This is a genomic window from Enterocloster sp. OA13, assembly GCF_022440595.1.
Classification (GTDB): domain Bacteria; phylum Bacillota; class Clostridia; order Lachnospirales; family Lachnospiraceae; genus Enterocloster; species Enterocloster hominis.
Window position 1 is genome coordinate 288358 of the sequence record NZ_JAKNTF010000001.1, and the last position, 115343, is coordinate 403700.

The 115343-nt window shown below is 45.5% G+C and carries 119 protein-coding genes and 3 pseudogenes (1 of these 122 running past the window's edge); 82 read left to right on the forward strand and 40 right to left on the reverse strand.

Going from position 1 to position 115343, the window contains the following annotated elements; translation table 11 throughout:
- The first annotated feature begins 8 nt into the window (after nt 1-8).
- The 65 genes and pseudogenes from MCJ35_RS01305 to MCJ35_RS01620 all read left to right on the forward strand — a co-directional run bounded on the left by MCJ35_RS01305 (nt 9) and on the right by MCJ35_RS01620 (nt 59676).
- Nucleotides 9-299 (forward strand): CD1845 family protein, encoded by a 291-nt coding sequence (locus tag MCJ35_RS01305; protein WP_015563774.1) that lies wholly within the window; start codon nt 9-11, stop codon nt 297-299.
- Nucleotides 300-445: 146 nt separating this feature from the next.
- On the forward strand, nt 446-1807 hold the full coding sequence (locus MCJ35_RS01310) for a relaxase/mobilization nuclease domain-containing protein (protein WP_054343783.1): 1362 nt from the start codon (nt 446-448) through the stop codon (nt 1805-1807).
- A 515-nt stretch (nt 1808-2322) separates the two neighbouring features.
- Nucleotides 2323-4239 carry an immunity protein Imm33 domain-containing protein gene (locus MCJ35_RS01315; RefSeq protein ID WP_025483352.1) on the forward strand — a complete coding sequence of 639 codons (1917 nt, stop codon included), beginning with the start codon at nt 2323-2325 and terminating at the stop codon, nt 4237-4239.
- 5 nt (nt 4240-4244) lie between these two features.
- Nucleotides 4245-4481, forward strand: coding sequence for a hypothetical protein (locus MCJ35_RS01320; RefSeq protein WP_015563776.1), 237 nt, complete (start codon nt 4245-4247; stop codon nt 4479-4481).
- Nucleotides 4482-4519: 38 nt separating this feature from the next.
- A complete protein-coding gene (locus MCJ35_RS01325) occupies nt 4520-5266 on the forward strand; it encodes a hypothetical protein (protein WP_025483351.1) in 747 nt (248 codons plus the stop codon).
- Between the two features lie 190 nt (nt 5267-5456).
- Nucleotides 5457-5864 carry a DUF4259 domain-containing protein gene (locus MCJ35_RS01330; protein WP_015563778.1) on the forward strand — a complete coding sequence of 136 codons (408 nt, stop codon included), beginning with the start codon at nt 5457-5459 and terminating at the stop codon, nt 5862-5864.
- A 22-nt stretch (nt 5865-5886) separates the two neighbouring features.
- Nucleotides 5887-6369 (forward strand): hypothetical protein, encoded by a 483-nt coding sequence (locus MCJ35_RS01335; RefSeq protein ID WP_015563779.1) that lies wholly within the window; start codon nt 5887-5889, stop codon nt 6367-6369.
- A 667-nt stretch (nt 6370-7036) separates the two neighbouring features.
- Complete coding sequence (locus MCJ35_RS01340; RefSeq protein WP_015563780.1) at nt 7037-7459, forward strand: RNA polymerase sigma factor; 423 nt, start codon at nt 7037-7039, stop codon at nt 7457-7459.
- Between the two features lie 210 nt (nt 7460-7669).
- Complete coding sequence (locus MCJ35_RS01345; RefSeq protein WP_015563781.1) at nt 7670-7870, forward strand: hypothetical protein; 201 nt, start codon at nt 7670-7672, stop codon at nt 7868-7870.
- 103 nt (nt 7871-7973) lie between these two features.
- Complete coding sequence (locus tag MCJ35_RS01350) at nt 7974-8150, forward strand: hypothetical protein (protein ID WP_015563782.1); 177 nt, start codon at nt 7974-7976, stop codon at nt 8148-8150.
- Between the two features lie 84 nt (nt 8151-8234).
- Complete coding sequence (locus MCJ35_RS01355) at nt 8235-9716, forward strand: recombinase family protein (protein WP_025483343.1); 1482 nt, start codon at nt 8235-8237, stop codon at nt 9714-9716.
- 663 nt (nt 9717-10379) lie between these two features.
- Entirely contained in the window at nt 10380-10604 is a 225-nt protein-coding gene (locus MCJ35_RS01360; protein ID WP_006567809.1) for a DUF5049 domain-containing protein, read from the forward strand.
- 25 nt (nt 10605-10629) lie between these two features.
- A complete protein-coding gene (locus MCJ35_RS01365) occupies nt 10630-11682 on the forward strand; it encodes a hypothetical protein (protein WP_006567808.1) in 1053 nt (350 codons plus the stop codon).
- Nucleotides 11683-11774: 92 nt separating this feature from the next.
- Entirely contained in the window at nt 11775-12599 is an 825-nt protein-coding gene (locus MCJ35_RS01370; protein ID WP_006567807.1) for a hypothetical protein, read from the forward strand.
- 23 nt (nt 12600-12622) lie between these two features.
- Nucleotides 12623-13537, forward strand: a complete 915-nt coding sequence (locus MCJ35_RS01375; RefSeq protein ID WP_006567806.1) for a hypothetical protein — start codon at nt 12623-12625, stop codon at nt 13535-13537.
- Between the two features lie 23 nt (nt 13538-13560).
- Nucleotides 13561-13977 carry a hypothetical protein gene (locus tag MCJ35_RS01380; protein WP_006567805.1) on the forward strand — a complete coding sequence of 139 codons (417 nt, stop codon included), beginning with the start codon at nt 13561-13563 and terminating at the stop codon, nt 13975-13977.
- A 30-nt stretch (nt 13978-14007) separates the two neighbouring features.
- Nucleotides 14008-14448: a hypothetical protein gene (locus MCJ35_RS01385; RefSeq protein ID WP_008724729.1), complete on the forward strand. Its 441-nt coding sequence runs from the start codon at nt 14008-14010 to the stop codon at nt 14446-14448.
- Between the two features lie 112 nt (nt 14449-14560).
- Nucleotides 14561-14884: a plasmid mobilization protein gene (locus MCJ35_RS01390; protein ID WP_006567803.1), complete on the forward strand. Its 324-nt coding sequence runs from the start codon at nt 14561-14563 to the stop codon at nt 14882-14884.
- A 26-nt stretch (nt 14885-14910) separates the two neighbouring features.
- Nucleotides 14911-16341 carry a relaxase/mobilization nuclease domain-containing protein gene (locus tag MCJ35_RS01395; protein ID WP_165641029.1) on the forward strand — a complete coding sequence of 477 codons (1431 nt, stop codon included), beginning with the start codon at nt 14911-14913 and terminating at the stop codon, nt 16339-16341.
- Entirely contained in the window at nt 16331-16897 is a 567-nt protein-coding gene (locus MCJ35_RS01400) for a hypothetical protein (protein WP_006567801.1), read from the forward strand. Before MCJ35_RS01395 ends, MCJ35_RS01400 begins: the two co-directional genes overlap by 11 nt.
- 29 nt (nt 16898-16926) lie before the next feature.
- Nucleotides 16927-17334 (forward strand): hypothetical protein, encoded by a 408-nt coding sequence (locus MCJ35_RS01405; RefSeq protein WP_006567800.1) that lies wholly within the window; start codon nt 16927-16929, stop codon nt 17332-17334.
- 56 nt (nt 17335-17390) lie between these two features.
- A complete protein-coding gene (locus tag MCJ35_RS01410) occupies nt 17391-18362 on the forward strand; it encodes a hypothetical protein (protein ID WP_008724737.1) in 972 nt (323 codons plus the stop codon).
- A 49-nt stretch (nt 18363-18411) separates the two neighbouring features.
- Nucleotides 18412-18804 carry a hypothetical protein gene (locus MCJ35_RS01415; protein WP_240299329.1) on the forward strand — a complete coding sequence of 131 codons (393 nt, stop codon included), beginning with the start codon at nt 18412-18414 and terminating at the stop codon, nt 18802-18804.
- Complete coding sequence (locus MCJ35_RS01420) at nt 18801-20015, forward strand: PcfB family protein (protein WP_006567797.1); 1215 nt, start codon at nt 18801-18803, stop codon at nt 20013-20015. The genes MCJ35_RS01415 and MCJ35_RS01420 overlap by 4 nt, the downstream gene beginning before the upstream one ends.
- Nucleotides 20015-21250: pseudogene (locus MCJ35_RS01425) on the forward strand (VirD4-like conjugal transfer protein, CD1115 family); the annotation flags it as partial. The gene MCJ35_RS01420 and the pseudogene MCJ35_RS01425, both read left to right, overlap by 1 nt.
- 801 nt (nt 21251-22051) lie before the next feature.
- A pseudogene (locus tag MCJ35_RS32490) lies at nt 22052-22472 on the forward strand (type IV secretory system conjugative DNA transfer family protein); the annotation flags it as partial.
- Between the two features lie 619 nt (nt 22473-23091).
- The gene (locus tag MCJ35_RS01435; protein WP_025531137.1) at nt 23092-23391 is read left to right on the forward strand and encodes a hypothetical protein; all 300 of its coding nucleotides are present in this window, start codon (nt 23092-23094) and stop codon (nt 23389-23391) included.
- Nucleotides 23392-23426: 35 nt separating this feature from the next.
- On the forward strand, nt 23427-24095 hold the full coding sequence (locus tag MCJ35_RS01440; protein ID WP_006567793.1) for a hypothetical protein: 669 nt from the start codon (nt 23427-23429) through the stop codon (nt 24093-24095).
- 101 nt (nt 24096-24196) lie between these two features.
- Nucleotides 24197-25039, forward strand: a complete 843-nt coding sequence (locus MCJ35_RS01445; RefSeq protein WP_006567792.1) for a hypothetical protein — start codon at nt 24197-24199, stop codon at nt 25037-25039.
- Between the two features lie 18 nt (nt 25040-25057).
- A complete protein-coding gene (locus MCJ35_RS01450) occupies nt 25058-26026 on the forward strand; it encodes a DNA-methyltransferase (protein ID WP_006567791.1) in 969 nt (322 codons plus the stop codon).
- The gene (locus MCJ35_RS01455) at nt 26027-26521 is read left to right on the forward strand and encodes a PrgI family protein (RefSeq protein WP_006567790.1); all 495 of its coding nucleotides are present in this window, start codon (nt 26027-26029) and stop codon (nt 26519-26521) included.
- A 111-nt stretch (nt 26522-26632) separates the two neighbouring features.
- Complete coding sequence (locus MCJ35_RS01460; RefSeq protein WP_006567789.1) at nt 26633-29029, forward strand: VirB4-like conjugal transfer ATPase, CD1110 family; 2397 nt, start codon at nt 26633-26635, stop codon at nt 29027-29029.
- Nucleotides 29030-29046: 17 nt separating this feature from the next.
- The gene (locus tag MCJ35_RS01465) at nt 29047-29472 is read left to right on the forward strand and encodes a DUF4313 domain-containing protein (protein ID WP_024739152.1); all 426 of its coding nucleotides are present in this window, start codon (nt 29047-29049) and stop codon (nt 29470-29472) included.
- Nucleotides 29473-29593: 121 nt separating this feature from the next.
- Entirely contained in the window at nt 29594-30274 is a 681-nt protein-coding gene (locus tag MCJ35_RS01470) for a hypothetical protein (protein WP_240299330.1), read from the forward strand.
- Nucleotides 30275-30286: 12 nt separating this feature from the next.
- A complete protein-coding gene (locus MCJ35_RS01475) occupies nt 30287-31066 on the forward strand; it encodes a DUF6674 family protein (RefSeq protein WP_006567786.1) in 780 nt (259 codons plus the stop codon).
- 5 nt (nt 31067-31071) lie between these two features.
- Complete coding sequence (locus MCJ35_RS01480) at nt 31072-31761, forward strand: hypothetical protein (RefSeq protein WP_006567785.1); 690 nt, start codon at nt 31072-31074, stop codon at nt 31759-31761.
- Nucleotides 31762-31917 (forward strand): hypothetical protein, encoded by a 156-nt coding sequence (locus MCJ35_RS01485; protein WP_006567784.1) that lies wholly within the window; start codon nt 31762-31764, stop codon nt 31915-31917.
- Nucleotides 31874-32743 carry a JAB domain-containing protein gene (locus MCJ35_RS01490; protein WP_024739150.1) on the forward strand — a complete coding sequence of 290 codons (870 nt, stop codon included), beginning with the start codon at nt 31874-31876 and terminating at the stop codon, nt 32741-32743. The genes MCJ35_RS01485 and MCJ35_RS01490 overlap by 44 nt, the downstream gene beginning before the upstream one ends.
- Before the next feature lie 81 nt (nt 32744-32824).
- Nucleotides 32825-33154, forward strand: coding sequence for a nucleotidyltransferase domain-containing protein (locus MCJ35_RS01495; protein WP_006567782.1), 330 nt, complete (start codon nt 32825-32827; stop codon nt 33152-33154).
- Nucleotides 33142-33540, forward strand: a complete 399-nt coding sequence (locus MCJ35_RS01500; RefSeq protein ID WP_006567781.1) for a HEPN domain-containing protein — start codon at nt 33142-33144, stop codon at nt 33538-33540. The genes MCJ35_RS01495 and MCJ35_RS01500 overlap by 13 nt, the downstream gene beginning before the upstream one ends.
- Before the next feature lie 177 nt (nt 33541-33717).
- The gene (locus MCJ35_RS01505; protein WP_233458274.1) at nt 33718-34218 is read left to right on the forward strand and encodes a hypothetical protein; all 501 of its coding nucleotides are present in this window, start codon (nt 33718-33720) and stop codon (nt 34216-34218) included.
- An 808-nt stretch (nt 34219-35026) separates the two neighbouring features.
- Entirely contained in the window at nt 35027-36424 is a 1398-nt protein-coding gene (locus MCJ35_RS01510; protein ID WP_235985677.1) for a C40 family peptidase, read from the forward strand.
- A 164-nt stretch (nt 36425-36588) separates the two neighbouring features.
- Nucleotides 36589-37146 carry a DpnD/PcfM family protein gene (locus MCJ35_RS01515; RefSeq protein WP_233458273.1) on the forward strand — a complete coding sequence of 186 codons (558 nt, stop codon included), beginning with the start codon at nt 36589-36591 and terminating at the stop codon, nt 37144-37146.
- A gap of 101 nt (nt 37147-37247) precedes the next feature.
- Nucleotides 37248-37676: a peptidase M14 gene (locus MCJ35_RS01520; RefSeq protein WP_235957562.1), complete on the forward strand. Its 429-nt coding sequence runs from the start codon at nt 37248-37250 to the stop codon at nt 37674-37676.
- Between the two features lie 791 nt (nt 37677-38467).
- On the forward strand, nt 38468-38791 hold the full coding sequence (locus MCJ35_RS31765) for a TnpV protein (protein WP_353626790.1): 324 nt from the start codon (nt 38468-38470) through the stop codon (nt 38789-38791).
- 1763 nt (nt 38792-40554) lie between these two features.
- Nucleotides 40555-44112, forward strand: a complete 3558-nt coding sequence (locus MCJ35_RS32495) for a DEAD/DEAH box helicase family protein (RefSeq protein ID WP_412107877.1) — start codon at nt 40555-40557, stop codon at nt 44110-44112.
- Entirely contained in the window at nt 44093-44467 is a 375-nt protein-coding gene (locus MCJ35_RS01530) for a TnpV protein (protein WP_001129922.1), read from the forward strand. Before MCJ35_RS32495 ends, MCJ35_RS01530 begins: the two co-directional genes overlap by 20 nt.
- A gap of 366 nt (nt 44468-44833) precedes the next feature.
- Nucleotides 44834-46753, forward strand: a complete 1920-nt coding sequence (gene tet(O) / locus MCJ35_RS01535) for a tetracycline resistance ribosomal protection protein Tet(O) (protein WP_002596250.1) — start codon at nt 44834-44836, stop codon at nt 46751-46753.
- A 54-nt stretch (nt 46754-46807) separates the two neighbouring features.
- Nucleotides 46808-46978, forward strand: coding sequence for a cysteine-rich KTR domain-containing protein (locus MCJ35_RS01540; protein ID WP_224783670.1), 171 nt, complete (start codon nt 46808-46810; stop codon nt 46976-46978).
- A 490-nt stretch (nt 46979-47468) separates the two neighbouring features.
- Entirely contained in the window at nt 47469-47978 is a 510-nt protein-coding gene (locus MCJ35_RS01545) for a sigma-70 family RNA polymerase sigma factor (RefSeq protein ID WP_002596252.1), read from the forward strand.
- Between the two features lie 95 nt (nt 47979-48073).
- Nucleotides 48074-48505, forward strand: a complete 432-nt coding sequence (locus tag MCJ35_RS01550) for an RNA polymerase sigma factor (RefSeq protein ID WP_002596253.1) — start codon at nt 48074-48076, stop codon at nt 48503-48505.
- A 76-nt stretch (nt 48506-48581) separates the two neighbouring features.
- Nucleotides 48582-49055, forward strand: coding sequence for an RNA polymerase sigma factor (locus MCJ35_RS01555; protein ID WP_002596254.1), 474 nt, complete (start codon nt 48582-48584; stop codon nt 49053-49055).
- A 155-nt stretch (nt 49056-49210) separates the two neighbouring features.
- The gene (locus MCJ35_RS01560) at nt 49211-50242 is read left to right on the forward strand and encodes an AAA family ATPase (protein WP_002596255.1); all 1032 of its coding nucleotides are present in this window, start codon (nt 49211-49213) and stop codon (nt 50240-50242) included.
- Nucleotides 50243-50572: 330 nt separating this feature from the next.
- Nucleotides 50573-50752 (forward strand): hypothetical protein, encoded by a 180-nt coding sequence (locus MCJ35_RS01565; RefSeq protein WP_004613323.1) that lies wholly within the window; start codon nt 50573-50575, stop codon nt 50750-50752.
- 6 nt (nt 50753-50758) lie between these two features.
- Nucleotides 50759-51724, forward strand: coding sequence for a MobV family relaxase (mobV, locus tag MCJ35_RS01570; RefSeq protein ID WP_002596256.1), 966 nt, complete (start codon nt 50759-50761; stop codon nt 51722-51724).
- Between the two features lie 8 nt (nt 51725-51732).
- Complete coding sequence (locus tag MCJ35_RS01575; RefSeq protein ID WP_002596257.1) at nt 51733-52587, forward strand: ParB/RepB/Spo0J family partition protein; 855 nt, start codon at nt 51733-51735, stop codon at nt 52585-52587.
- Between the two features lie 45 nt (nt 52588-52632).
- On the forward strand, nt 52633-52863 hold the full coding sequence (locus tag MCJ35_RS01580) for a YdbC family protein (RefSeq protein WP_002596258.1): 231 nt from the start codon (nt 52633-52635) through the stop codon (nt 52861-52863).
- A 70-nt stretch (nt 52864-52933) separates the two neighbouring features.
- Nucleotides 52934-53125, forward strand: coding sequence for a hypothetical protein (locus tag MCJ35_RS01585; protein ID WP_002596259.1), 192 nt, complete (start codon nt 52934-52936; stop codon nt 53123-53125).
- Nucleotides 53126-53179: 54 nt separating this feature from the next.
- Nucleotides 53180-55150, forward strand: a complete 1971-nt coding sequence (locus MCJ35_RS01590; RefSeq protein WP_006567773.1) for a recombinase family protein — start codon at nt 53180-53182, stop codon at nt 55148-55150.
- A 128-nt stretch (nt 55151-55278) separates the two neighbouring features.
- The gene (locus tag MCJ35_RS01595; protein WP_155858395.1) at nt 55279-55941 is read left to right on the forward strand and encodes a hypothetical protein; all 663 of its coding nucleotides are present in this window, start codon (nt 55279-55281) and stop codon (nt 55939-55941) included.
- A gap of 32 nt (nt 55942-55973) precedes the next feature.
- Nucleotides 55974-56591: a septation protein SpoVG family protein gene (locus MCJ35_RS01600; protein WP_006567771.1), complete on the forward strand. Its 618-nt coding sequence runs from the start codon at nt 55974-55976 to the stop codon at nt 56589-56591.
- Nucleotides 56592-56594: 3 nt separating this feature from the next.
- Nucleotides 56595-56996, forward strand: coding sequence for a hypothetical protein (locus MCJ35_RS01605; protein WP_006567770.1), 402 nt, complete (start codon nt 56595-56597; stop codon nt 56994-56996).
- Between the two features lie 6 nt (nt 56997-57002).
- Entirely contained in the window at nt 57003-57734 is a 732-nt protein-coding gene (locus MCJ35_RS01610) for a hypothetical protein (RefSeq protein WP_141709597.1), read from the forward strand.
- Between the two features lie 510 nt (nt 57735-58244).
- A complete protein-coding gene (locus MCJ35_RS01615) occupies nt 58245-58577 on the forward strand; it encodes a helix-turn-helix domain-containing protein (protein WP_006567768.1) in 333 nt (110 codons plus the stop codon).
- 181 nt (nt 58578-58758) lie between these two features.
- The gene (locus tag MCJ35_RS01620) at nt 58759-59676 is read left to right on the forward strand and encodes a hypothetical protein (protein WP_008724762.1); all 918 of its coding nucleotides are present in this window, start codon (nt 58759-58761) and stop codon (nt 59674-59676) included.
- Between the two features lie 164 nt (nt 59677-59840).
- On the opposite strand, the gene MCJ35_RS01625 is transcribed toward MCJ35_RS01620, so the two are convergent.
- Nucleotides 59841-60653 carry a hypothetical protein gene (locus MCJ35_RS01625; RefSeq protein ID WP_008724765.1) on the reverse strand — a complete coding sequence of 271 codons (813 nt, stop codon included), beginning with the start codon at nt 60651-60653 and terminating at the stop codon, nt 59841-59843.
- 250 nt (nt 60654-60903) lie between these two features.
- Here MCJ35_RS01625 and MCJ35_RS01630 point away from each other — a divergent pair, with 250 nt between their 5' ends.
- The 8 genes from MCJ35_RS01630 (at nt 60904) to MCJ35_RS01665 (ending at nt 68480) form a co-directional block, all read left to right on the forward strand.
- A complete protein-coding gene (locus tag MCJ35_RS01630) occupies nt 60904-61230 on the forward strand; it encodes a helix-turn-helix domain-containing protein (RefSeq protein ID WP_233458272.1) in 327 nt (108 codons plus the stop codon).
- A gap of 549 nt (nt 61231-61779) precedes the next feature.
- A complete protein-coding gene (gene ltrA / locus MCJ35_RS01635; protein WP_024739147.1) occupies nt 61780-63084 on the forward strand; it encodes a group II intron reverse transcriptase/maturase in 1305 nt (434 codons plus the stop codon).
- 371 nt (nt 63085-63455) lie between these two features.
- Entirely contained in the window at nt 63456-63827 is a 372-nt protein-coding gene (locus MCJ35_RS01640) for a helix-turn-helix domain-containing protein (RefSeq protein ID WP_006567762.1), read from the forward strand.
- A gap of 211 nt (nt 63828-64038) precedes the next feature.
- On the forward strand, nt 64039-64401 hold the full coding sequence (locus MCJ35_RS01645; protein ID WP_006567761.1) for a helix-turn-helix domain-containing protein: 363 nt from the start codon (nt 64039-64041) through the stop codon (nt 64399-64401).
- A gap of 108 nt (nt 64402-64509) precedes the next feature.
- Nucleotides 64510-64767, forward strand: coding sequence for a DUF6870 family protein (locus tag MCJ35_RS01650; protein ID WP_006567760.1), 258 nt, complete (start codon nt 64510-64512; stop codon nt 64765-64767).
- Between the two features lie 182 nt (nt 64768-64949).
- On the forward strand, nt 64950-66635 hold the full coding sequence (locus tag MCJ35_RS01655) for a recombinase family protein (RefSeq protein ID WP_006567759.1): 1686 nt from the start codon (nt 64950-64952) through the stop codon (nt 66633-66635).
- Nucleotides 66628-68286 (forward strand): recombinase family protein, encoded by a 1659-nt coding sequence (locus MCJ35_RS01660; protein ID WP_024739136.1) that lies wholly within the window; start codon nt 66628-66630, stop codon nt 68284-68286. Before MCJ35_RS01655 ends, MCJ35_RS01660 begins: the two co-directional genes overlap by 8 nt.
- Before the next feature lie 2 nt (nt 68287-68288).
- Nucleotides 68289-68480 (forward strand): recombinase family protein, encoded by a 192-nt coding sequence (locus tag MCJ35_RS01665; protein WP_120056026.1) that lies wholly within the window; start codon nt 68289-68291, stop codon nt 68478-68480.
- A gap of 48 nt (nt 68481-68528) precedes the next feature.
- Here MCJ35_RS01665 and MCJ35_RS01670 read toward each other — a convergent pair whose 3' ends face one another.
- From MCJ35_RS01670 to MCJ35_RS01695, 7 genes are all read right to left on the reverse strand, one after another.
- The gene (locus tag MCJ35_RS01670; protein ID WP_002569190.1) at nt 68529-70205 is read right to left on the reverse strand and encodes a recombinase family protein; all 1677 of its coding nucleotides are present in this window, start codon (nt 70203-70205) and stop codon (nt 68529-68531) included.
- Between the two features lie 100 nt (nt 70206-70305).
- Nucleotides 70306-70533 carry a transposon-encoded TnpW family protein gene (locus MCJ35_RS31570; protein WP_004613661.1) on the reverse strand — a complete coding sequence of 76 codons (228 nt, stop codon included), beginning with the start codon at nt 70531-70533 and terminating at the stop codon, nt 70306-70308.
- 417 nt (nt 70534-70950) lie between these two features.
- On the reverse strand, nt 70951-71211 hold the full coding sequence (locus MCJ35_RS01675; protein WP_002569189.1) for a helix-turn-helix domain-containing protein: 261 nt from the start codon (nt 71209-71211) through the stop codon (nt 70951-70953).
- Complete coding sequence (locus MCJ35_RS01680) at nt 71192-71632, reverse strand: RNA polymerase sigma factor (protein WP_002569188.1); 441 nt, start codon at nt 71630-71632, stop codon at nt 71192-71194. The genes MCJ35_RS01675 and MCJ35_RS01680 overlap by 20 nt, the downstream gene beginning before the upstream one ends.
- A gap of 101 nt (nt 71633-71733) precedes the next feature.
- Nucleotides 71734-71919 carry a hypothetical protein gene (locus MCJ35_RS01685; protein ID WP_009243795.1) on the reverse strand — a complete coding sequence of 62 codons (186 nt, stop codon included), beginning with the start codon at nt 71917-71919 and terminating at the stop codon, nt 71734-71736.
- Nucleotides 71920-72169: 250 nt separating this feature from the next.
- Nucleotides 72170-73159 (reverse strand): 23S rRNA (adenine(2503)-C(2))-methyltransferase RlmN, encoded by a 990-nt coding sequence (gene rlmN / locus MCJ35_RS01690; RefSeq protein ID WP_002569187.1) that lies wholly within the window; start codon nt 73157-73159, stop codon nt 72170-72172.
- Nucleotides 73160-73182: 23 nt separating this feature from the next.
- Nucleotides 73183-73362: a cysteine-rich KTR domain-containing protein gene (locus MCJ35_RS01695; protein WP_002588768.1), complete on the reverse strand. Its 180-nt coding sequence runs from the start codon at nt 73360-73362 to the stop codon at nt 73183-73185.
- A gap of 384 nt (nt 73363-73746) precedes the next feature.
- Here MCJ35_RS01695 and MCJ35_RS01700 point away from each other — a divergent pair, with 384 nt between their 5' ends.
- From MCJ35_RS01700 to MCJ35_RS01715, 4 genes are all read left to right on the forward strand, one after another.
- Nucleotides 73747-74100 carry a helix-turn-helix transcriptional regulator gene (locus tag MCJ35_RS01700; RefSeq protein ID WP_002569186.1) on the forward strand — a complete coding sequence of 118 codons (354 nt, stop codon included), beginning with the start codon at nt 73747-73749 and terminating at the stop codon, nt 74098-74100.
- A gap of 267 nt (nt 74101-74367) precedes the next feature.
- Nucleotides 74368-74697, forward strand: coding sequence for a plasmid mobilization protein (locus tag MCJ35_RS01705; protein ID WP_002569185.1), 330 nt, complete (start codon nt 74368-74370; stop codon nt 74695-74697).
- On the forward strand, nt 74658-76004 hold the full coding sequence (locus tag MCJ35_RS01710) for a relaxase/mobilization nuclease domain-containing protein (protein WP_002569184.1): 1347 nt from the start codon (nt 74658-74660) through the stop codon (nt 76002-76004). Before MCJ35_RS01705 ends, MCJ35_RS01710 begins: the two co-directional genes overlap by 40 nt.
- A 63-nt stretch (nt 76005-76067) precedes the next feature.
- A complete protein-coding gene (locus MCJ35_RS01715) occupies nt 76068-76319 on the forward strand; it encodes a helix-turn-helix domain-containing protein (protein ID WP_002569183.1) in 252 nt (83 codons plus the stop codon).
- Nucleotides 76320-76496: 177 nt separating this feature from the next.
- Here MCJ35_RS01715 and MCJ35_RS01720 read toward each other — a convergent pair whose 3' ends face one another.
- From MCJ35_RS01720 to MCJ35_RS01865, 30 genes and pseudogenes are all read right to left on the reverse strand, one after another.
- Nucleotides 76497-76862 carry a cysteine-rich VLP domain-containing protein gene (locus tag MCJ35_RS01720; protein WP_002569182.1) on the reverse strand — a complete coding sequence of 122 codons (366 nt, stop codon included), beginning with the start codon at nt 76860-76862 and terminating at the stop codon, nt 76497-76499.
- Nucleotides 76859-77071 carry a transposon-transfer assisting family protein gene (locus MCJ35_RS01725; protein WP_004607965.1) on the reverse strand — a complete coding sequence of 71 codons (213 nt, stop codon included), beginning with the start codon at nt 77069-77071 and terminating at the stop codon, nt 76859-76861. Before MCJ35_RS01725 ends, MCJ35_RS01720 begins: the two co-directional genes overlap by 4 nt.
- Nucleotides 77068-78021 (reverse strand): hypothetical protein, encoded by a 954-nt coding sequence (locus MCJ35_RS01730; protein WP_002569180.1) that lies wholly within the window; start codon nt 78019-78021, stop codon nt 77068-77070. Before MCJ35_RS01730 ends, MCJ35_RS01725 begins: the two co-directional genes overlap by 4 nt.
- Nucleotides 78022-78024: 3 nt before the next feature.
- A complete protein-coding gene (locus tag MCJ35_RS01735) occupies nt 78025-81588 on the reverse strand; it encodes a YodL domain-containing protein (protein ID WP_002569179.1) in 3564 nt (1187 codons plus the stop codon).
- Between the two features lie 212 nt (nt 81589-81800).
- A complete protein-coding gene (locus tag MCJ35_RS01740; RefSeq protein ID WP_002569178.1) occupies nt 81801-83891 on the reverse strand; it encodes a DNA topoisomerase 3 in 2091 nt (696 codons plus the stop codon).
- A gap of 15 nt (nt 83892-83906) precedes the next feature.
- Complete coding sequence (locus tag MCJ35_RS01745; RefSeq protein WP_002569177.1) at nt 83907-84095, reverse strand: hypothetical protein; 189 nt, start codon at nt 84093-84095, stop codon at nt 83907-83909.
- Nucleotides 84092-84793: a DUF4366 domain-containing protein gene (locus tag MCJ35_RS01750; RefSeq protein ID WP_002569176.1), complete on the reverse strand. Its 702-nt coding sequence runs from the start codon at nt 84791-84793 to the stop codon at nt 84092-84094. Before MCJ35_RS01750 ends, MCJ35_RS01745 begins: the two co-directional genes overlap by 4 nt.
- Nucleotides 84786-85064: a DUF4315 family protein gene (locus MCJ35_RS01755; RefSeq protein ID WP_002569175.1), complete on the reverse strand. Its 279-nt coding sequence runs from the start codon at nt 85062-85064 to the stop codon at nt 84786-84788. Before MCJ35_RS01755 ends, MCJ35_RS01750 begins: the two co-directional genes overlap by 8 nt.
- A gap of 34 nt (nt 85065-85098) precedes the next feature.
- Nucleotides 85099-87168, reverse strand: coding sequence for a C40 family peptidase (locus MCJ35_RS01760; protein WP_002569174.1), 2070 nt, complete (start codon nt 87166-87168; stop codon nt 85099-85101).
- 35 nt (nt 87169-87203) lie between these two features.
- Entirely contained in the window at nt 87204-88163 is a 960-nt protein-coding gene (locus tag MCJ35_RS01765; protein ID WP_002569173.1) for a DNA-methyltransferase, read from the reverse strand.
- Nucleotides 88160-90598: a VirB4-like conjugal transfer ATPase, CD1110 family gene (locus MCJ35_RS01770; RefSeq protein ID WP_002569172.1), complete on the reverse strand. Its 2439-nt coding sequence runs from the start codon at nt 90596-90598 to the stop codon at nt 88160-88162. The genes MCJ35_RS01765 and MCJ35_RS01770 overlap by 4 nt, the downstream gene beginning before the upstream one ends.
- Nucleotides 90549-90950, reverse strand: a complete 402-nt coding sequence (locus tag MCJ35_RS01775; protein WP_002569171.1) for a PrgI family protein — start codon at nt 90948-90950, stop codon at nt 90549-90551. The genes MCJ35_RS01770 and MCJ35_RS01775 overlap by 50 nt, the downstream gene beginning before the upstream one ends.
- Nucleotides 90951-91127: 177 nt before the next feature.
- The gene (locus tag MCJ35_RS01780) at nt 91128-91997 is read right to left on the reverse strand and encodes a VirB6/TrbL-like conjugal transfer protein, CD1112 family (RefSeq protein ID WP_002595174.1); all 870 of its coding nucleotides are present in this window, start codon (nt 91995-91997) and stop codon (nt 91128-91130) included.
- 19 nt (nt 91998-92016) lie between these two features.
- Nucleotides 92017-92112 (reverse strand): annotated as a pseudogene (locus tag MCJ35_RS31775) (Maff2 family mobile element protein); the annotation flags it as partial.
- Between the two features lie 79 nt (nt 92113-92191).
- Nucleotides 92192-93814 (reverse strand): recombinase family protein, encoded by a 1623-nt coding sequence (locus tag MCJ35_RS01790; RefSeq protein WP_025483265.1) that lies wholly within the window; start codon nt 93812-93814, stop codon nt 92192-92194.
- Between the two features lie 133 nt (nt 93815-93947).
- Nucleotides 93948-94145, reverse strand: a complete 198-nt coding sequence (locus tag MCJ35_RS01795) for a transposon-encoded TnpW family protein (RefSeq protein WP_025483264.1) — start codon at nt 94143-94145, stop codon at nt 93948-93950.
- Nucleotides 94142-94999 carry an ATP-binding protein gene (locus MCJ35_RS01800; RefSeq protein ID WP_025483263.1) on the reverse strand — a complete coding sequence of 286 codons (858 nt, stop codon included), beginning with the start codon at nt 94997-94999 and terminating at the stop codon, nt 94142-94144. Before MCJ35_RS01800 ends, MCJ35_RS01795 begins: the two co-directional genes overlap by 4 nt.
- 66 nt (nt 95000-95065) lie before the next feature.
- Nucleotides 95066-95842 carry a phage replisome organizer N-terminal domain-containing protein gene (locus MCJ35_RS01805; RefSeq protein ID WP_025483262.1) on the reverse strand — a complete coding sequence of 259 codons (777 nt, stop codon included), beginning with the start codon at nt 95840-95842 and terminating at the stop codon, nt 95066-95068.
- Between the two features lie 113 nt (nt 95843-95955).
- Nucleotides 95956-96342: a cysteine-rich VLP domain-containing protein gene (locus MCJ35_RS01810; RefSeq protein ID WP_025483261.1), complete on the reverse strand. Its 387-nt coding sequence runs from the start codon at nt 96340-96342 to the stop codon at nt 95956-95958.
- Nucleotides 96332-97978: a relaxase/mobilization nuclease domain-containing protein gene (locus tag MCJ35_RS01815; RefSeq protein WP_025483260.1), complete on the reverse strand. Its 1647-nt coding sequence runs from the start codon at nt 97976-97978 to the stop codon at nt 96332-96334. Before MCJ35_RS01815 ends, MCJ35_RS01810 begins: the two co-directional genes overlap by 11 nt.
- Nucleotides 97950-98345: a plasmid mobilization protein gene (locus MCJ35_RS01820; RefSeq protein WP_025483259.1), complete on the reverse strand. Its 396-nt coding sequence runs from the start codon at nt 98343-98345 to the stop codon at nt 97950-97952. The genes MCJ35_RS01815 and MCJ35_RS01820 overlap by 29 nt, the downstream gene beginning before the upstream one ends.
- 426 nt (nt 98346-98771) lie before the next feature.
- Nucleotides 98772-99191, reverse strand: a complete 420-nt coding sequence (locus MCJ35_RS01825) for a winged helix-turn-helix domain-containing protein (protein ID WP_002591343.1) — start codon at nt 99189-99191, stop codon at nt 98772-98774.
- Between the two features lie 206 nt (nt 99192-99397).
- Nucleotides 99398-101560 carry a HelD family protein gene (locus MCJ35_RS01830; RefSeq protein ID WP_002591344.1) on the reverse strand — a complete coding sequence of 721 codons (2163 nt, stop codon included), beginning with the start codon at nt 101558-101560 and terminating at the stop codon, nt 99398-99400.
- A 686-nt stretch (nt 101561-102246) separates the two neighbouring features.
- Entirely contained in the window at nt 102247-102621 is a 375-nt protein-coding gene (locus MCJ35_RS01835) for a hypothetical protein (protein WP_002591345.1), read from the reverse strand.
- Between the two features lie 139 nt (nt 102622-102760).
- Complete coding sequence (locus MCJ35_RS01840; protein ID WP_117534909.1) at nt 102761-102901, reverse strand: Maff2 family mobile element protein; 141 nt, start codon at nt 102899-102901, stop codon at nt 102761-102763.
- Between the two features lie 417 nt (nt 102902-103318).
- On the reverse strand, nt 103319-103489 hold the full coding sequence (locus MCJ35_RS01845) for a hypothetical protein (RefSeq protein WP_002569167.1): 171 nt from the start codon (nt 103487-103489) through the stop codon (nt 103319-103321).
- Nucleotides 103476-105284: a VirD4-like conjugal transfer protein, CD1115 family gene (locus MCJ35_RS01850; RefSeq protein ID WP_002569166.1), complete on the reverse strand. Its 1809-nt coding sequence runs from the start codon at nt 105282-105284 to the stop codon at nt 103476-103478. Before MCJ35_RS01850 ends, MCJ35_RS01845 begins: the two co-directional genes overlap by 14 nt.
- Nucleotides 105281-105757 (reverse strand): PcfB family protein, encoded by a 477-nt coding sequence (locus MCJ35_RS01855; RefSeq protein ID WP_002569165.1) that lies wholly within the window; start codon nt 105755-105757, stop codon nt 105281-105283. The genes MCJ35_RS01850 and MCJ35_RS01855 overlap by 4 nt, the downstream gene beginning before the upstream one ends.
- Before the next feature lie 41 nt (nt 105758-105798).
- Nucleotides 105799-106020 carry a DUF5348 domain-containing protein gene (locus MCJ35_RS01860; protein ID WP_002569164.1) on the reverse strand — a complete coding sequence of 74 codons (222 nt, stop codon included), beginning with the start codon at nt 106018-106020 and terminating at the stop codon, nt 105799-105801.
- 23 nt (nt 106021-106043) lie between these two features.
- On the reverse strand, nt 106044-107027 hold the full coding sequence (locus MCJ35_RS01865; RefSeq protein ID WP_002569163.1) for a DUF6017 domain-containing protein: 984 nt from the start codon (nt 107025-107027) through the stop codon (nt 106044-106046).
- Nucleotides 107028-107384: 357 nt separating this feature from the next.
- On the opposite strand from MCJ35_RS01865, the gene MCJ35_RS01870 reads away from it, so the two are divergent.
- Together MCJ35_RS01870 and MCJ35_RS01875 are read left to right on the forward strand one after the other, a co-directional pair.
- Nucleotides 107385-108737, forward strand: coding sequence for a recombinase family protein (locus tag MCJ35_RS01870; RefSeq protein ID WP_235957561.1), 1353 nt, complete (start codon nt 107385-107387; stop codon nt 108735-108737).
- A 33-nt stretch (nt 108738-108770) separates the two neighbouring features.
- Nucleotides 108771-109376: a hypothetical protein gene (locus tag MCJ35_RS01875; RefSeq protein WP_006567754.1), complete on the forward strand. Its 606-nt coding sequence runs from the start codon at nt 108771-108773 to the stop codon at nt 109374-109376.
- Nucleotides 109377-109930: 554 nt separating this feature from the next.
- Here MCJ35_RS01875 and MCJ35_RS01880 read toward each other — a convergent pair.
- Entirely contained in the window at nt 109931-111655 is a 1725-nt protein-coding gene (locus MCJ35_RS01880; protein WP_006567752.1) for an ABC transporter ATP-binding protein, read from the reverse strand.
- Nucleotides 111656-113410 (reverse strand): ABC transporter ATP-binding protein, encoded by a 1755-nt coding sequence (locus MCJ35_RS01885; protein ID WP_006567751.1) that lies wholly within the window; start codon nt 113408-113410, stop codon nt 111656-111658.
- A 126-nt stretch (nt 113411-113536) separates the two neighbouring features.
- Between MCJ35_RS01885 and MCJ35_RS01890 the strand changes: the two genes are divergently transcribed.
- From MCJ35_RS01890 to MCJ35_RS01900, 3 genes are all read left to right on the forward strand, one after another.
- Entirely contained in the window at nt 113537-114154 is a 618-nt protein-coding gene (locus tag MCJ35_RS01890) for a TetR/AcrR family transcriptional regulator (RefSeq protein ID WP_006567750.1), read from the forward strand.
- Between the two features lie 78 nt (nt 114155-114232).
- Nucleotides 114233-114820 carry an MptD family putative ECF transporter S component gene (locus MCJ35_RS01895; RefSeq protein ID WP_006567749.1) on the forward strand — a complete coding sequence of 196 codons (588 nt, stop codon included), beginning with the start codon at nt 114233-114235 and terminating at the stop codon, nt 114818-114820.
- Nucleotides 114820-115343, forward strand: partial view of an energy-coupling factor transporter transmembrane component T gene (locus MCJ35_RS01900; protein ID WP_006567748.1) — the 5' portion only. 202 nt of this gene lie beyond the right edge of the window; 524 of the gene's 726 nt are visible here — the first part of the coding sequence; it begins with the start codon at nt 114820-114822; the stop codon falls past the right edge of the window. The genes MCJ35_RS01895 and MCJ35_RS01900 overlap by 1 nt, the downstream gene beginning before the upstream one ends.

Consider the following 115343-nt stretch of genomic DNA (forward strand, 5'->3'; position numbering starts at 1 on the left):
TATGAACCATGCGTATCATTTTGAAAATCATCGCGGCCCCCTTTGTTCTGGCGCTGATCCTCGCTGTGGCGGTGCTCTCGTTCCTCTCCTGCATCGCAGGGGCGCTCTGCTGGCTGGCGTGTACGGTTTTCGTTCTGCTGGCGGCCTGCGGTTTTTTCGCAGGGCTGCATACCGGGTGTATTGCCATGCTGGTGCTGGCGTTTTTGGTTTCCCCCTTTGGGCTCCCGGCCATCGGGGAGTGGCTGCTGGAGCGCCTGTATGGGGTGAAATACGCTTTGCAGGATTTTATGTTTAGCTGATGACCTCTGGACACTTTGTCCAGAAGTGCCGGGCGGCGGGGATTTTCCCGTCGCCCGCTTTTCGTCTATCTGGAGGAGGTGAGCCTACGGCCACAACACGCTTGATCACCCACCATATCAGCAAGGGGGAAACTGTTGCCCAATCGCTGAAAGACCGTTTCGACTACGGCCAAAACCCGGAGAAAACCCAAGGCGGGGAGCTCATTTCCGCCTATGAGTGCGACCACCGCACAGCCGATGCCGAGTTTCTGCTGGCAAAGGCAAAGTACAAAGCCGTCACGGGCCGGGAGCAGCGGCGGGATGCGGATGTGCTGTGCTATCAGATCCGGCAGTCCTTCCGTCCTGGAGAGATCACCCCGGAGGAGGCAAACCGGGTGGGCTATGAAACGGCTATGCGCTGGACAAAGGGGAAGCACGCCTTTTTCGTTGCCACCCATACAGACCGCCAGCACATCCATAATCACATTTACTACAATTCCACCACCCTGGACTATACCGGGAAATTCCGGGATTTTTTCAGATCGGCGGCAGCCCTGCGGCGGCTCTCTGACCGGGTATGCCTGGAGCATGATCTGTCTGTGATCCAAAACCCGAAGCTCCACAGCAAGGGCCGCTTTCTCCACTACGGCCAATGGATCGGGGAACGCCCGCCCTCGGCCCAGCAGCGGGTGCGGCTGGCTATCGTGGAGGCCCTGGGGAAACAGCCCGCCGACTTTGCGGCGTTCCTGCGGCTCATGGAGGAGTCCGGCTTTGCGGTGAAGCATGGCCGAGGCGGGGTGATCTCATTCCTGGCCCCTGGGCAGGATAAGCCCACCCGCCTGCGCTCGTCCACCCTGGGCCTGGGCTTTGACCCGGAGGACATCCGGGCGGTGATCGCCGGGGAGCGCCCGATCCCGGAGCTGCCAAAGGATGGCCCGCCCCCGCCCCGGCGCGTCGATCTCATCATCGACATTCAAAATCGGCTGGCCCAGGGCAAAGGCCCGGCCTATGAACGGTGGGCGAAGGTCTACAACCTCAAACAGATGGCCGCCGCGCTCCTGTATCTCCGGGAGCATGGGCTGACCGACTATGCGGCGCTGGAGGCCACCACCGAGGCGGCGGTGGATCGCTTTCACACCCTGGCCGGGGAGCTGCGGGACACCGAGGCCGCCCTCTCCCATACTTCCCAGCTCATGGGGGCGGTGGTGCAGTACGCAAAGACGAGGCCCGTGTTTGACGGCTACAAGGCGGCCCGGTATTCTAAAAAATATCTGGCCCAGCACGAGGCGGAGCTTTCTGACTATCGGGCGGCAAAGGCCGCCATGAGTGAGCTTTTGGACGGGGCAAAACTCCCAAAGATGGACGCGCTGAAAAAGCGGCGGCGTGAGCTCTCTGAAAAGAAAAAGGCCCTCTATGCCGAGTACCGCAAAGCCCAGGCGGATATGCGTGAGGCTGTGGCGGTCAAGGGCAACATCGACTTCCTGCGCTGCTATCCAGAAGGGCGGGAAGATAAGGCCCAGGAGCGGTAGCGCCGGGGCCGCAGACAATAAGGACTTCTGGACAAAGTGTCCAGAAGTCCAGCGGGTTTGGGGAGCTCCCCAACAAGCATTTTTGCGGGGCTACCGGCCACGCAAAAATAGCAGGTGTGGGCACACCTGCCCTGCTTGCCGTTTCGTGCAAACCCGAAAAACAGGCGCTTTGGAGCGGATAGTGCAGGGGGCGAACATTCCAAAAAGAATATTGCCATACTTCAAATGTTCTGCTATAATGTCTATAAATAACTTTTCAAAAAGGGGTTGACAAGCAACATGACTTCTGCCATCCTAAAGCAAGCAAGCAAGCAAGCAAGCAAGCAAGCAAGCAAGCAAGCAAGCAAGCAAGCAAGCAAGCAAGCAAGCGGAGCGGTGCTATAACTATGTAGCATCGGGCTTTTGTCATGCCCCCAATAATATTGGTATATATAAGCGTTTCTATCAAGGCAGTTTTCTGCGCGGATAGAAACGCTTTTTTGTTTTGAAAACGTCAACTGGAGGAGGATTATGGTATGGACAATTTGCTGGAACAACTTGAACAGTGGAATAAAAACGATGAATTTTCCCGGTGTATTGAAGCCATTGAAGCTATCCCGGAAAAAGAGCGTGGATATAAATTGACCGTATTGCTTGGCCGGGCTTATAGCAATTTGGCAGTATTGGGAGATCACAAGGCGCATGGAGATGATGATGAAGTAGATAAGGAACTTATCCAACACTCCATTGACATTTTGGAAACTGTATGGAAACAGGGAGAAAATGACCCGTACTGGAACGCTCGCATGGGATATGCTCACCTCATGGCAGATGATACGGCGGCTGTTGCTCTTGAATATGGAAAGCGGTGGCTGGAATTAGAGCCGGACAATCCAGAAGCGCAGAAATTGGTGAGCGATTGTGAGGGGTATCTTTCGGAAGAACCAGTCGAAATGTATGACGAGGCCGATTGGGATGCGGTAGAGAAACACATTGAAAAATATTTCGGTCATTATGATTACGTATTTCACGAAAGTGTTTCCACAGGTATTCATTTGGACATCTGCGTTATTCCACCGCGAAAAGATCATAACTATTATACCCTTGTTACATTTGGAATGGGCGCTCATAGAATGAACGTGCCAGAGGAACTAACAGAGAAAAAATTGGAACGGGCAGAGCTTTTAATCAATCTTCCCCCGGATTGGAAATTGTCGGAGGAGGATTGGCAAGAGGAAAAATGGTATTGGCCTATTGATGTTTTGAAATGGATTGCCCGCATACCTGTTAAAGATAGAAATACTTGGCTTGGCTGGGGACATACCATAAGTTCCGGTGAGCCATTTGCGGAAAGTACAAAATTGTGCGGGGCTATGTTATTAAACCCTGGTGTGTTTGGTGAACCCTCATACTTCTGCACTCTCCCCGACGGGGACGAAGTGAATTTTTATCAGCTTATCCCTCTCTACAAGGAAGAAATGGAGTTTAAGTTAGAAAATAGTGTAGATGAACTTATAGATAAATGCCCGGACGAAATCTTGGAGGTCATTAACCCCACGCGCCTTAATGCAATTACAGATGAAGATACGATTGGCTATGATTTAGCGGAAATGGATAATGCGGAAAGTCATCTAAAACGTATCCGGGATTTGCATTTGCCTGTTGATGAACTGGCCGCTTACAACTCTATGGCCGTTTATCTGCGTTGGGCTATGGAACGAGGGCAAATGAGTAATCCGTTTCTTACCCAGTACCGAAATGTGGTAGAAGCAGTTAGGGCGGGGAATGGCCCCGACTTGCGTGTGTTTATCCGGGACAAGCTGGACGGAAAATTGTCCACACAATTTTTTGATCGGGTAGGCTCTGGCTTTGCTCAATGGTATGCCCAGGACAATCGCTCAAACCCCTATGGCTATCTTCGGGACTACCGTGATTGCGCTCTGGCTGTTTTGAAAGACCATACATGGAATAGCATTGAGGAGGAAGAAGCCGCATATTTGCTTTTGCCTTATACCGAGGAAAGCTACCAGGCGATAAGTGCAATTTTGGATAAGCGGTTAAAAGAATTTTTGGAAGCAGAATTTGAAGATGATCCCGAACTGCGTGTTGCACGTGCCGCCGATGGAAAGCCGCCTATCATTCCCGATTGGGACGGTCCCCTATTCTGCTATGCAACTGACCGTATCGCTCAAGAGGGTTATAAAATCAAGGTGGCAGAACGGGTAGCGCCGGAGCGTGAGGAATGGGGCTGGGACACCGGCTGGGGGTTCTTTTCCGATGATGACGATGAAATTGAAGATGACGAAAACGGCGGCTTTTACGATATTCGAGACATTTGCCGCATTGACCCAACCGTAGTGCCCCTGTTGTCCTTGCCTTATGGCACGTGTATGGAGAAAGACGAAACCGGGGAATGGATTGAAATTGAAGATGATGAAACGGAAAGGAGTTAATGACAATGCAGCTTGATAAAATTGAAGATGTTTTATCTGAAAATCTGGGAGAAGGGTATCGAATTGTTAGGGACAATGATGAACTATCTCCAATAATCGAATGGGTTGACTGGGTTAATCAATCGGAAAATGACGAGAATGAAGAAGCTATTCGGGTTGAAGTCCATTTTGAAGATGGCACAGAGGAAACCTTTGAAAAAGGAATTACGCTTCGTCAAATCTGGCATGAAGATGTACTATAAGAACACCCTATATGCAGGAAAAGGAGGAGAAATTTTTAATGACAATAGATGAATGTAAAAAATATCTTCCCAATCGTTGGGCAGAGATTATTCAACAAGACCCATTACTAATGGAAATCTTTGAAGAACATGATTACGATTTGGAGGAAGAAGCTGTACCGCCTTTTCTGTTTCAGGAGTTGCGCGGTGGAAATATCGAACATCTGCGCCCTATTTTTGCTCTCTATGGGCAAACTGGATTAAATATGTTACAAGAACTTTTGGAAATTGATGAAATCAGCAAAGATACAGCAAAGGTTGAACTGCCAGACGAACAAACCAGCTATGCAGGGTATTTCTTTACTCGATTTTCAGAAGATAATAGACAGAACGCTGAAAATGCAGTACAAGCCTATATTAGAAATATAAATCGTATTTTCGTGGAGGAGTTCAAGGAAGCTGCTCCATTGGACGAGAACGCCAAAATAGAAATTTTATTCGGACAAGCTGCCCAGACTTTCAGAGAAGAAGCCTATCAGCAACAAATAAATGGAGAAAGTACAGAAATAGAAACTGATTTGATAGATTGGTGTAGCGATATGCTGTACAAGGAGGGCTATGAGGATATTGAGTTAATGACTGAGGCATTGTACCATATCAACTGCGATTATCTATTGTCCGATTATCTCCAGTGGCCTATGTATGATACGAAACGGGAAAATCCTTTCCGTCCTTATTTTGAACTTTGGAAGATGGGGTTGAATATTTATTTCCCAGAGCGTGGACGTGTGGTACTAATTGGATAAAAGAAATTATCTTGATATACTCTTTCAGCGATTAGAGCAAGAACAGGAAAAATAAAGAGGAACTTGCCGCTTCATCTTTGGCGCGGGGGATGCGTGTTGATCGTGTGTAGTATCGCTACGTTGCTTGTTTAGGTGCGGACTTCTGGACACTTTGTCCAGAAGTGGCCCGGTAGATAAAGGAGGATGATATATGGGCGCATGGAATTATGGTGTTTTTGATGATGATACTGCGTATGACGCTTTGACTGACCTTAAAAATTCATTAGACATAATTGCTGATATGGAACGATATTTTGATGAGGTTATACAGGCTGAATATATCGGCTATGATGAAGCTCATTACGCTTTAGTATCAGCGGCCGTTATTGACAGCGTAATAAACAGCTTTGTGTATAGATGTGATGAGGAAGATTATTTTGAGTGGACAAGTTCACAAAAATGTTTTGACTTTTCTCCCCTCAAACAAAAAGCAGTAACGGCTATTGGTGCCATTCTTTCTGATAATTCTGAATTAAGAGAATTGTGGGAAGAAAACGAGGAATTGTATGAAGCATGGAAAGAGGATAAACTTTCAATGCAAAAACGACTGCAACAATAACAAAAAGGAAAGGTGAAAAATCATGGGATTGTTTGGAAACATTTTTAAGCCGCTGCAAGGAAAGCTGACCGCTAAACAAGAAGAAAATATGAAAAAGGTAGCGGAAGTATTTAAGGAAAAGACAGGGAAAGATTATCAGACCGCCGTTGTCTGGAAAATGACAACAAAGAAAAAACTAACGAAAACTGTTCATACATATTACAACTGGCTTATGGGCTATGGCATAGACGATAATAACATTCCTGAAATCGTACTTATTCCCGTAGATCCTAAATGGGATTGGATTGATGAACCTATTTATTGCAAAAAGACTAATTCCGAAATGACGCAGGACAAGAAAACAAGCCTGTTCATCTTAAAGAATGACCAGCTTGAAGATGGCAAAATAGATTTACAGCTTATTAGTTCCGTGGCGATGATGGAAAATTATCTCATGGACGTTAATTATATGTTTGACTATGAAAAATTGAGTGAGTATTGCATGAAATATTGGATGGGTAAGTGATGGAGTTTATAGAAAAGTTTTTAAGTGAGTATTGGCAATATGTAACGCTTGTGATTGGTGCAGGTTTTGTGATATTCGGTTTTATCTGCAACAAAATAAAATTACCAAAATTCTTAACGAGAAATCCAGACGCAAAATATTCGTTCGGGTTGAGAATAGTGTATATATTACTTGGCATCGGCACCGTATTATATTCTCTTTTCTGTATTTTTTCTTGAGGTTAATAGTTGTTTGGGGGCCGCCAACGGAAACGGCATATAAAAAAACCGTTGGATTGGCGGCTGTGTTGTTATGCGCCTCAAATAGGGGCAGAAGTCAAACGGCGGTTTTGAAACTAATCATTTCAAGGCCGCCGCTTTTTTATACCCACGGCGGCAAAGGAGGTACGCCGTGTTTCTTTGCCTTGTCCATGCCCTTAATTTGTCAAAAAAAGCCCAGGCACCGGACAAGGATATTCTGATATTGGTTGCGAAAATTGTTCTAATATAAATAAATTCCTCGCTTTATGCGCTTGTGCGGCCTTGTGCTGTGCAAGCGCATTTTGCTTGCCTTACTTCTGGACAAAGTGTCCAGGGGTACGGGGCGGCTCCCCTGGGTGCCGCTCCCCGCCAGCCCTCCATTTTGTTTCCGATCAACCAACCCACCGAAACAAAATGGAGGACAAGTTATGACTACAATCAATATGAAAGATTTTTATTATTGGTACATAGTGGACGAGCTGGTGGAGGTGCCCGATGAAGTGGCCGAGGTGCTTCTGGCCAGCCGGAGGAATGAAGCGGCCTATCAGCGGCGGCTTACCCGGAACAAGGCGTTTTATTCCCTGGACTGCGATGACGGGATCGAATACTCCGCGTGTCTGCACGAGCCCAGCCCCCAGGAGCTCCTGGATCGGAAAGAAATGTTTTTCCGTCTGTGGAACGCCCTCAACTCCCTGCCGGAAATCCAGGGCCGCCGGGTGGACGCTCACTTGATCCTCGGCAAGAGCTACCGCCAGATTGCCCGCGAGGAGGGCGTGGATAAAAGCGCCGTCCGTTGTTCCGTGGAAAGCGGCATCAAACGGATGAAAAAATATTTAAGAGAAAATTTCTAATTACCATCTCCATTTGCCCCTTTTTTGTCCTGGGTATATGAGAGGAAGTTTTTTCCCTCTCCGTAAAGAGGACGCGGGGGCCCCAGGCCACAGCGCCGGGCCGCCGCCCTCTTTGCGGGGGAGCGCCGCCGCCGAGGATGCTGTCTTATGACGGGGCAAGAAAATGAGCGCGGCGCTCCCCTATATCTTTATGAAAAAGGGGAACGCTCTATGAACTACGATCCAGAATTGGCGGCCCTGCTTTCCCAGCCGTGGAGCGAGGGGGCCTGCCGGGGCTATGTGATCTCTGCGATGGAGCGGTGCGGCTTCAAGCCCGCCGACATTGAACAGGTCATGCTGGAGCTCCACGAGGTTTTTGACTACACCACCCCGGAGGAGGCTGCGGCTTACTACGAGCGGAGCCCCTATTGACTTCTGGACAAAGTGTCCAGAGGTCACACCGTCAAGCGGCCAGCGCCCTATGCGGGTGCTGGCCGTTTCCTTTATCCATACCGTTTTAAGAGGGAGGTATTTTATGCAGGCACAGGTCAAATACGAAAGCGAGATCAAAACTGCCGTTCTTGGGGATCGGACGATCACCGTCAAGAATGTTACCCCCATTTACCCGCCGCAGGAGCGGGATAAGCGAAGCCGTGAGGTCGAGCGGCGGCTGTTTGATGTGTTTGTAAAGTACGCCGGACAGAGGGGGTAGGCCGGAGTCATCCTTGTTGCATGGGGGCATTAGAGGTATAATATAGTTGTAGGTTGGCTCCCATTTATGGAAAGGGAGCTAATTATGGATAACAGAATTGACGCGATTTATGGGCGGCAGTCGATTGACAAAAAGGACAGTATCAGCATTGAAAGTCAGTTTGAATTTTGCCGTTACGAATTGAAAGGCGGTGAGGGCCGGGAGTACAAGGATAAAGGTTACTCCGGCAAGAATATTGAACGCCCGGACTTCCAGCGGCTTTTGCAGGACATCAAGCTGGGGCTCATCAAGCGGGTGATCGTCTACAAGCTGGATCGGATCAGCCGCTCCATTGTGGACTTTGCAAAGCTCATGGAGCTGTTCAAGCAGTACAATGTGGAGTTTGTGTCCTGTACGGAAAAATTTGATACCTCTACCCCAATGGGCAGGGCGATGCTCAATATCTGTATCGTGTTTGCCCAGCTGGAACGGGAAAGCATCCAAATGCGCGTGCAGGACGCTTTTTATTCCCGGTGTACCAAAGGCTACTATATGCGGGGCCGGACGCCATACGGTTTTGATACTGAGCCCATCGTCATGGACGGGATCAAGACAAAGAAGCTGGTGGAAAATGCGGAAATGGATTTTGCCGAGCTGATGTACCAGATGTATGCGGAGCCGAGCAGCTCCTACGGCGATATAACCCGGTACTTTGTCAAAAACTCCATTGATGTCTATGGAAAAGCCCTGCAACGGGCCTTTATCTCGAAACTGCTGAGAAACCCGGTCTATGTCCAGGCCGATATGGACATCTACGAATACTTCAAAGCCCAGGGCGTAAAAATCGAAAGCCCCCCGGAAATGTTCACGGGGGACAATAGCTGCTATCTCTACCAGGGCCGGGAGGGTGAAGAACAAATCCTTGTAATCGCTCCCCACCAGGGGCGCATCCCCTCCAGCCTTTGGCTGACCGTCCAGCGTAAGCTGTCACAAAACACCTCATTCCAGAATGGCCGCAAATGCCACAATACCTGGCTGGCCGGGAAAATCAAGTGCGGACGCTGCGGCTATGCTCTGGTGGGCTTGAGAGCCCAAAACGGCGTTACTTACCTGCGGTGCAAGCAGCGGGCCGATAACGGGAGCTGCGAGGGTGCCGGTACGCTGACGGCGCAAAGCATGGAGTCCTTTGTGTATGGCGAGATGGTGGAGAAAATGCGGAAGTATCACACGCTGAAAGGCGGCAAGGAACCGGGCTATAACCCCAAACTGACCGCCGCCCGTGTTGCCCTGGCAAAGACGGAAAGCGAGATTGAGAAACTTCTGGACACTTTGTCCGGGGCAAACCCGCTGCTCCTGCAATACGCAAACAATAGGATCGAGGAGCTGGACGCAGAACGGCAAAAGCAGTTAAAGCTGGTGGCCGATCTCACCGCTAATTCCGTTTCGGACACGCAAATTGACTGTATCACGAATTACCTCAACGATTGGGAGTCCGTGAGTTTTGACGATAAGCGCAAGGTGGTTGATATTCTCATATCCCACATTGATGCAACCAGTGAGAGCGTTACAATCCACTGGAAAATCTAAAGCCTGTTTCACTTGGCATTATGCCTTTGTAAAAAATAGTTTACCTGTTTGAAGATGTAAAGATAGGAAGCTTTTTTTCCGGGATAGGTGCCTTCGAGAAAGCACTGGAACGATTTTATGGGAACCGTCAATGACAGAGATATAAAATCTTAATATAAAGAACATCAATGCAGAATGGATTGGGAAAAACAGAACTATTTTAAACAGCAGGTCAAGGGATGCTATCAAATGCGGCAACCTAGTATCAAAAACAAAAGTGGAATTCTGCTATCAGGTTTAATTGACTGATAGCAGATAACCTTGGAATGTGATATCACAAAGCCTTTGATGATATCATACTCCATACTGCCTGCTATCAGATATATGAAGCTGATAGCAGGCAGTATGTGATTTGAGGGGAAACTGCTGTCAGTTTCCCTTTTCTGCTATCAGATTTTCGCGTAATATCCGCGGAATTGATAGCAAAAAATTGTGAATGATATCAGCTTTTTGAGGCTGATATGGGGGTATTAGGGGATCTCCCCTAACAAGATGGATTTTGTACGGCAAAATCCGTATCTTGCAGAGGACTGGCAAAGCCAGTCCGGACCGGCCCCTTAGATTTTCAGAAGTAAAGAGGGCAAAAAGAAAAGGGAAGGAGCTGGAACTGTAATAGAACCTATTGTGAAAGAGCAGATATTGGTGGTCAGGGATACTGGTGAAACCAATATGTTTGACGTGACTGCAGTTACGAAAATTGCACTAAAAATGGGATTTCTCGAACTGGCGGAATATTTGCAGAACCATAAAAGCGAATATTGCCATTTTATTATATGGGGGAAAACTTCCGAACAAGAGCATCAGAAAAAGGAGGACATTCCCAAACAGGACAGACAGAAAAATAGATAATACAGAATGTAAAGGAGACAGAGTATTGAGGTATGAACCAGAGGAATTTGAACGATTAAAAGATTACGTGGACGAATTCATGAAGAGAGGACCATTGGGAGACATTTTTACCCCATTTTTCTATAAGCCGTATCCTTACAACCAAACCGAAAATGTTCTGGATACGCTCCGGTTTGCGGATGCCAGGAAGCTGCTTATTGATTACTTATATAAGGTCAGCCGTGCAAAAAGCATTGAGGTTACAAGGCAGACAGAAGGCTTGATCGGAGAACTATGGGAATATGGATATCCTGACAAAAATAGAGAGTCGGACTTTTTGAAAAATCTGGCCTGGGATATATGCAGAATGACAAAATCTGTTGATTACTGGCAATGGGAAGCGATGCGTTTACCAGGAGAATCGGAGTCGGACGTAGTGAGACGTACCTATCAGGAGATAAAGAATCCGGAGAAGCGGCGTGAGTTCATGCAATTCTGGATTGACTATTTGGAACGTATGAGGCCCAAATATGAACTGGAAATACAGGCTGCGGAAGTTTTAACAAGACTAAACAAAGGATTTACGCACATGGAAACTCCATTTATGGAGAGAATTAAGGTACTCGTAGAAAATAAAAAATTTTTAGATTCTCAAAAGTATCATGATGCCAGTATTTACTATATCCTAAAAAAAGAACAGGATGGGGCCGTCAGTTACAAGGGAGTTGCTGAATATGAGCAGGAAATGGCAGTCTATTTTTCTATTTCTAAGGAAGAAGTTACTGAAATTTATATAGGTGATACATCGGTTCATGAGGATCTGTTTAAACCGATGGAAGAAGGCTATAAAATAGCGGCGATTACGATGGATGGCCACTTTAATGTCTGGGACGAACTTGACAGGGAGGGCCTCGACGCGTTGCCCCATAGAGAGGGATTTGAGGATTACCTTATTTACTGTAAAGAAAGAAATATCACAGCGGCGTCTATTACAGCGTCTATCGGATGGAGTGTAGGAGATCTGCTTGATGAGGTAAAATTACAGAAGCAGGATTATATGAATCATGTGAGCCAGGCAGACAGAAAAAGGACTCGATAGTGAAAAAACTGAAATGGCAGGTAAACCGCCATGTAAAGGGCAGGGTAAGAAAAATGGCTATAACGGTTATTTAGAAAAGAGGAGACAGGACATTGAAATATGAACCGGAAAAGTTTGAAGCATCAGGGATACATGAGGTGAGAGAACTGGGAATGGGGAAGGATTTATCCAGGGATATCTGCAATATGCTGAACGCTGTTGGGGGTGGGGAATGGAATGCAGCGCGCTTACCCGGAGAATCAGAGGCACATGCGGTGGAAAGAATGTGCAGGGAAATAAATAATCCAGAGAAGAAACAGGAATTTATGCAGTTCTGGCTTGACTATCTGAAACGCAAGCAGCCAGAATATGGGCTGGAAATACAGATTGCAAGAGTCCTGACGGAATTAAATAGTCTGCCCCCAAAGATACAAAACCCCCAGATGGATGTACTCAAAGTGCTTTGTGAAAACAAAGAGTTTTTGGATTCGCAAAAGTACCAGGGAGCCATTATCTATCATATTTTAAAAATGGAGGCGCACGGAGAGGACACCTATCAGGGATTGGCAGAATATGGGCAGGACAGGGCTGTTAGTTTTTCTCCTTCTGCGCATAAGACTGTTGAATTTAATATTGGATACGCATATACAGATAAATATCTGTTTGGGCTGCTGGAGGAAGGGTACAAAATTGCTGCAATGACAATGGACGGCCATTTGGACGCCTGGGAGGAACTGAGCAGGTGGGGCATTGGAGCAATCCCCCATAAAATGGGGGTAGCGGATTACCTGGAATACTGTAAAGAAAACAACATTTCAGCAGCGGCTATTAAGGCTGCTACTGGGTGGGAGGTATTAGATTTATTTAAGATGGCAGAACTGGAAAAACAGGACTCTGCTTATAAACCGCACCTGGAGAGCAGACACAACAGCCGTTGATAAAGAAATAGGTGAGGTGGAATATGGAAGCAAAACAGACAGAAACTGAGAGATTGATCTATGACAGTAAGGAGTATCTGAAACGAAACCACTTTGGAGAATACACCCTGCTGTATATCTTGAACAAGGACAGGGTGAAGGGCAGCCCATACCAATATGCAGCAGTTGCGAGTACCGATGAAGCCAGGTTATTTTTCAATGTGTACGCTAAGGAAGACCAGCCTGATATTTACCGGATTGGAATGTGCAGTACAGATGATGACCTGTTCTATGACTTGGAATTTGATGATTGTACGATAGCAGCCATGACAATAGAGGGCCATTATGATACATGGGAGGAACTGGCTGACACCCCATTGGAGGAAATTACATATTTAGGGGGACTGGAAACTTATCTGGAATATTGCAGGGAAAATAACATCACAAAGGAATCCATACAAAAAGCTGTTGGCTTGGAGGTGTGCGACATTATGGAGAGACTGGATAAAAATAAGAGTATTCCTTTACAGGGAATGGATGAGGAGTACCAGCAGCTACAGAAGGTTGTGGATACAATCCTAAATGGAACAGATGAGCGTGATTTGAGATTGGCGCAGGACATGCTGAATGGTATATGGTCTATTGATCAAAAGGAACCTATTTTAAAGCGCACGGATTTACAACAGGCTGCCTGCGATATCTGTATTTTAGTCCGGGATCATATGCCGGAGGTTTGGGCGGAAAAGCTGCAGTCTGGAGATACCGAAGTTGACCTGGCAAAAGAGACATACGGCAGGCTGGCAACATTATATGGAAGGAAGACCGAAGCGCAGTTTCTGCGAAATGCTGAGATGGGGGAACTTCCGGAGACGGCCCGTAAAAAAATAAGTGAGATTCTGGCGGTATTAAAAAAGTATGAAAACAAGGATAAGAAGCCGCTATCAGGACATAGCCGGTAGGATACCGGGCAAGGAGGCATTATTTGAAACAATTGAATACGGCCACGGAACTGCTGGCCTATCTCGATGACTTTTCTATACCATTTTCACTGAATGAGGAACATGCCCAGGTTCTGTTGGACTATATGGAGGGAAGTGCCTATGGGCTACACGTAGATGAAAAAGGGCAGCTCTATTGGGTGGATTTAGAGGGAGAACAAATAGAAGAAATCACCATGGACGAGGTTACATTCCTTGCCTGTGAATGGAACAATGAATTCATCTTAGATTCCAGACAGAGACTGGAAGAGAAAGCTGGAAGCAGTGAAGAGAGGGAAATCATAGACAGGATAAAACAGCTAAAAAAAGATGAGAGGCTGTTAGACGATATATATGAACAGACCTCCTTATGGAAACAGGTAAATCAAAAAGCGACACCGGCGAAGAAAAATTCCCGCTGATAGAATGAATTATGGAAAGAAGGGGATGATTTGGGACGAATTGAAACATCTGGAAAATTAATGGAATATCTTGACGAGTTTGATATACTTTTTCCACTTACCCGCGCGGAGGCTGAACAGGTAGTGGGGTATACAACTAAAAGTGGCTATACATTAGAAACAGACGGCCACGGACAATTGTATAAGGTGGACATGGAATCTGGTGATTCTTTGGAGACGGATATTGACCAGGTGATTGATGCTGCGTGTGAGCAGAACTACAAGATGATATCTGATACCAGGGACTATTTTAAGTTAAGCAGACACTCTGAATGGCAAATTCTTCATAAAACCCTGGAAGGATTGAAAGCGGACGAGAAAATACTAAATGCCGCTTTCCAGAGGACCTATTATCAAAAGGAGCTGCGTGGAAAGATACAGGAAATCCTGCCTCCCGTGGATATCACGGCTGGGCGGAGATCAGTAAGATGATAAGTAAAGTATCAAGAGGGAAGGAATATAGCTGATTGCTGTGGTTCCTTCCTTTTCTTTTGCTGTTTATTCGATGAAAGGATGTGAGTAGAGACTGAGAAGCGTAAAAAAGATGAACTGCCGGAAAGAAATTCGGCTGTCATGCGAGGAATTGGAGGAGCTGAACAGGAAGGCAAAAGAGAGAGGGCTATCCGATTCGCAGTATCTGAGGATGCTGATAACCAACCGCCCCAGAGATTATCCGGAACTTCTGGAAGCATTACAGAATCTCACGAATGAGATAAACCATATCGGGATAAACATCAACCAAATTGTCAAAAACAACAACAGCGGCTTATACCATGAATCCGATAAAAAACGTCTGTATGTTTATATGAAGCAGATCAAGGAGGCAGTCATGCAGGTAGTCAGCCATTTGGACATAGCGGGTAATTAAGTATGGCTATCAGTAAAATTCTGCATATGGGATGTGCAAAATCGGGATTTCAGGCAAAGCATCTCGCAAATACGATTAATTATATTACGAAGGACAGCAAAACTGAAAATGGGTTGTATGTTTCAGGCCATAACTGTCTGCCGGAGACTGCACTGAAACAAATGCTGAACACTAAGCGAAGGTACGATAAGATGGGGGGACGCCAGGGATACCATATCATTATCTCATTTGAAGAGGCGGCAGATACCGTTGATAAAGATGTTGCCATGAAGATTATAGGGAAATTTGTAGAGGAGTACCTTGGAAAAGAGTTTGAGGCAGTCTATGCGCTTCATGATGATACCGATCATATCCACGGCCATATTGCATTTAATAGTGTCCGCTGTATTGGAGAAGGGAAGAAATATGATTACCGAAATGGTGATTGGGACAAAATCATACAGCCGCTTGTCAACAAAATCTGTGAAGAGTACCATATGGCAACGCTGGACATGGATAAAGTACGTCAGAACAGAAAGAAAAAAAAGGAACGCATCTGGGACCAGGGTAAAGATGGTAAATTTAGTTGGAATGATATGATCCGCCGTGACATCGACCAGGTGGCGGCCGAGGCGGAAAACTGGGATGAGTTCCTTATTGGAGTGGAGGAACGGGGATATGAGATAAAACAGGGAGCGCATATTCTGTTAAAGCCGCCAGGTATGGATAAGGGACGCAGGCTGGATACCCTGGGCGGCGATTACACAGAAGAAAAATTACGGGAACGGCTAAGTATCCCCATATCTGCAAGAGAAAAGGAACTGCCGGAGCCAGTATTGGAACTGCCGCCCAGAGTCAAAAAAGTGACTGGTTATATTCCCAGAAGAAAGTCCCCATTGACTGGATACCAGAAGATGTATTTTACAAAGTTATACCGGCTGGGCGTCCTAAAAAAACAGCCTTATTCCGATGCTTGGAAATATAAAGAAGATATCCGGAAACTTCATGAGATACAGGAGAAATATAATTTCATTTCGGCTTATCAGATACATACAGACAAGGACTTGGAAAATATCAGGAAAGCATTGGCTGAACAGGCAAAATCGCTTAGGCAGGAGAAAAAGAACCAAAAAGAGAACCGTGAAGCCAATACAGAGATATTTGAGCTTTGGGAAAAGCTCCAGGAACTGAAGGTTGAGGTTTCTTTATATGAGGAGGGGTATCAGGAATTTAAGGGAGAATACCTGCAGGCAGAGCAGCTAAAAACGCAGTTGTTGGATATGGGGTACACGTTTGAATCAGCAGAGCGGTTGTACCTGAATTTCCAGGAGAAAAATCGCCGGCTCAATGAGGTTCTTGCGGAGGTAAGACGACAGCAGAGGATAGGGAAGAAAATCATGCAGGAGCAAAAGGAGAGAATGCAGAGCAGAGACAAGCAGAAAAGCAGGGAAAGAGGAGGAGAAAGTCGTGATCTATGAGCAGGATAAACTGGAAAAACTGGCTTCTGAAATAAAAAAATATCTTTTGGAATGTAAGCTGGGAGACGCATATATTGAGAGCTTCCGTGATTTAGTACCAGCAGGGGGGAAAATACCTGGGATTAGAGCGGTCTTAGACAATCATAGATTGAGGGACCATCTAACCTGCTTTTTGATGTACCGTTCTTCGCTCTTACCAGACCAGGACAGAAAGCAGGGCGTGAGTCTGGCAGATAAATTAGATGAGGTCGGAGCTGTCAGGAAAGCAGATAAGAAGGAAGAAATGGCGGAAGTGGCATGGGAACTGAACGAAGTGATGAAGGAAACAGACTTTATCCATTATCTTGATGCAGGATACATGAGAGCCGGGGACAACCAGTCCGATCCGGTAAGACGTATCTACAGGGATATTGGAGACCGGGAAAAGCGCCAGGACATCATAGACTATTTAGAGACTGTTTTGGAAAAAGTTCACAGTGAAAAAATTATGGCTCTTATTTCTTCTTTAGAGAATATAACGGATAAGGTTCCGGCCCGATCAGGAAAGGTACGGTAGGGGATTGCTTGATATATAGGAGGAATAATTTGAAGTATCAATTTTTCGACAATGATGGGAAAGTGACTGAATCAGAACAAAAAAGTTATACAGACGCACTAAAATTTGCAGAGGAGCGAGGCATTACATGCCTATCCATGCCATATAAGCTATTCATTGCGTCTTTTCGTGAAAAAATCAAATTGCTGGAAAGCCACACCCAGTATAGTAAGATTTCGGAATATGCAGAAAAAATGATTATCTTGAACCAGGGTGCAGGATATCAGGCCATAGCTGCGAATGATTTCATGAAAAAAATTATTGTAACACCGATTGACGATATTAGGGGATGGCTTGAGGAACATGGAAAAAGCGAGTTTGAACCAGTATCCCAGGATTGGCAGGAAGGTAAGGCGGAAAAACAGAAAAATAAAGCAAATTCCCCAAAAGTAAGATAAGAAATGAATCGAGAGGCAGCCGATTGGATTGTCTTTTTTTATTGCAGGAGGCAGATATGACAATAGAAGAACAGAAATATTTAGAAGAGTGCCGTAAAAAGCTGGGGGCGGACCAGATTGAAGTAATACAGATGGCTTTCCAATACGGGCTGGGCATTAAAGACGTGCGGCGGGTTGCAATCCCAAAGCTTAATGCGGAGCAGATGCGTCAGACCGTTTTTGCAATGCTTGAAGATGTAGACGGGGAACTGGTTGATTTGTGCTGTCAGGGCACATTTGACCAGTACCAGATACCGGAAATTGTTTCTGGTTCCGTCTCTGGGCTTACGAAGGAAGAAATCATGTCCTATGCGACACCGGATCTGCCGGCGAGCCGGATGAAAAAAATGAGGACACAATTGATTGAGGCCAAAAAGAATGCTGGTAATTCCGCAGAAGGCGCGGCGTTTAAGGAGTATACAGAAAACCTGATAAAAATGATGGAGACATCTCTGCAGCAGTTTAAAGAGAATAACGAGAAGTTTGAGGTGCTCTCAACACTGGTGAAAGAACACGTCCTGGACGAGAAAAACCAGGAGATTAAGGATTTATATGAGAACCTAAAAGATAAAGACAGTTTGATCAAAAAACTGCAGGAAGAAGCTGCGGTGCAGGAAACACAGATAAAGAAGCTGGAGGAGGAACTTACAGCGGCAAGAACACGGTCAAATGCCGAAGTGGTTGAGGGAAAGACAGAGAAGGTAACTGCACCTACCGTTCCTCCATCTTATTGGAGACCGCAGCCGCCGCAGACAAAAAAAACTATCCTTGAGAAGCTGTTCCCGCAGAAGACATCGGATATTCTGGATAAAATCGCTGCGGAAGGATTATCGTCAGAACAACTTGAAGAAGTCAGGTCTGCCTTTGATTCAGGATTGGCCGATGATGAAGTAAAGCGGATTATCAAAAAGGAATTGACTGCTGATAAAATGCGGAAAATGCGTGAGATTATGCTGCTGGTACGGGAAAGGAGACATACAGATGCGTGAGGCTGGTGTGGTGTCATTAAATATCAGAATGGTCCGGGAGTGCTACCAAATGATGGATTTAATGGAAAAGCAGGACTTTGTATTTACCCAGGAGGATAAAAGGATACTTTTAGGTTATGCGTTCCATCAGCAGGACTTAGACTGTGTGCATGATGCGGTCATTCATATCGCTGCGGTCAGGGAAAAGGAAAAATCCCAGGGGAACCTGGAGGCTGGGATTATAGAGCAGTATGCCATCCGGGGCGGGAGCGAACTGCAGGAGAGAATCAAAGAGTATATCATACAGTTAGAAGTGGCAAATATCAATCAGGAAATAGCAAATCAGTTACTTGTGAAAATCCTGCAGGATAAGAATGTGGACTATGAACTGGACCGGATGCTGGAGGAGCTGCGGAAACGCGAAGATGAAAAGAAAAAAGAGAATGAAGCAGTTAGGAGGTGAGTTCTATAGGAGAAATACAGGAAGCTACCCAAATCCTGCGGGTGTCATTTGAGGGAATTGAGATATTCATGAAAATTGTCGGAGGCGGGCTTCATACGGCTAAGGATATTGGAAAATTCATCGGCAGGTTGGTGGAGATGGAACGTTTATCCGGAAGGACAACCGTAAAAGACCTTCTTAAAACAGGAGGCGATTTGCAGGTTTTCCGTTTTGATACGACTGATATTAATAAGGTGAAAAAGCTGGCTGATAAATATAAAATCCGCTATGCACTCCTTCCAGATATCAATAAAGCGGATGGTAAAAGTGAAATCCTTTTTCATTCTGATGCCACACCTAGAGTGAATCAAATCATGGGGGACATCGAGGGGAGCAAGATTGAATCAATCCAGGATTATCTGGATAACGGGGAGGAGAAGGAACTGAAAGAGACTTACGGGATAGACAAGAAGGATATGTCGGACCCAAACAAGCAGAGCGCCCCTAAAGAACAGTCCATCTCTCCATGGGGATTTAAGGCAGTTGGGACATATCTGGCACAGACACCAGGGGCGGGTGTTGGGGAAATCAGTAATGCCATAGATATGCCATGGGCGGAAGTAGAGCCTGTACTGAAATATATGGAAAGCCTGGGAATCCTGGAGATCAATGACGATGGCAGCATGGCCTTTAAAATGGACAAACAGGAGTTTGCTGCGTATGAGAAACAGGGAAAATGGCAGCATGCGGAGGACATGGAGCCTATTGTGCGGGGGATGGAGCAGCCGCATAAGGCAGAGGCTGCACAGAAGCAGATGTCTGAGATGAATAGCCGCCAGAGGAAGGTACTGCAGCATGCAAAGGAAGCTGTCAGAGACGATCCAAATATCCATCAGATTTTTATTGCCAGGAGCCTTGCGGTGGAAGAGACTGAAAAGAGAATTCTCACACGGATTCCGTTCAAAAAGAATGAGTACCTGTGGATAGATAAAAATTCCATATCCCATATCAGTGAGGAGAAGAGGACCATATTTACAAATCTTCAGAAGGATAAGGAATACAGTGTGGTGAATAACGAGGGGCAGGTGATTGGAAAACGCACCGGTGAAGAGCTATACAGCCAGAGTTATGATCCGGTCTTAAAGGAAACCAGAGACATGCTGCACAAGAAAAAAGAAGAAAACCGGAAACTGCAGATGGCAGGCCAACTGAAAAAGCGGGGAGGAAGGTAATGGAAAATAAGAAAAAAACTTCTGTCTGGCTGATTGTACTTGGTGGTGTGCTGGCGGCATATGGCGGGTATCTTCTTAATGGCATCTGGGAACAGGGGATTGATATCAATACCTTTATGGAGCGTCTTAACATGGTTATGGCCCGCCCATTTGGAAATTACTTTAATGATACAACTTTTAAGGGGATATTACTTGCAGAATTCGTATATATGATTGCGATTGCCATGTATCTGACCAGCAGGAAAAACTATATGCCGGGAAAAGAATATGGTACAGCCAAATTTGCAGATATCAAACAGGTGAATCAGGTGTTAGCCGAGAAGGACGAGACAGAGAACCGCATACTAAGCCAAAATGTCCGTATGAGGATGGATTCGCGTAAAACGAAGCTGAACTTGAATACTTTGGTCATCGGGGGAAGTGGAGCGGGAAAGAGTTTCTTCTTTTGTAAGCCTAATTTATTACAGCTTAACCGTTCTTCTTATATAATCACTGATCCGAAAGGGGAAATTTTAAAAGCCTGCGGGGGATTCTTACAGAAACACGGTTATGTTGTCAAAGTCCTGAATCTGCTGAACATGGAAGAGTCTGACTGCTATAATCCATTTATGTATATCCGGAAGGAATCAGATGTCGTAAAATTAATTACAAACCTGATTGCCAATACAACCCCGAAAAACTCCCAGAGCAGCGATCCCTTCTGGGAGAAAGCAGAGTCGCTATACCTGCAGGCGCTGTTCTACTATGTTTGGCTGGAATGCCCCAAAAGTGAACAGAACTTTTCCACGGTACTGAAATTACTGGGAGAAGCAGAGGTACGTGATGATGGCTCGCCATCGGACTTAGACCGCAGGATTAAGCGCCTGGAGCGTAAAAAGGGAAGCAATCATCCAGCAGTCAAACAGTATTATAAAGTAATCAGAGGAGCGGCTGATACGGTCCGGAGTATTGTAATCAGTGCAAATTCCAGACTGGCTTTTTTGGAAAATCCACAAATCCTCCGTATCCTGGACCATGATGATATCAATATCCCGGAGATAGGGGTGGGAAGAAATGGTGACGGAAAGACAAAAACAGCTCTTTTTTGTGTGATTCCGGATTCCGATAAATCGAACAACAGCATTGTAGGGCTGCTTTACAGCCAGATATTCCAGGAACTGTACTTCCAGGCTGACTTTATTTACGAAGGAAGATTACCAATCCATGTGACCTTTATGCTTGATGAGTTTGCTAATGGTGTGACACGTTCTGCGTCCAAAACGGTAGAAATAACCGACAAAACCGCAGCCTGAAGCCATGAATGGCTTTGGAGAACTGCATAACTGAAATCTCAAATGATGGGGTAACGCCCGGAAGGGGATTCACTGATACTCCGAGTAGCGTCAGCCAGATACAGTGGCTGGGGTTATAAGCGCGGGAAAGTCGTGCGAAGCACACCCTAACGCTGAAAGGCGAGGAAAGATTCATAGAGGTATGAGTTGTGTGTGACAGTGCGGGTGGGGCTGCCATATGGCTAGAATGACCCAAAGGAGGTCTGACAAAGTTCCGAATGTACGGCTCTAAACAAATAGCCTGTAGAAATGCAGGTGTACCAGGGGTACGCAGGCGGGGCAAAGTAAAATTTGTTAGTATGAAATGCCTTCTGTGCTTATAGGGCATAGGTATCTTGAGGATTTTCCTTGAAGATAATGCTTGCAGGGCTAAAGGAGCGGCCTAAGTGGTAGCAATCCTAAGTTATGTGGAACGTGGAAAGCAGCCAATACGGGAGCTGACTGTATCAGCGACAAAGTATCGTAGTTGCAGCGAAAAGGAAGGGGGAGAAAAACTTCTATAATAAGTGCATTAGTGGTTGTGAGAGTAGAGGCACAGTACCAGGGAAACCGTGATAATAAGCGGTGGAGGGATAGCCTCAAGCCGATACTAAGAGATTATGTTCTTAGTCGGGGGAGCGCCGTGTGATGGGAAACTATCATGCACGGTGCGGGGCAGGGGAAAAACCCGAGGCGGCAGTGCCAGAGGTTTACCTATTGCCATTTGCATTACCGGATGATTATTGCAGTTTACTTAGTACCATGAGGTCACGAGAAATTTCATCGATCATTATTATACAGAACCTTGCGCAGATTAAAGCATTGTTTGAAAAGACATGGGAGGTCATCCCGGGGAACTGTGACACTTTGGTCTACCTTGGCGGGAATGAACAGAGTACACACGATTATATTTCTAAGATGCTCGGGAAGGCTACGGTAGATAAGCGGAGTTCTGGTGAAACAAGAGGAAAAAATGGCAGCAGCAGCCGGAACTTTGATGTGCTGGGAAGGGAACTACTGACACCGGATGAGGCCAGAAAGCTGGATAATAAAAAGTGCCTGATCTTTATCCGGGGATTTGACCCGATTGTAGATTCAAAATACAATACCCCGGCGCATCCTCTTTTCAAGGAGACGTTTGATGGAGGCGCACCACCATATCATCATACACCAATCCGTGAGAAAAGTACAGTGCCAGCCTGCGAATTGCTGAACCGGCAGTCTTTTGAATATTATGAACGCCAGAGGGACCAGGGGCTGAATGTTCAGATAGATGAAATAACACTGGACGAATTGCTGTCATTGCAGGAACCTGATATGCCGGCAAAGATATTTTCAGAAGATGAACTGAAAAAGAACCGCAAAATAACTGAAATCGAGAATATAGAAAAGCAGGATTTGGGACAGATTACAGAAGAGCAGTTTAATGAAATGCTAATAAATAATGATTATACATTAGAGCAGTTAGAAGAAATACGTCTTGGATTGGTAGGAGGTCTTTCCTACCAGGATATATTGACTTACTTTAAATCAGATAAAAGTGCCGGACAAATGCGTGAAATACGCGAACAACTGACCGGCCATCAAGAATCTTAATTTTCCCTATATTTCTTATGCCTAAGATGGCAGATATATGGGAATCTGTTGCAAAAAATAGAGGGCGCACGCAGCAGGTTCTTTTATACCTGCTATTTTTGCGCCCTTTTTTAAAGAAAAGGAGATTTTAAGTGAAGAATTTGACTGAAAAAAAGAAAAAAGCAAAAAAAATGATTAACAGAATCAGCAGTATAACCGCTGGGGCAGCCATGGCAACCATGTTATATACAACAAATGTATATGCGTCTGGCGCGGAAGTGGTGACGGCACCTTTGAATAATCTGAAGAATCTCGTAATTGCCATCATAGGTGCCGTTGGCGTGATTATCCTTGCAAAAAACGTAATGGAGTTTGCCCAGTCTTACCAGCAGCAGGATTCGAGTTCCATGAATTCTGCGATAAAGGGCATCGTTGCCGGCTTGATTATGGCGGGGATTAGTACAGTCCTCACGTTCCTGGGTATCAGTTGATTGTGCTGTTTTAATGAAAACGTGGAGGGAACACTATGCTGGAGTTAAGGCGCGTAGTTTTTTTTGTTGATATAGGAGACAATTTACTTGAAAAGGCAAAAGCCAGTCAGGAATGTAGAGAAGAGTGTAAAAATTTATTCATAAGCCTGGGATTCCAGGTGGATACCGATTACAGAGAAAAAAACCCAAATTTCTATACTCAATTAGGATATCATGCAAACGAGTTTTATGTTGCAAAGGGAGAGGAACATTTGCGGATAAGGGATTTGGAGATATCGGGTAATATATATCCTGACTCACTGGCTGATATAGCGAAAAAATTGCGGAACGGTAAAACCTTTCACTATAAAGGGGCCATTGATTTGCAAGCAGCCTATATTCTTACTGAACTTGAAGCGAAAGATTATTATGAGAAAAACCTGGAAGCATACGAGGAAAAGGTAATCGAAGCCATGAAATTAAATCACGAAAAGTGTGAAAAAACATGGTTATACAATCCTATGGCTGAATTTAAGGAGGATATTCTTATCTGTGTTGGTTATGATGCCATTAGTTTTTTTCATTTGAAAACGGCTGAAGTTATCAATGATATGTTGGATAAAGGATTAATTAAATCGGACAATTCACTGCTCGCACCGGGGTATGCACTTCCGGAGTTTTACACGGAGACGGGTAAATATAAGCTGCCGCATCTAAGGAGGTAGTGATGCAAACAAATTTCAAGGCTTTTGTTCTTTCAAAAGAATTATTTTAAATGATACTCTAGTAATCATAATATCCAAATACGGAAATGAGGTGATGGTAAATGGATATTTTTAATTTGGGCGAGGCAATCCTTTCGCTTCTTGAGGTCGTGTTCGGCTTTTGGAACGGGCAGGTGAACATGGTGTTTGAACTGCTGGGGCAGTCCCCGACTTCTTTCAAAGGAGGCGGCCCATGGGGAGTTATAACCGGGATTGAACCGATTTTCGTTGCTGTTGGTTCAAGCCTGGTTGTTTTATTTTTTGTGATTGGTTTTTGTTCGGAAAGTGTAGATGTGCGGGAAGAGATGCGGTTTGAAGTGATTCTCCGTATGTTGATCAGGATTGGAATCGCGCAGTGGCTGGTGGTATACAACGTCGATATTATGAAAGCCATATTTACAAGTGTTGGGAATCTTGTCGGACTGATTGGAGGGAGTGAAGCCACACAGGTTACGATAGACCCGGCGCAGGCAGATATTATCAAGAATCTGGGATTTGTGGAAAGCCTTGTATTTTTAATCCTGGCGGTATTTTTAAGCCTGATTATTTTGATCTGCGGATTTTTCCTTATTTATAATGTTTATTTCCGATTTTTAAAAATACTTGTAATCGTACCGTTTGGCAGTATCGCTTATGCAACGGTTGCAGGAAATCGGGGAGTGAGTGCCACAAGCGTACAGTTTACGAAGTATTTCATAAGCGTAGTTTTTGAGGCGGTGACTATGGCTTTGGCGATTATTCTTTGCAATACGTTTATCAGTTCAGGATTACCACAATTTACAGGAGACTATGCAGATTGGACAAAGACTTTGATCTATCTGGGAGAAATGACATTCACGGTTGCCCTGACTGTGGGAAGTGTAAAGGGCGCCCAGAGCCTGACAAGCAAGGCCCTGGGGCTGTAAGTAAAGGAGGCTTTGGGTGTGGAAACAGCGGCGCAGGATAAAAGCATACAAATGACGCTATTTGAGTATTTCGCAGACGTGGAGCAATTTTCCCTGAAAGATGCAAAGGAATGTGTATACCAGTATGCGGAAAAGGATGTAAAGGAACCCAGCATCCGGGCGCGTATCTACGAAGGGATTAATAAAGGTCTTTTTAAACGGGTTGCCAAAGGCGTCTATACGGTTACGAAGAAAAATGCAGAGAATGAGGATATTACCTGCATGCTCATACAGGGAAATGGACGTGATCTGAGTTTCCTTGAGGATAACAGCATTGACGCAATTATCACTGACCACCCATATCTGCTGAAAAAAAGTTTAAAAGGGGGAAACCGGGACTTTGCCTCCTATGATTTGTTCCAGTACACACAGCAGGATTTGGACGAAAAATTCCGTGTTCTAAAGAAGGGGCACTTCCTCGTGGAGTTTCTGCCGGAGGAAAACGGTGATAATTACGAATATCTTTACCAGGTGAAGGCCATGGCGAAGGAAAGCGGCTTTGAATATTACGCGAAGGTGGCATGGCGGAAGGGTACAATCGTTGCCAATACGGGGCGGAAGGCAAAAAATACTGAGGATATCCTGCTCTTTTCAAAAGGACGTGCGCGTGATATGCGACCGGACGCAAAGAAGGACAAGGCAGAACCGGAGATGAAACACTATATGTCCGGAGCGAAAGGGATGCTTCCTACGGCTTTTGACATTCAGCCAATCTCAAAAGCTGATAGGGTTCATCAATCGGAGAAGCCGGTGGAACTGCTAAAACAGATACTGGAATTTGTTACAGATAAAAAAGAACTGGTATTGGACCAATATGCTGGTTCCTTTGCCCTTGCGGAAGCTGCCCTTGAATCAGAACGGGATTCCATCTCAATTGAGATTAGTCAGGAATATTTTGAAGAGGGGAAAAAGAGGATTGAAAATGTAAAGAAAGGTAAGGTGAGATAAATGGATATCGAAATCAGCAGGGATTTACAGCACTATAAGGAGAGCTTCCTGATGGGGCTGACCGTGAAGCAATTTACATTCAGCGTCCTATCCCTGGGGGCGGGAGCGGGAATTGTACTCGGTTTATACGATAAAATCGGCATGACATTAGCGTGCTATCTGGCAACGCCTGTTGTGGTGCCGATTGCACTCACAGGATTTTATAATCACAATGGGCTTAGTTTCTGGCAGACGGTGGGGAGAATGGTCCAGATGTCTTTTTTCAATAAGCCCTGTTTATACCAGTCCACGGAAAATGTGGATTGGATAAAGGACGCCTATGGAGAAGAGCAGAAAATTGCTACACAGCAGCAGAAAAAAGAAAAAAAAGGACTGTCTGACGGACAGGAGGATTTTAACATGGTAAAGAAAAAAGCAAAGCGCATGATCCTACTGACAGTGGGGGCTTTAGTTGTGGCAGTGGCAGGGATACTTGCCTTTAGGCTCATGAAATAAAAGATATGAAATAATCCCACATATGTGGGAAGTAGTTTAGCGACCAGCAGGTTACGGGATTCGCTAAACTACTTCCCGTAGCCTGCCTTGGATTAAAGGAGGTTTACGGAAGTGGGAATTTTTACAGATCGTTTCATACAGTTAAAAAAAGCGGACAAACCATTGTTTGCAGCCCCGAAGAGTGTTCAGCAGCAGATTGAGATTCTGAGGATTGCAAAGGATGGTATTTTTGAGAATACAAAGAACCGGTACAGCAGGGTATACCGTTTTGCTGACATAAATTATGTCACGGTGTCGGAGGGAGACCAGTATGAAATCTTAAAGCAGTATTGCAAGCTGGTTAATGCGATTGATGTTGCTTTTAAGATTACAATATACAACAAAAACAGGAACATGAGCCAGTTCAGGCAGAATGTCCTGATACCAGATAAAGATGATGGCTATGACCATCTTCGGGACGTTTACAATGATATCGTAGAGGAACGGATTGTAGCGGGAAAACAGGGGATTGAACAGGAACGCTTTCTTACGGTTACTGTGGAACGGAAAGATTATGAACAGGCAAAAGCATTTTTTAATACCTTTGAAGGAGGGATGCAGCAAGAATTCCATGCGATAGGCTCAAAGTTGGAGCCGCTTGACGCGGCGGAACGGCTCCGGGTTCTGTATAATTTTTATCGCATTGGTGACGAAGAAACATTTTCTTTTGATTTTGATGCGTATGTAAAAAGTAAAACAGATTACAAAAATGATATCTGCGGTTCCATGATTAAGTATTCCCCGAATGACTTTGAAACAGACCGGAAAATCTGCAGGGCTGTATTCATCAGAAGGTATCCGACAAGCCTGCCGGACACTTTCATTAATGAAATTACCAATGTTCCTGTACACAGTATCACCTCTATAGATATTGTGCCTGTGCCAAAGGACCTGACAACAAGAACATTGCAGAAAAAATATCTGGGTGTGGAGTCAGATATTTTACGCCAGCAGCGTGTCCGTAATAAAAACAATGACTTTGCAAGTGACATCAGTTATGGAAAGAAAGTGGAAAAGAAAACCCTGGAAGCGTTGATGGACGATGTACGGGAGAATGACCAGAACCTGTTCTTTGCAGGTGTAAATATGGTACTGATTGCGGATACCAGGGAAGAACTTAACAGTATTACAGAGACAATCCAGACGATAGGAAACAAATATCTCTGTAATATGGAGGTACATCATCTCCAACAGCGAGAGGCATTAAATACTGCTCTGCCCGTAGGGGTGCGACAAGTCGAAACCATGCGCACCATGCTTACACGGGATATCGCGGCTTTAATGCCTTTTAATGTGCAGGAGATTTATGAACCCACGGGCTTATGTTATGGAACGAACAGGATTTCTAAAAACCTGTGCGTGGCAGACCGGAAAAAACTGACCAATGGAAACGCTATGGTATTTGGCGTACCCGGCAGTGGAAAATCCTTTTTCTGTAAGTCCGAGATGTTGGGGGTATATTTGCAGACAGGTGATGATATCATCGTCATCGATCCGACACTGGAGTATTTTGATATTGCCCAGAACTTAGGGGGTGTATGCATCAACCTGTCAAATTACACCCAGAATTATATAAATCCGCTCTGGCTTGATGTGAATGAATTGGACCTTGCCGACAGTAAAGGACTGATCCGAGATAAGGGCGAATTTATGCTTGGTCTGTGTGAGCAGGCGATGTCGGAAATGCTAAACAGCCGGCATAAATCCATCATTGACCGTTGTATCCGTAAGCTGTATCTGGATATTGCCATGAGCAAGGAAAAATATGTGCCGGTTATGTCGGATTTTTATGACCTGCTGATGAAGCAGCCAGAGGAGGAAGCCAGGGATATTGCCTTGGGGCTTGAGCTGTTTGTAAGCGGTTCCTTGAATATTTTCAACCATCAAACCAATTTAGACGTAGACAACCGGTTCATTGTTTATGGAATCCGTGATCTTGGAAAAGAGCTGAGTGCGATTGCGATGCTGGTCATGCTGGAAAATGTCCGGGCACGGATTGCCAGAAATGCAGAAAAAGGAAGAGCTACATGGCTATACATAGATGAGTGCCATGTGTTGCTGGGAACCGGGGAACATTCTGGACGCAGTGAATATTCGGGAAAATTTCTCTATTCCCTGTGGAAAAAAGTAAGGAAACAAGGCGGCTTGTGTACCGCCATCACCCAGAATATTTCTGATATGCTCCAGAATTACACAGCCGTAACCATGCTGGCGAACTCTGAATTTATTGCTTTGTTAAAACAGGCAAATGTGGACAGCCAGGAGCTTTCACGGGTAGCGGGGATTCCGGAAGCACAGTTGAAATACGTGAACGGCTGTAATTCCGGTATGGGAATCCTGAAACACGGTGAAGTCATTATTCCTTTTGATGCCAGGGTAAAGAAGAATAATATCATATATGATTTGTTCAATACAAATCTTCATGAAAAAAACAAACAGGGAATAAAGACGGATGACCAGTATTCATAATTATGAGAGGTAAGGAAATGGAAGAAGAGAAAAAAACATTGGGTTATGATTGGGAATTTGGGCATGAGGAGCTGATGCTTGAAGTTGATGCCTATCGTTATGACAACAGACTGTATATCGGTCTTACCCATATGGAGGAGGGATATGAGGAATCTTTTGCTGATCTGACCATCAATCTGGCTCATATGCCTGTCGAAAGAAATGAGGCATACATTGACGCCTTTGCCAGTAAAAGCAAACTGGACTTTATTAAAAAGCACAAACTTGGAAAGGTGCTTCCGGAAATGGGTTATTCGGGCATGGAAAGTTATTATAAGGTGGCGTTTGACCTTAAACGCCTGGAGGAATTTGACAGGGCAGGAGTAGAGAGATACTGCTCCATCAATGGAATGGCAAAACCAGAGCAGACAAAGGCAAATAAAAAACCACCAAAGACGAGGTAGAAAGATTGGAGGAACATCGTTGAATAGAGATATCTTTGTGTTAGTAGTAAAGCATCTGCTGGAACTGCAAACAGACGGGGAACTTAGGACCTGGGTGAAATGGGCGGAGGACTGTGTTGCCATGGGGCAGTATGCTGGTTTTAGGGAACTGCCGCAAAATAAAGCGGTAGAGAAGTGGTTGGATTCCTATTATCATGTTTTTTCTGCTATTCAGTCTGAGTTTAGCAAGGAAACGGCGATTAAGGTCCTGAATTTATCACAAGAGAAATTGTGCTTGTATCCATATGAGATGCGGGCAGCGGCACGGGTCCTTAAGGCTGGAGGGACAGGAAAGGATATTTTACAGATGATTGTCGAAGGAACATTGGAAGATCCAGAACCCGTTGTGCCAGAACATTGCGAGAAGGGAAAGATAGAAGAAGCGGATACATGGTCCTGCAATACAGAAACATTGGACTGTATCCTGCGGAGTGTGCGGACCTGGCAGGAGAATCCGGAAATCCCTCTTTTGTATAAGCGTGGGGATTCACTGGCAGAACAGCTTTTCAACGCCTGTTTGGAGCTGTTACAGTATGAATTTGAGATAACATCAATTCCAAAATCCGATTATGATTTGATATCCGAACATGCTTTTTTCCTCGTAAACTCTTACCAGGTCCTTGAACCGGAAGATATTGACCTGGATGCAATCTTTGAGTGTTTTAACGATGCAAAAATAAATGAACGTATGATTGAAGCAGAGAATCGGGATAAAAAGGAAAAGGTAAGCAGTATTTCAGGAAAATCAGAAAAAAAGAGATAACAGGAGGCAGCTATGATGGAGGTATCGTTGAATGTTCCCTTGGGGGAACAGCCGCATTTAAAAGAAATGTTTGCCATGATGGAGGAAAACCGCATGGACGCGCAGGCGCAGAACCTGGAGGATTTTTTACAGTATTTTAACCAGATGGAAAAGTATTTTGAGGATATGCAGGACGAACTGCTGTATCTGCGCGGGCAGTTAGACGAATTAAATGATAAAACCCTGAAAGCTAAAATAGACAATTTTGTGAAGGCGTCCGGAGATAGAGTGCACGCAGCGAAAGTATGGCTGGGAGCTTTAAGAAATGAGGTATCGGAAGGCATTAAACAGGCAGTGGGGCATGTAAAGAGGCATGTAAAGTATTATGGAGAACAGGCACTATACACGTTTATTGATAAATCAAAAGCAGGCAGGGCGCTGTCGGTAATTCATGAGCATCTGGAACAATCTGCCAAAAACCTGGAAGATGGAGCACGGACCATGGGGGATATTGGGATGGAACTTAGCGCAGCGAAGGGACACCGGAAAAATGCTAAAAATCTTCTTATGGGGAAAGATGCAGCGGATGTTTTTGAGTATGACTACGATAAGGGTATTGTGGCAAAGATCAGGCAAGCCATAGAATTTTGTGGGAAAATTGTGAAAAGTATGGCGGGGCACACAGAAAATATGCAGAAATCATTGGACGGTTTTACGCAGAGGGCTTTGGATAACAGAGCCGGACGGGATAGTAAAGTTCCTGACAGTATGGAAGAAAAGATGAAATTGGCTGGACATGGGAAAGGAAGATAAACATCATGCCTGAAATGAAAGTAAACGGGGTACAAAAGTTATTCCCTCCAATAGAGTGTAGGGTTTTGAAGACAGGAAACAGAAGCAGATGGATATCTGTTAATCTGGATGATTTGAAACATGATCGTTTTGAGGAAGTCAAAGCCAGTGTAGTTGCAACGGTTGAACTTGCAGACCCGGATTTTGACAGATTGTGTTACCGCGGCCTTAATTCGCACGACTATCCCTTCGTAAGCCAGGTATATGGTAGGAAACGAAAAATACTGAAGAATGAGGCTGGAAGGGATGAATTTGAAGTGATACGCATAGAAAATGAAAAGATGGACTGGCTGTACATGGCAGTCAGACAGTATGGCAGTATTCCACTTTTCTCTAAGCAGCTTCTTAATATGGAAACTTTACGGGATTGGGAACAAAAGTTTGATGCTATGGAGAAATTTGTGAGTGACAACAAAATAGGGTACTTAGAGGATAAACTTTACTTTGATCCGGATATACCACCCAGTAGAGCAGATTTAATATTGTCGGCCGTGCGCGATGGGCGCGATTGGGGAGATTCCTTCGAGGGCAGTTTGAGTCTGTATTCTGCTGTGTCTCGCCATATTCACTCTTCCATAGATGAAGCGGCAGAAAAGTATCTGGACAAAATATACGGTAGCACACAGATACAAACACATAAGGAGGCAAAAAGATAGATGGATAGCCAGGATAACAATAATGTGGAAATACTGACACAGAGCGAACTTACTATGCGTATAAACTGTATTGAAGATGGTGAGTTACTGGTGATAGATAGGAGGGGTGCGGATGAAGGCAAATGGGCTGAAAATGGTAAGTATTCGTCTGGTTGATGATCCACCCATATACAGTGAGGATAAAATCCAAAATCCGAATGATGCAGTCCAACTCTTATTAAAGGAATTCGATTCTGTTGACAGGGAATTATTTTTCGTCCTTAACCTGAAGACCAATGGGCAGGTGATCAACGTAAATATAGCCAGCATGGGGACACTAAATAGCTGCATACTCTCCCCGAGGGAAATCTTTAAAGCCAGTATCCTTTCCAATGCGGCCAGTGTTATATTAATGCATAATCACCCATCAGGGGACTGCACACCTTCCAAACAGGACGTTTTAATGACTAAAAGGCTTGTGGCTTGTGGAGAACTGATTGGTATCACTGTGTTAGACCACGTTATATTAGGAAAGGAAACCTATTTAAGTATGAAGGAGGCGAATATGATGCCCGATGGGAAGAAAATATATAATGAAATAGCTGCAGAAAACGGAGTAGAGTATGGAAAGAAGCCGATTCCCACAATATCATTTTACGTGGCGGAATGTATGGAGTTTCCCTCGTTGGGGAAAGTGTATCAGTGCAGGAGCCTGGAACAAGCTGTGAAACGATACAGGAATCTCCCGGAAGAAATGGCGTGCATGGGGAATGGGATTGGATTCACAATCAAGGACGATGATTCTATCTATTCCGGTGAGTTTGATCTGGTGTCAGCAAACCGGCTGGATGTGGATATTATCAACTCTATCCCATATTATCGTGACAGCCCATTGGTACAGAAAGCAATTGAGGATATCAAACGACTGATGCCGGAAGTGAAGATTATTGAACCGGTACAGCACGGGGTACAAAATCCAAAGGAGCGAAAGCAGGCCAGATAACAGGCTTTCATATATGCATTGAATAAAAGCAAAAAATACGGTACAATATCCATATAAAAGATAAGACAGGAGGGAATCGGCGTGGATAAGAATAAGGAAATGTTTGACAGGCTGGTAAAGGGCCTGCGTGATATTTACGGTGATAAATTGGTAAGTATTTTACTATATGGTTCATTTGCCCGTAAAACCAATACAAAGGAATCGGATATTGATATAGCAGTTCTACTGAACGGAAAAGAAACAAAAGAGATGCATGACCGTATGGTGGACCTGGCGGTGGATATGGATTTGGAATATGATCAGGTCTTTTCCATTCTGTATATTGACTATAAAAACTTTTTGGAGTGGGAGGATACTTTACCATTCTATAAGAACGTGAAGGAAGAAGGGGTGGTACTGTGGGCAGCTTAGAGACATTAGCAAAGTACCGTTACCAGCGTGCGTTAGAGGATTTAGCTGCGGCAAAAGAAATGTTGTCAGGCGGTATGTATAAACCATCGCTGAACCGTTCCTACTATTCTATTTTTCATGCCATGCGTGCCATTACAGCACTGGAAGGATTTGATTCCAGTAAACATAGCGGCGTGATTGCGTATTTTAACCAAAATTTCGTGAAAACTGGGATTTTTGCGAAGGAGACTTCTAAAATAATCAAAAATGCCTCTATCATGCGTGAACAATCGGATTACTCGGATTTTTTCATTGCCTCAAGGCAAGACGCAGAGGAGCAGATTGAAAAGGCAAAGGAGTTTATCGGTGAGATTGAAAGATATTTAAAGGATAAAAATGTTCTATAGGAGATAAAATACAGGCGCACCAGTACGTTGTGGCTGTCTGGAAAACGGTCTGTGGATAAATAAAAATTGAAGAATGTATTACAAGAAAAAGTGGTTGCTTCTAGTGGCCACTTTTTTTATTGGAAAAACGGCTGCGAAAATTTGCAGCCGTTTTTTGCAGAAAGGTGGGTTGAGAATATGAGATTTGGATTCAGTATTGGATTTCAATTGTATGAGTGGGAGGTTGAAATCGAAATACCGAGAGAATACCGATTCCGTTCCGAAAGGGAAGCGCGGACAGCCTGCAGGGAAATGAATGTGGAGGCTATTGTGTTTCCAAATCAGATCGCCGTCCTGTTTGAACGGGATTATATGATGCTGGAAGACAGGGAGTTATACAATTTTCGGAAACTCAAGGATGAAGTATATGAGAAGTGTGGAACTTTACTTACTCCGGAGGAAGTTAGTGAACTGATTGAGAAAGGAACTTTAGAAGAAGTAGTCCTTTTCAGTGATAAGTATATGCCTGACGGAACGGAATACATGGAACTGGATGTGTCGGCAGAGGAAGCATACAAAATGTTGAAAGAAAAGTATGATCCACATTATCAGCTTCCTTTTGGTTTCTGCAGTCCTGCAATAAAGGGTGTAAAAGGATTCCACTTTGAAAGCCTCTATTATCAGGTGAAAAAGATATGAGCAATAGCTGAAGGGAGGAATACGAATCATTGACAACCGATTTAAAAGTAAAAAAGAAGCACAGATAAAGCTGAAGGCAGACGCAGAAGTAAAATTACAAACGCATAATTACCTGGGAACTGAAAAAAGTTCTGCATCGGGACTTCTTGGAAAAAAGATTGTTTCCGGGGGTATAGATGAAAAAGCCTCATTATCGGATAAAAAGATCCACATGAAGTCCACGGAGATTCATCCTGTATCAGAGCCGAAGGAACAAGAAGATAAGAAAAGTGCGGTTCTTGCAGCGAATTCTGTATCAGGGTTTAGAAAGCAGCCAGGAAAGAAAGAGAGTTCCCTGGATTATAAAAATACAGACAGGAAACCCAGACAAGAGAAAAAGAAGTCAGGTCAGGAATCACGCCAGGAATCAAGGGAAGAAACTTATCCCAGATATTTGGCTGGAAGTGAGAAGAACGCAGATTTTGAAGATGATGGAGTGCGGAAGAGTAAGGAGAAACCAAAAGAGAACTTTGTCCGGGAAAAGCAGAAGCAAAAAGCCAGCAAAGATCCTAAGTTTCACTTAGACAATGTTTCCGGGCCGGATATTAAACGGAAAGATTATGATTTTGGATTTAAAGATACCGTGACCCTCACACGAACGGAGCGAGGGTCTGAAGCAGTGGACCAGAAGTCTGAGGACAGATTTCAAAGTCAACAAATGCCGGGAGAGGACCGGGATACATTAAAGACCAGAAAAAAAGATGAGAAGATATCCTCAAAGAATGAAGTAAGACGAGGAAGGGTAAAAAAGGAACAGGAAAATACCCGGATGAAAAAAGCTATCCGGAGGCGCATGTATGCTTTCATGGTGAACAAGCTAAGCGGTGAGGAACAAAAGGACAGTTTTGCAAAAGCCGCAAAAGATATCGCCGTCATGAGGGCTGGATTGGTTGTCAAACAGCTTGTTTTGTATCTTCTGGGGCTGTTGGGGCCGTTATTGGGAGGGCTGGTTACGATTGCCTTGCCCTTTGTCCTGATTATTGTAATCCTGTATAACACCCCTTTGGCTCTCTTTCTACCACCATTACAGGAAGGGGATACGGTACAAAGCGTATTATCGGAGTATTACCGGGAATTTAACGAGGAAGTAAGGGCGGCGGAAGAAGACAGTGATGAGGATGTAACCTACAAAAATATGCAGAGTGGCGTGGCTCGTAGCAATTTTACCGATGTGATGATGGTATATATGGTGCGTTATGGAACCGGGCAGGGAAATTTCTCAACCGTCATGAGTGATAAGAATAAAAAGCACTTAAAGGAGATTTTTGATGAAATGAACCACTTTGCATCTGAGACAGTGACAGATACGATCCGGGCCGGTGAAAGCCTTGGAATCATGACATTCAGTGGTTATTGCAACTGTTCTATCTGCTGTGGCCAATGGTCGGGAGGTCCTACGGCAAGCGGCGTCATGCCGAAAGCAGACCACACCCTGGCCGTTGATGCTTATAATCCCACGCTTCCTATGGGGACACATATCATAGCAGGCGGAAAGGAATATGTGGTGGAGGATACCGGAGATTTTGACCGTTATGGTGTAGACTTTGATATGTATTTTGGAGACCATGGGACAGCCCAGAATTTTGGACATCAGGATATGGAGGTATTTTTGGCTGATTCCAATGGCAGCAACACGGTGGAAGTAACACACACCTCATTATATGTGTACAACCTTACCTATGAAGATTATATTGAACTTGGCAAACTGACACCCAGTCAGGAGAAGTTGCTGCGTGAGGTCATGAGTGACGAATTCCTGCACAGTATGCCTGCAAGCGGCATTGGCGAGCAGGTGGCACTTGCGGCGTTAGATAAGGTTGGCTGCCAGTATAGCCAGGATTTGCGGTATGAGGAAGGATATTATGACTGCAGTTCTCTGGTACAGAGGTTATATGCAGAATTTGGTATAAACCTTCCATCCGTTGCATCAACACAGGGACAGTATATTGTAGACAATGGTCTACAGGTTAGTGAAAATGAACTACGGCCAGGAGATTTGATCTTCCATTCCCGTGATACAAATGCGGGGGAATTTATGTCTATTGGGCATGTGGCGATTTATGTAGGAAATGGGATGCAGGTGGACGCACGAGGGACAGCATATGGCGTGGTTTACCGGCCATTGGTTCCGTCTAACATCGGTTTGTATGGAAGGCCATGTCGGTAGCATCAGCATACAAATTTGCTTTGAAGTTCTAATCGTAATGTAATTTAAAGGTAATGAAACTGAGGAGGGATAAACATGCTGTAAATGAAAAGAAGAAATCAATAAGAAATGAAGAAAAAATTGAGGGCAGTCGGCAAGACTGCCTTTTTGAAAGGAGAATGCCAATGTCTGACTATATGGAGGACAATTTTTATTATCTTGAAAAGGTCAGGATGAAAGGGGAATACCATGTAATACTGTATAAAGCCTGGATGGGGCTGTGGGAGGCACGGGAGGCGTTTCTGGACGGTCTGCAGGAAGGTATGATAAACAGGCAGCTAGTCTTGGGAGTAGAAAAGGATGGAGAGAAAATCCCATTTTTCCAGTGTGATGATGGTAAATTCTATATACCAGAAATAAAATCCAGAGATATGCTAGGGAAGCCTGCAGATACATTACTGGAAGAATTGAGTGGGCGTTTTGGGATAGAAGAATGTGGGGAGAAGCAAGTTGTTTATATAAGCGATACCAAAGAACAGGATTATGATATCCGCATAACCGAAACATTAAGTAAAATAGTGACGGTCAGGGCACAGAGCATGGAATCATCCTTATCAGAGGCACATGACAATTATTCGGACGCAAAAAGTGGTTATGTATTGGATTACAGCGACCTGCGGGGTGTAACCTTGTCAATGGTGGGTATCCATCGGGAAAAGCCGCGGAATATGGGTGGGAGATGAGTAGGGAAACATTAAAAGAAAGACTGGAAGACTCTTTTTGCCGCTGGGACAAGGAACTATTAAGTGGAGGCAGTGATCCTTATTATACTGACGGGCAAAATATGAACCTGTTAAGAAACCATATCATTAGCGCGAAGTATGATATGAAGGAGGCAGGGGAATTTCCAGAAATTTACCACCGAAAGACACCGGAGAAGCTGCCGGAACATTTTATGGTACAGGCGGAAAAGATTTATTGGGCAGCCGTTGGTATCTTCCGTCAATGTAGGGACGATGTGGACTATCAGTATTTATGCGGACTGGAACTAAGTCCTAAAATGGATAATGGGCTTGAAATCAGAAATGCATTAAGAAATGTAAGGGAATTGGAGGATGCAATCAGGAACCAGGATTTTGTCATTATGAGAAGGCACCGTGAGATACCTGATTTTAAAAAATACAGACAGATTATTGAAAGCAGCCCAGAGAAAATAGAACCCAAAATGGAACAGATGAGTTTATTTACTATGGCAGACCGGGAAAGAAGGTGAACCTATGGATCAGCACACCATGAAGGTATCAGATTTGTATGATATTGCAATTTTTGATATCTCGCGTGACGGTGAACAGTGGAGAAAATATCTGGAGTTTTCTGCCAGGGGGAATTTATATCGTTTTGACTTTTTGAATACATGTATCATTTACGAACAATACCCGGAGGCAGAAATCCTCCTGGGATTTTCAGACTGGAAGAAAGCAAAGCGTTATGTCAGGGGCGGTGAGATTGGAATCGCAACATTTCCCATTGAGATGCTGGGAGGTGCGCAGTATGTCTATGATATCAAAAGCACCGGCGGAAGGGTTATGCCTTGGATATGGGAAATCAATGAAGAAAATGCTCCTGCTTTTGCAAAGAGGCTATTTCCAGAACAATATCAGGAAGAAAATAATTTCAGGATAGCAATAAAAAACTTTACGAGAACATATGTACGTGCTATAATGGAAGAGGAAAACGACAGGATTCATGAAATAGCAGTTCTTACCAGCAAGGATGAATTGGACGATAAACAAATGTCACCAGTTGAAGAATTCATCCTGCAGAGCACCGCATACTTGGTATTAAGGCGATGCGGGATTGATACTTTTGATACAGGACTGTCTGCAATAACAAACTACCAGGAAGAGGTGATACTATCCAAAATAGGTATCCTCATATCGGATATTGCAGAGAGGACGTTGCGGAGATTTGCAGAGATTGCGAAAGAGATCCGGGAAGATGAAAGGAGAAATCAAGATGGTAGAACTGAATTACAGGAAAGAAAAGGACGGGCTGCTGTACCCGATGCTGGAGACAGGGAGCCAACAGGCGGAAGGGCTGGAGACGCTGGGCAGATACGCGAAGCTGGCACAGGAATACCTGCTGGAGAAGGAGGAAAGCCGGTACAGCCTGTTGCTGCGGACGGGCAAACTGCCGGAGCTGCTGAAACAGATAGAGGCGGAAGCGTGGGAGCTGCACGACCAGATCGTGGAGGACTACGTGAGGATAAAAGCGGTGGAGAGGAACATCAATCCGGCGGATACGATGGAGATGACCAGACTTCGAAACGAAGCAGCGATGATAGCTCAGGAAACCGTGATGCAGGAAGTAATCTGCAAGCCGAGGTAATAGATACTGATATAGAGGAAGGAACTGCTGTTGCGGTTCCTTCTTTTTCTGTTGAACCAGTGCCTGTAGAAGTGACAGATGAATTATGCAGAGAAGTGGTATTAGCAGGCGCACTGGAACCTATCCTAAAGAAAAAGATCTATGATTTCTTTGAGTTAAATGAAGGGATAGAGGAGCGTGTTGAATTTCTTTATCAGATTTACGAAGGTGGAGACACCATTATTACTGGTGAGGGACTTGAATTTGAATATGAGACAGATAATACGGGAATCCAGTTATACTGGCATGAGCAGAGGCAGTATCTAAGTGGGTATCTTCCATTTAAGATAGTGGCAGAAGAAATCCTATTATTAATCGAAAGCGGGGAATACTATCAGCCAATAAAAAAGGACGTGGAAATACCGGAATCATTGGCCGAAACAGTAGAAAATTTCCTGGAAACGGCAGATGGCAGGATAGTATTTGACATGATTTATGATGTAATGACCATAAACTTACTGCCCCAGCAGGAAACCGAATTTATACGGCAGAGTTTCCTTTCCCTGCTTGGTTCAGATGTGGATTGGATATTTACCTCAACACTGACCTTCCATGCTGGAGAGATTTCTTGTTCTTTTGACGGTAATAAGGTGCAGACCTATCCGTGGCGTGTGATCCGGGACATTCTGGCCCGGATAATCGAATTAGATCAATATCCTGAATCCAGCCAGGATTTCTCTGTAGAGGAAATTAAAAGAATTCCCTGGTTTCAAAATCTGGCGTCCCAATACCAGGGGTTATTAGAACAGGCCGGCGAGACACCGGCAGTAACAATACCATATTTAAGTGCGGATACCGTAATTGAGAAAGATGACAAAAGAACAGAGGATACAGGAGAAGAAATACAGGAGACCCAGGCTGATGGAAGAAGTGAACGGTTAAAGGCAGTATTTGAAGAGGCTGCAAATGCATATGCCCTTCATTCCATGGCATTGATTCCCTCCAAACCATTGATTCAAAGGTTCTTTGAACAGGCAGGGGAAAAGGAAAAACAGGAATTTCTTTCAAAAATTTTGAAAGTTCAGTCTAAGCAGGACTATGGAAAGTCTGCGCTAAATACAAGCTGGGGATTGATCCATTACACGTATGGTGAAAGTGGAGTCGTTGAATTCCGCCTTGTGAATGGAGAAAATGAAGGACATGGGGCTTTTACCATGCAGGAAGTATCGCGTGCAATCCAGGCAGCCATTGATGTGGGAGAGTACCTGCCACCGGGGGAATATGAAGCGGCACGCAAAGAAGAATTTGCCCTATGTCCGGAAGAAACCTTCCTATTATATAAGGAAATGAGTAACCGAAACCAAAACGTCATTCAGGTTTCGGATTTTTTTTACCCTGATGGATGGGAATTCCCTTCCGGTGACAAGACAAAGTATAAGAGTAATGTCGCAGCAATCCGTCTGTTAAAGGAACTGGAACAGTCCTCCCGCCCGGCTACACCAGAGGAACAGGATATCCTCGCCAAATACATAGGATGGGGAGGTCTTGCTAATGTATTCAATCCTAAGAGTCCAAACTGGACAAACGAGTATCAGGAACTGCAGACGCTGTTGACAGAGGAAGAATATGAGCAGGCCAGGGGAAGTATTAATTCCGCATTTTACACGCCGCCCGTTGTCGCTAAGTCAATCTATAAAGCATTGGAGCAGTTTGGGTTCACAAATGGTTCCATCTTGGAACCCAGTATGGGCGTCGGGAACTTTTATAGTGTCCTGCCGGAAGATATGCGGGATTCCCGTCTTTATGGAGTGGAATTGGACAGTATCAGTGGAAGGATTGCAAAACAGCTTCACCCTCATGCCGCAATTGAAGTCAAAGGATTTGAAAAGACAAAGTTTGAAAAGGACAGCTTTGATGTCATCGTGGGAAATGTTCCTTTCGGCGCGTACAAAATTTTTGATCCTGAATATAAAAAGTATGGTTTCCGTATTCACGATTATTTTTTGGCAAAATCCATGGACCTGCTTCGCCCTGGAGGAATCATTGCGGTTGTCACAACAAAATTCACCATGGATAAAGCCAATTCCACGATACGAAAATACTTGGCGGAGCGTGCAGACTTTATCGGCGCGGTACGTCTGCCAGGGATTGCCTTCAAAAAGGACGCGGGAGCAGAAGTGACATCTGACATTATCTTCCTTCAAAAGAAGGGAAGTGTACTGTCCACAAATAAATCAGAGGAATGGATGAACATCACCTATACCGATGATGGGGTGCCGGTCAATGAGTATTATATGAACCATCCGGAAATGATGCTGGGAAAGATGGCTTTTGACAGGCATACCTATGGTCAAAACTCTAATTATACAGAACTGATCGTAGAAGATGAGGAAAATTTTAATCTTGAAGAAGATTTGAATCATGCTATTTCTTTTCTATCAGCCGATTATTGTCCGGTAGAGGAAAAAACGCTGCTCCCTGATGTAAACAGCAAGGAAGAACTTCCCAATACCATGCCGGCCCTCTTAGATGTGGCAAATAACACATATACAGTCATAGAGGGAGAAATCTATTACCGGGATAATGATATCATGGTGAGATGGTCGGGAAACGAGACGCAACGGAATCGTATCCTTGGAATGCATGCTATCCGGCAGTCGGTCAGATACCTGATTGATATTCAGACACATGGGTGCAGTACAGATCAACTTGTTGAGGCACAGGAAAAGCTAAATAAGATTTATGATCCTTATGTAAAGAAGTATGGATATCTGTCCAGCCGTGCCAACAAGTTAGCATTCCGGGAGGACAATGACTACTATCTGTTATGCAGCCTGGAAACGGAAGATGAAAACAAGAATATAAAGAAGGCGGATATCTTTTATAAACAGACTATTGCGCCAGTTTCCATAGTTAAGAAGGTGGATACAGCCATGGACGCGTTGAAAGTCAGCCTGGCGGAATATGGGAAGGTACATATCCCCTATATGCTGAGTGTCTATCCGGTAGAACGGGAACGGCTCCTGCAGGAATTAAAAGGGCAGGTATTCTTAAACCCAGTCAAAGCGGCTGATGGGAATCCTAATCAGGGATGGGAAACGGCAAGTGAGTATTTGAGCGGTCCGGTTCGGAATAAACTAAAGGCTGCAGAAGTGTATGCAAAAGATAATCCCGTCTATTTGGCAAATGTAGAAGCCCTGAAAGCGGTGCAGCCGGAAGATTTGACGGCAACGGAAATCGGCGTAAAGTTGGGAACCTCTTGGATTGATCAGGAAGATTATGAGGCATTTATCTATGAGACGCTGAATACGCCGGATCAGTACAGAGACGGGACTTATGCAATCAAGGTACAGTTAAACCGATATACTATGTCTTACAAGGTTACTAATAAATCCAGCGACTATTCTTCTGTGGCGGCAAGCCAGACATATGGAACAAAAAGGATTGATGCATATTCCATCATAGAGGCGTTACTGAACCAGAATGTAATTACCGTCAAAGATAAGATTGAAGTTGGGGACAGTGAACGGTATGTAGTAAATCAGAAAGAAACAACTCTGGCAAGGGAAAAGGCAACCCTCATAAAAGATGCTTTTAAGGAGTGGATATGGAAAGATCCGCAGCGTAGAAAAAAATATGTGGATTTTTACAATCAGAACTTCAATGATAACCGTCTGCGGGTTTATGACGGTTCTTATTTATCGTTCCCCGGTATGAATCCGGAAATAAATATGCGGGACCATCAACGGAATGTTGTAGACCGGGCACTGCATGGAAGCACTTTGCTGGCCCATGCGGTTGGGGCTGGAAAAACCTATGAAATTGCGGCTATCTGTATGGAGTTGAAACGGCTGAAGCTGATGCATAAAGCAATGATTGTCGTACCGAATCATCTTGTGGGGCAGATGGCGGCAGAATTCCTGCACTTATATCCCAGTGCCAATCTACTTGTGACATCGAAAGAAGATTTTAAAAGTGAAAATAGAAGAAAGCTGACATGTAGGATTGCTGCAAATAATTATGATGCCGTGATTTTGGGACACTCTCAATTTGAGAGGATTCCCCTGTCTGCGGAAAGGCGTGCGAAAATTCTTGAAAATCAGGTGGAACGAATTTCGGGGGCCATTGCGGAGATGAAGGAGGAGCAGGGGGCTAAATGGGGGATAAAAGATATGGAGCGTCAACGGAAAAATCTGGAATCCCAAATTTTAAGTCTGAGAAATGATGCAAAAAAGGATGATGTTCTGGATTTTGAACAGTTAGGGATAGATGCATTGTTTGTAGATGAAGCGCATGTGTTTAAAAACCTGTCTATCTTTTCAAAAATCCGTAATGTGGCAGGTATTTCCACCAATGGTTCCCAGCGGGCTATGGATATGTTCCAAAAGATCCAGTATATCCAGGAACTGACCGGAGGAAGAAATGTTATCCTTGCAACCGGGACGCCTATCTCCAATACCATGTGTGAAATGTATGTCATGCAGTTGTATCTGCAGTCACAGAAACTACATGAGAAGGGGATTGACCATTTTGACAGTTGGGCGGCCAATTTTGGCGAAGTTACCACTTCGCTTGAAATGTCACCAGAGGGCGGATACCGAATGCGGAGCCGGTTCAATAAATTCTGTAATCTGCCGGAGCTTATGAATATGTTCCGGGAGGTGGCTGATATCCAATTGCCTTCAATGCTGAACCTGAATGTACCTAAGTTAAAAGGTGGGAAATACAAAATTGTGGAGAGCGTGGCGTCTGAGAGTGTTGAGTACATGATGCAGGAACTGGCTAAACGCGCGGAAGCAATACGAGCAGGGAATGTAGATCCAACGGTCGATAACATGCTCAAGATCACCAACGAAGCAAGGTTGCTCGGCACCGATCCCCGGCTGATTGACCCAGATGCGGAAGTAGATGGTGACGGCAAACTCTTTCAGGCGGCAGAGAATATTTATCAGGAATACATTGGTTCCCAGGAGTTTAAGGGGACACAAGCTGTCTTTTGCGATATTGGCACGCCCACAGGAAACAAGAAATTTAATGTATATGACTTTCTGAAACAGGAGCTGATCAGGAAAGGAATACCAGAAGATGAAATTGCATTTATTCATGATGCCCATAGTGATAAGCAGAAAGAGGAATTATTTGCAGACATGAGGAGCGGCAGGAAACGAATCCTCCTGGGAAGCACGTCCATGATGGGAACAGGAACCAATATCCAAAAACGCCTTGTCGCGGCTCATCACATTGATTGCCCGTGGAAACCTTCGGATGTAGGACGGATTTTGCGGACATTCAAAATAAAAAAGAATGTGGAGGTAACAGACAATGGCAAAATCATTATTTGAGGAACTGGGCGGCAAATACGAAAGGCAAGGGGATTATTTGATACCGTGCTTAACTGTACCCGCCGAAGAAGAACAGGCAATAGGCATCTGGGGGCAACGGCATTTAGATTATCTAAAACAGTACCGTAAAGTTACATACACCAATCTTCTTACAAGCGGCAGGCTAAACGCCTACCTTGCCGACATCAACAGACAGGCACAGGAACGCTTTGAAAGGCTCATAGAGGGTATGAAACAGGCACAGGGCATAACGGAACAGCTAAAGGCAGAAAACGCCTTAGAATGGACAGGATGCCTCAATAACATAAGGGCTTGTGCGAGGGAGATTGTGGAAAAGGAAATTATTTTTGCATAAACAGATGATTAGTGGCAGGGGGAAATCCTGCCGCTTTTTCTGCTTTAGTTTGTCAGCTTGACAAATAAAGGGTTAAGGAATATAATTAGATTCAGTATTATACAAGGAGTTAATAAATATGCGGCAAGGTATTCTTAAATAAACTGTCAATTTGATAGTGGGAACAAAAAGTAGCAGTCTCGTTTCACTTTTAATATGGGGCTTAGTTTTTTGTACCCAGTTTAAGAATACTTTTATCATGTAATTTTATATGCCCGAAAACATATAAGTGTTTTGGGGCTATTGGAGTTATTTACCCAGTGATAGGAGTATTTATCACTGGGTATTTTTATGCCCTTTTTTGGGTGTTGATAGGAGGAAAATCACATGAAAATAATTAACTTAGGCATTCTGGCTCACGTTGACGCAGGAAAGACAACATTAACGGAAAGTTTATTGTATACCAGTGGTGCAATTGCAGAACTAGGGAGCGTAGATGAAGGCACAACAAGGACAGATACAATGAATTTGGAGCGTCAAAGGGGAATCACTATCCAGACAGCAGTGACATCTTTTCAGTGGGAGGATGTAAAAGTCAACATTATAGATACGCCAGGCCATATGGATTTTTTGGCGGAAGTATACCGTTCTTTATCCGTATTAGACGGAGCAGTATTATTAGTTTCTGCAAAGGATGGCATACAGGCACAGACCCGTATACTGTTTCATGCACTACAGACAATGAAGATTCCGACAATTTTTTTCATCAATAAAATTGACCAAGAGGGGATTGATTTGCCAATGGTATATCGAGAAATGAAAGCAAAGCTTTCTTCGGAAATTATAGTGAAGCAAAAGGTTGGGCAGCATCCCCATATAAATGTAACGGACAATGACGATATGGAACAGTGGGATGCGGTAATTATGGGAAACGATGAACTATTAGAGAAATATATGTCAGGGAAACCGTTTAAAATGTCAGAACTGGAACAGGAAGAAAACAGGAGATTCCAAAACGGAACGTTATTTCCCGTTTATCACGGAAGCGCTAAAAACAATCTGGGGATTCGGCAGCTTATAGAAGTGATTGCCAGTAAATTTTATTCATCAACGCCTGAAGGTCAATCTGAACTATGCGGGCAGGTTTTTAAGATTGAATATTCAGAGAAAAGGCGGCGTTTTGTTTATGTGCGTATATATAGCGGAACATTGCATTTGAGGGATGTTATTAGAATATCTGAAAAAGAGAAAATAAAAATCACAGAGATGTGTGTTCCGACAAACGGTGAATTATATTCATCCGATACAGCCTGCTCTGGTGATATTGTAATTTTACCAAATGATGTTTTGCAGCTAAACAGTATTTTGGGGAACGGAATACTGTTGCCGCAGAGAAAATTTATTGAAAATCCTCTCCCTATGCTCCAAACAACGATTGCAGTAAAGAAATCTGAACAGCGGGAAATATTGCTTGGGGCACTTACAGAAATTTCAGATGGCGACCCTCTTTTAAAATATTATGTGGATACTACAACGCATGAGATTATACTTTCTTTTTTGGGGAAAGTGCAGATGGAAGTCATTTGTGCCATCCTTGAGGAAAAATATCATGTGGAGGCAGAAATAAAAGAGCCTACTGTTATATATATGGAAAGACCGCTTAGAAAAGCAGAATATACCATCCACATAGAAGTCCCGCCAAATCCTTTCTGGGCTTCTGTCGGGTTGTCCATAGAGCCGCTCCCTATTGGAAGCGGAGTGCAGTATGAAAGCAGAGTTTCACTTGGATATTTAAATCAATCGTTCCAAAATGCGGTTATGGAGGGGGTTCTTTATGGCTGCGAGCAGGGGCTGTATGGATGGAAAGTGACAGACTGTAAAATCTGTTTTGAATATGGATTGTATTATAGTCCTGTAAGTACCCCCGCAGACTTTCGGCTGCTTTCCCCTATCGTATTGGAGCAGGCTTTAAAAAAAGCAGGGACAGAACTATTAGAGCCATATCTCCACTTTGAAATTTATGCACCGCAGGAATATCTCTCACGGGCGTATCATGATGCTCCAAGGTATTGTGCAGATATTGTAAGTACTCAGATAAAGAATGACGAGGTCATTCTGAAAGGAGAAATCCCTGCTAGATGTATTCAAGAATACAGGAACGATTTAACTTATTTCACAAATGGGCAGGGAGTCTGCTTGACAGAGTTAAAAGGATACCAGCCAGCTATTGGTAAATTTATTTGCCAACCCCGCCGCCCGAATAGCCGTATAGATAAGGTTCGGCATATGTTCCACAAGTTAGCTTAACAGCTTGCAAAAGTCATATAAAATGAGATTTGAAAGGATTAGAGACTAATTATGATGAAATGCGAATGGATATTGTGTCCTGTTTGTGGGAACAAAACCCGTAATAAAATTAGGAAGGACACTGTTTTGGAGAATTATCCCCTTTATTGTCCAAAATGCAGACAAGAAAGATTGATTAAAGTTGACAACTTGAAGATAACTGTCATCAAAGAGCCAGACGCTTAAGACGCAGAGCCGATGAAATTGTGGAACAATTCACGAATCATCGGCTCTTTTTGTTTCGTATTTGAAAGAACAAACTCACCAAATAAAAAAAACGATATTCGGGTGGGTTATTTTGTTATACCCTAAATTACCCTCTGAATTTGTTTTTAAATTTGGAGGGATTTTTTTATGTCCTTTTTTCGGGCAGTTATCTATCTGCTCATACGAAGCAAAATTTATCAATACATAGCATATCAGAGAACGGCAGGAAACCAGTTAAAAAAATTTCTGCCTATGCAACGGCACTTCCTGCCTTGAATGTAGAAGTACAATCTCCATACAACAGAATTAATATTTCCCATAACCGTAAAGGTCATAGAGCCTTTGCGGTTTTTCTTTTGTCGATTTTTGTTGGAAAGTGCCATAGGGCTATTAGTGGTGTTAGGTGTCGTTCGCCACCTCTCCATCTGGATTTTGAACATTTCAAAAATTCAGATGGGAGGTACTTACAGTGAAATACGCACCGAGAAAGGTATATATCAAGGAAAGCGGCAGATATGTGGAACTGTCCTATACGGATTTCTGCCGCCGCAGGGAATCCGACCAGACCTATATGGACAAGCTGTTTATCCCCATTCAAGGCTGTCTGCTTGAAGTCGTGAGGGAGCAATACACGGACTTCTACCGAGATAAGGAACGGTGGCGTTATCTGAAAAAATTAGATACGAAGAACAGCCTGCTTTCTCTGGATGGATTTACGGACAGCGAGGGGAAGCCTTTAGACTTTATCGCTGATGAAGCGGCAGACATTGCGGAAACCGTTGTCAATGCGGTTATGGTGGACAGGCTGAAAGCCGCCCTGCCTTTGCTGTCGGATAGTGAACAGGAATTGATACAGGCAATCTTTTTTGACGGACTTTCTGAGCGTGAAGTCGGGGCGAGGTTCGGCATAACCCAGAGCGTTGTGAACAAACGCAAAGCCAGAATCCTAAGAAAACTAAGAAAGATAATAGAAAATTAAAATTTAAGGCGTTCAGCCCCCTTGTTTTTTCCTTTGGGAAAATGAGGGGGTTTTTCTCTGCCCTCTCAATCAATTCTGATTGGAGGAAAAGAAGCATGGCATATAACCACGGACGGGAGGACAGGAAATGGCGTATCTGGAAAGAAGCGGAGGAAAAGCTGCTGCGTGAGTGCGGCGTTGATGAAGCGACCATTGAGCAGATACGCATTGCGGACAGGGCAGACTTCAATTCCAACAGGCGGTTTTACCGATGGACGAATGACATTGCGGAATACCTTGAGGACATGGCAGACAGGGAGCGGCAGACGGAAGTGGGTACGGTTGCGGAGTTACTGGACGAGATTGAGAGCGAAAATCTCTATCAAGTATTAGTCGCGGTGGACGGGCGTACCTTGAAAATCGTCCTGCTGAAAATGCAGGGGTATTCCACAAAGGAGATTGCCCCGCTCGTGCATTTGACGACTGGTGCCATCTATGCGAGGTTAGACCATCTGCGGAAGAAGCTACGAAAATTTTATAGCGTCTAAAACAGCCTGCCGTCCTGCGGGCTACTGGGTGAGGGATGGAAATCCCCTCACTTATTTTTTGCAGGAGGCAAGCGGGATGGCATACAGAGTTAAGGCGTACACGCTTCGGGAGGAATCCACGGAAAGCGGCACAAGGTATTTTATCAGCTTTAAGGACGGGCAGGGCAAATCCCACGAGTTGGAAGTGTCGGAACAGTTCTTTATGGAGTTTCGGCAGATGGAACGCAGGAACAGGAATCTCCTCCAATGGGACGAGCGGCACAGGGAGTTTTCGGAAGTATGGGACGAAACGCTGAACAGGCGGGCGTTGAAGCTGCCTAAGAGCATAGAGGAACAAATGATTGAGGCAGAACGGGCAGAACTGCTCTGTAAGGCGGTTGACGGACTGCCAGAGATACAAAGGCGGCGTTTCCTGCTCTACTACGAGTATGAGTTCAATTTTTACCAAATCGCCGCTATGGAGCATTGCACCGCTTCGGCAATACAGAAATCTGTTGCGATTGCAAAGGAGAAAGTAAAGGCGGAAATGAGGAAGTATCTCCAACCGTGACCGACACCGCCCGAAAAAGAAATCTGTTTTTTATTTGTGTGGGATTGGCGGCATTACATACTCTCACTTTTTCTTCGTGGGAGTAAATCTATTTTTAAGGAGGTCAACGCCTATGTGCAACGAAAACAAAAACACCGCCCGAAAGGAGGAAAGCCATGCAGAAGTTACAGACAGTCAACGCCGAAACGCTCCTTTATGAACCGCTTGAGAAGCCGTCCTTTGTGGTGGACAGCCTTATCCCCACAGGCTTGTCGCTGTTCTGCGGCTCACAGAAGATAGGAAAGAGCTGGCTCATGCTGAAGCTATGTTTATGCGTGTCGCAGGGACTTCCCTTGTGGGATATGCCGACAATGGAGGGCGACGTGCTTTACCTCTGCCTTGAGGACACGTTCTGCCGTATACAGGACAGGCTGTTCCGATTGACGAACGAAGCGAGCAGGCGGCTTCACTTTGCCGTGGCAAGCTGCAAGCTGTCAGACGGTCTTATCGTGCAGCTTGAAGATTATCTGAAAGATTACCCAAACAGCAGGCTTATTGTCATTGACACTTTGCAGAAAGTCCGTACAGCTTCAAAAGACAATGCCTACGCAAGCGACTATGGGGACATCTCACTAATCAAAGACTTTGCCGACAGGCATTCATTGGCGGTCATTGTCGTACACCACATCCGAAAGCAGAATGACAGCGATGTGTTCAACAAGGTGTCTGGGACGACAGGCTTAACGGGGAGTGCGGACGCTACCTTTGTTCTGGAAAAGGAGAAACGGGCATCCGACACCGCCAAGCTGTATGTGACGGGCAGGGACACGCCCTATCAGGAATACACGCTGCGTTTCCGTGATTGCAGTTGGGAACTTGTGGAGAGAAAAACGCAGGAGCAGCTTGCGAAAGAAACGATACCAGACGTCCTTTTTCGGTTGGTGGATTTTATGAGGGATAAGGAAGAATGGGCAGGCACGGCAACGGAGCTGTTAGCCGCTATGAGGGAAACGGAAACCATACCCACGGTGATTACGAAATGGCTCAATGAATACCGCACCACATTTTTAAATGAGAACCATATCGTTTATCAGTACAGCCGCAAAAAACACGGCAGGCAGATTTCGCTTGCAAAGCGGGCGGGTGACAGCGGTGACGGTGGTGACAGCGATATTGGGATACCCCCTGTTACTGTCATTGACGCTTAAAGCCGTGTAAAGCTGGCGACTCTGCCCTGCGGGTGACAGCGGTGACGGCGGTGACAGTGATTTTAGGATACCCTGCCGCTGTCATCCCTGCGGGAGAACACCCCGTAAACGCAAAGTGCAGGCGTAGGATTTACCCGCCCTTTTCGGCGTGTAAAACCACCCCTGCGGTCAGAAAAATCCTTCCGATTTTTCCGACTGCGTTTACAGGGTGTAACACACTACACTTTGCCCTGCAAAGTCGTGTGCCAGACGTTCCCTCTGGACTCCCTTATGGCAGGTCTTACGCCCTGCTTATCCTACGCTCCACGCTTCGGATAAAAGAATGGCAGCATGACGGTGACGGCTCTTGCGAGGGGGTATTCCAAAAACACCGTCATCATCGACATGACCGTCATGCAGGGAATAAGGGTGACAGTTGAGGCAGTCGGTAGGGGGTATCCCAAAACTGCTGTCACCGCCGTCACCGCTGTCACCCAAAGGGCAGTTTACCCGCCGAAGAAAGGAAGATGATGAATTATGCCCTATGCAATCCTGCGTTTCCAGAAACGCAAAGCGGGCGGCGTTGCGGCTTGCGAACGCCACAACGAGCGTAAAAAAGAAGCCTATAAAAGCAATCCAGATATAGATATGGAACGCTCGAAAGATAACTACCATCTTGTGAATCCGCCGAGGTACACCTACAAGAAAGAGATTAACCGCATGGTAGCCGAAGCAGGGTGCAGGACGAGGAAAGATAGCGTGATGATGGTGGAAACGCTTATCACGGCTTCGCCAGAATTTATGAACAGCCTGCCGCCCAAAGAACAGAAAGCGTATTTTACGATGGCTCTGGATTTCATTTCAGAGCGTGTCGGGGAGAAAAATATCCTCTCCGCAGTCGTCCACATGGACGAGAGAACGCCGCATATGCACCTCTGTTTTGTGCCGATTACACCAGACAATAAGCTGTCTGCCAAAACAATTTTAGGCAATCAAAAGAGCCTGTCCGAATGGCAGACCGCCTACCATGAGCGGATGTCCTCACGGTGGAATCAGCTTGAAAGAGGTCAGTCCTCAATGGAAACGAAGCGGAAACATGTCCCCACATGGCTCTATAAGTTGGGCGGCAGGCTTGATAAACAGTATGAGGAAATTGTGTCTGCACTGTCCGACATCAACGCCTTTAATGCAGGGAAGAAGCGTGACAAGGCTCTGGAACTGATTGCGGCATGGCTCCCAGACGTGGAGAAATTCTCAAAGGAAATCAGTAAGCAGAGTGCCTATATCAATAGCCTAAAGGAGCAAATCGGGCAGGAATCAGACTATGCGGGGCGTATGCGTGATGAAAAGTATGAGCAGGAACTAAAGGTGCAGAAAGCGAACCAGAAGATATTTGAGTTGCAGAGAACCAACGAGCAGATGGGGCGGCTGCTCTCAAAGATACCGCCCGAAGTGTTGGAAGAATTGCAGAAAAACCATAAAAGCAGAGCGAAAGAAAGGTAGATATGTGAATGAAGAAACAGGATTTTAAGGTGTTAAAGACCAAAGACTTGTACCCGTTTCCCGACAATCCGTTTCATGTGGCAGAGGATGAAACGCTGTCAGAATTAGCGGAAAGCATCAAGGAATTTGGCATTGTCACGCCGATAATCACACGCCCGAAAGAGGACGGGAACGGCTATGAAGTGATTGCAGGGCAGCGGCGTGTCCGTGCGTCTGAACTTGCAGGGATAAATACCGTGCCTGCGTTTGTCCTGCCCTTAGACCGTGACCGAGCCATCATCACCCTTGTAGACAGTAATTTACAGCGTGAGAATATCCTGCCATCAGAGCGGGCGTTTGCCTACAAGATGAAATCCGAAGCCATGAAGCGGCAGGGTTTCCGCACAGACTTAACCTCGTCACAAGTTGTGACGAAGTTGCGGACGGACGACAAGGTGGCACAGGGCTTCGGCGTAGGCAGGATGACCGTACAAAGATTTATCCGTTTGACGGAACTGATACCGCCGATTTTGCGGATGGTGGACGAGGGGAAAATCGCCCTCACGCCTGCGGTGGAACTGTCCTTTTTGAAGAAAGACGAGCAGGAAAACCTCTTTGCCACGATGGAGAGCGAAGAAGCAACGCCCTCACTCTCACAGGCACAGCGGATGAAAAGCCTAAGCCAGAGCGGGCGGCTTGACATGGATACGATATTTGCAATTATGACGGAGGAAAAGGGAAACCAGAAAGAAACCTTGAAAATCAACACAAGCAAGCTGAAAAAGTATTTTCCGAAGAACACAACGCCGAAGCAGATGGAGGAAACCATCATTAAACTTTTGGAGCGTGAATTGCAGAGGAAACGGGGCAGGGACAGCCGCTAATCTTCTCTTTTCGGGAGGTAAATGCAGAAAATTGAGGTATGAAGAATGAAAGAAATCCAGTATGAGATTGTAAAGGAAATCGCCGTATTGTCTAAGGGCGACAGCGGCTACACAAAAGAAATCAATCTTATCTCATGGAACGGAAGAGAGCCGAAATATGACATCCGCAGCTTTTCCCCGAACCGTGAGAAGTGCGGAAAGGGTATCACGTTGAACGCTGATGAAGCAGCAGCACTCCTTGAAGCATTACAGAAAGAAGTAAACAGCGGGGATTGATGGTATCTGATTGACAGGGCGGGGCGTTTCCAGACGTTCTCCTGCCCTGTCTGGAAAGGAAGATTTAAGTATGGGCGAGGATAAGAAAGCAGATAAAAAGAGAAAGCGTATCGTGCCGAAAGCACCAGTTCAGATGATAATCAGCCGTGAATATGTCGGCACGCAGACAGTCACAGAAGCGTTTATCCCGATTATTTCCGAGGATATTCGGAAGAAGATTGCCGAGGGCGACACCTTCGACAATGAGGGGCTGTCCGCTTAGAATGTACGCAATGGAACATGAAAACAGATAGGACAGATATGGAGGTTTTACAGTATGGCAGGAATAAGAATGGAGAACAAGATTTATGAAGTCGGCATGTACTGCCGCTTGTCAAAAGACGATGGCACGGATAACGAGAGTGCGAGCATTGCGACACAGAAATCCATCCTCACGGATTATGTGAAAAAGCAGGGATGGCACTTAGCAAAAACGTATGTGGACGACGGTTACTCTGGTACAAATTTCCAAAGACCAAGTTTCCAGAACATGATTAAGGACATTGAAAGCGGTCTGATAAACTGCGTTATCACGAAAGATTTATCTCGTCTGGGGAGGAACTATCTTGATTGCGGACTGTATCTGGAAGTGTTTTTCCCAGAGCATAATGTGAGGTATATAGCGGTCAATGACGGCGTGGACACGCTCAATAAATCCGCTATGGACATCACGCCTTTCCGCAACATCCTAAACGAAATGTATTCCGCCGATGTGTCGGTCAAGATAAAATCGGCGTACCGAGCGAGGTTTCAGCAGGGGAAATTCATGGGGACGACAGCACCATACGGTTACGTCAAAGACCCCGCCGACCACAACCATCTGCTGATAGATGACAAAGTTGCCCATGTGGTAAGGGAAATATTTGACCTTGCGTTAGCGGGCAACGGAATCGCCAAAATCCGCAAGCACATCAACAAACAGCATATCTTACGCCCCGCCGCTTATGCGGCGGAGCAGGGGGCAACAGGCTATGAGAGGTATTTTGAGGAGAATGAGGAGAACCGTTATATTTGGAGCGAGAACAGCGTAAGGGGCATTTTAAGAAGCCCGATATATGCGGGAAACCTTGCAGGCTACAAGCGGATTGCCGCCAACATGAAAAGCAAGAAACGCCCCTCTAAGCTGCCCGAAGAATGGGAAGTGATACCAGACACCCATGAGGGGATAGTCACGCAGGAGGAATTTGATACCGTACAGCAGCTTATTACAAGCCGCAGATTACCAGAAAACAAGGGCGGCTTTGAGAACATCTTTGCAGGCGTTATTAAGTGTGCGGACTGCGGCTATGCGATGCGGGCTATGAGTGCCAACAGGAGGAAACGCCCCGACATCATCGACTGCGTACAATATTCCTGCAATAATTATGGCAGATACGGTAATATCATGTGTACCGCACACAGCATTGAAGCGAGGGACTTGTTCAACGCTGTCCTCACCGACATCAACCGATTTGCGGATATGGCAGTCAATGATGAAAAGGCAGTGAGGGCGATTGAAAAGCGGCTCACGGAAACAGACCAGAGCAAGGCAAAGGCACTGGAAAAGGAGCAAAGAAAACTGAACAAACGCCTTGCAGAACTGGACAGGCTGTTTTCCTCACTCTATGAAGATAAGGTGATGGAGCGTATTACCGAGCGGAATTTTGAGATGATGTCGGGAAAATACCAGAAAGAACAGCTTGAAATTGAAGCAAGGCTGAAAGAGGTAACGGAAACGCTCAGCGACAGCTATGAGAAGACGCAGGGTGTCCGTGATTTCCTCTCCCTAATCCGCAACTATCAAGGCATTAAGGAACTGGACGCAACCATCATAAACGCACTTATAGACAAGATACTTGTTTCGGAACGTGAGAAACTTACAGACGGAATGGTGCGGCAGGAAATCAAGATTTATTATAAATTCATCGGCTTTGTCGGTGAATTACATATCACACCGACAAAGCGGTGGACTGCGTTAAAGCCTAAGAATTGTACGGTGTGCGGTGTTGAATATGTTCCCCGCTCTGGCATATCGAAGTATTGTCCTGCTTGTGCCAAGAAGATACAGAGGGAGAAATCAAACGAGAGCAAACGCAGGAGCAGGGAGCGAAACAGACAGGCATGTATTGAACTGTCCGCAAAAAATGACCGACTGATATTGAGCAGAGGGAAGGGCGTATCATACGCCAGGGAAATGATAATGAAGAAGTCAATATATACCGCTATATCACGAAAAAGACATTTGACAGTTACCTCTGGGGGATTGTAGAAAATAAGCAGAGGTTTATCAGCCAGATAATGACAGACAAAACGGTTGAAAGGGAATGTCAGGACGTAGACGAAACCATTTTATCCTTTGCGGAAATCAAGGCAATTGCGTCTGGGAATCCTATGATTATGGAAAAAACCGAGGTAGACACGGAAGTTTCGCGTCTGCAGGTCTTGAAGGCAAGCTATGAGAGCCAGCGCTATGTCCATCAGGATAATTTCCTTTTCAAATATCCAGAATTGATTAAGAAGACTGAGAACCGATTGTATGCTATGGAAAAAGATATCAGGAAACGTGACCAGGCACTCTGTATGGAGCCGGACTTTTTCGTTACTCTGAACGGCCTTAGATATGATGAACGTGAGGCGGCGGGCAGCGTTATCTTAGAGATGGCACATTCCCTTGAAAGTATGGAAAGCAGGACGGTGGGCAGCTATAAGGGGTTTGATGTAGTGGTAGAAAAAAAGTATTCTGACTGTATCATAAAGCTGAGTGGGGAACTGACTTATTCGGCAGATATGAGCAGCAGTGCTTCCGGAAATATGGTCCGTATGGAGAACCTGTTGGGGAGTTTGGAAAAGAGAGTTGCCGCACATAAAGAAAAACTGGAAGAGTACAAAAGAAATATGGAGGAATCTAAAAGGGAGTTTAATAAAGAATTCCCCTATGAATCGGAGTTGAAACAAAAACTAATCCGCCAGCAGGAAATCAATAACGAGCTGGAGATAAAAGATGAGGGAGAAGAACTGGTGGTAACAGAGGAACTCCCGGAACCGGCGATGTCCAGATAGAATTCATTAAAAAAGTAGAAGGAGACTAAATTATGAAATATACAGTAAATATTTATGAGGTATCAACAGAGAAAGATAAAAAACTGAGGGCATTTGCTGCGGTAACGTTCGGTGACAGATTTAAAGTAACCGGTATCACTATCAGGGAGGGAAGATCAGGGAATCTTTATGTGAGTATGCCGCAGTATCCAACGGGGGAAAAAGATGAACAGAATAAGCCGATATACAGTGATGTGTTTTTTCCAAAAACTACGGATTTCAGTACCGCATTAAGGGGAGAAATTCTGGAGGCGTACCAGGAACGTATGGGAGGGAAAAACGAAGTTGACCTCACTTATGGGGAGGAAGATTTTGACTATTATGTTCAGGTAGTAAACAACAGAGATTTGTCCAATACCACTAAGGCATATGCCAGACTTGTGATTGGTGATGTATTTGTAGTTAATCAGATTTCTGTCAAACGATCCTTTGCAGGAAATAACTTTGTGGCTATGCCTTCCCAGCGACGCATGGTTGAAGGAAAGGCGGAATATCAGGATATCTGCTATCCAGTGACAAAGGATTTTCATGACAGGCTGCAGGGAGATATTATGAGCCAGTTTGAGCAGAATAGGGAAAAACTGCGCTCTGCAAAGGAAAAAGCGAGGTGACTTATGGAGAAGAAAATCAATACTACAATAGGCCGTCTGGAGGAATTGGAAGAGGAAGAATGGGATGGCGAGAACTTCCTTTTTGAAACGGATGAGGAACATCAGGTCTGGCTGGACAAAAAACACTTGGTTATCCAGGAACTTGGCTTGCAAATACATAGCGGTGTCTGGTATGAAAAATATGAAGATGATGAGGACGACAGCTTTGAACCGGATTTTGATTTTTATATGTTTTTTGATGCCGGTACAAAGGAGTATCTGTACATGGAACAGGGAAGTTCCCTAATTACCTGCATTCATAATTTTACCGGGTTGAGCTGGGAAGAGATTGAAGGACGGGCGTGTGAGGTTATCCAGACAGATCGTGATATTCAAGTCGAAGAACAGACATTAATCTATCAATAGGAGGTGGTGAGCATAGAAATAAACATGGAACATGTAGGCTGGACATTGAAAGGAAGATGCCGGGAAGTGGCGGTGTCATTTGAACACGAATTTGCCGGTTCAGTCATATATGGAGAAACCATAAAAGAAGGGCGCTGGTTTTATACTCTTCCTTACCGGAAATCTGGCGGTGCAATTGAAGAACCAAACGCAGGCAACATTGATTACAATGGAAAAATAATTGGAAACGACCTTGGTAGTGCGGAATTGGGTGAGATATTTTCAAAATCTATATCTGAAGATTACGAAATGCTAAAGACTATCCAGAATATTGTCCAACAAATGGAATTGATAGAGGATATCTCCATAAATAAGATGGTATCAGGAGAAATTTATGGTTTTGAGGATGATGGCTGCCACTCTCTTATTATCTCTGCCTTATCAGAGGATATAATCTATTTTCTGCGGCTTGATCAGGACGGCAAAGACTATATTTTTGCAGATGATGAGGATGAAAAGGTTGAATGCTGGCCATTGAATTGTCTGCAAAGTATGGCGGAATATAAGCCGGAGGATTTCGGATATGATGCTGGAACCTTGCGGGGATTATATTATTATGCTGATACAGAAATTTATAATCTGCCAGAAAAACTTGTAGACTATGAAAAAACGGAGTTTGTTAGCGCAATGGAGTTTGCGGAGCGGTTAAAACTACAGATTCCAGATATTATCCGGCCAGGAGAAAAGAAAATTCGATAATGCGCAGAAATGATTTAGAATAAGCAGATGGAATATGGAGGAATAAGTGGTGGATAACAAAAAAGTAATCAATCAAACTAGATATGAGGCACTGATACAGGAGGGATTCCCAGAAGGGATATTGTGCGTATAGCAGAATTAATCAAGTATATACCAGCTATCTTGCAGGCGTTAATTCAAAACCCCCTTTTTATGCAAATAGTTACAATTATGACCTGATAGACACCAGAAGGACATGTGCCCTGCGTCTCTATGGTTATACACTGGGAGATTATGGAACCATAATAGACAGTAATGCATACAGATATGTGGAATTTTGGGCAGGCAGCGGAATGTAACAATAAAATCCGCTGAAAACAGGGCTGATAGTTTGTGCTTTTAGATTGTTCTTTTACTGTTGTTTGTAACTAAAAGTTAATGCATGTAATAAAATGGTGGTCTGTATATTTGAAGAACCGGATTGTATACTAAATTATAACAAATGTAACTATTAGTGAATGGTGGGATTAAATGAATACCAAGAGATTAGGTAGGAAAATCAGGGAAAAACGTAAACAGTGTGGATTGACAAGCCAGCAATTGGCTGATCTATGTCATGTACATGACGGCTATATCCGACAATTGGAAAGCGGGAAAAAGGTTCCCAGTATGCCATTGTTATTGAGCCTGTGTGATGAGTTGGAAACGTCCCCCAATTACCTCTTGGAATATGCAGAAGCAGGCGATGATAAGCAACTATTAAATCGCCTGTATAAGCTTAGTCCAGAACAAAAAAACACAATGATATGTATGCTGGACGCTTATATAACTTATGAAGAAAAGAAAAAGGGTGAGGAGGCATAATCTGTGTCTCTGTATATTTAGAATATTCTCAAGTAATTGGTTGATGATTATTAAAGGGAGCGCGTTATTGCGGCTCCCTTTTGCATTTTGTTTTGTTAATGGAACGAGCCAAAGTTTGACAAATTACGAAATAACAAGTAACATAAAAGTCTAAATAATAGCTTTTTTGTGGAGGGTTAATTTGATAGATGAGATAAAAAAATATGTTAAGGAAATATTAATGATAGTCGAATTTGAAATATGGGAAAGAAACAGGGAGAAGCACATGATTCTCCAGACAAGAAATATACAGAATAACATGACAATGTTACCATATGAAAGCGACTTCCTGTGTTTAATCCACGATTATTGTAAAATGAATAGAATTTATATAAATGAAATAAAAATATATAGTAATGTAAGACTTTATGTTTTTAAAATATATTTAAAGAATAATATGGATATAATAGCCTTTCCAGTGGAAATAACAAAACATGAACTTATTTTAAGGCGTGAACAGCAAGAACCAGATGGTTTTCATTCTGTGGTGGATAAAGAAATTAAGATACGTTTATGTGATATTAAAATAATAAAAGTGATTCATGATTGTGATGATGTTGATGTTGGAAATCTGGAATTATCAAAACCAATGTATGGATATAAGGCTATACCTGAAATAAATGGGCGTTTGAAAACAAAAGGCTGTGAATATCGACTCAATATACCATGTATAGTAAAAGTAAGAAATCCATATGTTACAGATTTTCAGGATTGCTATTTACATTTTTGTACAACAATAGAGGGCGTAGCATTGTGTCCAGGCAGAACGGAATATTTAGAATCCATAAAAAACTATAAAAGAGGATCATTATCTGCAATAAGACTTTTTCAAGTGAAAGCAGAGGGACATTGTGTTCAATATAGCGGTGATTGGTGGGTCACAAATAAATTAACTGTAATAAAGGAAGTTACTAAAGAAGACATTTATTCATATTTTATGAACAATTCTTTTATAAAAGCAAAGGTTATGAAACACTTAAAGTTAAATCATGATTTTTGGGACGGTTTTCTTAAATCAGAAATCCCTCCATTTATCGAATCGGAAACGGATATGATGTGAAAAAATACAACAATCTTTTAATGCAATAAATTAAAATAAATTTTAGGGTGGGTGTCCGGACAAAATGATGTAAATTGTTACTTTGGCAAACGCCGCATGAACACTTCACTATGTTCATGTGGCGTTTTCTTTTGTGTATGTATCTTACGTAAAAAGCTCGTATTTTATTTCGTTTTCTCAAAGGTAATGCGGATGCATTCTGTACTTTTGGAAGACGCAGTGACTGTATATGGTGGCAAAGCAAGTTCCATACTATCAGATATAGGAAAAGGTGTACCTGATGCGTCCATGAGAAGTACATCGTATTTGTTCTCACTCCATATCTTTACACAATCCGTACATAGATATTTTGATATAAGAGATTCATCTGGCTGGGAGTCAGCCTGCATATATATATCTGCACGATAGCTCTCGGAGGTAATGGGTGAGGTTATAATCATAGTTCCGTTCTCGGAAGAGGTGATTGTGACACTATGATTTCCCTCCCAACTTCCTTTTGGAATAGTACTAACGGATCGTGAGTTTAAGTTTATTACACCAAATGCAGACTCATACGAGATATACGATTGGAGTTTACCCGAACAAATCCAGCATTCGGATTTGGAAACTGGACGGTGTACAATAAGCAATACAAAAGTAATAATAAAAAGAATACTAACAAGAGAAGCAATACAGAGCCGTTTTAGTTTGCGCTTTTTTCGGCAGCGCGCTATAGCCTGAGTGAATTGTTCCCATTCTTTTATATGCCGATAGTATGCAGGTTCAAGCCGGGCCCAAAGTTGCTCATACTGTTTGTCTTCAGTAAGATAGGGTAAAGGAAAGAATTCTTTACAAACATCCAGTAAATCAGAGATATCTTCATCACTTACATCACTTTGCGATAGAAAAAGTTGATTTGTTTCAAAGAACGCCTTCTCGACCTGGGAAGAATCGAAATTACCTTCTAGTGCTGTTAAAAATTTTGAAGCCAGCCTCATAGTATTTTCCTCCGAAATGTTATCTAAAAGTTTATTTTCGTATCTATAAGATAACGTTTATTCATATGGATGTCTAGTAAAACTAATCTACAAATGTTCCCTGAAATAGACAATCTTTTTATATACAAATGAAACTGAGATATAACATGTGTCATATTTTGGTGGACTGTTGCGGAGGGGAAAGTGGAATTATACTAGAAGATAACAAAAGTAGCTAATGGTAATATGCATATAGATGGTGAGGTGTGATGTGGACCCAAAAGAATTCGGTGCTAAGTTGAGAGGTAAAAGAAAAGAATGCAAATTGTCATACCAGGAATTGGCTGAAAGGTGTCATGTAAACCATGGATATATCAGGCAGTTGGAAGCTGGCAATAAGCTTCCCAGCGTTTCGCTTTTATTCATTATATGTGATGTTTTAGGTACATCCCCCAATTATCTGTTTGGATATACGGAGGATAATGCTGATAAGGAATTGCTGGAACGTATATATCAATTAACGCCAGAGCAAAAGCGGGTGATGCTTTGTATTTTGGACGCTTATTTAAGCTTAGAAAAGATAGAAACAGAAAGTTAAAGCTGGACAAGAGGCATCTCTGATCTTTGAGATGTCTCTTGTTTTGTGTGCCAAGCATGGCACTAATCTTGCTGGTGAAAGTCCAGCCACGGGTTTTTACCGCCAAGTGTAGCGAATCACAAGTCGGTATCAGTAATGATATAGATGGAGGAAGTGGTGTAGCAAAGTTCTTGAGCCTACGAACAGAAACTTGATAAGGCGATTAGGTGGGGAAGGCTGCAAACCAAGCCGAAGCCCAAATGGTAAACGTAAACCGAAGTTGTAAATCAAGAGGTTGTGGAATGAAAGATTAGTGTCTTACCTTGGGAGACCCTACCCACATATCGTAAGATATGGTCGAAAAAGGTTTGGGGAGGGAGTCAGATGAAGTCATAGTAGGGGTAAAAGCCGAAGGACTGAAACGATTTATAGTACGAATCGTTATTAAAAGAATGATGCATTAGCCAGAAATCAGATGGACTGGAAAAGTAGGAACGTAACCGAGGAATACTGTCTGGATCGAGAGGGGTGATGTGCATAAATTTTGTGATAATAAGAGGAGTAACAACAATGGAATTAATAGATGTGATTACATCAAAGGAAAATCTAAACAGAGCTTATAAGAAAGTAGCAGCGAATAAAGGGGCAGGTGGAGTTGACGGAATGAAAGTCGGGGAACTTGGTGCATACATCAAAGGAAACAAAGACGAAATTGTTCAATCAATCAGAAACCGAACCTATATGCCCAAACCAGTACGAAGAGTTTATATTCCGAAAGATAATGGAAAAATGAGGCCATTGGGGATTCCAACGGTTTTAGATAGAGTAATACAACAAGCGATTGCTCAGCCAATTATAGATATTTATGAAGAAATATTCAGTGAATTTAGCTATGGTTTCAGACCTGGAAGAAGTTGTCATGATGCCATAAAACAAGCACTGGAGTATCTGAACGAGGGATATGAATGGGTGATAGACATAGATATAGAGCAATTCTTTGATAAAGTAAATCATGACAAATTAATTCAAATTCTTAGAGAGCAAGTGAATGACAGTACCACATTGCACCTGATTCGGAAATATCTGAAAGCAGGAGCAATGGAAAAAGGGCTGGAAAAAGCAGCAATAAGCGGAGTGCCACAAGGTGGTCCCCTGTCTGTTGTGCTGTCAAACGTATATCTTGATAAATTAGATAAGGAACTGGAACAAAGGGGACTTCGGTTTACGAGGTACGCAGATGACACAATAGTATTCACTAAAAGTGAAAAAGCAGCCAACAGAGTAATGAAATCCATAACAGAATGGATAGAAAGAAAGCTGTTCCTAAAAGTTAATGTTACAAAAACGAAAGTAGTCAGACCAACAAGAAGTAAGTATCTTGGCTTCACTTTTCTCAAACATGGAGGGGAATGGAAAGTAAAACCCACAACAGGAAAGAAAAAGAAACTGAAACAGAAGCTAAGTGAATACCTTAAAAGAAATAAAGCGATTGCACGACCGCTGGCTGAAACAATAAAACGAGTGAATGAAATAGCGAGAGGGTGGATTAATTATTTCAGAATCGGAATGATGAAACAATTTATGGAAGAGTTTGGAGCATGGCTAAGGCACAAGATGAGGGTGATTGTTCTAAAACAATGGAAAGTGCCTAAGAGAATATACAAAAATCTGTGCTATTTAAACCAGAAATATAAGTGTGGATTTGACCATGAAGCCATATATAAGGTAGCAAACTCAAGGCTCGGTTGGTATAGACGAAGCGGAATGAATGTTGTTAATTATATAATCAGTCCGGAAGTACTGGAAACAAGAATAAAGGACGGAGCAGGACTGCTCAATCCTTTAAACTATTATCTAAGAAATGTTGGAATATAGGTTGTAGAGCCGTATACGAGACCCGTACGTACGGTTCAATGAGAGGGAAATAACACTCGCTGTTATTTCTCTACTCTATTCGATGGGATATGGTTCGAGTAAACGAGAAAAAATGTCTATTAAATCAAAAAATGTTGACATAGAAAAAGGCATGCTCTATAATAGCACATATTTTTATGGTAAACCGTTGAGTGGAGGAGTCGCGCTGATTATAGAGAGCTACTGGTGGTGTGATGGCAGCATTTTAAATCAATGTGAATGGGCTTGCGAGATGAAAGTGAAAAAATGATAGGTAATAATTTTAAACGTGTATTGCGATGAAAAATCGTAGTATGGGGACACTCGATAAACGGTAAACAGGAGACAAACATATGAAGGATCATACATGTTCAATAACAGAGAACATTAGAAGGGCACGCGAAGAAAGAGGTCTGACCCAGGAAGCCCTGGCCGAATTGGCCGGAATATCACATAGCCATCTGAGTAAGGTAGAATCTGGCTCCAGGACAATCGGCATGAAAACATATATAAAAATACTGGAAGCTTTAGAGGTTGTTCCTGTTTTGGTATCTGAAGCAGATGGGACGGAAAAGAGCATAGAACTATTGTCACGTTTCTTATGTATCTTAAAGGAATGTCCGGAGTTGGAACTTCAGTTTTACTTAGACACAATTGAGTCGATGAAAGGCAGTTTAAGCAAAATAGCCCTTTCAAATAATGACAATGATGATAAAGTTGCGTGAGTATAAATTTACGGCATTAGTTGAAAATAGAATATGTTTTGTAAGAGAGCTGCCATCTACAGGCAGTTCTTTTTTTCTGGATTTATGTCGGAAAATCTGAAATGGCAAATTATACGCTAGAATTGGATGATATTGGTCTTTACAGTCCGTTCTCAAACAGGAAATCATCATGTAAAATACATTCAAACTTAAAAAGGAGTATGGTACGAAGATGGTTAACAATTTTAATATTGCTCAAAACATTCGTACTTTAAGAGAAGAAAGAGGATATACAATAGAGAAGCTTGCAGAACGGGCAGGGGTGTCTGCAAATCATATGAGTAAAGTTGAAAACGGTTTGAGAAATTTAAGTATGGAATCCTACTTGAATGTATTGGAGGCATTGAACGTATACCCTGTATTGATAGAATCTTCAGATATTGGTGACACGAAGGAACAGTACATATTGGCCTTTATAAATATCATAAAAGGCTGTTCAGGGAGAGAAGCGAGTTTTTTACTGGAGACTGCTGCTTGTATTAAAGAAAACATGAATAAAGCCGGATTTACCCTTCGTGATGGAACCGGGAGATGATAGATACAACCATTTCATAAGGTCTGTATTGAGTATGACACTTTTGGCGTTTGTGAAATATCGTTAAGAAGATGTAAAGAAAATCATTGTCCCGGGAGGTATAGAGAAATGCTTACGATTGAAGAGCTGGATGCTTTCCAACAGATAAAGTTGGATGAGGTTGATATTGATACGCTGGTGGATTTGAATAGTGTAAAAATAGATACCTCTTTACCATGTGAGAAGAGAATGAGAAAAATACTGGACGAAGGAGTAAATCCCTACCTGTTCCGCGTGGGGGACATGAAGATAAAGGTATCTTATTCAAGTACGGGCAGGACCTTATCCGACATAATTGAAAATTTGATAGAAAAAGCAGAGTGTTGATTGAGATTCGCAAAAGAGAAAAAAAGAAGGTGATAAATGGTTAGATAGGTGTGGACAACTGGAATGAATCATGGTAAAATAAAAGCGGAATAGAACTAAACATTTAAGCAGGTTCCTGCTACTTATTTGATGTATGACCCAGGGTTCATGCGCTAACTAATAAGTGGTTAGGAGCTGTTTTTATGCGTAAAAATCATATCTATCGTGCTTATGCTTATCTGCGCTTATCCGTGGAGGATGGCGATCAGATTGAAAGCGACAGCATTAAAAATCAAAGAGTCATAGTACAGCGTTATTGTGGCGGACAACAGGAAATCCAAATCATCGGTGAAGCAGTCGATGATGGGTATACTGGTACAAACTTCAATCGCCCCGGTTTCAAGAAAATCCTGAATCTGATTAAAAGTGGGGAGATTGACTGTATTATCGTAAAAGATCTGAGTCGTTTGGGCAGAGATTTTACGGAAGTATTGCGGTATGTACAGCGTAGATTCCCGGAGTGGGGCGTCCGTTTTATTGCGATTGATGATAACTATGACAGTGAAGCCGAATCCTGCAAAGAGGATTTTCTAACATTACCCATTAAAAGTCTGTTAAATGAAAGCTATCCGGCAAATACAAGTATCAGTATCCGAAATACATTAAAGGCTATGCGTGAGCAGGGACTTTTTGTCGGGGCATACGCGTATTATGGCTATCAAAAAGATCCAAATGATCATCACAGGTTGATTCTTGACCCTATCGCTTCGGAGGTGGTGCGGGATATCTTTCGCTGGAAACTCTGTGGTTTAAGTCAGGATGCCATCGCAACACGGCTTGACAGCCTTGGTATTTTGCCGCCGGCAGACTATAAAGTATCACAGGGGGTCCGGTACAGGACAACATTTAAAAAATATGAACGTAGCCATTGGACTGCCGTAGCTGTAGGAAGAATTCTTAATAATACCGCTTACCTGGGAATACTGATACAAGGAAAAACCACTACTCCGAACTTTAAAGTAAAGAAAATAATCTACAAAAGCGAAGAGGAGTGGGCTGTCGTAGAGGGGGCAATGCCTCCCCTTGTGAGCTGGATTGATTTTATGATTGTCAATCACTTGTTAGAGCATGATACGCGGACAGCGCCTGGTCAGGAAACCGTATATCTTTTTTCTGGGCTACTGGAATGTATAGACTGCCATCAATCACTTGTACGCAAATCCACGAAAGCAGGTGGAAAGGAATATGGATATTATGTGTGCTCTACCAACAGGGAGAATAGCAGGACATGTTCGCCTCACAGGGTTTCAGAATCAAAGTTGAAAAAAAACATTCTTCTGCTGATACAATACCATATTTCTGTTCTTACTGATTTAAAATCAATCTTGTCATATGTTGATACAATACCATTTTCGGACCGCAGGGTACAGAAGGAAAGCTCTCGGATGGAAATGTTAAAAAAGGATTACCAGAGGAATATGAAATTAGCTGCCTCATTATACGGTGACTATCAGGACGAGCTGCTGACAAGAGAGGAATACCTTCAGCTGAAAAAACAGTATTCAAGCCGTTGTACTGAACTGGAAAAGCTGATTGAGCAGCAAAAGGTAGAAAATGATAATATATTTCGGAATATCTGTGGTAAGAATGCATGGATTGATCATTTTTTGCAATTCGGTCAGGTAAAGGAACTTGACCGGAGGCTGGTAGTTAGTTGTATAAAGAGTATTCAAGTCTCCGAAAAGGGAAATCTGGAAATTACGTTCTGGTTTAAAGATGAATTTAGAAAGGTCATAGCAAAAATCAGACAGATTTGTACAGAATTGCCTAACCAGAAAATGGAAACATTCCTGGAAAGCTTAGGGGAAGGCGGTGTCATGTGTGGCTAGAAAAAGCAGAAGGAATCTGGTTGAAGAACAAGTTATTTTCTCACTTAGAGAATACAGATTTGGATCTTATGCACGCTTATCGGTTAGAAGCAATAAAATAAAAAACGATGATTCCATTAGTCATCAGCTGCAGAGAAACGGGGAATTTATAAGCAGGAATCTGTCAGGAAGTATTCTGACCGGTGAATACTGCGATAATGGTGTTTCGGGCACTACATTTAATCGTCCGGGCTTTTCTGAACTGCTCAAAGATATTAAGTCTGGAAAAATCAATGCAGTAATCGTTAAGGATTTTAGCAGATTTGGAAGAAACTATTTGGAAGCGCTGGAGCTGTTAGATGTAGTATTCCCGGAATTAGATGTTCGTTTCATCAGCATAGACGATGGATATGACAGTGCAGATCCACAATGCAGCAAAGAACGAATGGTTTATGTGATTAAACATCTGGCAAATGAATATTACGCCCGTATCTCTTCCAAAAAACTTACCCAGGCCCATGAACTGGCCAGAGGCAATGGGGAGTTCTGGGGAGCGAGGCCGCCATATGGATTTGAGCGTTCAAAAGCCAATAGTAAAATACTCGTGATTGACCCGGAAGCTGCCTCTGTTGTTGTCCGTATATTTAACATGTTTGTGCTGGAAGGATATTCATACTATAAGATTGCCCAAATATTGAATAGGGAGAATATTCCCTCGCCGAAAGCCTATCACTTGATAAAACATGGAAAAGCAGAAAAGGTAGAAAAGAACCCGGAAAAGTATCTGTGGCTGGGCAATTTCATTTCTAGTATCATTCAGAACCCCGTTTATATTGGCTGTTTGGTTACCCATAAAACAGAACAAAGCTATTATAAAGGAAAAAAATTAAAAAGGGTGCCGCGGCAGGAATGGAATATTGAAGAGGATGCTCTACCCCGTATCATAAAGCAGGCAATTTATGACAGGGCCCAAAAGAACGCACAGAAAATCTGGGTGAATAGCTTTACCAGAGAAATTGATAAGAAATATGGATTATTCGCAGGGAAGCTCGTATGTGGAGTTTGCGGAAGGCATATGTCACAAAGCAGGTATCATACAAAGCAGGGAATAGGTATTGAATATCATTGTCCTGGACATGATGTAGCACCTAATCATTGCAAGAACAAATTTATCAATGAAAAAGCAGTATTAAAAGCTGTTACGGTCCTCTTAGATAAGTGGGTCAGTATAGCAATGAAGGAGAAAAAAGCATATAAAAAGGACTCTTTTATAACCAAATTGAAACGGGAATACCAGAATCAGATTGCTGACATTGACCGGGAAATCCAGAGCCTTTTAGTGAGGCAGCAACAATTATACGAAGATTATGTAGATCAGATTCTGGATAAAAGAGAGTACATAGAATTTAAAAGACAGAATATGGAGAAGGTTGATGAACTGAGGGCACTAAAAGGGAGTTTGATTATAGAGTCAAATGATATGGTCAGGAGATATTCTTTAAAGAACAAATGGCTTTCTGCATTGATGGACAAGCAGGGAAATCTCTGCGTGACAGCGGAGATTATTGATGAATTGATTTCGGAAATCAAAATTATAGACAAAACCTCCATGGAAGTTATCTTCAAATTTGAAGATATATTCAGCATGGATTTGATTGCAAAGGCGGTGTGAGGATGAAGAAAAAATTTCTGCTTTTTTATGAACGTCTTTCCAGGGAAGATGGAGACGATGAAAGCTGCAGCATTACAAACCAAAGAAGATTGCTTAACCGATTCAAGGAGGAACACAGTGAATTTCATGATTATCAAGTAGAAGAATTTATTGATGATGGCTACACTGGCAGTAATTTTGTTGAGGTAAGATAACGATACCTTTTTTGCAGAGGGTGTTATCTTACCTCTTTTTGATGTATGTTAGATAGCATAACTCTTTACGTCGGCTCCTATCTGTCTGAAATAGGAGATACTTTCGGTAGGCTTGTCACCTGTATCAACTCTGCCGACAAAGCTATAAAAGATTTCGATTTTGCGGGTGTTCGTTTCCTTATCCAGTTCGTGAATAAGAATACGGTCAATAAATTCATGGACGTTTTCGTAGGTCAGTTCTTCAATCGCTGTGTATCTGCGTACCAGTGCGACAAACCTTTTTACGTCCGCGCTGCGCTCGGTGGCGTTGTCGATTTCCTGTGACAGCTCCGCAATCCTCCGGGTCAGCGTCTTTTTTTCTTCATCATAGCCGGAAGTCAGAAAAGCAAATTGTTCATCTGAAAGTTTCCCTAAAGCGTTGTCCTCGTAGAGCTTGCGGAATAAGATGTTCAGCTCGTTAATACGGTTCTGCGCCTTGTCAAGCTCTTTCCGCTGCTGTGTCAGCGTCTTTTGTACTGCCTTTGCGCTGCACTCGTTGGCTGTTTCGATAAACTCCTGTTCATGCTCTTTCACATAAGACGTTACTCGCTGCAAGTCTGCAAGGACAAGTTCTTTCAATACGCTTTTGCGGATATAATGCGTAGTGCAGAGCATATCATTTCTTGCCCGGTTGCGGTAGTTGCCGCAAGTGTAGGCGTGTTTCCGTTCAAGCGTCCCGGCTCCGCGTACTGCATACATTTTGTAGCCGCAGTCCCCGCAAAAGAGCAGCCCGGAAAACAGGTCAATTTCATCAACCTTTGTCGGGCGTTGCCGGGTGGCAATCCGCTTCTGTGCAAGTTCAAAGGTTTCTTCATCAATCAAAGGTTCGTGAGTGTTGGGGAAGAAATACCTTTTTTCCTCCGGGTTCTTTTTCGTCTTTTTCGACTTATAAGATACCTTGTAGGTTTTCCCGGTTATGGTATGCCCTAAATATTCTTTCCTTGTCAGAATGTCGTACAGCGTCTTATCCGGCCAGTTGTACCATGCGTTGAGCTGTGGGCGGGGGTGGCGTTTGCTCCCTGTCCTGCGGTAGCGCAGTTCCCCGACGGTCAGTATTTCATTGTCCCGCAGCCAGTTCTGGATTTCACACATACGGTCGCCCCGTACATACATTGCAAAAATCTGTTTTACGACGTGCGCCGTTTCCGGGTCGGGTATCAGATGATTGCGGTTATCCGGGTCGATAAGGTAGCCGTAAGGAGCTTCGCCGTTGACGCGCTCGCCTTTCTGCGCCTTTGCCTGTTTGACAGCCCGGATTTTCTTTGAGGTGTCGCGGGCGTAAAACTCGTTGAACCAGTTCCGCAGAGGGGTAAACTCGTTATCTTCCCTTGCTGTGTCTACACCGTCGTTAATGGCAATGTAGCGCACTTCATATTCGGGAAAGACAATCTCTATCAGCTCCCCGGTTTTCAGATAATTACGTCCCAGACGGGAAAGGTCTTTTGTTATGACGGTCGCCACGTTCCCGGCTTCAACCTCATGCAGCATGGCTTGAAGCCCCTCACGCTCAAAGCTCACGCCGGAAAATCCGTCGTCTACGAAAAAGCGCGTGTTGAAAAAGTGGTGTTCGTCAGCATACTTTTGTAAAATCAGTTTTTGGTTCTGTATGCTCTCGCTTTCCCCGGCTTGCATATCTTCCTGGCTCAATCTGCAATATAAAGCGGTAATCTTGTCTGTCTGTAACATTTTGTCCTCCTTTCCGACGACAGACAAGCATGGTATTTGTACTGTCTATATTATACCACATACCGCTGCCTGTGTCATGTATAAAATGTGAAGAAACGCCCTATTTCCGGGCGTTTGCGGGGTTCAGTTCCATGTCTTTGCGAATGAGTTTTTTTATCTTTTTATCCAGTGTGTCCGTTGCGCGTTCACTTGCGGACGAACATACAAGGTAAGTAACTTTTCCTATTTTATGCTCCGTTGTGGTAACGGGCGTTTGGTTTTGCGTCAAAGAAAATCCCCCTTTCTTTCGCAAACATATAATATAGTCTATGAATAGCAGCAAGTCCACTATTCAATAAAACAAAGGCTTTAATCGGACGGTTATTAGCATAACCTCATGGGAATTTCACCCCGGCATGGTTCTCATGCCGCCCTACCCATTGCCTGCGACGCTCTTAACGCTCGGACTGTGGCTGTAAGGAAGTATCATTGTATATTCTGCGTGTCGTCGCCCGCAAGCCGCTACACTTGCTTTCCGGCGCGGTGTTGGTCGCTCGGCTGTCCGGGCGGGGATAACCTCACCCGGATAGCGTCATGGCGCACCCGCCGTATGGCTCGGCGCAAAAGGAACGTATCCGATTTGCCCTATGCTGCGCCGCCGTTATCTTGCGCCGCTTTCTTTGTCAAGGTTCAGAATGGCTTTGCTGCCGCGTCAGCAGCGGAACGGAAAAGGGGGAGAGAGAAAGCGTCCCGCCGCCGCTGCGGTTTATTCCTCTGCCTTAAAGGTGAGGACAGCCATCATCAGTTTTGCTTGCAGCCGTTCCCGAATGTCGTGGTCTACGCCAAAATAGACGTTCCCGCGCTCGTCGTACAGCTTCCGCATGGAGAGGCGGGCTATGTAGCCGCTGAAATGCTGCAAGACAATCTTCATGGCGTCCGGGTCGCCCTTTGTCGCTGCCACAATGACAGGATAAGGAACAAGGGCATTTTCCGGGTAGCCGGGTTCGTTACCATTCGTCCCATTCATCAGCATTTTCCTCCAGATATTTTCTTAATTTCTCAAAAGAGCTTGTCCGCCTGTACTGTATCGTGCTTCTCGACGTGTTGAACAGCTCCGCAATCTCGGTATCGTTCATTCCCTCGAAGTAATACAGCAATATGGCTTTGCGCTTTTCTTCCGGCAAAGTACGGATTGCTTCAAGAAGCAGCTTTGGCGTGATTTTCTTCCCGGCTTTCTCAAAGACGGTTTCGGCGGCTTCACGTTTGAAATATTCATCAAACGTATGAAGCTGCCGCGCTTCGTCTAAGGTCATGTCGGAAAAGGTCACTTCCTTTGCCTTGTGTCTGCGAAGTTCTCTATGGGTGTCGCAAGCTTCATTGTGCAATACCGTATTACAAAACTTCTGAAAAGCACACTGTTTGTAAAACTCCCTGCTATTAGGTTCCACATTCTCACCTCCTTTCTCGTTGGAAAGTTGGTGGTGCTTCCCCCCTTTTCGCGGGGCAATACGGCGTTTTTCAAAAACGCCGAAGATTTTTTGAAATTTCTTCAAAAATTTTTTGAACGTACAAAATGCGCCCGTCCGAAAAGCCCGGACGGGCGCATAGGCATTGTAAGCAGTATCCAGATGATTAGACAGTTCATATATATAAGCGTAGTTTCCCCCGGTGGTGGGCGGGCTTTTTTTGATAAGTCAATAACTGTCGGATTTTGTCGATATGCTTTTTGCTTCATGGCGGCTACCTCCTTTAGCCGCCGATTTCAACAGTGATACCGCGTCATTTCATTAGAAGATAAAAAGAAACGGCGGCTTTGATTTTTCAAAGCTGCTGCGGAAATCAAAGAACGACAAGCAACAGTTCTGATTTTGCTCCAATATGGTTATTAGGGGCACAAATTAAAATCAAAAAAGAGCCGATAACAGCAGTATTTCAAACTGCATATTATCGGCTCTGCGTCTGTGCGTCTGGCTCTTTTAATTAAATTATTTCTGTTGTTTTTTGGCTTTATTATATGTATTAGCTAACTGTCCACAAGCTGCTTTAATCTCTCTACCATGAGAAACTCTCATGGTAACTTCAAGTCCTGTTTGCTCTAATTGATGTTTGAACGCAACCATTTCTTGTTTTTGTGGTGCTCTAATTTTTGAATTACTCGTCGGGTTGTATTGCAGCACGTTAATCATAACATTTTTGCCCTTAAACCATTTTGCAAGTTGCCTTATATCTGAGGAACGGTCATTTATACCTGGTAAAAGCAAATACGCAAATACCACTTTTCGATTATGCCTTTGAGAATAGGACAATGCTTGCTTAACAACATCTTCAATAGCGTACATGTGCATATGAGGAATGATACAGTTTCTCGCAGCCTGTGTTGCTGCATGTAAAGATATTGTCAACTGAATTTTTAGATGTTCTTCGCGCAATTTTTTTAATTGATTAACTGGACCAACTGTTGATACGGTAATGCCGTCGGTTGGAAAGTTAAGTCCATTTCTATCTCGAAGAATATGGATTGCTGCAATCAAGTTGTCGTAATTGAATAAAGGTTCTCCCATTCCCATAAAAACGATACGATTTACTTTTTGACGTATCAATACAACCTGCTGCACAATTTCAGACGGTGTTAGATTACGAACAAAACCATTGCGTCCGGACTCACAAAAAATACAGCCAACAGAACAACCAACTTGCGTACTTACGCAAACAGTCCCACCATCTCGCCGTTTAATAAAAACCGTTTCAATATACCTGTTATCTTTCAATTCATAAACATACTTTTCAGTATCGCTACTTTTATAGACTTTTTTTGTTGATATTGATAGATTTTCTTTGTGAAATGGCTGTTTATACAATTCCGTATATAAGGCTCTTGCTTTATCCTCTCCAATTACTTCCGACATTTCTTTGTAAGTAAATCCGTATGGGTCATTCAATATTTCCGTAGGTGTACTTTTAGGTAAGTGTTTCATTTAAATATCCTTCCTTTTCAAAATTAAAAAGTTTGTTTTTCAGAGTTTTTGATTATGATTTCTAGTTTTTCAACATCAACGATATGCGTTAATTTACATTTAGGGCAGAAAAGAGGAAAATTTCTTAATACCGTATTATAAAATACTTGAACCCTCGTCTTTCCGTTACAAATTGGACATTTTATCCAATATTTTTCAAGCATAATATTTCTCCTTTTGCGCAAAAAAATGCAGGTCAATTCTCAACATGAGCATTGACCTGCATTTATACATATAATACTACAACAAAATTAAGGCATAGTTTTTATACTATGTCTATACGTCGTTAGTTTTGTTGTATAGCATACGCAAAATAAGCATGACAAAAAAGCCCATATTGAAAATGGGAAAAATCTTTTTTGATTTCAATGCTTATCGAATACGCATGCTATGTAACATAAACATTCCCCCCCTTTTATATAATATTATATACAAAAGCAGCTTGTTGTCAACATATATATATATGAATTATTTTGGCTAACTGATAGAACTACGTAGACATATCCAAGAAGAAAGGGGAACAGTAAAATGTAATAGGGTGAATAACTATGGCAAAAAGACCAGTACCACGATACGACTTTAAGGCTTTTGGGGCAGCGATAAAGGCAGCGCGTGAGGGATGCAAGGAGAGCCGCAAGAAAGTAGGCGACGAAATGTTTATCTCGCCGCGCTACCTTGCGAACATTGAGAACAAGGGGCAGCACCCAAGTTTACAGATATTCTTTGAGCTGATACAGCGTTACCATATATCCGTAGACCAATTCCTTTTAGAAACGCCGCCGGAGAAGAACACGCAGCGGCGGCAGCTTGACGCGCTTCTTGACGGTATGAGCGATACAGGCATACGGATTGTAACCGCAACGGCAAAGGAGATTTCCGAAGTCGAAAAAGAGGGCGAATAGGAATGTCCGACTTAAAACTGAACAGGATTTAGAAAGCGTTGTAATCTTTTTTGAGGTTGCAGCGTTTTTCTTTTGCGTAAGTTTGGCAAAATCGCTTTTTCTCCGTAGTAGGTGATAAGAGCCTAAAGGATAAAAACATTCGTAGCAAGCATAGGAAGCGGGTACCACTTCCGTATTTTCGCCCTCCCGCGCTGCGGCGCGTCGGTTGAAAATTGCTTGTTGGGAAGTGTCCCAAACCCTCGGAACGGAAAGGAAAGGAGCGAACACATGGACGGACGCAAAAGGACAGTGCAAATCAAATTCAGAGTGACGGAAGCGGAACGGGATTTAATACTGGAAAAAATGAAGCTCGTACCCACCCGGAACATGGCGGCGTATCTGCGGAAGATTGCCATTGACGGGTATATCATTCAGATAGACCACGCCGATATAAAGGCTATGACCGCAGAGATACAGAAAATCGGTGTCAACGTCAACCAGATAGCACGCCGCGTAAACGCGACGGGGAACGCATACCAAGAGGACATAGAGGAAATAAAGGGGGTGCTTGCGGAGATATGGCGGTTACAAAGATTAAGCCTATTAAAAGCACTCTAAGCAAAGCCCTTGACTATATCGAAAACCCGGACAAGACGGACGGGAAAATGCTTGTGTCCTCTTTCGGTTGCTCCTATGAAACGGCAGATATTGAGTTTGAATATACCCTGTCGCAAGCACTCCAAAAGGGGAACAATTTAGCCTTTCATCTGATACAGTCCTTTGAGCCGGGGGAAGTCGATTATCAGAAAGCCCATGAAATCGGAAAGCAGCTTGCCGACGCGGTAACAAAGGGGCAGCATGAGTATGTACTCACGACGCACATTGACAAAGGACACGTCCATAACCATATCATTTTTTGCGCGGTGAACTTTGTAGACCACCATAAATACAATTCCAACAAAAGGAGCTATTACGGCATACGGAACATGAGCGACAAGCTGTGCCGGGAAAATGGCTTGTCCGTTGTCGTCCCCGGCAAGGGCAGCAAGGGAAAGAGCTATGCGGAGTACCAGGCAGAAAAGACGGGTACAAGTTGGAAAGGCAAGCTGAAAACCACTGTTGACGCGCTTATCCCCCAAGTTTCCAGTTTTGAGGAATTGCTAACGCGGTTACAGGCGGCGGGCTATGAGATAAAGCCGGGGAAATATGTATCATGCCGCGCCCCCGGACAGGAACGCTTCACCCGCCTTAAAACCCTCGGCGCAGACTATACAGAGGAAGCCGTAAGGGAACGGATAGCGGGCAGACGGACAAAGGTGGCGAAAGCTCCCAGAGAGCAGCGCGGCGTGTCGCTGCTTATCGACATTGAGAACAGTATCAAGGCAGCGCAGAGTAAGGGCTATGAACAGTGGGCGAAAATCCACAATCTGAAACAGGCAGCTAAAACAATGAATTTCTTGACGGAACATAAGATTGAGCAGTACGCGGATTTAGTCAGCCGGATTGAGGAAATGGCAGCGGAAAGCGGACAGGCGGCAGACGCATTGAAGAACGCCGAAAAGCGGCTTGCGGAAATGGCGGTGCTTATCAAGAATGTTTCCACCTATCAAAAGACAAAGCCTGTCTATGACGCATACCGCAAGGCAAGGAACAGGGAGAAGTACCGCGCCGGACAGGAACAGGCAATTATCCTCCATGAAGCCGCCGTAAGGTCACTGAAAGCGGCGGGCATTGCGAAGCTCCCGAACCTCGCCGCGCTGCAATCGGAGTATGAAGCCCTCCAAGCGCAGAAAGAAGCCCTTTACGCCGACTATGGAAAATTGAAAAAGAAAGTCCGGGAATATGATATTATCAAGCAGAACATTGACAGCATTTTACAGGCAGACAGACAGCCGGAACGGGAAAAGGAAACAGAACGCGGATAAGGATAGCAAAATCCCCGCCGCTGTGCTATGATAGGGCTATCAAAAAGCAGAGGAGCGTTGAGCATGGAAAACCAGAAAATGCCGGAATATGAAACCATACGCGCCGCCGTTGCCGGGGAGAAATGGGCGGTGGAGAAAGTCGTGGATTGCTACAAGGACGAAATCGACAGGCTATCGACGGTAGCGGTCAGACAGCCAGACGGAAGCACGAAACAGGAAATCAACGAAGATATGCGCCAGTCTATCACAAAGAAGCTGATAGAAGCCCTCCCGCAGTTCCCGCTTGAAGAAATGGAAAAGGGAAATGTCAGATAGGCAAAAAAAGAACAGGGCGCGGAAGCCAGTATATGACTTCCGCGCCCTGTCTTTTTATGGGTGCTGTTTTCGTGAATGTTACGCAGTAGAACGCCATTTTCGGGGGTAAAGGTATAAAGTATCGCCTATCCGATTTTCACGCCCGGAAAGCCCTGTAAATCAAGGGATTTTCCGCACCTACTGCGTAACAGGGGTGCGTCTTTTCCTCATGCGCTCGGCAGCTTGTCTGCGGGTGATACGCTTCCGGCAGACGGGGCAGTATTTGACACTGTTAGAGGTTGACGCAAAGAACGCGCCGCACTCGGTACACTTCTTCTTGTCCCCTGTCTGGTAAAGCTCCGCATAGAGTAGCCTGTCGGCGGGAAGCACCGCAGCCCGGAACCACTTGCAGAGAAGCGAATAGGAAATGAGCTGCGGACAAACGCACTCGTCCCCGTCGTCCAGTAAGATACAGTTCCCGTTATCATAATTGCAGCACGTCCGGCGCACAAGGGCGTTGACTTTCCGGCTCTGGGGCGGCGTCAGCCGCTTAACCCCGTTCATACTTCATCAGCGGCGTAAATGGGAAGCTCTGCAAATTCCGCTTCGGTCAAAGCGTCCACTTTGGAAAGGGTGCGCTTTGCAAGCTCCCGCATATCCGCGTCCATGTAGGGCAGCGCGGCGTTGACATTCTCAATCAAAGCCCGCTTGCCGCCCTCGTTGTAAATGCTCAAAAGGTTTGTTTCTTCAACAGTCAGTCTAATCATGCTCATACCTCCATATCGTGATTTTTTGTTTTTGCCGCCGCCTTTTTCGGGGCGGTCTTTGCCTTGTCTGCTTTAAGCTGCGCCCGGATAGAGGGGCGGGGCTTCCTTATCTTCCTGTCCCGGTTCTCCCCCTTGTCAATCAGCGCATACGTCCCATGTCTGCCCTCGATTTTGGAAAAGGCAAGGGTCTTGTAGGGCAGCATGGAGAAAAGGCGGTCAGTGTCCTTTGTGGCTGCAAGCTGCATGAACGCCGGGGAAAGCTCTACCATGAAATGGGTCTTGTTGGGGCTGTTCGGCGTGTCGTGCCGCTTCATTTCCCGTACAATGCGCCGCGCTTCCGTTTCAATCAGCCCGTCCCGCAATGCGGCGATATGCGCCTTGAAATCCCCCGGCGGAAGCTGCTCCCGGCTGCGCCGTTCTTCCTGTAAGAGCGATTGCAGCGCGTCCGGGTCGTTGGGTACGGCTTCAAAGCGTTCAAACTTTCCAAGCTCATAATCGGGATTGCCGTTGAAAAACTGTCCGGCGGGTATCTCCCGTTCCCCATGCTCATAAATCAGCTTCACCGTATCGGCGGGCAGCTCCTTTTCCTTGACGCGCTCATAATGTTTAGCGTAGTCCAGTTCGTACAGATTGCCCTTGATTTTCCCGCGCTCCGTCCCCGTTAGCTCGATTGCATAGGCAAGGACGCGGTCGCTCGTCTGCTCCATGTAGAAACGCCATGTGTTGTGGGGCGCGGTGTCTTTGAGGAAAACGTCGCGCTCCCGGAAGCAATGCGTCCCGGACGGGCGGCAGAACCACAAAAGGGTCTTGTCCTCCTTGCGGGGGCTTGCCGCCGCCTTTGCGATAATCTCCTTGTCAATCTCCAAGTCGCTCTGGTAAAAGCCTGTGTTCTGCTTCATAACCGCATTGAGGGAAGCGAACAAATCCACGTTCTCAAATTTACTCTGTTTCGGCATGGGTCAGCTCCTTTCCAAATCCTGTAATTTCTGCTTTGCGTTTTTCTTCTGCGCCTTTTCCTTGTCAGCCCTAAGCTGCGCCCGGATAGAGGGCTTCTTTTCCGGCTTCGCTTCCTTGCCGCGCTCTTTGTCGGCTTTGACCGCGTTAGCCAGGTCAACAAGGGAAATTGTTTCTCCCGCCTTAACCTTTGCTTCCAGTTCGTCAACGGTAGGGGTGTTGTTGATGATACCGTCAAAGTTGTTGTCGTTCTGCTCTACGGTGTCCTCGATATGCTTCAAGGGGTTTGCCTTTTCCGGCTGCTCTGCGGCAACAGCAAACGCCCGCGTCCCGTTCCCCATAATCAGATACTTTCCGTCGTCCGACTGGTGGTGAAAGCCATATCCGGCGGCTTCTATCTGCTCCCGGCTCATGGCGGTCACATGGAAAGTCCCCCTCGGTGTCTGGATTGTTTCGCCCGTTGTCAGCTCGTCCGGGGTAAGCTGCTTCTGCTCCTGTAAAAACTCCGGCACTTGCCGGAAGCCTACGCTGTCAACGTAATGCGCGGTGTCCTGTCCGTTCTGATGAAGCACTACCACGTCCGAAACGGAAAGGCTGTGTCCCTTAAAATCTTTTGGGTGGTCGATATTGAAGCGGGTATAAATATCTTCAAGGGAAGTTTCCGGCGCAAGGGGCGCGGAATAGACAAGCTCATAGTTCGCTTTATCAACCACATTTCCCGCCGCCTGCAGGCGGTCGTAAGGCTCAAAGCGGAAGTCCCTTGTTTCGTCCCCGCCCTTTATCTGGTAAATGGAAAAGGTGTCCTTGTCCTGTCCGGTGGTCTGCGCCGTTTCCTGTGCCTTTGCGTAAAGCTGCTTTACGTCGCCCTCGGTCAGCTCGCCGCTTTTGAGCTGCCCCATAAGCTCGCGGCATTTCTCCGGCGTTCCCGTATAAAGCACGTCGCCCATTTTCGCCCGCCCGTTCTCCTGTGTCACATAGGCTTGCAAGAGGTGGCTGTTTTCCCGGCTGTCGCTGTAAGGGTTCCGGCGCACTCTGTAAATCGTTTCCGGGGTAAAGGCTTCTTTCGGGGCTGCTTCCGGCTTTTCTTTCCCGGCTGTATCTGCTTTTTTCGGGGCTTCCGGCTGTGGCGCGGCTTCTTGTCCCTCTCTGGTGGGCTGCTCCTGTCCGGCGGTCTGCTCCTTGTCCTGTGCCTTTTGCAGCTCCGCAAAATTCGCGTCTATGGAATTGATAATCTCGGCGGCTGCGCTGCGTATCGTTTCAAGGGAGCTTTTCAGCTCGGACAGCTCCCGCCCGCTGCTCCACCCGGCGACATAGCCGAAAGAATAGTCCGACGTGTCAAGCCCGTAATGTTGGCAGACGGTATAGGCGACGCTTTCCGCTTCGACTTCGCGGGTGCGGCGGTCAACGCGGGGTTGCTCGTCCTTTGGCGCGTTGAGGTCAATGTCGTGCAGCTTCGCATGGGCGATTTCGTGAATGGCGGTCTTTAAGGTCTGTAATTCGCTCATGCCCTCGTTGATAGCAATGCGCTTGTCCTCCAAGTGGTAGTAGCCATGAGAGCCGCCCTCGATATTCTCAAAGGCGATAGGAACGGGGGAAGTCTTTTCAAGGGCTGCGAAAAAGTCCTTATAGCGGTCAACGTCGCCTGTCAGTTCGTCAACGGCAATGTCCGGCAGTTCCTTTCCCTCGGTCTGGGAAACGTCAAAGACGGATACCACCTTGTAGGCGGGTATGGTGATTTCCTTTTCCTCGGTGACGGGCTTTCCGTCCTTGCCGATTATGGGCTTCTGCGTGTGCGGGTCGATTTTCTGCATTTCCTGTTTGATTTTATAGGGCGACGGGGCAATGATTTTAATTCCCTTTTGCCCTCTCATCACATTTCGCTCAAAGTTGTTCTTCCAAGCGGAAAAGCCCGCCAAAAGGGAAGCGTCCGGCTTCTGCATGGCGATAAGGACGGTGTTTCGGAAGCTGTAATTATGGAATTTTGACATGACTTTCAGATATTCCTTGTAACGCTCGCTGTCAAAGAGTTCCGTAATGCCCTGTTCCAGACGGTCGGTAATCTCTTTTAATTTCTCGGCGGGCTTCCCGGCTGTCAGCACGATAGGGATAACCGGGTGCGGCTCCTGTGGCTGCTCTGCGGCGGTTCGGGCGGTCTGCTCTGTGGCGGCTGCGTCCATAAAGGTCTTGTCCTGTCCGCCGCGTTCCGGCTGTGGGAAGCTCATAACGCGGTATTCTTTGGGTATCTCGTTTTCCGTTCCCCGATACCATTCGGTAAAGGTGTTCTGATTGTTATAGATATAGCCCTGTTCGGTAAACTGCCCCTTATCCTTGCTAACTGCGTCCCGCCCGTATTCTTCATACTTGAAATATTTCTTTGCTTCTTCGGGAAGCTCCAGCTCGTCCAGTTCGTCGATAAGATAATAACCGTAATCTTCTTCGCTGCGGACAGTGGGATAGAGCCAGTAACAGTCAAGGTTTTGTGCAAGGTTGATAAGGTCTTTCATGCTTCCGGCATACTCGCCATGTGTAACCGCCGCCGCAAATTTATCCTTGTCCCCGTCACTCTGCATTTCCAGAAGTTTTCCAAAATAATTCAGCTCGTCCATGCTTGCGCTTTGGATAACGGAAAGCGGCAAGTCAAAGGGGCAGTCCTCCGTAGAAGAATACCCGTTGATGAAAAAATCCTGCGGATTGTCTGCGGTAATGCCGACGCTTTCCATAGCCGCATGAAGCTGCTCTGTTGTGGTCGGCATGGGAAGCCACACGCCGCCCGGTTTGCCTGTTTCAAAGCGGCTGCGGCTGTCGATAAGAATTGAAAACTGCTCGTTTATGGTTTCACGCTCCTTTCTCTGTTCGGTGTCCTGTGGCGGCTCTGCTGTGGTGGGGGCTGCTTTTTCAGCGGTAGGCTGCGCCCGTTCCTCGCCCTCGATAGCATAGCCCGGTAAAAGCTGCCCGTTTACTTTGAAATGCTCTGCATACTCTGGCGGGATAGGCGGCGATACCTCGGTGAATAAATGCTGATAGGCTTTGATACGCCCATTCAGATATTTTTCCATAGCTGCCTTGTCTGCAAAGACTTTCCTTTCCTGTCCGGCGATTTTTGCCTGTCCGTAATTGTGGGGGCTGTTGGTGTAAATACTCCATGAAAGCGTCCACGAATAGGGAATGGATTTCTCTTTTTCCCTGTCATACCGGGTATTCTCGGATATGTGGTAGCGCATTTGGTAGACGCGGTTGCTGATGTGCTTCCCGTAGTCCGTAGCTTCCCACTGGTTCGCGGTATGCGTAGCTTCGGGTGTCCTCACATACTCAATGGCTTTGTCAATGGCAAGGGTCTTTCCCGCCTGTTCGTCCCATGCCGCCGCCTGTTCTTGCAAGGCTTCAAAAGCTGCCTGTTCAGCCGCCGCGTATTCTTCCCGCAATGCCTGTAACTGTTCTAAGGGCAGGGCGGTAAGCCCGGAAAGGTCAGCGGTCTGTTCCTCAAAATAAATATTTCGCTCTATCCGCATACTGTCAGCCGGGTCTAACTTGTCACGCTCAAACATGGAGTAACCTTTTTTCTTTTCCATTCATTCGCTCCTTTCTGAAATGGCGGCGCACCGCCGCGCTTTTGGGGTTCGCCCCGTACTACGGTGGGCTGTGCGTTATGCCAACAATTTTTTCATTTTTTTAGAGGGTTTGGGAAACTTCCCAACAAGCAAAATCCCCGTCCGGCGCGTCAGCGGCAGGACAGGGATTTACGGAAGTGGGTACCCGCTTCCTATGCTTGCTATTCAAGTTTTTAGTTCTTCTGTACTTCGATACGGTAGTTGACGTATTTCCCGCCAGTGTCAGCCAGAACGATAGTTCCGTCATAGGTCTTGCCTGTTTTCGGGGAATAGAGCTTCTTCACATTCACTTTGCCGGATTTAAGGAGCGCGGCGGCAATCTTCGCGGAAAAAGCGGTCTTGCGTTCCTCGAAAAAGCGGTCATTCTTCCACATGACAAAGGCACATTCTTTGTTGCTGCAATAATAGTTTTTCTTCCCCTCATGGACGGGGGAACCGCAACGGGGGCATTTGCCGACAGAGGGCTTTTCCTCCCGGAACAAATCCTTTTTCCCGTCCAGTGCTGCGGCGTGTGTCTGCACAAGCTCCCGCGCCATAGCTTCAATGCCGGACAGAAATTCGCCGGGGTCTGCGGCTCCCTTTGCTATCTGCGTCAGATTGTTTTCCCATTCTGCGGTAAGCTGCGGGGAAGTGAGCATATCCGGCAAGACTGATATAAGGGCGGCTCCGTTCTGCGTGGGGATAAGCTGCTTCCCCTTGCGCTCTGCAAAGCCGCCCTTTACCAGTTTTTCAATGACGGCGGCGCGGGTGGCGGGAGTGCCAAGCCCCCGGCGTTCCGCGTCCGGGTCGGTGTCCCCGTTCCCGGCTCGCTCCATAGCAGAGAGAAGCGACGCTTCGCTGTGGGGCTTCGGCGGCGTTGTGGTATGCTCCGTTACTTTTGCGGCGGGGTTAGGAAAGTTCTGTCCCTCGGAAAGCTCCGGCAGCGTCACGCCCTCATTTTCCCCGTCCTCTGCTTCGGGCTTATCTTTCAGCGTCGCCCGGTATCTGCGTTCAAGCTCTTTCCAACCCTCCGCAAGTACGGTCTTTCCCCTTGCGGTGAAGTCTGTCCCGGCGCATGAGAAAACCGCCGTAACCGCTTCATAAATATGCGGCTCGGCGGTGGCAAAAAGCAGACGCGCCCCCGCAAGGGTAAGGATATTCTTCTCGCTTTCCGGCAGCGCGTCCGGGTCAGCCTTTGCAAGCTCCATAGTGGGAATGATTGCGTGGTGGTCTGATACTTTCTTGCTGTCTAATACCTTTGCAATCTCCGGCGTGAAGTCCGCGCCCGCCATAAAGGGGAGCTTTTCGCAGAGCAGCGCGATAATGTCCGCTGCGGTGCCGCCCATGTCGTCAGTAAGAAAGCTGCTGTCCGTCCTCGGATAAGTAAGGAGCCGCTTTTCATAAAGGGATTGTGCAAGGTCAAGGGTCTGCTTTGCGGTGTAACCGAAAATGCGGTTCGTTTCCCGCTGCAAAGAGGTAAGGTCAAAGAGCTTTGGCGGGGCTGCGGTTTTCTTCTCTCTGGTAAGGGAAACGCATACCGCCTTTCCCGCTTCGCAAGCCCCTTTCAGCGCGTCGGCTTCTGCCTTGTCCGAAATCCTTTCGCTTGCCGCGTCCGCGCCGGATAAATCAAGGCGAACATGATAATATTTTTCTTTCTGGAAATGGGAGATAGCCGCGTCCCGGTCGGTGAGCATTTTTAAGGTCGGGGTCTGGACGCGCCCCACGTTCAAGGTCTTTCCATACAGGCAGGAGAAAAGCCGGGTGGCGTTAATGCCGATAAGCCAGTCAGCCTTTGCGCGGCAGAGGGCGGACGCAAAGAGCGCGCCATAGTCCCGCCCGTCTTTGAGGGAAGCAAAGCCCGCCTTAATCGCCCCGTCCTCCATTGAAGAAATCCACAAGCGGCGCATGGGCTTCTTGCAGCCCGCCACTTCGTAGACAAAGCGGAAAATCAATTCACCCTCGCGCCCCGCGTCACACGCATTTACCACTTCGGAAACGTCGGCGCGGTGCATAAGCTCTTTAATGGTTTTGAATTGCTTCCCCTTGTCCGGGTCAACGGCGTACTGCCATTCCTCCGGCAGAATGGGTAAGCTGTCAAAACTCCATTTTTTATATTGCTCCCCGTAGGCGGCAGCTTCCGCAAGCTGTACCAAATGCCCGACGCACCATGAAATGAGGTAGCCGCCGCCCTCGATATACCCGTCCTGTTTCCCCTTAATGCCAAGCGCGGCGGCGATAGTCTGCGCCACGCTCGGCTTTTCTGCAATCACAAGTCTAAATGCCATGAAAAAATCCTCCTTTCAGCGTTCCGGCGCGGTGTGCTTCTTCTCCTGTGCCTGTTTCAGACAATAGCCGATACAGGGGGATTGCGCCTTATAAGGGCAACGCATACACGCCGGGGATTTTGGAACGGGCGGCGCACTGTCACGCCGCCCGGTGGGTCTTTGTACCATCATTTTTTCTAAAGGGTTTTCGGTAAAAAGCGTCATGCTTCCTCGTCCTCCTGTTCTTCATCAGAAAGCCCGTCCCCCTCGTCCTCGTCGTAATCGTCAAAATCGAAATCTTCAAGGTCGGTGTCGCCCTTGACGTTCTGCTTTGGCTTCATAAACTTAAAATAATAGAACGCGCCCCCGCCGCCAAGAAGTGCCACGACAAGGAAAAGCACAAGCCCGCCTGTATTGCCTTTCTCTTTGGGCTGCTCTGTTGGTTTCTCGGTTTCCGGCTCCGCTTCCTTGCCGCTGCAAGCGGTCATGTTGTCCTTGCAGACAGGGCAGCTCACATTTACCTTTCCGGCTTCGCATTTATCGGTGCAACTGCAAACGGCGGGCGGGGCTGCTTCGGTGCTTCCGTCCTCCATGAGTGCCATAAGGTCGGCTTCGTCCACTTGATTAAGGAAATGTACGGTGTCCTCGCCCTCGTCGTCCCGGTCGATAAGGATATAAAAGTAATTGCCGTTTTTGGTCGTCACTGTGATAAGCTGCTTGTTGCCGCCGAAATCGTCTACAAGGGTCGCGTTCCCGTCCGGGGTAAGGGGTTCTTCCTTTTCGGGTTCCTCATAGACAACGCCGCTGTCGTCGGTCGCGTCCTGTCCCTCCGGGGTCTGTGCAAAGGCGGTGACGGAAAAGCCGCCCGTCAGCATGAGGGCGGCGCAGAGTGCGGTCAAGGTTCTAAGGATTTTCTTATTCATTCTCGGTGTCCTCCATTTCTTCGGTGTCGTGGTCTGCGGGTTCTGCGGGGTAGCCCGGCGCGGCTTCCATGCCCGGAATACCGCCGCCGGAAAGCATAGCGGAAAGCTCATGCGGGGAAAGGCGCATGGAGCGCACAAGCTGTACGATTTGCAGGTTTTCCGCTTCGGTTTTCTGCGCTTCAAGCCCCCTTAATCTGTTCTGGTACTCGGTGATTTTCTCGCGGGTCTTTGCAATCTCTTTGTCGATACGTTCAATTTTGTTCATAGCCATCAATAAATTTCTCCTTTCTTTGCTCAAAAATATGTTAATTCCAGTTCATCAGCCCATAGCCTTTGATACAGGAGTAATTGACGGGGTAGCTCTTTATCTTGCAGGCGTCGCCGGAATTGCCCTCGACGGTATAGACGCGCTCCCCGTCCGTTCCGATAACAAGCCCCACATGGTCTGCGCTCCCGTCCCCGTCCCAGTCGAAAAAGATAGCGTCGCCGGGGGCGATATTCTCATAGCCCCTCGCGCCCCATTGCCCGCGTGACTGGAACCAGGGTACGCCCTGTGACTGGCACCCGGCAAAGCGCGGCTCGCTCTTTCCGGCTTGATTGTAGCACCATGAAACGAAACAGGCGCACCATTCCACGCGGCTGTTAAATCCGTACCAGCTCCAAAAGGGTCGCCCGCCCACGTTGCCGACTTGCCGCTTCGCAAGGTCTACAACGGCGGTGTTGCCGGGGCGTGTGCCGTTTACAAGCTGTACGCCGCTTAAATCCTCGGACGCGCCCATATCGGGGGAGCCGCCGCCGAAAATCAGCGGTTTGTTTCCGCTTGTTTCCAGATAGACGCGGTACATTTCAAGCTGCTGTGGCGTTAGAAGTTCCTCCGCAATCTCGGAAATGGGCTTGTTCGTCAGCTTCACGTTGAGGATATGGTACTCGTAGGGTACTTCCTCGGTGGTCGTTTCCCCTGTTTCCGGGTCTGTGCTTGTTTCTGTGCGGTAGCGGATTTCCGTTTCTTCTGTCAGCGTCAAAGTGTACTGCATGGCAAAGACGCGATTTAGCTCTGCCTGTGCGCTCTGCGGGGTGTAGGTCTGTAAAAGGGCGGTGAGGTAGGACGCTAACTCATGGGGGTTATGCCCGATACTGTCAAGGTCATAGCGGTATTCGTCATAGCCGGGGTGGGTGCTTTCGATATTGTCAATCTGCTGCTGAAGCTCGTTTTCCTTTGCGGCGTAATTGTTCTCCGTCGCCACAAGGTCGCTGTCCTCCGACGTGTAGGAAGTCCCAAGTATGCCGTTCATCAAGCCGGAGAACATGGAACCGCAAGAGGAAAGCCCCGCCGATACCATGATGAATAAGAGTAGCGCGGCAACGGCGATACATACGCCCGCCGGGTGCCGCCCTACAAAAGCGATTGCCTTTTTTGTTTCCTCGGCGGTCTTTTTTGCCGCCTTGCGGGTGTTCTCTGCGGCTTTCTGCGCCGTTTTTGCGCCGCCTTTCCTTGCCGACTTTGCATACTGCCGCTTGATTTGCTGCTTCTGCATGAAGCGGGAAAGGGGATTGCCCGCAATCTGCGGATTGTCATGCAGGGCTTTATGGTACTGAAAATCCACATTCGCCTTGAACGCCGCTTTCTCTGCCTTTGCCGCCGCCCGGTAGGGTTTGAGCTTGTGGCTGTGGTAGCCCTCCTTGACTTTCCGCGCCCCGTACTTTGCGCCGCGCTCTGCCAGTTCTTCGGATTTGTGCGCCCCCTCAACGCCGGAATTGTCCTTTTCAACGGAATGTATCTTGTTGTGGACGAAAATACCCGCTTCCTGTGCGGGGCGGGATAGCGGGTTATTGTGGGGCTTATTCTTTCCTATGGGCTTTTCCTGTTCCTCAAAATGTAGGCGGGTCTTGCCTTTCCCGGTGGCTTCATCAAAGGTGCGCTCCCGTACAAGTTTCTTTTCTTTGGGGATAGCCGCCTTTGCCGCGTCCAGACGGTCGGCTGCTTTGTCCGATTTTCGGATATACCTTTCAAGCTCCGGCGTTGCCCGTTCCTCGTCGGTAAACTGCAAGCGGGAAGATTTTTCTTTTGCTGTGGCTTCTGCCTGTGCTTTCCTCGCCGCCTTTTTGCTCGCCTTTCTGGTACGCGCCCCGTCGATACGTTCCAAGACGCGCTCGGCTGCTGCGGTGTCCTGTTCCCGTTCTGCCCCCGGCGCATGGGGAAGCGGCGGCGTGTCGGTTAAGGGCGGGGAAGTTGCGCCGCCCGGTAGGGGCTGCGCTGCCTGTTCCGGCTGCGGTGGGGCTTCGGTCTTTGCAAAGTCCGCGTCCCTTATCCGCTTGCTGATACGTTTCTTTTTCCCGGTAGCGGCGTTTACCTCGACAGCCCCCTCGCGGGTCATTTTCTGCGTGACTTTTTCACGCGCCTTATATTGTTTTATGTGTCTGTCCCTCCAATCCGCGCCCTTGCAAGGGCGCAATACTCGGCGTTTATCTCAATGCCTATATAATGCCTGTCAAGCTGCTTTGCGGCTGCCCCCGTCGTGCCGCTGCCGAAAAAGGGGTCAAGCACAACGCCGCCTTTCGGACAGCCCGCCTTGATACAGGTTTCGGCAAGTTTTGGCGGGAACGCGGCGAAATGCCCGCCCTTGTAGGGAACGGTATTGATAAGCCACACGTCCCGCCTGTTCCGCATGGTCGGCATGAGGGCTTCGTCGTAGTAGCTGCCGCTTCGCGCCCGGTTAAGCCCCTGTACGTTCCCCTGTCCGGGTACTTCGTCCGCATATTTCTGTCCCGCGCTGCGCCCGGTGCGGTACCGCGCCGCCGTTGTGGGGGCTAACGGCTCGGCTATGGCGGCTGCGTCATAAAAATACTTCTTTGACTTCGTAAGCAGAAAGATATGTTCATAGCAGCGGGTAGGGCGGTCTTTCACGCTCTCCGGCATGGGGTTTTCTTTCTGCCAGATAATGTCGCTCCGTAAATACCACCCGTCAGCGCGTAGGGCAAAGGCTAAAAGCCAAGGGATACCGATTAAGTCCTTTTGTTTGCAGCCGGAAACGCGGTTGTTTCTTGCAATCTGCTGTCCGTTTCTGCCTTTCGGGTTCTTCGGGTCTGCATGGTAGCCTTTATTTCCTGTGCCGCAGTAGGTGTCCGCGATATTCAGCCAGAGCGTACCGTCAGAACGCAGTACCCGGCGCAGCTCGCGGAAAACCTCGGTCAGCCTGTCAATGTACTGCTCCGGCGTGTCCTCCCGCCCAATCTGCATATCAAGCCCGTAATCCCTAAGCGCATAGTAGGGCGGGCTTGTGACGCAACAGTGTACGCTTTCCTCTGGAAGCTCCCGCAAGGCATAGAGCGCGTCCCGGTTGATGATTGTGTCAGTTTTCAGCCCGTTCATGCTTCGCCCACTTCCTCCGGCTTCGTCGTCATTACCCGGTAAAGCTCGGTGTCTTTCGGGAAGCGGTCTACAAAGGGCAGCACCACGTTCCCGTAGAAGATAAGCCCCTCGCCCGCTTCGGTGTGGGTGACATACTTCATCTGCTGCGGGGAGATGTTGAGCTGCTTTGCAAGGATAGCCCGGTCGCCCGCCGCCTGATTGAGCATGAGGACAAAATCAGAGTTTTCAAAGATATTCTCCACTTCGCGGGAAGCAAGCAAATCTTTGACGTTCTGCGTGATTGCTGTGGGTATGCCGCCCCATTTTCTGAAACGCTTCCAGATTTCAACGGAATAGGCGGCGGTCTGTTCCTCTTTCAAGAGAAGATGAAATTCGTCCATAAAATACCGGGTGGATTTCCTTTCTGCCCGGTTGACGGTGACGCGGTTCCATACCTGGTCCTGCACAATGAGCATACCTAATTTTTTGAGCTGCTTCCCAAGCTGCTTGATGTCAAAGCAGACAAGGCGGTTTGAAAGCTCTACATTCGTCCTGTGGTTAAAGACGTTAAGGCTCCCGGAAACATAAAGCTCCAACGCCGCCGCGATACGCGCCGCTTCCGGCTCCGGCTGCTTCAAAAGCTCGTTGTAGAGGTCGCCCAAGATAGGCATTTTCTCCGGGTCGGGGTCTGCAAGGAAAGGGCGGTACACGTTCCTAACAGCGCGGTCAATGACGGTCTTATCGACGGGCTGCAAGCCCTCCTTGCCGCCTATGACAAGCTCGCAGAGGGAGAGGATAAAGTCGGATTTCAGCGCAAGGGGGCTGTCGTCCTCGCTGTAATTGAGGTTAATATCCATAGGGTTCACATACTGGGGCTTCCCGTCAATGCCCTTGCCCGTAGGCGATAACCGTATCACTTGCCCGTCAAGCCGCTGCACAAGGGAAAAATACTCTGCTTCCGGGTCGCAGATAATTATGTCGTCGTCGGTAATGAGGAAAGCGTTTGTCATTTCCCGTTTGGCGGCAAAGGATTTCCCGCTTCCCGGCGTACCCAAGATTAAGCCGTTGGGGTTCTTTAGCTGCTTGCGGTCGCAGAGTATCATGTTGTTACTAAGGGCGTTTAAGCCATAGTACAAAGCCGCGCCCGTCTGAAAAAGCTCCTGCGTGATAAAGGGGATAAAGATAGCGGTGCTTGACGTGGTAAGCCCTCTTTGAATGGGGATAAGGTTCTCCCCAAGCGGTACAGAGGACATAAGCCCCGCTTCCTGTTGGTAGTCAAGGCGGGTTAAGGCGCAGTTGTTCTTCTGTGCAATGCCCGCCGCCGCGAATACGTCATTTTCCAGTTTCCTTTTTGTGTCTGCCATGTTCACCACAAGGAACGTCAAGAGGAACATTCTTTCATTCCGGCTCTGCAAGTCCTGTAAGAGGTTCTTCGCTTCGCTGCCGAAAGTGGCAAGGTCGGACGGGATTATATCCATGTCGTAGCCGCTGCGTACCGCTTTTTTCTGTTCTTCGATTTTCATTTTGTCAAGGTCGGTGATTTTCCGCTTGATTGTCTTTATGGCTTCGGTCTGGTCGATACTGTGGATATGCAGATTGACGATAACGCCCGTTTCCAAGTCCAGAATGTCAGATAAGATACGGTCGTTTAATTCCGGCGCAAGGATTTCAAGGAATGAAACCGCGCCGATTTTGCGCCCCATGCGGAAATACCGCCCCTCGCCAAAACGGAAAGAGGACGGGGCGATAAAGTCCTTTGTGGAAAGCCCGGACGGGGCAAGCCATGAAAAATCAAAGGCAAACTGCCCGCCCTCCGGGTGGAAAATGCCATGCAGCATTTTAAGGCGTTCATAGCCTGTCATGGGGCGGGCAGACACGCCCAAGAGCTTAAAGTTGTTGAGTACGTCCGTTTCGATACGGGCAAGGCGGGATTTCGCCGCGCCCAGACTGTCGGCTTCAATGGCAAAGGTGATATATTTTGCTTTGACAAGCCCGTTGTTGCCCTTTGCAAGCTGGTTTTTCAGCATATCCCGGTATTCTGTGCGGATAGAATTGAAAGCGTCCTCCTGTGCCGGGATATTGACCGCCTTTTCCGCTTCGCCGCGCTGCGTCCCCTGATTGATGAAAGAGAGCTGCACCGAAACGGAAGCGTCAAAGTAGTTGAGGAAGTCGCACCAGTTCTCAAAAATGGCGGTCTTGTCGTCTGCCTGTGCAAGCTGATAGTTAATATCTTCAAAGGCGACGGTCTTTGAGTATTTCCGTCCCGTAACCTTGCAGATACCGTCCGGGTACATCTGGATATAAGGGATTGTCTGCTGCGCGGTGTGCGCTTTCCCGTCGCCCTTTGCCTGTCTGATGATTTCCGCAATCTGCTTTTTCTCGGCGCGGGTGAGCTTGCGGGGCGGGTTAGGCTTTGCGCTTCCCGCCGCGCTGTTTCTTCGTGTTTCCTTTTGCAATCGCTGATACCTCCTTTTCAAGTTTTCTCTGCCGTTCTAAGACGGAATAAAAGTTGTCTGTCCTGTATGGTCGTTCTTTGGGGGCTATGAATTTCGTCTGAATGATGTTCTTCACCACCACTTCAAGGGGCTGTCCATGCTTCTCATACATGGCAAAGAGGAAACAGGGCAGCATGACGGCAATCATAGCCATAGACGCAAGGCTTGTGCCTGTGCTGTCTTTGAGCAGAAAGAAAAGCGGCAAGCCGAACAGGAGAGCCGCCGCAAAACATACAATCTGCCGTTTGGTAAGGTTGAACGCTACTTTTGTCTTGACTTTGGATAAGTCTTTGGGTACGGGTACATACGCCAAGTGAAAACCTCCTTTCTCTGGGTTTGGTGTTGCTGTAACTTCCCATAAGGGTAATCAAGGCAAAGGTCAATCTATGCCCTTTGCCCGCCCGTATTATATGGGGGTTATCCGCGTCAAGGTCGGGTCGTATTTTCGCCGCTTCGCTCTGAAAATCTCCACCCTGCCCTTGACACGCCGCTAATGCGCGGAGAATATCGACTTCGCCAGTGCGCCGGATTTGAACAGGGAGAAACAGAGGATAACGGTATAGGCTGCAAGGGAGAATATCGCGCTGTGCAGATTGTCCGCTATTATCATGTTGTTTACCAGAACCGCGTAAATGCCGACGCATATCATAATGAGGAAGCCTTGAAAACCGATAGCGAACAGGGATTTGAGGTAGTTGTTTCCTATCTGCCCCCATTCCCGGTTCGTCATTGTTGCAAACGGGATAGGCGATACCGAACAGTAAAGGTAAATCTCTATCATGCGCCCGTAGAGGATAACGGTTATCAGTACGGACATGATTTTCATGCACAAGCTCACAAGGCTTGTTTCCATGACAAGTAAGAGCAGTTCGGGGATTTCCATAGCGTCAAGCCCGTCCTGCATGGAAGCAAGGGCGGCGGCAACATCAATCTCTGTGCTGCCGCCGATTACCCCCGCCGCGCCGGAAACAACGTGCTGCGCCATATCGAACACCGCCATAGTGATGTCAAAGGTGTGCGTCACAAGGTAGACTGCCACAAACGCCTTGAACACCCACTTGAAGAACATGGAAGTGTCAACGTCGTGCATATTGTTCTTTTCCGTTACCATGCTGATAAGCTCATAGCATAGGACGTAGGTAATGACAAGCCCCGCAATGGGTACGATTACATTCTCACTAAGGGTCTGTATCATGGAGAATATATTTGCGTTCCACCCTTGCGGGGTCTGCCCTACCTCTGCGGCGATAGTGCCGACTTTCTCGTTTACGTCCCCGAACATAGTTGACAGATTACCGTTTATGGCTCCTATGAGGATTTCCTTTATCCATTCGTTAATCGCGTCAAGTATGCTCTGCATAAGCCTTTACCCGCGCTTCTTAACCGAACAAGCCGGAAAGCAGCGGTACAAGGGTCATGCCGATAAGGGCAACGCCGCCGCCCGCCATAAGCTGCTTCATGCCCTGGCTCTTTGCTCATGTGAGATAAAGAAGTAAAAGAAGTGTAAAAAATTTTGCCGTTCCCTGTCCGGCTGACTGCCGGACGGGTCGGGCTTTAGTCGGGCAGCTCTACCTTGCCGACAAAAGAGTAATAGATTTCGATTTCCTGTCTGCGGAGCTTCCCCCGGCGTTTCCCGTCCAGTGCTTCCGATTCGTGGATTACGATTTTCTCCACAAACTCCCGCAACAGGGTAGGGGTAAGTTCCTCAAAGCTGGTGTACTTGCGTACTACTTTCATAAACTTTTCAGCGTTTGCCGTGGCTTCCAGCGTCCTTGAAAGCTCGCCCTGCAGAACGGCGGCACGCTCTTTCAGTTCCTTTTGCTCGGCTTCGTAGTCTGCCGAAAGCTCCGTGAAACGCTCGTCCGATATGCGCCCGGTCACGCTGTCCTCATACAGCCGCTTGAAGATAGCGGAGAGTTCCGCAATCCTTTTTTCTGCCGCTTCCAGTTCTTTCTTCTTGGCTGCGTTCCGGCGTTTGCTCCCGTCCTCGTTCTGCTCGGTCAAGAGCTTCATAAACCGGGCTTCATGCTTGGCGGCGTACTGTGTGACTTTCCGCAAATTCTCGGTCACTCCCTCGGTCAAAAGGTCGGTGCGGATAAAGTGCGCCGTACAGTCGGCGGTACGTTTCTTGTAGCTGCCGCAGATATAGCAGTCCTGCCGCCGTTTGTCCGTCTGATACCTCTGCTGGTACATGACGCTGCCGCAATCGGCACAAAAGAGTATGCCGGAGAACAAGCCCACTTCATCATAGCGGTTGGGGCGTTTGCGCTGCTTGCGTAGCTCCTGCACACGCTCCCATGTGTCACGGTCTATGATGATTTCGTGGTGGTTCTCAAATACTGCCTGCTTGTCCTCGCTGTTGTAGATAATCTTGCTGTTTTTGTAGGATTGGGTGGTGGTCTTGAAGTTCACAAGGCAGCCCGTGTATTCCCGGTTTTCAAGGATATGCACCACGGTATTTGCCGCCCACTTGCACTCATAGCCGGGGTGGTAGCGGCGGGTTCTCCCTGTCCGGCGGTATTCCAGCGTTCCCGGCGTGGGGATTTCCTGCTCCGTAAGCATACGGGCTATCTTGGTCGGTCCGTTCCCGGCAAGGCATAAGCTGTAAATCTGCTTTACCACGGGTGCGGCTTCCTCGTCAATAATGAAATTTTCGTCCTCGTCCATGAGGTAGCCGTACACGGGCTTGCTTGTGACAGGCTTCCCGCTCATGCCTTTTGACCTCTTGACCGCTCTGATTTTCTTGCTCGTATCCCTCACCAGCCATTCGTTAAAAATGTTACGCAGAGGGGCAAAGTCATTGTCGCCCTGTGCGCTGTCAACGCCGTCATTGATTGCAATGAAACGGACGTTTTTCTGTGGGAAAATCATTTCCGTGTACATTCCCACTTGTAAGTAGTTTCGCCCTAATCTTGACATATCCTTTACAATGACCGTCCCCACAAGCCCCGCTTCAATGTCGGCAAGCATGGACTGGAAGCCGGGTCTTTGGAAATTTGCCCCGGAAAATCCGTCGTCCGTGTACCATTTGAGGTTGGTAAAGCCGTTCTGTTTGGCATAGGCTTCAAGAATCCGCTTTTGGTTGCTTATGGAATTGCTCTCGCCTTGCAGTTCGTCCTCATGGGATAATCTCGGATATAGGGCGGTAATAAGTGTTGTGGCAGTCTGTCTTGACATAAATTCCTCCGTTTCCGACAGCCAGCCCCACTATTCCGTAGGTCTATCATACCACATGGGGCGGCTGTCTGTACAGTCCTTTTTGCTACTTTATGTCGAAAAATATCACATTTTTTTATTAAGGTTTGTCGCACTATATGGCATGGGCGGCTGTTCCTCCTGCGGCAGCTTCCGCTTCCAGCACTTTCATCATTTTGTCGGCGGCGGTGGCGGTAGCGTCCTGTTTGAAGTAGCCGGAAACGACAAGCACGGTGTTCCCCCGGCGTACCTCGGTCACGCAGTCCGGACGGCGGGCAGTAGCGGCGGTGTTCCTGTTTGGGGTGTCGGTCATAGGCTCTCCTTTCCATTCATCAGCGTTTTCAGCCGTTCCATTTTCTCCTGCGCCGTGGCTTTTCTGAAATTCTCCCCGGTAAAGCAGACGGGGGAACACATTTCAAGCAGGCGGTCATAAATCCGGGCGTGGGGCGTGTCCTCCGGGTTCTGCAATTCTTCCAGCGTGAGGTTTGTCGTCACGATCAGCGGCTTATTGCTGCGGTATCGGCTGTCAACCACGTTGTAAACCTGTTCAAGCCCGTATTCCGTGCCGCGCTCCATGCCGAAATCGTCAAGGATAAGCAGGGGGAAGCGGCAAAGGTGGTCTATGTATTCGTTCCTGTCCTTGTAGCTGGCGGCAAGGTCGTTGAGGATAAGGGCAAAGTTTGTCATGCACACGGAAATCTCACGCTCCATAAGGGCATTGGCGATACACCCGGCAAAATAGCTTTTTCCCGCGCCGACTTTCCCCCATAAAAGGTAGCCGATATTCTCCGCTTCCATATCCTCCCAATGCGCCACATAGAAGTGCGCTTTATCCATTTGGGGGCATTTGCCGTTGTCGTTTTCAAACGTCCATTCCTGCATAGCCGGGTTGGTAAAGCCCATTCTTTTCAGCCGTCCGACTTCCTCCCGGTGCTTCTGTTCCCGGTCGGCGGCTTCCCGCTTTTCCCGGTCTGCCCGTTTGCAGTCACATTCTTTGGGGTGTCGGTCACGTCCGAAAAGCGTCTTTCCCTCCGCAAAATAGGCTTCTTTGGGCTGGCGGCATTTCCCGCAGTATAAAAGCCCGTCCTCCCCGGTGTAGTCCTCCGGCTCGGCTTCCTGTGCCGTGGCAAGCCGGAAAATGGCATTGTCATAGTCATACTCGCTCATAAAATAAAATCCTCCTGTTAATGGTCTTTTGGCACGCCCTGTTTACGGGGCGTTCTATCTCTGTTGTCAAAGGCTCTCGCCCTCCCGGTAGGAATAATCGGGTATCTTCTGCTTTGGTGCTTTCTTTGCTTCATCATCAGCCGCCCAGCGCCGGATAGTGGCGGCATGGTTCTTGTATTTCTTCCCGCTGGAAGCGATATAGCCGGATAAGCGGTCAATGTAATATTCCCATTTGCTGGGAAGCTCCGTTTGCAGTTCTGCAAGCTCCTTTTCTGACAGGAATACGTTTTTATATCTGCCAAAAGGGGCGCGGGTGGTCTGTCCGGGTTTTATTTCTCCCTCTCTCTTTATCTCTAACTCTATCTCTTTCTCTTTCTCTATCTCTAACTCTAACTCTCTCTCTGGTGGACAAATGTCCGCGGCATATGGTGGACATTTGTCCGCCACGGCTTCCGGGAGTGCTGCCTGTTCCTGCAAAGCCCGCCTTGCGCGGCGTTTGCGCTCCCCCTCGGTAGAGGACTGACCGATTAAAAGCTCTATGTTGCTCATGTACAAAGCCCCGTTCTGCAAGGGTTCTACAAGCCCCAGTTTCATAAAAATCTGCAAGGCTCTTTCCACTGTGCCGACTTGCTGGCGGGTGATTGTGGCTATCATCTGTGCGGTGTAGGGGATATTCTCGTCAAGCTGGAGCTTTCCCCCGTTTTTCAGTGATTTTAGGTACAGCTTCAAGAGAATGTTTGAGTAGAGTACGCCGTCCTGCATACTTTCCAGCAGCACGATAGCGTCCTCGTCAAAATAGTTCTCTTTCAGCTTTAGGTAGTAATATTTGCGGTTGTCTGCCATTCGTTCCTCCTTTGGTCTGTTTTGGGGCTTCTGTCACGCTTTAGGACGCCTTTTTCATGGGTAAAGGATATAAATACCGTCTACCCGTTGAGGGCGGTCAAAAAAGCCTTGGTTTACGGGCTTCTTTCATAGCCTAAATGCGTAGAAAGGCGGTATCTTTTCCGCTGACGCTCCGATTCTTTCCGGCGGCGCACTTTTACGGTGCAGTCCGGGCAGTATTTCCCACGGTTTGACTTGGAGAGAAAATACCCGCCGCACTCGGTACAGCGTTTTCTGTCTGCCCGGTGCAAAAGGGCGGCTTCCAGCTTCCCGTCCAGCGGCAGCACGGCGGCAATGAACCAGCGGCAGAGAAGCGAATAGCTGATACTCTGCACACATACGCAAGGCTCGCCGTTATCCAGTAAGATACAGTTGCCGTTATCGTAATTACAGCACTCATGCACAAGCCGGCAAGCCGCCCGGTACTGTAAATAGTCCATGTATGGGTGTTTATCGTTCATTATCCCGCCCCTTTCCGCGCTCCGGCTCACGCCTTAAAATCTGCTCAATGTTACCCTTGACTGTCTGCAATTCCTTTGTTTTCTCCCGCTTTTCCCGGTACTCGTTGTAAAGCGTGTTTTTCTCCCTCATAAGCTGCTCAATCTCCGCTTGTAAGGTCTTGGAAGCTGGAAGTTTGGTAATGCCGTTTGCCTTAAAATACCGGGTGGCAGCTTCGGCTATCATAAAATCGCTTTCGTGCTGCTCCCGGTAGTTCTTGCGGGCTTTCTCTGTTTTCTGTGCTTTCAGCCCGTCACGGGCGGGCTTGGTCTTGATGTAGGCTAATAGCTGTTTCTGCAAGTCTTTTTTCTCCCGTAAAGTGCTTTCCACGGCTTTCAGTCCGGCGTGGACGCTGTTCAGTTCCGCACTGGCGGTAGCAAGGGCGGCTTCCAGTTCCTCCGGGGAAGAAAAGCCGGATTCCTCGTAAATGCTCATGGTCGCCGCCATTTGCTTTAGGTTGTGGACAGCCGCCCAGCGGTCATATCCTATGCCTTTGCCCTCGGCTCGTTTGGCTTCCCGGTCTACCATGCGCTGTACAGCTTCCCGTTGGGAAATGTCCTGTTTCGGGGCATTTATGACGGCTTTATTACGTTGTAAACGCTCCCTTATGCTGCGGGGGTGTTCCTCTTTGGGTGCGGGCGTTTCGGCGGCTCTGACGGCGTTCTGTGCGTTTATGGTGAGTGTTTCCAGTACGGCGGTGCGGTCAAAATCATCACCCAACTTCCGGGCGGTGACTGGCTTCGTCCTGTCCGGCGTGAGATACGATAACCTCCCCCGGCTCTCCTTGACGGTCACTCCCTGTTGCAGCAGCTTCCCGGAGAAGTCCTCAAAGGAAATGGCAGAGGAAAGGGCAGTGCGAATCGTGCGCCGTAACTTCTCTTTATCGGTTTCAAATTTTGTAAGTTTGGGCGGTTCTCCTGTGGCGGCATGGGAAGCGTTCTCTTTATCCAGTGCGGCTTGTTCTTTCCGTTTCGCCCAATACTCCCGCTCGGTAATGCGGTTCTTGCTCCCGTTCAATAAGTCAATCTGATAGAGGTTTTCCCGGTGGCACATCTCCATGACTTCCGCTTTGAAATATTCCATAGCTGCGTCCGTGCAGCGGTGCTTGCAGCCCTCCCTTGTGTCCGCTGGTCTTTCCATGTAGGGCAGTAGCGGCACTTCCGCAATCCGCAAAGAATTGATTACGATATGCACATGAATGTTGCCGCTGTGGTTATGCCCGTCCGGGTGGGTGCATACAAGGGCTTGGTGTCCGGGGAAATGTTCTCTACAAAACTGCTCGCCCAATTCCTGCGCCCGGTCTACGGTCAAGCCGTTGTCCTGTGCGTCACGGGGGTCAAAACTGATGATATAGTGGTGGCTCTTTACGTCCTCCCGTTTTTGGTTCTTGCCGTATTTCAGATTGGAGCGCATACACGCGATTGCAAAATCTTCATCACCGCAATTCAGAGAGGAAATGAGATAGCCTGTCCTCGGAACAATCTGCCCGTTTTCATCACGGGTGGGCTTCATGGTAAACTCGTCATGCTCAAAGGTTAGGTACTGTTCAGCCGCCCCGTAGTCGGCATTTTTAGAGCTGATATGTTTGAACGTTGCCAACGGCTTCACCTACTTTCTGCAAGACTTCAAACTTCAAGGCGGCAAGCTCCGCTATGGCGGCGCGTACCTCATTGGAGAGTGTGTTATAGGGTGCGCCGTACTCGTTCAGACAGCGGGCAATCTGATTCAAGTTGCCGCCGATTTTCCCGTACTCGGCTGTGAGCTTCCCAACAGCAGAAAGCAGTTCATCATTGACCGGGGAAACGGTAATGACCGGGCGTATGCGTGACTTAATCAGTGCCTGCCGGATATATTCGGACTGGCTCATTTGGCAGAGCGTGACACGCTCGGAAAACTCGGCGTATTCTTCCTCGGTCAAGCGTGTCTTGATTACCCGGTGGCGGTGGGGTGTGTTATATCTTTTCATGGTCGTAGACCTCCTTTCTTTTTGTAATGCTTTGCCCTTTCACTAATAGGAGAAAAACAGGGGCATAAGCGGAAGTGTTTTTTGAAAAATCCGAAAAAATTTTCCGGGGATTTTTCAAAGCGGCGCAAGCCGCAAAAGGCGGGCTTGGGGTGGCAACCCCAACAAGATTCCCGCAGGACAAAATGAGCCGATAGGCGAAATTTGGTACTGTGGTAGAATCTTGCTCTAAGAAAACGGCGTAAACTTCCCCTTCTACTCCTTACTACGCAGAGAAATGAAGATATGGCAAAGTTTTGGGAAACTTTTTGAGAAAACTTTTCGACAAAGCTGGAAAATTAGCACGTTTTTTGGCGCAAAAAAACAGGAAACCTTTTCTTGATTTCCTGTCATGGTATGTCGCTGTGGTGGGCGGCGGTTGTTCTGTTGTTATTCCCCGGAAGCAAACTTGTAGCCTATGCCTAAAACGGTCTTTATGTAGGTGGGCTTGCGGCTGTCCGGCTCTATCTTTTTCCGCAGGTTGTAAATCACGTTGGCAACACTTGAATGGCAAGTATCGCTTTCCATGTTCCAAACGGCTTCAAATATCTGTGTCCTTGTGAGGACAATGCCGGGATTGGAAGCAAGGAATACAAGGGCATTATATTCAAGACGTGTTAGATTGACTTCCTCCCCGTCTTGAAATACCCGGCGTTGGCTCTGCCTTATTTCCAATCCCGGAAAAGATAACACGGAAACGGGTGTAAGCTGCATGGGTTCAAGTCGCATATAATTAGATATTGCCGATATGATTTTGTCAATCGCTGTTTCCTCTTGTTCGTTAAGTGTCAGTAGTAGTAATTTTCCCATGTTCATTACCCCTTTTATCCGTTGAATTTAAACTATATTTTTCTGTCGTGTTTTTTGACAGTAAGCAACAAATATATATCATAGAGAGCGTAATGTCAATTTAATGTCATTAAGAGAATAGGTGGTCTGTCTAATTATTATCATTTTGTTCATTTGCGCCTACGCTGCGTTTGGCATTTTGGCAATTCAATATATTGTAAATTTATCTATATCAGCGGGCTAACCTCATTTTCACAAAATAAGCTAAGTTTGTGAAGTGCTCTTGTGCAGGCAACATATAAGAGGTTTTTATCATCTTCATCATGGTAGTTTTGGCTGTCTGCATCACAAATTAAGACAGCATCAAATTCTAATCCCTTTGACATATATACTGGTAAGATAAACACGCCTTGTAAATCTGATACGCTCCCATTTTTGATTAACTGAATATCAAGTTTGTGTTTAATTTTATTAAATAGATAGATTGAATTTTTTTCGGTTTTACAAATTAAGCATATCGACTGAAACCCTTTCTCCTGGCATAGATTTATTTCCTTAACAATTTCATCAATGAAGATTTCGGAATTATCAGCAATATATACTTTTGGGCTATCGCCATTCCGATTAAAACTTTTTATCTGTGAACTTTTTTCAATGAACTTTAAACTAAAATTTAAAATTTCATTCGTACAACGGAAACTTTTATCCAACATAATAAGAGAAGATTTTTTCTTGTTCAATATTTTTTGAATTTGTTCGTAGAAAGAAATATCTTCTTTTTTGGCAAGAGTCTGTTTCATATCTCCTAAAATAGTAAATTTGGCATTAGAAAATAGCAAATTAAATATTTCATATTGGAGAGGGTAGTAGTCCTGTGCTTCATCAATGACTACCTGCTTAATATTTTTATATTTATTTGTTCCGTATATTTTTAAATACAAATAAGCGATTGCTATTGCGTCATCATAATACAATCTGTCTGCTTCCAAATTTTCCCTAGTATATTCCCATATACTTTTTATGCCTTGTGACAGATTGCTATTTTGCAGCAGGCTATAAAAATAGGCTTCATTGCTAAATAATATTTTATATAATTCAACAATGTCAATTTTTATAAATTTCTGTATTTCCTGCTTGATTAGATTTTTTTCTTCTTTATGCCCCCGCCCTTTTCCTGTTCCAAATATTTGTTCTAAAATATAATCTTCTAATTGTTCTAATTTTATGCCTAATGGTGTTTCTGTTCTTCCTAATATTTTATCTTTTAGAATTTGCCTGCTTACAACGCATTTTCCCTCATAATAAACATCTTCAAATTCTATCCACTGGCGGGGTATATCAATGAGAAATTGGTCTAAAATTTCCCTAAAAAAACTTGACGTTTTAAATTCTATACTATTTCTTGAAATTTCCTTGTATTTTGAATTGACAATCAGGTTTTCTAAAAAATCATTTCTTGACTGAATTTTCCTGCCAATTAATAACGCACTAAGTATATCTTCAAACACGGAAGAAATAACATTATCTTCTCCCAATTCGGGCAATACATTTGAAATATATTGCTCGAATATAGAATTTGGGGAAATAATCATAATGTTATTTGCGGACAGCTTTGTTTGTAAACCTTGATACATAAGATAAGCAGCCCGGTGGAGAGCAATAGAGGTTTTTCCACTTCCCGCTACACCCTGTACCATTAGCAGGTCATTTTCCATATCTCTAATAACCACGTCCTGTTCATGCTGAATTGTTTCAACAATCGCTTTCATTTTAGCAGTAGTGTTTTGTGACAGTAATTGCCTTAAAAATTCATCAACAATCTGAACATCTGAATCAAAGAAATATTCCAGTTTTCCGTTTTTTATTTCATATTGGCGTTTCAAATTGAGTTCGCCTGTTACTCGTCCACATGGAGCGTCATAAAACGCTTCGCCGGTCATAAAACGATAGAAAATACTGGCAATCGGCGATCTCCAATCATAAACATACATCTCTTGATAGCTGTTTTTTCGTAGAGAAGAACGTCCAATGTATATTTTTTCAAATTCGTCCTCATCATCAAATTTAAAATCAATTCGGGCAAAATAGGGCGATTTAATCATCTTTTCTAACAGAAGTATTTTATGTTCTTCTTCTTCGTAATCTATAATTTTGTCTGTTACAGGATTGATATATTGGCTTAATTCAACAAGTGCCTCGAAACCGTCCGATGTATACAGTGATGTAATACCGTGTTCTGTATTTTCACGCACATCTTTTTTGGCTTCGATAATTTCTGATTTCTTTTTGTCTGCCGCTTCTTTTGCCTGCTTTAATTGTTCCTCGGCTAAAGAGATTGTTTGTGCTAATCTTTTTTCTTCAAACGCTTTTTCTGTCTGATTATTCCCCATAATGATTATGACCTCCTTGAAAAATGAAAGAAAATTTTACTGAAACATTGCTAGGCTAGTTTAGCATGTGTCAGCTTATATAAACAGTCTTGTATTTATAAAATTTGTATGGTATTATTACAGTGGGAAGAAGTATGTTAGATATTTGATTTCTGCAAGCATATCAATTCTAATACGGACGTGTAATTAAAACAATAAAAAAATTGGGACAAAGCAGTTATACCACTATGTCCCAATTTGCTATTACTCCATATCTTCAGCAGACAGAAACACAAGCCCGACAAATTCTTCCTCAATCAGTTTCTTCAACTTTTCCACTGTGCTCTATGCAGGCTCCCGTATCTCCATTCCAACCTATAATCTCTTTCTGTAAAAGCAAATCTTGTTCTGTGAAAAAATGAGTTGGATTCCGTAGTAGTCGGCATTGTGCGTAATGTGTATAACTGACTGTATCATGGAATTGTGGGTAACTCTGTTTGCAGGACGTGGGAAAGCTGCACTTTAGCTTTTCCATGTGCTGTGAATAGAGTTATCCATGATTCCATAGCCTGTTATGCACATTTCCACAATGTTTGTCTTTTGGTCGTTGGTTCGGAAAAGAAAAGCCCTGTATGTTATTATATACAGAGCCATTCTAATCTTTTTTTATCCACTACATAGAGCGTTTCCTTTCTGCAAAATTCATTTTACAGAGTGATACCCGCCTTTTTTGCAAAGTAGTCTTTTCTCCCGGTAAGCTCTGACTGTTTTTCCTTTGGAAGATTGTTGAATAAATCATCATAAAGAACATCAGCTAACTGCATTTCTCTCGCAAGCAAAAATACATTTAGACTAAGCCATTCCTCCCAAAGCCCCTCAAATAAGCTGTTACTGTCTGTATAGGTGTCAAGCTCCTCAAAGCCATGTGACGCTGTATAGCATTGCAGTTTAACAAAGCCATACCTACCAACATCAACCAACAAAATATCTTCGTCCTCTATTTCGTACAGTTCCTCAAACACATCAATCACTTTGCGACACTTTTCCCGTTCTTCCTCTGTGATATATACTGTTTTTTCCATGCTCAATTACCTCTATCCTTTCAAATTGTGGAATACTGTTTTCAGTTTTCTTCTACTTCTGAACCACATATTTGAAATGCCATATATGCCATTTTATACGGAATAGAGGTTGGCTGTCTGCATTTATCAGTGTGTTACTTTATGGCACATGAGCATTCGCGCCCGGATTGTCGTTGCCGTAGCCCTCCATGAGATTGATAACGCCCCAGATACCAAGCCCGGCTCCAAGTGCTACAACAAGGGTCTGCAAAACGTCTACTGCGCTATTGAAAAATGCCATAAATAAATCCTTTCTGCCGCGTCTGCGGCTGTCCGGCAAGCGGACAAAAGGCGGTCAGCGTATGCCGCCGCATAAAAAAACCGCCCTCTGGTAAAGGCGGCTGTCCCCGCGCTGCGTAAGTTCTGCGGCGCGGCGGTATTCAGTTGTAGGGGGGTGCGGCTCCTGCCGCTGTGTGCTGCGCCGGAAAGTAGGGGCGCGTATCATGTAGCCGATATTGATATATGTGATTGCTTCGATTCCTCCTTTCGGTGTCCCGCTGTGCTGCCGGACGGGTATTATTCAGACTTGCGGGAAGTGAATAGCTTGCATAGCAAGGTGTTCGCTTCCCGCAAGTTCACAAAGGGGTAGCTGCCGCAAGGCAGCGTAGGGGAAGTGTAGCTTCCCCTGTCCCCCCCTCCCCGGCGGTCTGCCATGCTGTCACTGTTGAGGGATAAGCCCCCGGCGCGTGACATACTCCGTTGCAAAACGGCGGTGTTCCGCTTCCTTTTCCCGCCAATACTCCCATAATGCAGCGTCGGCGGCTTCCGCAACATTCATTAAAAACCGTTCAAGCTGCTTTTGTTTTTCCTCTGCGCTACGTTTCCTCATGGTCTGCGTCCTCCTGTAAGTCTGCTGCGTCAATCTCGTAATAGTCAAAAACCTCGTCGGGCTTGACAATGGCGGGGCGGCGTTTAAGGTGCTTTTCCATGTCAAAGGCGTTCTTCGGGTCTGCGTCGGATAGGTACTTGTATTTCGGGTGTTTCGTTATGTCGAATTTGTCCGAAAAGAACGGGCGCACCCCGCGTAGCTGCAAGATACATTTCCCTCCGTCCATGACTGCGATTTCATCTTCCGTCATAAGCTGCTTTCCCAATTTCTGATAGTTCAGCCCATGCGAAAGCTCCCGCCCCCTTGTTTCGGAAGTGTTGAAGCTGTCTATCGTTTCCTTGCCTAAAATCTCCGATATTTCTTTGAGCGTGGTTTTTTCCTTGCCGCCCAAGAAAAGCGTGGTGTCGCAGTTGCCGACTATGGTATCGGCGTTGTCCTTGTAGATTGCCTTTAGCTGTGACTGGCTCTGCAAGATGATTGACGCGGAGATTTCCCGGCTCCGTATGGTTGCGATTAGTTTCTCAAATTTGGGGATTTGCCCGATATTCGCAAATTCATCAAGTAAGCACCGTACATGGACGGGAAGCCGCCCGCCGTATTCATCATCTGCTTTGTCGCACAAGAGGTTGAATAGCTGTGTGTAGAGAATACTCACGACAAAGTTAAAGGTGTCGTCGGTGTCGCTGATAATCACGAAAAGGGCGGTCTTTCTGTCACCTATGGTGTCAAGCTCCATTTCGTCGGTTTCCATAAGCTCCCGCAGCTCCTTAATGTCGAATGGGGCTAACCTCGCGCCGCATGAGATAAGTATGCTTTTTGCGGTCTTGCCCGCCGCCAGTTTGTATTTTTTGTACTGCTTGACTGCAAAATGTTCCGGGTCTTTTTCTTCCAGACGTTCAAACATGAGGTCAACCGGGTTCTGGAAATCCTCGTCGTCCTCGCGGGCTTCCGACGCATTTATCATTTCAAGCAGCGTCGTGAAGTTCTTCTCGTCCTCTGGGGCTTCATACCAGATATAGCCGATTAGTGCGGTGTAGTAGAGCTTTTCCGCTTTCACCCAGAAATCCTCGCCGGATTTTTCCCCGTCGCCTTTGGTGTTGGCGATAATGGTATTGACTAATTTCAAAATGTCCTTTTCGCTCCGCAGATAGGCAAAGGGATTGTATTTCATGGATTTTTTGAAGTTAATCGTATTTAGCACTTTGATACGGTATTTGTACCGCTGCAACATTTTCCCGGTTTCCAAAATCAGTGTTCCTTTCGGGTCAGTGACGATATACGACGTTGGAAAATCCTTTGACGTACATTGCATGAGCGACGGTTTCACAAAGAACCGGGTCTTGCCGCTGCCGGAACCGCCGATTACAAGAATATTTTTGTTTCTTGCGTATTTCGGCTGCTTCGGGCGGCTGTTCATGGTGAGCCGTTCCGTCTGCGTTAAGGGGATATTGTTCTCAAATACCGGGTCTGTGTACGGCTTTATGTCGTCAGCCCCGCCCCAACGCGCCGAACCGTATTCTGTCCCGCGGCGGTATTTCTTCGCGTTCTTGCCTTTGGTGTAGATAATCAGCCGGACAATGACCGCCCCCGCAATGCCGATAAGTAAGTCTGCCGGGTGGAAGCTCGGCGCGATACTGGAAAAGGCGGTGGTAAAACCGTCCCCAAGATGTAGCAGCTTTGCGCTTGCGTCCGCGCCGGGGGATAGACGGACAGCCGCGCCCACTTTATCAAAGAGCCAGACAAAGAGCAGATACGGGAGATTTAGGATAAGCAGCTTCTTGATTTCCGGCTTCATAGCGATACCTCCCTGTCCTTGTTCTTGACCTTTGCCCGTTCCGCGTTCTTGCCCTGTGCGGCTTCTTTGAGCGTAGAGAGCAGCTTTCGGATAGAGGGCTTTTTCTCCTGTGTCAGCTTCTTTGCGGAAAACTCCTTAAAGGCTGCGGTCAGCACGTCCGCGTCCCGCCCCTTGAAAAAAACCAGATAGCGGGGCGGGCTTTCCGTTGCGTCCTTTTTCAGCGCAAAGTCGATACCGTACTTTTTCGCCGTACTCTCAAAGGCTTTGATATTGCCCTCGGTAATCTCAATGTTGGAAACGCCCGCGTTCTGCTTCATAAGCTGCTTTAAGCTCTGCTTTCCCTGTGGCGGTTTTGCAAGCTGCTTTTTGCCCTTTGACAGTATGGCTTTCATTGCCTTTTGGAGCGTCTGGGCGGTCAGCTTCCCGGTCTTGATGTAAAGGGCTATGGTCTTTTCGTTTACTTCGTCCTGCAATTCCTCGCGTCCTCCTTTCGCGTTTCTTTATGGGGCGGCGGTCAGATACGCACCCGCAGCCCGTTCAAGTCCTCGGCTCTGATACCCACAAGATACCAGTTGTCGCCGTACTCAATCCGGGTCGGCTTCCACTTGCCCCGCACGAATACGTCAAAGCACTCACCGCAATGCAAGCCCCCGTAGTAGCTGTTTAAGTCAAAGCGAATGTCGTAACGGTCGGTGCGCTCGTCAAATACCAATGCTCCTGTCATTTTCTGTGCCATAATAAAATCCTCCTTTTGTTGTTTTACAGGCTTTCGCCCGGTTTGAATGAATAATAGTCCGGGTCGCCGTACTGCGGCTTCTTCGGTGACAGTGCGCCGCTTGCCATGTCATGGGCGACAAGGGAAGTGTAATAATTGCCGATAGTGGACGGGGCGTTGAAAAGGGCTGCTTTCAGATATTGCTTGATGTTGCGGATTTTCGTTGTGTTCTCCCGCATACAGTCAAGCACAAAGCGGATATGCTCGCCGTCCAGTTTCATAAACTTAGATTTCACAAGCTCTGCCGGGTAGTCGTCCCCCGCAATCCGTACCCGCTTTCTGGCGGTGCATACGGTTTCAAGCATGAGGTCTACAATCTCGTCCAGCCTGTCCCCGTCAAACTTCATGTCCTGTTTGAGAATGTGGTAGTCGATATTGTCCTTGATGATTTCCCGGTATATATCAACTGCGCTCTGTGCTGCCGCTTCCGTTCCTTTCCGTTCCGGCGGCGTAGCCGCTTCTCTGCAAGGAGAGGGGTTAGGGGAAAGGATAGGAATGGAATGGGTACTTGATAAATCTGTATTTGATTTTTCTTTTTTTGGTAAGTCAGTTCTTTGTATATCTTTATTTAATTGCGTTGGATTTTCCAACGTAGGTTTTTCCAATGTTGGTTTTTCCTGCGTTGGATTATCCAATGTTGGATTTTCCAATGTAGGTAAATCCGGCGTAGGCGGCTGCGGCTGCTCGAATATCACATAGTCCGCGCCCCGCAAGCGTCCTTTCTCGTCGCGCTCCCTTGACCGAACGATATACCCGGCGCGTTCAAGCTCCTTAATGGCTTCGCGGATAGCGTCTATCTTCTCCCGGTTGATAAGGGATAAGCCTTTCAAGGTGTAGTCCCAATCTTCGGGGAGTGACAGCATTTGCGACAACAGCCCTTTTGCCTTTAAGGAAAGCTCCTTGTTGCGTAGGTGGTGGTTGCTCATTACGGTGTAGCCCTTGTTCCGTTCCACTCTGAAAACTGCCATAGTAAATCACTCCTTTTGCTGTGGATTTGTTACGCAGTAGAAGCGCGGTTTCGGGGGATAAGGTATAAATCCCTTGCCGCGCCAGATACGCGCCCGCAAAATCGCTTGTAGCAAGGCTTTTTCTGCCCCTACTGCGTAACAAAGGGCATAAAAAAGCGGCGTTCCTGTTCTCCCATGTAGAGAGTAAGAAACGCCGCTTCTGCGTCGTATTCAGTTTTTAGTACAATACCCTGCTTGTCCGTCGCTCGAAAAACCTTGATTTTCCAGTGTTTTCAAAAGTATCGTTATCTAACGTCAGCTTTTAACCGACCTAATTTTCAGAATATGATGAGCAGAGTCCGTTCTTTATATGGAAATATGATAGTAATAGCAACGAAGGATTTCTCCAGACTTGGCAGGGACACCATAGATACCGTCAATTATTTAGAAAAGATATTTCCTTTTTTGGAAGTACGCTATATTGCGATTAATGATGATTATGACAGCAAAGATTATCAATATGGTATAGATTTTGAAGCCAAATTCAAGAATTTGATTAATGGGTTAGTTCCAATTCAGGCGTCTACCACTCAGAAGAGAATTAAGATGGAGGAGGCTCTTCAAGGAAAGCATAACGGCCCAGTACCTCTTTATGGATATCGGTATACAGCTGACCGTGAATATGAGGTGGATTGGGAGGCGGCATATGTACTACAAATAATTATGGATCTATTAGACCAGAAAAAAAGTTATAAGTTTATAATTAAGTTCCTGGCTGAAAAAGGAATTGATCCGCCGAGCGTTTATTTGGCTAAAAAATACAATGCCAAATTATGTAAGACCAGTTCTATCTGGAATAAAACAACACTGAAAAAGATTGCAAGGAATAAAGCTTATTTGGGATATTCAGTACGTCATAAGGAAGAGGCTTGTGTATTGGGGACAAAAGGAACACGGGCAGTGAATAAGGCGGACCAAATTCTTGTTCCAAACAGACAGCCGAAAATTATCAGAGAAGAGCAGTTTAACAGGGTGAATGAGTGGCTGGATGAGAGGGCTGCTAAAAGTGGTTGCAAAAGTGGACCGAGGCGCAGAGTATCAGCATTATATAAAAATGTGTATTGTGTACATTGCGGTTCAGCATTAAGCAGGCGCAGATATCATGAAGATAATGACTTTTACTATTGTTTGGCTAAGCGTGAAAATCCATTGTCGGATTGTACTTTTCCGCCTATTGAAACAGCGGTATTAGAAAAAGCAGTGTTTTCGGTTATACAATTCAATTTAAGATTATTTACTGACAGCAAAAAGAAAATCTTAAAGGCTTTGAATCATAATATGGCAGATTACCATGCAATCATGGAAAGATTTCAGGAGAGGGCAGAAGAAATAAAGCAGAAGAAAATGAACTTGTATGAAGATTACAGAGCAGGGCATGTAAGCAGAGAAGAATATCTGATAAAAAAACAGAAATTGTCAGAACAGCTTGTTCCATTGGAGGCAGGAATTCAAAAGGTGGAAGAAGGAATCCGAAAATATGATGAGGCAAATATCATATTCTATTCAGATTTTGCCCGATTGGTCGATGAGTTTAGAAATGAGGAGGCGTTGTCTCCGGAGTTGGCTGATGCCTTTATTGAAAAAGTGTTGGTAGACAAGAATCATAATATTGAAGTTGTTTTTAAATTTCAGGACGAAATTAATATGCTGTGTATGAGAAAAGCAAGTTAATTACTTTCAAATTAAAAGGAGTGGACAATCTATATGAAGAATATTAAGGATTGTATGAAAAGTCGTATGAAAAAGAGGGCCGAGTTCGTAAAGGCACCCTATGGTTATCGTATTAAGGACAGGCAGTTAGTTGTAGAGGAAATGGAAGCTTTTCGCGTGAGGTCTGCTTTAAAGTTTGTTATGGATTATCTGAACAATCCGCCGGAATACATGGTATTGGAGTTCATAGATTATAAAAAAGATACACAGCATCTTGTCTTGAATTACGAGGAGGCGGCAAACAGTATTCCCTATAGTTGGATTTGCCGGCAGGTGGGAAAAGAAATAGAACTTCGGGAACAATACTTTCAGGCGGGAGAAGATATATCATTGCTTGCTTTACAGAATGTGATGGAGCTGTCATTTACAGAAGTGGAATCACATTGGAGTAATCAGGGGAATCTAATGAGAAGTGCAGGCATATGGGCAAAGAGATTGAGAAAAATGCCTGCCTCCGTATACTATGCAGGGGTTGTTACGGCGAGAACAAAATCATATTCAGAAGAGTTGAGATATATAGGCAATTATGAGCCAATAATATCAAAGGAGCAATTTGATGCATTGAATAAACGGGTGAATGAAACTGTATTTGTGGACTAAATATTACTGAATAAACACCTGAAAACATAGAACCGATAACTTATGAGCATATTTCTCATGGTTATCGGTTTTTTTCTTTCTGAACTATGTTGATGAAAACTGTGACTTAGAAGTAGTACAGGAATGCTATAAAAAGCTACATGAATTACTGGCCTGGGGATATCCATTCACATTGATCCGCATTAATAAAAGCTGTATGCATGTAGAATATCTGGACTATATCAATCAGATGGTGAAAAAGCTGTCGAAAAACAATTTGGAAGGCTTTGTAGATGTATGGAAAGAACTTATGTTAAGGGAGGAAAAACTGGCAACTGCAAATACTTTGATTAGATAGGAAAAATAAATTAAAGAGGAATGTGTAGGTTCAGGCAATTGTTTAGTAAAAACAGGTCTATGCAAAAGCGAAAGGTGAGGTATATGGCCTGACGACTGCCCGGTTCTGGAAGGTTAAGAGAAAATGAGTGCCTTGGCACAAAAAGAAAATCAGGGAAGGAATTCATTAAATCCTTCCCTGGTTTTCATTGATACAGAGGGGTGAAATGGGGTAATATTTATAATTGCCATCCGGTGGCTTCCACACGTAATTTAAGGAAATTCCGGTAAATTCCGTCCTTTTTACTGAGCTGGTCATGGGTGCCCTTTTGTTTGACGTGCCCATTATCAATCACAATAATCTGGTCAGCTTTTTGTACGGTACTCAATCGATGGGCTATGGAAATTAAAGTTTTATTTTTAGTCAGCTCCTCAATCGCAGATAAAAGAGCCTGTTCATTTTCAGGGTCAACACTGGAGGTTGCTTCATCTAAAATGACAATGGGTGCGTCTTTTAAAATTGCCCGTGCAATGGAGATTCTTTGTTTTTCGCCGCCAGATAATGTAGATCCACTTTCGCCAATTACAGTTTGATATCCATCCGGCAAGGCCATAATAAAGTCATGACAGCAGGCTCTTTTTGCTGCCTCCATTACTTCTTCAAGTGACGCATCAGGCTTCCCAAACTTAATATTATTTTCGATTGTGTCATGGAATAGATAAACCTTTTGGAAAACCATACTGATACAGTCAAGCACACTGTCAGCGGTATAGTCTTTCACATTTTGGCCGCCAATACACACAGAGCCTTCCTGAACGTCCCAGAAACGAGCGATTAAGTTACATAATGTCGTTTTACCGCTTCCTGACGGACCTACAATCGCACATGTAGTATGCTCTGGTATGTTTAAGGATATGTGGTCAATAATTCTGCGGGAACCATAGCCAAATGATACATCTTTTAATGAAATCTCATAATTGGAAGGATGGAGTTTATCTGTGGTGGTGTCCATCTGGGGAATATTTGTCACTTCTTCCAAACGGTCTAATTCGGTATTTATTTTCTTACTCAAGAATGCACTGTTTCCCATAGTTTCCAAATCAGAATAAACGGTAAATGCACAAAACAAAAATGTCATACAGAATGGTAGGGAAATTTTTCCGTCCATGTATAAGATACCAGCAGCAGCGATTAAGACGCAGCTCATCAATTTATAGACAAGGCCATATAGCCGGAGAACACCTGCGGTTGCCTTTTCCTGTGAATAATCAGCGTCCCATTTCTTTTGAAATGCAGTGTGTACCTCTTGCTGGCCGCTTTTGCCGTTTGAAAATGAACGGAGAACAGCAATCCCACGTATGTACTCTAAACATTTATTAACCAGATTTTCCTGGGCAGCCTGATAAATTGGCGAATGTTCTGCGGCCCGCTGTCTGACCAGGCGTAATACTGTCAGGCCAATTACTAAGCCTATCATACTTAGTGTCCCTATTATTGGGTTGAAAAAGAACATCATGAAAGACATAAGGAATGCCATGGCAACACCACTGGTCATCTGTTCGATAGCCATCATGGAGTAACCTTCCAGATCCGCTATGGTAGTGGTTAAAATTGTTTGGATGGTTCCAAGGTTCTGCTCTGAAAAATAACCCATAGGTGCTTGTTTTAATCGCTCACCAATTTCTAAACGGTAATCACGGAAAATATCATAACCGGTTCCGCTCATGGTACGGTCACTCATCCATTGGAAAAAGAAACGTCCAAGAATACTAATAAGAATGATAGTTACAGCTTTTAAAATTATTGAGGAGGTTAGTGTATCAAGATTTAACATGATTAAAAATACACTGAGCATCATAAAACTTTGAAAAAAGGATTTTAAAATATTGCACAGTATTCCAACTGTTATTTTTTTTCTGCTGGAGCCGGCGATTTGATAAATACGAGAAATCATTTCAAACATCTAAGATTCTCCTTTCGTTTTGGAAGTTACCGCATCTGAATAATTCTCCCACATTTTCTTATAAAGAGGGCAGTTCTCTAACAGTTCATTTTGCGTTCCGCATCCAGCTATTTTCCCATCAGCTACAACAAGGATTTGATCGGCATTGCGGATTGTATTCAGACGATGTGCAACAACAATTAGGGTTTTCCCGGAAATTAACTTACTGATTGCTTCTTGTATCAGTGCTTCATTTTCCGGGTCTGCATAGGCAGTTGCTTCATCAAGAATAACCACGGAAGCTTTTTTAAGCATGGCACGCGCTATGGTGATACGTTGGCGTTCTCCACCAGATAGGCGGTCTCCGGCATCTCCGGCCATAGTGTCGTAGCCTTTTTCTAATTGCATGATAAAATCATGGCAGTTTGCAGCTTTTGCAACGGTTTCTATTTGTTCGTCCGTTGCGGCTGGATTTCCCATGCGGATATTATCACGGATGGTTTTATCAAAAAGAAAGTTATCCTGTGCAACATAACTGATTTCTCCCATCAGCTGCTCAAAGGGGATGTTGCGAATATCCTGTGAACCAAAAAGCACAGTCCCGGAGGTGGCATCCCAAAATCCCGCCATTAATTTGGCTATGGTAGATTTACCAGATCCGGACGGACCGACAATCGCTGTCATTGATTTCGGTGACGTCTTAAATGAGATATCGTGCAGCACTTCACTTTTGTTATAACCAAAGCAAACGTGACTAAATTCAAATGTCGGTTCTGTGAGAGTAACCGGGTCCGCAGGCCGCTGCAGTTCAGGAGTTTTTAAGAAGGCAGTAACTTGTTCAAGGTTTCCTTTGATCATACTTACCTGCTCCATGGCTTCCGATACTTTCATCAGCGGCCCTGTAAAGCCAAGGGGGACAATAAGACATATCATCAGAACCGGTAAAGTAATCGAACCATTCATAAAAAGCAAAGCGCCGATAGGAAGTGTGCCAAGTAAGGTGGAGGGAAGGACTGCACGAGCGGCCGCATTCCATAGCCAGCACTCACTCCACCATTCCATGGTGCAGTCGTGGAAGTAATTGACAGCTTTTGAGTATTGCCCATAGGACGAGCTGGACCGGTTAAAAGCTTTAATGACCTGAATACCATTTACATATTCCACAAGAGAACTGTTCATTTCATTCGCAGAACACATATAGTTTTCCATACGGGAGGCATATCCGCGCATCATGGCAGCGAAAAACAAACCTCCCAACGGGACAGTAATTAAAGAGGCCAGCCCCATGCGCCAATCCAAAATAAAGATTAATAGAATACTGCATAGAGGTGCTGTGATGTGTGACGGAAGTTCAGGCATAAAATGGGCCATAGAATCCTCTAGCTTTGCCACATTATCTACAATTAAGTTTTTAAAAATGCCGGAAGGGGTTTCCAACATGACGCCCATGGGAACCTTCGCCATTTTATCGGCAATTCTTTCACGTATATTTTGTAAAATAGTAAAGGAAATACGGTGGGACAGAAGGGACGACCTCCATGTAAGGAATGTCTTAATGCACTGGCAAAGTGCCGCGATTCCCGCCAGTATCACCGTATCTTTAGTAGTAGCTGTTCCGGAATAGAGTGAGTCTGCCAACATAGCCAGTATAAGGAATGGAACCATACCAAATAGTTCCCCTAAAACGGCCATAAGAATGGAAAATTTCATTTTCCCCTTGCTACTGCCAACAAACATAAAAAGCTGCCGGATTGCCCCCGGTTCTTTTGATTTCATATAAACATCTTCCTTTCTGCTAATCAGAATTTGTAATTGGGTATTGATTTTTTAGGAAAAGGGTGGTAAAATCTATATTACGGTGTAATATTACAGTGTAATATAGTATAGAATGGAGGGGAGGAAATGTCAAGGGATTTCCAGCAAACTCATGAAAATCTTTTGGCCTGTGCAAAGAAACACTTCTTAGAATTTGGCTTTGAAAGAGCCAGTATTAGGGAAATCTGTAAAGACGCAAATGTAACCAATGGTGCCTTTTACAATCATTTTGCTGATAAGGAAGCTTTATTTGGTTCTTTAGTGGAATCAGTTGTTCAGACAATCCAAAAGATATATTCAGAATCAATAGATAAGCATTTTGATTTAGTAAAAACAGATGAGCTTAAGAATTTGTGGAGGCTGTCAGAAAGTACGATTATCCAGATAATCGAATATATTTATGAGCATTTTGATGTATTCAGGCTGCTTCTGATGTGCTCGTCAGGAACAAAGTATGCAGGCTTTTTAGACGACTTGGTACGCGCAGATGTGCAGGAGACAATAAAACTCATTGCAGAATTAAAAGCACGCGGTGTACCTGTCAATGATTTAGATGAGGACGAGTGGCATATGTTGGTCCATTCTTACTATGCTTCAATTGCGGAAATTGTTATGCACAATTATCCAAAGTCAGCTGCATTGAAGTATGCTCATACGCTATCGGTATTTTTCAGCTCGGGCTGGCAAACTGTTTTGGGGATTTAATCCCCAAAAAATTTCCCCTACAGTTAGCTGAATCTAACTATAAAATATGAAATTAGTCATAACGAAAGGACGATTAAAATGCAAAAATCTAATAAACTAAATGGAAAAGATCTTATCAATGTAGGAATTTATACTGCCATGACTCTTGTAATATTTTTTGTTTTCGGATTACTGACTGCACTGCCTGTAATATATCCATTCCTTCTGTTTATCTGGCCGTTTGTATGTGGCATTCCTATGATGCTGTACTACACAAAAATTCAGAAATTCGGGATGCTGACAATTACAGGTGTCATCTGCGGTCTGTTTTTCTTTCTTATAGGCTATACATGGATTGGGCTGGTGGGGTGGACACTGGGCGGAATTCTTGCTGATATTGTGTTAAAGGCCGGTCAGTATAAAAACTTTAACGTTACCCTCCTAAGCTATGCGTGTTTTTGCCTTGGCATGATGGGATGCCCTGCGAATCTTTGGATTGCCGGGCAGTCCTACTGGGAAAATATTCACAGCTCCATGGGGAACCAATACGCAGAAACATTACAATCTATGATGCCATCATGGATGATGTATGCGGGATTTGTGATTTTGTTTGTCGGCGGGATTTGCGGTGCTTTGCTCGGTCATAAAATGTTAAAGAAGCACTTTGAGAGGGCGGGTATTGTTTGATGCACATGCTTGCTGTTACAGAGACGAAAGGATTCCATTTAGACCCACGGACAAAATTACTGCTGATGGCCGTTGTAGCTACCGCCGAGTTTTTATATGGCCATACCGCTTTTATGCTTGCAGTGGCTTTGATACCTTTTATTCTATTACTTACAAACAGACAATATAAGGCAGCGGCCATTTTTATAGTTCTGTTTGTAGCTGCTTTGGTGGTTAAGGAAATCCAAAACTCAATTCGTTTTCACATGGTTGTCAATATGATTGTAGTTTTATTGGTGGGATTGGTTTTAAGGCTTTTTCCTGCTTTTGCAATGGGGAATTACATAATTAAATCTACTACTGCCAGTGAGTGTATTACATCACTGAGCAGAATGCATATCGGTAGGAATATTACCATTCCTCTTTCTGTATTATTTCGCTTTTTGCCTACCATGCAGGAAGAATCAGCAGCTATTAAAGACGCTATGAGAATGAGGGAAATCCAGTTTGGTACGAAAAAATTTTGGCAGAATCCAATGGCACT

Coding starts and splice junctions, on each gene's coding strand:
- MCJ35_RS01600 (WP_006567771.1), top strand. CDS start 55,974: ATGAAATATACAGTAAATATTTATGAGGTATCAACAGAGAAAGATAAA.
- MCJ35_RS01720 (WP_002569182.1), bottom strand. CDS start 76,862: ATGAACGGGGTTAAGCGGCTGACGCCGCCCCAGAGCCGGAAAGTCAAC.
- MCJ35_RS01355 (WP_025483343.1), top strand. CDS start 8,235: ATGGATAACAGAATTGACGCGATTTATGGGCGGCAGTCGATTGACAAA.
- mobV (WP_002596256.1), top strand. CDS start 50,759: ATGCCCTATGCAATCCTGCGTTTCCAGAAACGCAAAGCGGGCGGCGTT.
- MCJ35_RS01515 (WP_233458273.1), top strand. CDS start 36,589: ATGTCTGACTATATGGAGGACAATTTTTATTATCTTGAAAAGGTCAGG.
- MCJ35_RS01805 (WP_025483262.1), bottom strand. CDS start 95,842: ATGGCAGACAACCGCAAATATTACTACCTAAAGCTGAAAGAGAACTAT.
- MCJ35_RS01675 (WP_002569189.1), bottom strand. CDS start 71,211: ATGAATGGGACGAATGGTAACGAACCCGGCTACCCGGAAAATGCCCTT.
- MCJ35_RS01565 (WP_004613323.1), top strand. CDS start 50,573: ATGACGGTGACGGCTCTTGCGAGGGGGTATTCCAAAAACACCGTCATC.
- ltrA (WP_024739147.1), top strand. CDS start 61,780: ATGGAATTAATAGATGTGATTACATCAAAGGAAAATCTAAACAGAGCT.
- MCJ35_RS01550 (WP_002596253.1), top strand. CDS start 48,074: ATGGCATATAACCACGGACGGGAGGACAGGAAATGGCGTATCTGGAAA.
- MCJ35_RS01835 (WP_002591345.1), bottom strand. CDS start 102,621: ATGGAAAAAACAGTATATATCACAGAGGAAGAACGGGAAAAGTGTCGC.
- MCJ35_RS01860 (WP_002569164.1), bottom strand. CDS start 106,020: ATGGCACAGAAAATGACAGGAGCATTGGTATTTGACGAGCGCACCGAC.
- MCJ35_RS01840 (WP_117534909.1), bottom strand. CDS start 102,901: ATGGCATTTTTCAATAGCGCAGTAGACGTTTTGCAGACCCTTGTTGTA.
- MCJ35_RS01490 (WP_024739150.1), top strand. CDS start 31,874: ATGAAGGCAAATGGGCTGAAAATGGTAAGTATTCGTCTGGTTGATGAT.
- MCJ35_RS01710 (WP_002569184.1), top strand. CDS start 74,658: ATGGCGGTTACAAAGATTAAGCCTATTAAAAGCACTCTAAGCAAAGCC.
- MCJ35_RS01410 (WP_008724737.1), top strand. CDS start 17,391: ATGACAATAGAAGAACAGAAATATTTAGAAGAGTGCCGTAAAAAGCTG.
- MCJ35_RS01725 (WP_004607965.1), bottom strand. CDS start 77,071: ATGAGCATGATTAGACTGACTGTTGAAGAAACAAACCTTTTGAGCATT.
- MCJ35_RS01870 (WP_235957561.1), top strand. CDS start 107,385: ATGATAGTAATAGCAACGAAGGATTTCTCCAGACTTGGCAGGGACACC.
- MCJ35_RS01580 (WP_002596258.1), top strand. CDS start 52,633: ATGAAAGAAATCCAGTATGAGATTGTAAAGGAAATCGCCGTATTGTCT.
- MCJ35_RS01560 (WP_002596255.1), top strand. CDS start 49,211: ATGCAGAAGTTACAGACAGTCAACGCCGAAACGCTCCTTTATGAACCG.
- MCJ35_RS01395 (WP_165641029.1), top strand. CDS start 14,911: ATGGGATGTGCAAAATCGGGATTTCAGGCAAAGCATCTCGCAAATACG.
- MCJ35_RS01795 (WP_025483264.1), bottom strand. CDS start 94,145: ATGACCGACACCCCAAACAGGAACACCGCCGCTACTGCCCGCCGTCCG.
- MCJ35_RS01445 (WP_006567792.1), top strand. CDS start 24,197: ATGGATATTTTTAATTTGGGCGAGGCAATCCTTTCGCTTCTTGAGGTC.
- MCJ35_RS01830 (WP_002591344.1), bottom strand. CDS start 101,560: ATGGGGAATAATCAGACAGAAAAAGCGTTTGAAGAAAAAAGATTAGCA.
- MCJ35_RS31765 (WP_353626790.1), top strand. CDS start 38,468: ATGCTGGAGACAGGGAGCCAACAGGCGGAAGGGCTGGAGACGCTGGGC.
- MCJ35_RS01540 (WP_224783670.1), top strand. CDS start 46,808: ATGAAATGCGAATGGATATTGTGTCCTGTTTGTGGGAACAAAACCCGT.
- MCJ35_RS01520 (WP_235957562.1), top strand. CDS start 37,248: ATGAACCTGTTAAGAAACCATATCATTAGCGCGAAGTATGATATGAAG.
- MCJ35_RS01885 (WP_006567751.1), bottom strand. CDS start 113,410: ATGAAATCAAAAGAACCGGGGGCAATCCGGCAGCTTTTTATGTTTGTT.
- MCJ35_RS01475 (WP_006567786.1), top strand. CDS start 30,287: ATGATGGAGGTATCGTTGAATGTTCCCTTGGGGGAACAGCCGCATTTA.
- MCJ35_RS01880 (WP_006567752.1), bottom strand. CDS start 111,655: ATGTTTGAAATGATTTCTCGTATTTATCAAATCGCCGGCTCCAGCAGA.
- MCJ35_RS01415 (WP_240299329.1), top strand. CDS start 18,412: ATGATGGATTTAATGGAAAAGCAGGACTTTGTATTTACCCAGGAGGAT.
- MCJ35_RS01345 (WP_015563781.1), top strand. CDS start 7,670: ATGAACTACGATCCAGAATTGGCGGCCCTGCTTTCCCAGCCGTGGAGC.
- MCJ35_RS01845 (WP_002569167.1), bottom strand. CDS start 103,489: ATGAGGAAACGTAGCGCAGAGGAAAAACAAAAGCAGCTTGAACGGTTT.
- MCJ35_RS01435 (WP_025531137.1), top strand. CDS start 23,092: ATGATTAACAGAATCAGCAGTATAACCGCTGGGGCAGCCATGGCAACC.
- MCJ35_RS01340 (WP_015563780.1), top strand. CDS start 7,037: ATGACTACAATCAATATGAAAGATTTTTATTATTGGTACATAGTGGAC.
- MCJ35_RS01480 (WP_006567785.1), top strand. CDS start 31,072: ATGCCTGAAATGAAAGTAAACGGGGTACAAAAGTTATTCCCTCCAATA.
- MCJ35_RS01440 (WP_006567793.1), top strand. CDS start 23,427: ATGCTGGAGTTAAGGCGCGTAGTTTTTTTTGTTGATATAGGAGACAAT.
- MCJ35_RS01625 (WP_008724765.1), bottom strand. CDS start 60,653: ATGAGGCTGGCTTCAAAATTTTTAACAGCACTAGAAGGTAATTTCGAT.
- MCJ35_RS01575 (WP_002596257.1), top strand. CDS start 51,733: ATGAAGAAACAGGATTTTAAGGTGTTAAAGACCAAAGACTTGTACCCG.
- MCJ35_RS01650 (WP_006567760.1), top strand. CDS start 64,510: ATGCTTACGATTGAAGAGCTGGATGCTTTCCAACAGATAAAGTTGGAT.
- MCJ35_RS01800 (WP_025483263.1), bottom strand. CDS start 94,999: ATGAGCGAGTATGACTATGACAATGCCATTTTCCGGCTTGCCACGGCA.
- MCJ35_RS01670 (WP_002569190.1), bottom strand. CDS start 70,205: ATGTTACAGACAGACAAGATTACCGCTTTATATTGCAGATTGAGCCAG.
- MCJ35_RS01530 (WP_001129922.1), top strand. CDS start 44,093: ATGGCAAAATCATTATTTGAGGAACTGGGCGGCAAATACGAAAGGCAA.
- MCJ35_RS01810 (WP_025483261.1), bottom strand. CDS start 96,342: ATGAACGATAAACACCCATACATGGACTATTTACAGTACCGGGCGGCT.
- MCJ35_RS01655 (WP_006567759.1), top strand. CDS start 64,950: ATGCGTAAAAATCATATCTATCGTGCTTATGCTTATCTGCGCTTATCC.
- MCJ35_RS01760 (WP_002569174.1), bottom strand. CDS start 87,168: ATGACCCGCGAGGGGGCTGTCGAGGTAAACGCCGCTACCGGGAAAAAG.
- MCJ35_RS01825 (WP_002591343.1), bottom strand. CDS start 99,191: ATGGGAAAATTACTACTACTGACACTTAACGAACAAGAGGAAACAGCG.
- rlmN (WP_002569187.1), bottom strand. CDS start 73,159: ATGAAACACTTACCTAAAAGTACACCTACGGAAATATTGAATGACCCA.
- MCJ35_RS01590 (WP_006567773.1), top strand. CDS start 53,180: ATGGCAGGAATAAGAATGGAGAACAAGATTTATGAAGTCGGCATGTAC.
- MCJ35_RS01740 (WP_002569178.1), bottom strand. CDS start 83,891: ATGGCATTTAGACTTGTGATTGCAGAAAAGCCGAGCGTGGCGCAGACT.
- MCJ35_RS01780 (WP_002595174.1), bottom strand. CDS start 91,997: ATGCAGAGCATACTTGACGCGATTAACGAATGGATAAAGGAAATCCTC.
- MCJ35_RS01640 (WP_006567762.1), top strand. CDS start 63,456: ATGAAGGATCATACATGTTCAATAACAGAGAACATTAGAAGGGCACGC.
- MCJ35_RS01895 (WP_006567749.1), top strand. CDS start 114,233: ATGCAAAAATCTAATAAACTAAATGGAAAAGATCTTATCAATGTAGGA.
- MCJ35_RS01325 (WP_025483351.1), top strand. CDS start 4,520: ATGACAATAGATGAATGTAAAAAATATCTTCCCAATCGTTGGGCAGAG.
- MCJ35_RS01705 (WP_002569185.1), top strand. CDS start 74,368: ATGGACGGACGCAAAAGGACAGTGCAAATCAAATTCAGAGTGACGGAA.
- MCJ35_RS01505 (WP_233458274.1), top strand. CDS start 33,718: ATGAGATTTGGATTCAGTATTGGATTTCAATTGTATGAGTGGGAGGTT.
- MCJ35_RS01850 (WP_002569166.1), bottom strand. CDS start 105,284: ATGAAGCCGGAAATCAAGAAGCTGCTTATCCTAAATCTCCCGTATCTG.
- MCJ35_RS01390 (WP_006567803.1), top strand. CDS start 14,561: ATGAACTGCCGGAAAGAAATTCGGCTGTCATGCGAGGAATTGGAGGAG.
- MCJ35_RS01305 (WP_015563774.1), top strand. CDS start 9: ATGCGTATCATTTTGAAAATCATCGCGGCCCCCTTTGTTCTGGCGCTG.
- MCJ35_RS01735 (WP_002569179.1), bottom strand. CDS start 81,588: ATGGAAAAGAAAAAAGGTTACTCCATGTTTGAGCGTGACAAGTTAGAC.
- MCJ35_RS32495 (WP_412107877.1), top strand. CDS start 40,555: ATGCGGGATTCCCGTCTTTATGGAGTGGAATTGGACAGTATCAGTGGA.
- MCJ35_RS01645 (WP_006567761.1), top strand. CDS start 64,039: ATGGTTAACAATTTTAATATTGCTCAAAACATTCGTACTTTAAGAGAA.
- MCJ35_RS01470 (WP_240299330.1), top strand. CDS start 29,594: ATGGGGCAGTATGCTGGTTTTAGGGAACTGCCGCAAAATAAAGCGGTA.
- MCJ35_RS01585 (WP_002596259.1), top strand. CDS start 52,934: ATGGGCGAGGATAAGAAAGCAGATAAAAAGAGAAAGCGTATCGTGCCG.
- MCJ35_RS01700 (WP_002569186.1), top strand. CDS start 73,747: ATGGCAAAAAGACCAGTACCACGATACGACTTTAAGGCTTTTGGGGCA.
- MCJ35_RS01330 (WP_015563778.1), top strand. CDS start 5,457: ATGGGCGCATGGAATTATGGTGTTTTTGATGATGATACTGCGTATGAC.
- MCJ35_RS01320 (WP_015563776.1), top strand. CDS start 4,245: ATGCAGCTTGATAAAATTGAAGATGTTTTATCTGAAAATCTGGGAGAA.
- MCJ35_RS01375 (WP_006567806.1), top strand. CDS start 12,623: ATGGAAGCAAAACAGACAGAAACTGAGAGATTGATCTATGACAGTAAG.
- MCJ35_RS01335 (WP_015563779.1), top strand. CDS start 5,887: ATGGGATTGTTTGGAAACATTTTTAAGCCGCTGCAAGGAAAGCTGACC.
- MCJ35_RS01745 (WP_002569177.1), bottom strand. CDS start 84,095: ATGACGCTTTTTACCGAAAACCCTTTAGAAAAAATGATGGTACAAAGA.
- MCJ35_RS01730 (WP_002569180.1), bottom strand. CDS start 78,021: ATGCCGAAACAGAGTAAATTTGAGAACGTGGATTTGTTCGCTTCCCTC.
- MCJ35_RS01875 (WP_006567754.1), top strand. CDS start 108,771: ATGAAGAATATTAAGGATTGTATGAAAAGTCGTATGAAAAAGAGGGCC.
- MCJ35_RS01510 (WP_235985677.1), top strand. CDS start 35,027: ATGAAAAAAGCTATCCGGAGGCGCATGTATGCTTTCATGGTGAACAAG.
- MCJ35_RS01790 (WP_025483265.1), bottom strand. CDS start 93,814: ATGTCAAGACAGACTGCCACAACACTTATTACCGCCCTATATCCGAGA.
- MCJ35_RS01595 (WP_155858395.1), top strand. CDS start 55,279: ATGGAAAAAACCGAGGTAGACACGGAAGTTTCGCGTCTGCAGGTCTTG.
- MCJ35_RS01750 (WP_002569176.1), bottom strand. CDS start 84,793: ATGAATAAGAAAATCCTTAGAACCTTGACCGCACTCTGCGCCGCCCTC.
- MCJ35_RS01455 (WP_006567790.1), top strand. CDS start 26,027: ATGGATATCGAAATCAGCAGGGATTTACAGCACTATAAGGAGAGCTTC.
- MCJ35_RS01715 (WP_002569183.1), top strand. CDS start 76,068: ATGGAAAACCAGAAAATGCCGGAATATGAAACCATACGCGCCGCCGTT.
- MCJ35_RS01315 (WP_025483352.1), top strand. CDS start 2,323: ATGGACAATTTGCTGGAACAACTTGAACAGTGGAATAAAAACGATGAA.
- MCJ35_RS01890 (WP_006567750.1), top strand. CDS start 113,537: ATGTCAAGGGATTTCCAGCAAACTCATGAAAATCTTTTGGCCTGTGCA.
- MCJ35_RS01485 (WP_006567784.1), top strand. CDS start 31,762: ATGGATAGCCAGGATAACAATAATGTGGAAATACTGACACAGAGCGAA.
- MCJ35_RS01465 (WP_024739152.1), top strand. CDS start 29,047: ATGGAAGAAGAGAAAAAAACATTGGGTTATGATTGGGAATTTGGGCAT.
- MCJ35_RS01695 (WP_002588768.1), bottom strand. CDS start 73,362: ATGCTTGAAAAATATTGGATAAAATGTCCAATTTGTAACGGAAAGACG.
- MCJ35_RS01665 (WP_120056026.1), top strand. CDS start 68,289: ATGAAGAAAAAATTTCTGCTTTTTTATGAACGTCTTTCCAGGGAAGAT.
- MCJ35_RS01615 (WP_006567768.1), top strand. CDS start 58,245: ATGAATACCAAGAGATTAGGTAGGAAAATCAGGGAAAAACGTAAACAG.
- MCJ35_RS01350 (WP_015563782.1), top strand. CDS start 7,974: ATGCAGGCACAGGTCAAATACGAAAGCGAGATCAAAACTGCCGTTCTT.
- MCJ35_RS01555 (WP_002596254.1), top strand. CDS start 48,582: ATGGCATACAGAGTTAAGGCGTACACGCTTCGGGAGGAATCCACGGAA.
- MCJ35_RS01755 (WP_002569175.1), bottom strand. CDS start 85,064: ATGGCTATGAACAAAATTGAACGTATCGACAAAGAGATTGCAAAGACC.
- MCJ35_RS01865 (WP_002569163.1), bottom strand. CDS start 107,027: ATGGCAGTTTTCAGAGTGGAACGGAACAAGGGCTACACCGTAATGAGC.
- MCJ35_RS01685 (WP_009243795.1), bottom strand. CDS start 71,919: ATGAAGCAAAAAGCATATCGACAAAATCCGACAGTTATTGACTTATCA.
- MCJ35_RS01605 (WP_006567770.1), top strand. CDS start 56,595: ATGGAGAAGAAAATCAATACTACAATAGGCCGTCTGGAGGAATTGGAA.
- MCJ35_RS01765 (WP_002569173.1), bottom strand. CDS start 88,163: ATGAACGGGCTGAAAACTGACACAATCATCAACCGGGACGCGCTCTAT.
- MCJ35_RS01820 (WP_025483259.1), bottom strand. CDS start 98,345: ATGAAAAGATATAACACACCCCACCGCCACCGGGTAATCAAGACACGC.